At 42.9% G+C, this 115,343-nt stretch carries 106 protein-coding genes and 1 other annotated feature (2 of these 107 running past the window's edge); of the genes, 31 read left to right on the top strand and 75 right to left on the bottom strand.

Annotated features, from left to right (window positions below; all coding sequences use genetic code 11):
* The 6 genes from nfsA to L1611_RS15765 all read right to left on the bottom strand — a co-directional run.
* Positions 1-669: the 5' portion of an oxygen-insensitive NADPH nitroreductase gene (gene nfsA / locus L1611_RS15790; RefSeq protein ID WP_236314675.1), read on the bottom strand. The gene continues 90 nt to the left of window position 1, outside the view; the window shows 669 of its 759 coding nt (coding positions 1-669); its start codon is at positions 667-669; its stop codon lies beyond the left edge, outside the window.
* A gap of 488 nt (positions 670-1,157) precedes the next feature.
* A complete protein-coding gene (locus L1611_RS15785) occupies positions 1,158-1,562 on the bottom strand; it encodes a disulfide oxidoreductase (protein ID WP_236314674.1) in 405 nt (134 codons plus the stop codon).
* A complete protein-coding gene (locus L1611_RS15780; protein WP_236314673.1) occupies positions 1,555-2,271 on the bottom strand; it encodes a DsbA family protein in 717 nt (238 codons plus the stop codon). The genes L1611_RS15785 and L1611_RS15780 overlap by 8 nt, the downstream gene beginning before the upstream one ends.
* Before the next feature lie 118 nt (positions 2,272-2,389).
* Positions 2,390-3,334, bottom strand: coding sequence for an STAS domain-containing protein (locus L1611_RS15775; protein ID WP_236314672.1), 945 nt, complete (start codon positions 3,332-3,334; stop codon positions 2,390-2,392).
* A gap of 110 nt (positions 3,335-3,444) precedes the next feature.
* Positions 3,445-4,323 (bottom strand): patatin-like phospholipase family protein, encoded by an 879-nt coding sequence (locus tag L1611_RS15770; protein WP_236314671.1) that lies wholly within the window; start codon positions 4,321-4,323, stop codon positions 3,445-3,447.
* Between the two features lie 175 nt (positions 4,324-4,498).
* Positions 4,499-4,672 carry a hypothetical protein gene (locus L1611_RS15765; protein ID WP_236314670.1) on the bottom strand — a complete coding sequence of 58 codons (174 nt, stop codon included), beginning with the start codon at positions 4,670-4,672 and terminating at the stop codon, positions 4,499-4,501.
* Between the two features lie 241 nt (positions 4,673-4,913).
* Between L1611_RS15765 and L1611_RS15760 the strand changes: the two genes are divergently transcribed.
* Both L1611_RS15760 and L1611_RS15755 read left to right on the top strand, forming a co-directional pair.
* Entirely contained in the window at positions 4,914-5,210 is a 297-nt protein-coding gene (locus L1611_RS15760) for a hypothetical protein (protein WP_236314669.1), read from the top strand.
* 76 nt (positions 5,211-5,286) lie between these two features.
* A complete protein-coding gene (locus L1611_RS15755; RefSeq protein WP_236314668.1) occupies positions 5,287-5,466 on the top strand; it encodes a hypothetical protein in 180 nt (59 codons plus the stop codon).
* A gap of 523 nt (positions 5,467-5,989) precedes the next feature.
* Here the strand turns inward: L1611_RS15755 and L1611_RS15750 are convergent.
* Entirely contained in the window at positions 5,990-6,979 is a 990-nt protein-coding gene (locus L1611_RS15750) for a zinc-binding dehydrogenase (protein ID WP_236314667.1), read from the bottom strand.
* Between the two features lie 200 nt (positions 6,980-7,179).
* Between L1611_RS15750 and L1611_RS15745 the strand changes: the two genes are divergently transcribed.
* Together L1611_RS15745 and yfkAB are read left to right on the top strand one after the other, a co-directional pair.
* Positions 7,180-7,563 (top strand): GNAT family N-acetyltransferase, encoded by a 384-nt coding sequence (locus L1611_RS15745; protein WP_236314666.1) that lies wholly within the window; start codon positions 7,180-7,182, stop codon positions 7,561-7,563.
* 79 nt (positions 7,564-7,642) lie between these two features.
* Positions 7,643-8,761, top strand: a complete 1,119-nt coding sequence (gene yfkAB, locus L1611_RS15740) for a radical SAM/CxCxxxxC motif protein YfkAB (protein WP_236314665.1) — start codon at positions 7,643-7,645, stop codon at positions 8,759-8,761.
* A 195-nt stretch (positions 8,762-8,956) separates the two neighbouring features.
* Here yfkAB and L1611_RS15735 read toward each other — a convergent pair whose 3' ends face one another.
* From L1611_RS15735 to L1611_RS15725, 3 genes are all read right to left on the bottom strand, one after another.
* Positions 8,957-9,391, bottom strand: coding sequence for a GNAT family N-acetyltransferase (locus L1611_RS15735; RefSeq protein WP_236314664.1), 435 nt, complete (start codon positions 9,389-9,391; stop codon positions 8,957-8,959).
* 9 nt (positions 9,392-9,400) lie between these two features.
* A complete protein-coding gene (locus L1611_RS15730; RefSeq protein ID WP_236314663.1) occupies positions 9,401-9,730 on the bottom strand; it encodes a S66 peptidase family protein in 330 nt (109 codons plus the stop codon).
* 577 nt (positions 9,731-10,307) lie between these two features.
* Complete coding sequence (locus tag L1611_RS15725) at positions 10,308-12,716, bottom strand: immune inhibitor A domain-containing protein (RefSeq protein WP_407681739.1); 2,409 nt, start codon at positions 12,714-12,716, stop codon at positions 10,308-10,310.
* Positions 12,717-13,235: 519 nt separating this feature from the next.
* Here L1611_RS15725 and rnz point away from each other — a divergent pair.
* Entirely contained in the window at positions 13,236-14,165 is a 930-nt protein-coding gene (gene rnz, locus L1611_RS15720) for a ribonuclease Z (protein ID WP_236314662.1), read from the top strand.
* A 155-nt stretch (positions 14,166-14,320) separates the two neighbouring features.
* Here the strand turns inward: rnz and L1611_RS15715 are convergent, their stop codons facing one another.
* From L1611_RS15715 to L1611_RS15695, 5 genes are all read right to left on the bottom strand, one after another.
* On the bottom strand, positions 14,321-15,868 hold the full coding sequence (locus L1611_RS15715) for an ABC-F family ATP-binding cassette domain-containing protein (RefSeq protein ID WP_236314661.1): 1,548 nt from the start codon (positions 15,866-15,868) through the stop codon (positions 14,321-14,323).
* 531 nt (positions 15,869-16,399) lie between these two features.
* A complete protein-coding gene (locus tag L1611_RS15710; protein WP_236314660.1) occupies positions 16,400-16,744 on the bottom strand; it encodes a cyclic-phosphate processing receiver domain-containing protein in 345 nt (114 codons plus the stop codon).
* 73 nt (positions 16,745-16,817) lie between these two features.
* Positions 16,818-17,324: a GDYXXLXY domain-containing protein gene (locus L1611_RS15705; protein ID WP_236314659.1), complete on the bottom strand. Its 507-nt coding sequence runs from the start codon at positions 17,322-17,324 to the stop codon at positions 16,818-16,820.
* The gene (locus tag L1611_RS15700; protein WP_236314658.1) at positions 17,324-18,538 is read right to left on the bottom strand and encodes a DUF2157 domain-containing protein; all 1,215 of its coding nucleotides are present in this window, start codon (positions 18,536-18,538) and stop codon (positions 17,324-17,326) included. The genes L1611_RS15705 and L1611_RS15700 overlap by 1 nt, the downstream gene beginning before the upstream one ends.
* Before the next feature lie 397 nt (positions 18,539-18,935).
* Complete coding sequence (locus L1611_RS15695; protein WP_236314657.1) at positions 18,936-19,670, bottom strand: DUF1836 domain-containing protein; 735 nt, start codon at positions 19,668-19,670, stop codon at positions 18,936-18,938.
* A 192-nt stretch (positions 19,671-19,862) separates the two neighbouring features.
* On the opposite strand from L1611_RS15695, the gene htpX reads away from it, so the two are divergent.
* The gene (gene htpX, locus L1611_RS15690) at positions 19,863-20,741 is read left to right on the top strand and encodes a protease HtpX (RefSeq protein ID WP_236314656.1); all 879 of its coding nucleotides are present in this window, start codon (positions 19,863-19,865) and stop codon (positions 20,739-20,741) included.
* Between the two features lie 325 nt (positions 20,742-21,066).
* Entirely contained in the window at positions 21,067-21,543 is a 477-nt protein-coding gene (locus L1611_RS15685) for a BsuPI-related putative proteinase inhibitor (RefSeq protein WP_236314655.1), read from the top strand.
* Positions 21,544-21,714: 171 nt separating this feature from the next.
* On the opposite strand, the gene L1611_RS15680 is transcribed toward L1611_RS15685, so the two are convergent.
* From L1611_RS15680 to L1611_RS15665, 4 genes are all read right to left on the bottom strand, one after another.
* On the bottom strand, positions 21,715-22,887 hold the full coding sequence (locus L1611_RS15680; protein WP_236314654.1) for an MFS transporter: 1,173 nt from the start codon (positions 22,885-22,887) through the stop codon (positions 21,715-21,717).
* Positions 22,888-23,329: 442 nt separating this feature from the next.
* A complete protein-coding gene (locus tag L1611_RS15675) occupies positions 23,330-24,700 on the bottom strand; it encodes an N-acetylmuramoyl-L-alanine amidase (protein ID WP_236314653.1) in 1,371 nt (456 codons plus the stop codon).
* 143 nt (positions 24,701-24,843) lie between these two features.
* Positions 24,844-25,008, bottom strand: coding sequence for a YtzI protein (ytzI, locus tag L1611_RS15670; protein WP_236314652.1), 165 nt, complete (start codon positions 25,006-25,008; stop codon positions 24,844-24,846).
* An 83-nt stretch (positions 25,009-25,091) separates the two neighbouring features.
* Complete coding sequence (locus tag L1611_RS15665; RefSeq protein ID WP_236314651.1) at positions 25,092-25,616, bottom strand: hypothetical protein; 525 nt, start codon at positions 25,614-25,616, stop codon at positions 25,092-25,094.
* A 279-nt stretch (positions 25,617-25,895) separates the two neighbouring features.
* On the opposite strand from L1611_RS15665, the gene L1611_RS15660 reads away from it, so the two are divergent.
* Positions 25,896-26,771, top strand: a complete 876-nt coding sequence (locus tag L1611_RS15660; RefSeq protein ID WP_236314650.1) for a peptidoglycan-binding protein — start codon at positions 25,896-25,898, stop codon at positions 26,769-26,771.
* A 22-nt stretch (positions 26,772-26,793) separates the two neighbouring features.
* Here L1611_RS15660 and L1611_RS15655 read toward each other — a convergent pair whose 3' ends face one another.
* The gene (locus tag L1611_RS15655) at positions 26,794-27,726 is read right to left on the bottom strand and encodes a DNA-3-methyladenine glycosylase family protein (protein ID WP_236314649.1); all 933 of its coding nucleotides are present in this window, start codon (positions 27,724-27,726) and stop codon (positions 26,794-26,796) included.
* Between the two features lie 205 nt (positions 27,727-27,931).
* Here L1611_RS15655 and L1611_RS15650 point away from each other — a divergent pair, with 205 nt between their 5' ends.
* Positions 27,932-28,951, top strand: coding sequence for an acyltransferase family protein (locus L1611_RS15650; RefSeq protein WP_236314648.1), 1,020 nt, complete (start codon positions 27,932-27,934; stop codon positions 28,949-28,951).
* Between the two features lie 127 nt (positions 28,952-29,078).
* On the opposite strand, the gene L1611_RS15645 is transcribed toward L1611_RS15650, so the two are convergent.
* Positions 29,079-30,803 (bottom strand): S8 family serine peptidase, encoded by a 1,725-nt coding sequence (locus tag L1611_RS15645; protein WP_236314647.1) that lies wholly within the window; start codon positions 30,801-30,803, stop codon positions 29,079-29,081.
* 265 nt (positions 30,804-31,068) lie between these two features.
* On the opposite strand from L1611_RS15645, the gene L1611_RS15640 reads away from it, so the two are divergent.
* Positions 31,069-32,448, top strand: coding sequence for a Glu/Leu/Phe/Val family dehydrogenase (locus tag L1611_RS15640; RefSeq protein WP_236314646.1), 1,380 nt, complete (start codon positions 31,069-31,071; stop codon positions 32,446-32,448).
* Between the two features lie 94 nt (positions 32,449-32,542).
* Here the strand turns inward: L1611_RS15640 and hutG are convergent, their stop codons facing one another.
* The 4 genes from hutG to hutH are packed head-to-tail and all read right to left on the bottom strand — an operon-like array spanning position 32,543 to position 37,956.
* Positions 32,543-33,493 carry a formimidoylglutamase gene (gene hutG, locus L1611_RS15635; RefSeq protein WP_236314645.1) on the bottom strand — a complete coding sequence of 317 codons (951 nt, stop codon included), beginning with the start codon at positions 33,491-33,493 and terminating at the stop codon, positions 32,543-32,545.
* A complete protein-coding gene (gene hutI / locus L1611_RS15630) occupies positions 33,471-34,751 on the bottom strand; it encodes an imidazolonepropionase (RefSeq protein WP_236314644.1) in 1,281 nt (426 codons plus the stop codon). The genes hutG and hutI overlap by 23 nt, the downstream gene beginning before the upstream one ends.
* Position 34,752: 1 nt before the next feature.
* Complete coding sequence (gene hutU, locus L1611_RS15625) at positions 34,753-36,432, bottom strand: urocanate hydratase (protein ID WP_407681738.1); 1,680 nt, start codon at positions 36,430-36,432, stop codon at positions 34,753-34,755.
* 18 nt (positions 36,433-36,450) lie between these two features.
* Positions 36,451-37,956: a histidine ammonia-lyase gene (gene hutH / locus L1611_RS15620; protein ID WP_236314642.1), complete on the bottom strand. Its 1,506-nt coding sequence runs from the start codon at positions 37,954-37,956 to the stop codon at positions 36,451-36,453.
* Between the two features lie 353 nt (positions 37,957-38,309).
* Here hutH and L1611_RS15615 point away from each other — a divergent pair, with 353 nt between their 5' ends.
* The gene (locus L1611_RS15615) at positions 38,310-38,777 is read left to right on the top strand and encodes a hypothetical protein (RefSeq protein WP_236314641.1); all 468 of its coding nucleotides are present in this window, start codon (positions 38,310-38,312) and stop codon (positions 38,775-38,777) included.
* Between the two features lie 173 nt (positions 38,778-38,950).
* Here the strand turns inward: L1611_RS15615 and L1611_RS15610 are convergent, their stop codons facing one another.
* Positions 38,951-39,685 (bottom strand): C39 family peptidase, encoded by a 735-nt coding sequence (locus tag L1611_RS15610; protein WP_236314640.1) that lies wholly within the window; start codon positions 39,683-39,685, stop codon positions 38,951-38,953.
* Between the two features lie 548 nt (positions 39,686-40,233).
* On the opposite strand from L1611_RS15610, the gene L1611_RS15605 reads away from it, so the two are divergent.
* Positions 40,234-40,320 (top strand): YjcZ family sporulation protein, encoded by an 87-nt coding sequence (locus L1611_RS15605; protein ID WP_236314729.1) that lies wholly within the window; start codon positions 40,234-40,236, stop codon positions 40,318-40,320.
* A gap of 139 nt (positions 40,321-40,459) precedes the next feature.
* Here L1611_RS15605 and L1611_RS15600 read toward each other — a convergent pair whose 3' ends face one another.
* On the bottom strand, positions 40,460-41,077 hold the full coding sequence (locus L1611_RS15600) for a hypothetical protein (RefSeq protein WP_236314639.1): 618 nt from the start codon (positions 41,075-41,077) through the stop codon (positions 40,460-40,462).
* Between the two features lie 212 nt (positions 41,078-41,289).
* Here L1611_RS15600 and L1611_RS15595 point away from each other — a divergent pair, with 212 nt between their 5' ends.
* From L1611_RS15595 to L1611_RS15585, 3 genes are all read left to right on the top strand, one after another.
* The gene (locus tag L1611_RS15595; protein ID WP_236314638.1) at positions 41,290-42,114 is read left to right on the top strand and encodes a CAP domain-containing protein; all 825 of its coding nucleotides are present in this window, start codon (positions 41,290-41,292) and stop codon (positions 42,112-42,114) included.
* Between the two features lie 96 nt (positions 42,115-42,210).
* Entirely contained in the window at positions 42,211-43,554 is a 1,344-nt protein-coding gene (locus L1611_RS15590; RefSeq protein ID WP_236314637.1) for a DUF2254 domain-containing protein, read from the top strand.
* An 86-nt stretch (positions 43,555-43,640) separates the two neighbouring features.
* On the top strand, positions 43,641-44,972 hold the full coding sequence (locus L1611_RS15585; RefSeq protein ID WP_236314636.1) for a DUF2254 domain-containing protein: 1,332 nt from the start codon (positions 43,641-43,643) through the stop codon (positions 44,970-44,972).
* Positions 44,973-45,008: 36 nt separating this feature from the next.
* On the opposite strand, the gene L1611_RS15580 is transcribed toward L1611_RS15585, so the two are convergent.
* Positions 45,009-45,608: a TlpA family protein disulfide reductase gene (locus tag L1611_RS15580; protein WP_236314635.1), complete on the bottom strand. Its 600-nt coding sequence runs from the start codon at positions 45,606-45,608 to the stop codon at positions 45,009-45,011.
* Between the two features lie 158 nt (positions 45,609-45,766).
* Positions 45,767-45,989: a binding site (T-box leader), on the top strand.
* Between the two features lie 45 nt (positions 45,990-46,034).
* On the opposite strand from L1611_RS15580, the gene proS reads away from it, so the two are divergent.
* Positions 46,035-47,465 (top strand): proline--tRNA ligase, encoded by a 1,431-nt coding sequence (proS, locus tag L1611_RS15575; protein ID WP_236314634.1) that lies wholly within the window; start codon positions 46,035-46,037, stop codon positions 47,463-47,465.
* A gap of 185 nt (positions 47,466-47,650) precedes the next feature.
* On the opposite strand, the gene L1611_RS15570 is transcribed toward proS, so the two are convergent.
* Complete coding sequence (locus L1611_RS15570; RefSeq protein ID WP_221568186.1) at positions 47,651-47,809, bottom strand: hypothetical protein; 159 nt, start codon at positions 47,807-47,809, stop codon at positions 47,651-47,653.
* A 111-nt stretch (positions 47,810-47,920) separates the two neighbouring features.
* Positions 47,921-49,210 carry a M48 family metallopeptidase gene (locus L1611_RS15565; RefSeq protein ID WP_236314633.1) on the bottom strand — a complete coding sequence of 430 codons (1,290 nt, stop codon included), beginning with the start codon at positions 49,208-49,210 and terminating at the stop codon, positions 47,921-47,923.
* Positions 49,211-49,940: 730 nt separating this feature from the next.
* Here L1611_RS15565 and L1611_RS15560 point away from each other — a divergent pair.
* Positions 49,941-54,728 carry a DUF5695 domain-containing protein gene (locus tag L1611_RS15560; protein WP_236314632.1) on the top strand — a complete coding sequence of 1,596 codons (4,788 nt, stop codon included), beginning with the start codon at positions 49,941-49,943 and terminating at the stop codon, positions 54,726-54,728.
* 247 nt (positions 54,729-54,975) lie between these two features.
* Here L1611_RS15560 and L1611_RS15555 read toward each other — a convergent pair whose 3' ends face one another.
* From L1611_RS15555 to L1611_RS15545, 3 genes are all read right to left on the bottom strand, one after another.
* Complete coding sequence (locus tag L1611_RS15555; RefSeq protein ID WP_236314631.1) at positions 54,976-55,749, bottom strand: IucA/IucC family C-terminal-domain containing protein; 774 nt, start codon at positions 55,747-55,749, stop codon at positions 54,976-54,978.
* On the bottom strand, positions 55,724-56,542 hold the full coding sequence (locus L1611_RS15550) for an ABC transporter ATP-binding protein (protein WP_236314630.1): 819 nt from the start codon (positions 56,540-56,542) through the stop codon (positions 55,724-55,726). Before L1611_RS15550 ends, L1611_RS15555 begins: the two co-directional genes overlap by 26 nt.
* Positions 56,543-56,734: 192 nt before the next feature.
* Entirely contained in the window at positions 56,735-57,574 is an 840-nt protein-coding gene (locus L1611_RS15545; RefSeq protein WP_236314629.1) for an HAD family hydrolase, read from the bottom strand.
* Between the two features lie 183 nt (positions 57,575-57,757).
* Here L1611_RS15545 and L1611_RS15540 point away from each other — a divergent pair, with 183 nt between their 5' ends.
* From L1611_RS15540 to L1611_RS15520, 5 genes are all read left to right on the top strand, one after another.
* Positions 57,758-58,672: a phosphate/phosphite/phosphonate ABC transporter substrate-binding protein gene (locus L1611_RS15540; RefSeq protein ID WP_236314628.1), complete on the top strand. Its 915-nt coding sequence runs from the start codon at positions 57,758-57,760 to the stop codon at positions 58,670-58,672.
* 190 nt (positions 58,673-58,862) lie between these two features.
* The gene (gene phnC, locus L1611_RS15535) at positions 58,863-59,651 is read left to right on the top strand and encodes a phosphonate ABC transporter ATP-binding protein (protein ID WP_236314627.1); all 789 of its coding nucleotides are present in this window, start codon (positions 58,863-58,865) and stop codon (positions 59,649-59,651) included.
* On the top strand, positions 59,635-60,444 hold the full coding sequence (gene phnE / locus L1611_RS15530) for a phosphonate ABC transporter, permease protein PhnE (RefSeq protein ID WP_236314626.1): 810 nt from the start codon (positions 59,635-59,637) through the stop codon (positions 60,442-60,444). Before phnC ends, phnE (L1611_RS15530) begins: the two co-directional genes overlap by 17 nt.
* Positions 60,444-61,244 (top strand): phosphonate ABC transporter, permease protein PhnE, encoded by an 801-nt coding sequence (phnE, locus tag L1611_RS15525; RefSeq protein WP_236314625.1) that lies wholly within the window; start codon positions 60,444-60,446, stop codon positions 61,242-61,244. The genes phnE (L1611_RS15530) and phnE (L1611_RS15525) overlap by 1 nt, the downstream gene beginning before the upstream one ends.
* An 89-nt stretch (positions 61,245-61,333) precedes the next feature.
* Positions 61,334-61,897: an FAD-dependent oxidoreductase gene (locus tag L1611_RS15520; RefSeq protein ID WP_236314624.1), complete on the top strand. Its 564-nt coding sequence runs from the start codon at positions 61,334-61,336 to the stop codon at positions 61,895-61,897.
* A 59-nt stretch (positions 61,898-61,956) separates the two neighbouring features.
* Here L1611_RS15520 and L1611_RS15515 read toward each other — a convergent pair whose 3' ends face one another.
* From L1611_RS15515 to L1611_RS15505, 4 genes are all read right to left on the bottom strand, one after another.
* A complete protein-coding gene (locus tag L1611_RS15515) occupies positions 61,957-62,826 on the bottom strand; it encodes a Cof-type HAD-IIB family hydrolase (protein ID WP_236314623.1) in 870 nt (289 codons plus the stop codon).
* A 112-nt stretch (positions 62,827-62,938) separates the two neighbouring features.
* Positions 62,939-63,070, bottom strand: coding sequence for a hypothetical protein (locus L1611_RS20695; protein WP_265738477.1), 132 nt, complete (start codon positions 63,068-63,070; stop codon positions 62,939-62,941).
* A gap of 73 nt (positions 63,071-63,143) precedes the next feature.
* Positions 63,144-63,452 carry an AzlD domain-containing protein gene (locus L1611_RS15510; RefSeq protein WP_236314622.1) on the bottom strand — a complete coding sequence of 103 codons (309 nt, stop codon included), beginning with the start codon at positions 63,450-63,452 and terminating at the stop codon, positions 63,144-63,146.
* Positions 63,445-64,161 (bottom strand): AzlC family ABC transporter permease, encoded by a 717-nt coding sequence (locus L1611_RS15505; protein WP_236314621.1) that lies wholly within the window; start codon positions 64,159-64,161, stop codon positions 63,445-63,447. Before L1611_RS15505 ends, L1611_RS15510 begins: the two co-directional genes overlap by 8 nt.
* Before the next feature lie 100 nt (positions 64,162-64,261).
* On the opposite strand from L1611_RS15505, the gene L1611_RS15500 reads away from it, so the two are divergent.
* Positions 64,262-64,825, top strand: a complete 564-nt coding sequence (locus L1611_RS15500) for a helix-turn-helix domain-containing protein (RefSeq protein WP_236314620.1) — start codon at positions 64,262-64,264, stop codon at positions 64,823-64,825.
* A 424-nt stretch (positions 64,826-65,249) separates the two neighbouring features.
* Here L1611_RS15500 and lpdA read toward each other — a convergent pair whose 3' ends face one another.
* The 11 genes from lpdA to L1611_RS15445 form a co-directional block, all read right to left on the bottom strand.
* Positions 65,250-66,695, bottom strand: coding sequence for a dihydrolipoyl dehydrogenase (gene lpdA, locus L1611_RS15495; RefSeq protein WP_236314619.1), 1,446 nt, complete (start codon positions 66,693-66,695; stop codon positions 65,250-65,252).
* A 1-nt stretch (position 66,696) separates the two neighbouring features.
* A complete protein-coding gene (locus L1611_RS15490) occupies positions 66,697-67,959 on the bottom strand; it encodes a dihydrolipoamide acetyltransferase family protein (RefSeq protein ID WP_236314618.1) in 1,263 nt (420 codons plus the stop codon).
* 15 nt (positions 67,960-67,974) lie between these two features.
* Entirely contained in the window at positions 67,975-68,973 is a 999-nt protein-coding gene (locus tag L1611_RS15485; protein WP_236314617.1) for an alpha-ketoacid dehydrogenase subunit beta, read from the bottom strand.
* Entirely contained in the window at positions 68,974-70,041 is a 1,068-nt protein-coding gene (gene pdhA, locus L1611_RS15480; RefSeq protein ID WP_236314616.1) for a pyruvate dehydrogenase (acetyl-transferring) E1 component subunit alpha, read from the bottom strand.
* An 11-nt stretch (positions 70,042-70,052) separates the two neighbouring features.
* On the bottom strand, positions 70,053-71,153 hold the full coding sequence (locus L1611_RS15475) for a Glu/Leu/Phe/Val dehydrogenase dimerization domain-containing protein (RefSeq protein WP_236314615.1): 1,101 nt from the start codon (positions 71,151-71,153) through the stop codon (positions 70,053-70,055).
* A 63-nt stretch (positions 71,154-71,216) separates the two neighbouring features.
* Positions 71,217-71,612 carry a thioesterase family protein gene (locus tag L1611_RS15470; RefSeq protein WP_236314614.1) on the bottom strand — a complete coding sequence of 132 codons (396 nt, stop codon included), beginning with the start codon at positions 71,610-71,612 and terminating at the stop codon, positions 71,217-71,219.
* Between the two features lie 1,049 nt (positions 71,613-72,661).
* Positions 72,662-73,993 (bottom strand): sodium-dependent transporter, encoded by a 1,332-nt coding sequence (locus tag L1611_RS15465; protein ID WP_236314613.1) that lies wholly within the window; start codon positions 73,991-73,993, stop codon positions 72,662-72,664.
* 103 nt (positions 73,994-74,096) lie between these two features.
* Entirely contained in the window at positions 74,097-74,891 is a 795-nt protein-coding gene (locus L1611_RS15460; RefSeq protein WP_236314612.1) for an ABC transporter ATP-binding protein, read from the bottom strand.
* The gene (locus tag L1611_RS15455) at positions 74,857-75,888 is read right to left on the bottom strand and encodes an ABC transporter permease (protein ID WP_236314611.1); all 1,032 of its coding nucleotides are present in this window, start codon (positions 75,886-75,888) and stop codon (positions 74,857-74,859) included. Before L1611_RS15455 ends, L1611_RS15460 begins: the two co-directional genes overlap by 35 nt.
* Before the next feature lie 26 nt (positions 75,889-75,914).
* Entirely contained in the window at positions 75,915-76,883 is a 969-nt protein-coding gene (locus L1611_RS15450) for an ABC transporter substrate-binding protein (RefSeq protein WP_236314728.1), read from the bottom strand.
* A 219-nt stretch (positions 76,884-77,102) separates the two neighbouring features.
* The gene (locus L1611_RS15445) at positions 77,103-78,050 is read right to left on the bottom strand and encodes an NAD(P)H-dependent flavin oxidoreductase (protein ID WP_236314610.1); all 948 of its coding nucleotides are present in this window, start codon (positions 78,048-78,050) and stop codon (positions 77,103-77,105) included.
* Between the two features lie 263 nt (positions 78,051-78,313).
* Here L1611_RS15445 and L1611_RS15440 point away from each other — a divergent pair, with 263 nt between their 5' ends.
* The gene (locus tag L1611_RS15440; protein ID WP_236314609.1) at positions 78,314-78,835 is read left to right on the top strand and encodes a gamma carbonic anhydrase family protein; all 522 of its coding nucleotides are present in this window, start codon (positions 78,314-78,316) and stop codon (positions 78,833-78,835) included.
* 305 nt (positions 78,836-79,140) lie between these two features.
* Here L1611_RS15440 and paaX read toward each other — a convergent pair whose 3' ends face one another.
* From paaX to L1611_RS15360, 16 genes are all read right to left on the bottom strand, one after another.
* Complete coding sequence (gene paaX, locus L1611_RS15435; RefSeq protein ID WP_236314608.1) at positions 79,141-80,037, bottom strand: phenylacetic acid degradation operon negative regulatory protein PaaX; 897 nt, start codon at positions 80,035-80,037, stop codon at positions 79,141-79,143.
* A gap of 224 nt (positions 80,038-80,261) precedes the next feature.
* Positions 80,262-81,035: an enoyl-CoA hydratase-related protein gene (locus L1611_RS15430; RefSeq protein ID WP_236314607.1), complete on the bottom strand. Its 774-nt coding sequence runs from the start codon at positions 81,033-81,035 to the stop codon at positions 80,262-80,264.
* A 17-nt stretch (positions 81,036-81,052) separates the two neighbouring features.
* Positions 81,053-82,258, bottom strand: coding sequence for a thiolase family protein (locus L1611_RS15425; protein ID WP_236314606.1), 1,206 nt, complete (start codon positions 82,256-82,258; stop codon positions 81,053-81,055).
* Positions 82,251-83,123 (bottom strand): 3-hydroxyacyl-CoA dehydrogenase, encoded by an 873-nt coding sequence (locus L1611_RS15420; protein WP_236314605.1) that lies wholly within the window; start codon positions 83,121-83,123, stop codon positions 82,251-82,253. The genes L1611_RS15425 and L1611_RS15420 overlap by 8 nt, the downstream gene beginning before the upstream one ends.
* A gap of 181 nt (positions 83,124-83,304) precedes the next feature.
* Positions 83,305-84,822 (bottom strand): aldehyde dehydrogenase family protein, encoded by a 1,518-nt coding sequence (locus L1611_RS15415; protein ID WP_236314604.1) that lies wholly within the window; start codon positions 84,820-84,822, stop codon positions 83,305-83,307.
* Positions 84,823-84,892: 70 nt separating this feature from the next.
* A complete protein-coding gene (locus L1611_RS15410; RefSeq protein ID WP_236314603.1) occupies positions 84,893-85,666 on the bottom strand; it encodes an enoyl-CoA hydratase-related protein in 774 nt (257 codons plus the stop codon).
* Between the two features lie 14 nt (positions 85,667-85,680).
* Entirely contained in the window at positions 85,681-86,454 is a 774-nt protein-coding gene (locus L1611_RS15405) for an enoyl-CoA hydratase-related protein (protein WP_236314602.1), read from the bottom strand.
* Entirely contained in the window at positions 86,447-86,755 is a 309-nt protein-coding gene (locus L1611_RS15400; RefSeq protein ID WP_236314601.1) for an EthD family reductase, read from the bottom strand. Before L1611_RS15400 ends, L1611_RS15405 begins: the two co-directional genes overlap by 8 nt.
* Positions 86,756-86,772: 17 nt before the next feature.
* A complete protein-coding gene (gene paaD / locus L1611_RS15395) occupies positions 86,773-87,282 on the bottom strand; it encodes a 1,2-phenylacetyl-CoA epoxidase subunit PaaD (protein ID WP_236314600.1) in 510 nt (169 codons plus the stop codon).
* Positions 87,283-87,306: 24 nt separating this feature from the next.
* Positions 87,307-88,092 carry a 1,2-phenylacetyl-CoA epoxidase subunit PaaC gene (paaC, locus tag L1611_RS15390; protein ID WP_236314599.1) on the bottom strand — a complete coding sequence of 262 codons (786 nt, stop codon included), beginning with the start codon at positions 88,090-88,092 and terminating at the stop codon, positions 87,307-87,309.
* Positions 88,092-88,442, bottom strand: coding sequence for a 1,2-phenylacetyl-CoA epoxidase subunit PaaB (paaB, locus tag L1611_RS15385; protein WP_236314598.1), 351 nt, complete (start codon positions 88,440-88,442; stop codon positions 88,092-88,094). The genes paaC and paaB overlap by 1 nt, the downstream gene beginning before the upstream one ends.
* A gap of 21 nt (positions 88,443-88,463) precedes the next feature.
* Entirely contained in the window at positions 88,464-89,432 is a 969-nt protein-coding gene (paaA, locus tag L1611_RS15380) for a 1,2-phenylacetyl-CoA epoxidase subunit PaaA (protein ID WP_236314597.1), read from the bottom strand.
* A gap of 92 nt (positions 89,433-89,524) precedes the next feature.
* Positions 89,525-90,856, bottom strand: coding sequence for a phenylacetate--CoA ligase PaaK (gene paaK, locus L1611_RS15375; protein ID WP_236314596.1), 1,332 nt, complete (start codon positions 90,854-90,856; stop codon positions 89,525-89,527).
* A gap of 496 nt (positions 90,857-91,352) precedes the next feature.
* The gene (locus L1611_RS15370) at positions 91,353-91,694 is read right to left on the bottom strand and encodes a hypothetical protein (protein WP_236314595.1); all 342 of its coding nucleotides are present in this window, start codon (positions 91,692-91,694) and stop codon (positions 91,353-91,355) included.
* 118 nt (positions 91,695-91,812) lie between these two features.
* The gene (gene lplA / locus L1611_RS15365) at positions 91,813-92,808 is read right to left on the bottom strand and encodes a lipoate--protein ligase (protein ID WP_236314594.1); all 996 of its coding nucleotides are present in this window, start codon (positions 92,806-92,808) and stop codon (positions 91,813-91,815) included.
* 125 nt (positions 92,809-92,933) lie between these two features.
* Complete coding sequence (locus tag L1611_RS15360) at positions 92,934-93,671, bottom strand: MBL fold metallo-hydrolase (protein ID WP_236314593.1); 738 nt, start codon at positions 93,669-93,671, stop codon at positions 92,934-92,936.
* A gap of 149 nt (positions 93,672-93,820) precedes the next feature.
* Between L1611_RS15360 and L1611_RS15355 the strand changes: the two genes are divergently transcribed.
* A complete protein-coding gene (locus L1611_RS15355) occupies positions 93,821-94,465 on the top strand; it encodes an SDR family oxidoreductase (protein ID WP_236314592.1) in 645 nt (214 codons plus the stop codon).
* 177 nt (positions 94,466-94,642) lie between these two features.
* On the opposite strand, the gene gntK is transcribed toward L1611_RS15355, so the two are convergent.
* The 3 genes from gntK to gnd are packed head-to-tail and all read right to left on the bottom strand — an operon-like array spanning position 94,643 to position 98,474.
* Positions 94,643-96,190 carry a gluconokinase gene (gene gntK / locus L1611_RS15350; protein WP_236314591.1) on the bottom strand — a complete coding sequence of 516 codons (1,548 nt, stop codon included), beginning with the start codon at positions 96,188-96,190 and terminating at the stop codon, positions 94,643-94,645.
* Positions 96,191-96,215: 25 nt separating this feature from the next.
* On the bottom strand, positions 96,216-97,556 hold the full coding sequence (locus L1611_RS15345) for a GntT/GntP/DsdX family permease (protein WP_236314590.1): 1,341 nt from the start codon (positions 97,554-97,556) through the stop codon (positions 96,216-96,218).
* A 21-nt stretch (positions 97,557-97,577) separates the two neighbouring features.
* Entirely contained in the window at positions 97,578-98,474 is an 897-nt protein-coding gene (gene gnd, locus L1611_RS15340) for a phosphogluconate dehydrogenase (NAD(+)-dependent, decarboxylating) (RefSeq protein ID WP_236314589.1), read from the bottom strand.
* A gap of 241 nt (positions 98,475-98,715) precedes the next feature.
* Here gnd and L1611_RS15335 point away from each other — a divergent pair, with 241 nt between their 5' ends.
* Positions 98,716-99,579 (top strand): MurR/RpiR family transcriptional regulator, encoded by an 864-nt coding sequence (locus L1611_RS15335; protein WP_236314588.1) that lies wholly within the window; start codon positions 98,716-98,718, stop codon positions 99,577-99,579.
* 46 nt (positions 99,580-99,625) lie between these two features.
* On the opposite strand, the gene L1611_RS15330 is transcribed toward L1611_RS15335, so the two are convergent.
* Positions 99,626-99,823, bottom strand: coding sequence for a hypothetical protein (locus L1611_RS15330; RefSeq protein ID WP_236314587.1), 198 nt, complete (start codon positions 99,821-99,823; stop codon positions 99,626-99,628).
* 568 nt (positions 99,824-100,391) lie between these two features.
* Between L1611_RS15330 and L1611_RS15325 the strand changes: the two genes are divergently transcribed.
* On the top strand, positions 100,392-100,820 hold the full coding sequence (locus tag L1611_RS15325; protein ID WP_236314586.1) for a DoxX family protein: 429 nt from the start codon (positions 100,392-100,394) through the stop codon (positions 100,818-100,820).
* A 47-nt stretch (positions 100,821-100,867) separates the two neighbouring features.
* Here L1611_RS15325 and L1611_RS15320 read toward each other — a convergent pair whose 3' ends face one another.
* From L1611_RS15320 to L1611_RS15300, 5 genes are all read right to left on the bottom strand, one after another.
* Positions 100,868-102,565, bottom strand: coding sequence for a glycoside hydrolase family 13 protein (locus L1611_RS15320; protein ID WP_236314585.1), 1,698 nt, complete (start codon positions 102,563-102,565; stop codon positions 100,868-100,870).
* 142 nt (positions 102,566-102,707) lie between these two features.
* Positions 102,708-103,535, bottom strand: coding sequence for a carbohydrate ABC transporter permease (locus L1611_RS15315; protein ID WP_236314584.1), 828 nt, complete (start codon positions 103,533-103,535; stop codon positions 102,708-102,710).
* Between the two features lie 22 nt (positions 103,536-103,557).
* Positions 103,558-104,868 (bottom strand): ABC transporter permease subunit, encoded by a 1,311-nt coding sequence (locus tag L1611_RS15310; protein ID WP_236314583.1) that lies wholly within the window; start codon positions 104,866-104,868, stop codon positions 103,558-103,560.
* A gap of 114 nt (positions 104,869-104,982) precedes the next feature.
* Positions 104,983-106,281 carry an ABC transporter substrate-binding protein gene (locus L1611_RS15305; RefSeq protein ID WP_236314582.1) on the bottom strand — a complete coding sequence of 433 codons (1,299 nt, stop codon included), beginning with the start codon at positions 106,279-106,281 and terminating at the stop codon, positions 104,983-104,985.
* Positions 106,282-106,350: 69 nt separating this feature from the next.
* Positions 106,351-107,337, bottom strand: coding sequence for a LacI family DNA-binding transcriptional regulator (locus L1611_RS15300; protein WP_236314581.1), 987 nt, complete (start codon positions 107,335-107,337; stop codon positions 106,351-106,353).
* Positions 107,338-107,683: 346 nt separating this feature from the next.
* On the opposite strand from L1611_RS15300, the gene L1611_RS15295 reads away from it, so the two are divergent.
* Genes L1611_RS15295 through L1611_RS15280 form a run of 4 tightly spaced genes read left to right on the top strand, consistent with a single transcriptional unit; the run spans position 107,684 to position 112,184 of the window.
* A complete protein-coding gene (locus tag L1611_RS15295) occupies positions 107,684-108,454 on the top strand; it encodes a DeoR/GlpR family DNA-binding transcription regulator (protein WP_236314580.1) in 771 nt (256 codons plus the stop codon).
* 1 nt (position 108,455) lies between these two features.
* Positions 108,456-109,766 carry a four-carbon acid sugar kinase family protein gene (locus L1611_RS15290; RefSeq protein WP_236314579.1) on the top strand — a complete coding sequence of 437 codons (1,311 nt, stop codon included), beginning with the start codon at positions 108,456-108,458 and terminating at the stop codon, positions 109,764-109,766.
* A complete protein-coding gene (gene pdxA / locus L1611_RS15285; protein ID WP_236314578.1) occupies positions 109,763-110,782 on the top strand; it encodes a 4-hydroxythreonine-4-phosphate dehydrogenase PdxA in 1,020 nt (339 codons plus the stop codon). Before L1611_RS15290 ends, pdxA begins: the two co-directional genes overlap by 4 nt.
* Positions 110,783-110,813: 31 nt before the next feature.
* A complete protein-coding gene (locus tag L1611_RS15280) occupies positions 110,814-112,184 on the top strand; it encodes a GntP family permease (protein ID WP_236314577.1) in 1,371 nt (456 codons plus the stop codon).
* A gap of 213 nt (positions 112,185-112,397) precedes the next feature.
* Here L1611_RS15280 and L1611_RS15275 read toward each other — a convergent pair whose 3' ends face one another.
* Both L1611_RS15275 and L1611_RS15270 read right to left on the bottom strand, forming a co-directional pair.
* Positions 112,398-114,512 carry a HelD family protein gene (locus tag L1611_RS15275; RefSeq protein ID WP_236314727.1) on the bottom strand — a complete coding sequence of 705 codons (2,115 nt, stop codon included), beginning with the start codon at positions 114,510-114,512 and terminating at the stop codon, positions 112,398-112,400.
* A gap of 438 nt (positions 114,513-114,950) precedes the next feature.
* Positions 114,951-115,343: the end of an ArsA family ATPase gene (locus tag L1611_RS15270; RefSeq protein ID WP_236314576.1), read on the bottom strand. The gene runs 552 nt beyond the window's last position; 393 of the gene's 945 nt are visible here — the last part of the coding sequence; its start codon lies off the right edge, out of view; the stop codon is at positions 114,951-114,953.

Here is a 115,343-nt window from a genome sequence, read left to right as displayed (position 1 = left end):
TGAATGGGACCGTTTCCCCTGAGTCCGTTCACGATAATAGGCAGAAATATCATCATTATAAGAAGCAAGTTGCTCCTTGAACAACCGGTCATTCTGCTGATATTCATCTACGTGGTAAATGTTTTCCATCGGTAGCCGTTGCTTTTTTCCGGGATTCTGGTCTGGAACACCTACGCAAAGGCCGAACAAAGGAACCACCCTGTCCGGTGTATTTAAAACTTTTATGACTTCATCCAGTCGGTTACGAAGACCGCCGATATAACATATGCCGAGGCCCATCGATTCCGCAGCAAGCACGGCATTTTGTGCGGCAAGAGCTGCATCAATCGTGCCAACCATGAACTTTTCTGTTGATTCTACAGTTTCCTCGATGTCCTTTTCCGACAGTCCTTCCATCTCCACAGCCAGTTTATGCCGATGCAGATCTATACAAAAAACGAAGAAATGACCGTTCTTTTCGACATATTCTTGATTGCCGGCTAACTCTGCCAGTTTCTTTTTCTTAGCTGGATCCTTTACGCCTATTATCGAATAGACTTGAAGATAACTTGAGGTTGCGGCCGCTTGAGCACTTTGGACGATTAGAGAGATTTGTTCATCTGTCAGTGGTTCATCTTTAAACTTACGGATACTTCGATGGCTCAATATCGTGTCGATCGTTTTATTCATCATATTCCCCCCTAGGTACTTCAGGTGTCCATCACTACCTCTTTATGGTATCCAAACAACAAATCTTGAACAAACAATGTGACTTGATAAGATCAAATCCACCAAAATGTTAATAAGTTTCCTTATTGGAAATAGGCTTTATTGGCGCGGGGAAAAGGTGAGGAGGCGTGCAAATGCAAGAAAAGCGCAAGCGTCCTGATCAGCCACGAAGGTCACTGGAAGTCCGACGAGGAGGCTGTTGCCGCCGCAGGAGGACTGAAGTGATCCTAGTGGTTGGGCGCTGGAGCTAGACATCAAGGAAAAGCGCAAGCGCCCTGTTCAGCCACGAAGGTCACTGGAAGTCCGACGAGGAGGCTGTTGCCGCCGCAGGAGGACTGAAGTGATCCTAGTGGTTGGGCGCTGGAGCTAGACATCAAGGAAAAGCGCAACCAAAATTTTTATACTTTCTGACCCTTAAATAATAGAGAGCCGCCAAGGGCTCTCCTCACTTAATTCTTTTTCAGCATTGTGATCATCAATACGGTAATCGATAAAAACGCGGTCAACGCTAGGAAGGGGATAGTGACGAACCCAAGCCAGTTGATATACTCTCCTGAGCAGGGTACCCCTTCTGTACAGGCAACAGCTTCTGAAAACCAATCTGTCTTTTGATGCAGGTAGTGGAAGGTCGAAATGCATATGCCAATGATGCTGAATGGCAATACATAATACGGCAGTCTGCGGTCCTCCATATACCACCCGATACCGAGCACGATTGCCAATGGATACATCAAAATTCTTTGATACCAACAAAATTCACAGGGTACGAAGCCAGCTATTTCACTGAAATAAAGGCTGCCCAAAAAGGCGGTTAAAGAAATAACCCATGAAATGCCAACCCGTTTGTTACTCATTAGCTTCTTCCAAAGCCGATTCGATCGCCGGCTTTATTCCATTTTCATAATCAAGAGTAACCGTTTTGCCATTTACAAGGATCGTCGGCGTACTCTCAACTACACCGCTCTCTTTACGGTCCTGTTCAACTTTTTCTTTGATGGCCGGGTCATCGATATCTGTTTTCAGCTGTTCGATATCGATATCCTTCATGTTATCCTCTACAAGACCGAGCAGAAATTCTTCACTTGCCCAGGCTTCATTAGGATCCCCCTGATTCTCGAGGACGAGGTCATAATACTCCATGAACGCATCCGGCTTTTGAGCATAAACCGCTTCACCTACTAAAGCAGCAGTGAATGAATCAGCCCCCATGAACGGTTTATTTATGAATGTCATTTGTGCTTTTCCTGTATCAATGTAATCAGCTTTGATCTGGGGATAGATCTGTTCAGCAAAATCGGCACAGTGTGGACACTTGAAGTCGAAGAACTCTACGATCTTGACCGGAGCATCCTCTTCCCCAATAGTCGGTTGTCCTTCATAGGCCACATCAATTTCTTGATTCGCCTGATCAGCTCCTGTGTCCGGTTGCTTTCCCTCCTGATTATTACTGATGATGAACAATAAGGCAGCTGCCAATACAAAAATGCTGGCGATCACAATTATGAATCCTTTATTACTCTTTTTAGGCGGCTTATATACTGTTTTCTTTTTCTTCTTAGCCATTCCCTTTCCTCCTAATATGTACTAACTCTATTTTTATCAATTCCATCTATGATGTCAAATGCAAAGGGGCTGTCCTATATAAGTTTGGGACAGCCCCTTTAGGCCTTCAATACTTTATTCAGTTCGTGGTTGAAGCCATGTCCTCTTCTTTATTAGCTTGATCAGTACTTTGCTCTTCCTTTTCTTCTAAATAATCTACGTTAAAATTCCATTTCTTTTGGTTAGCAAGATATTTCAAGCCTGTCCGGAAAGTCGAAAATGTTTCAGCATCAATAGTGACACCGGATCGGACAATTTCTTGTACAAGTCTGGAGGAAAAGCCGACATATATGATTTCGACGCCCATTAAAGAGAGGGCTTTTGTAATCTGTTCAATCTGGTGTGCCAGATCATCCATTTGGAAATTCCCATCATCAGGTATGACTGCTCCGGTAAAGTCACAGACGATCGATTCTGCTCCATGATCAGACACGTTATAAAGCAACTTTTCCCTTAAAATTTCAAACCGTTCATTTGTGAGCAGGCCGACAATCGGTACCAGAATCGTGTTAGGCACGATCGATGGGATGATCGGTACGGATAAGTCCGCAATCAACTGTTTATCTTTCTTCATCGACTTCTCAAATTCGATCACTTGCTTTTCGAAATTACCGATTAATGTTTTGATAAATCCATAGGCTGCTTTATCAATTATAGATTCCGCCTTACGCATAGCTGTCAGGAGTTCCTTACCCGTCAAGAACACGTCATCGATTTTGTTTTCAAAAACTCCTCCGATTAAATCTTTAAAAATTTGAAAACGTTGGATGGAATAATCGAATGGACTATTTTCCTGTAGAGAATTCTCTTTGGCTTTTTCAGCCCATTCTTCAATGAACTCATTTATCTTTGTTGTATCTTCTGCTGCTAAACCTTGAGCGACAAACTCAGCCAGCAAAATGTAATCCTTATGGGCTTGTTCATTCATCGTCTGTCCCGTCTTTTCAGTGAAAATGGCTTCGGTATCCCTAGCGATATCCTCTTTTTCGGCTAAAATCGTTTCGGCTATTGCAGTAATACTCATTACCAAACCCCCTGAGAAAATGTTTAACATAATCCTATACCCTTATTTTTATAAACAAAAACGTGTTTTTTGTGCAAAAATCCTTTATCGTTGGCATACTTTTTTGATCGTCAGCTTGTAACTTCCATTGTATTTTCTGTGGCATAAAGCCATTCTTTGATACTACTGAAGTGTTGTGCGGCATCCTGATACCCCTGATCATAAAGCGCAGTCAGCTTGACAGGGTTCCGCTCAATCCGATTTACCTCAAGAGCCTCCGATGGGCGAATGACATATACATCCCCGGCTGTTTCCTTTTCTTTTATATAGGACATCGTTTCATTATAAACCTGGAACCTTATATCCATTTTGTGGACAAGCCCTTCGTATGCAGGATAAAACCTCCTTGTCAGCCAGTTCATTCTAGACCGTTGCTTTATATATCCATCGTTTCTTGTCAAAATCAATATGTTCTTCTTATTACCGTCTCGCTCAGATTTTCGAATTGGAATCGGGTCGGATATCCCTCCGTCCATCAAACAACGATTCTCCATCTTGATGACCGGAGCCATGAACGGTAAAGAGCTGGAAGCCCGCAGGATAGGCAGAATCTGATCTTTGTATTCCGATTTTTCAAAATAGACCGATTCACCAGTCATGCAATCTGTCGTTCCGATCACGAATCTTTCCTCCGCTTCATGGAACTTTTGATAGTCGAACGGGACCAGTCTATTCGGTATTTCATCAAAAATCAAGTCCATCCCAAAAAGCTGTCGTTTCCACAATAAGTTCTTCCATGATATATAATCCGGATGTTTCGCAAAGTCGATTGTCACCTTTTTATTCCGTCCGAATTGTCTGGATAAATAAGACGCCGCATTGCAAGCACCTGCTGAAACACCGATCACATAAGGCAGATAGAAATCCTGTTCCATAAAATATTCCAAGACTCCGGCTGTATAGACTCCTCGCATACCGCCGCCTTCCAGTACAAGGCCTGTCTGTTCCATCCAAGTATCACCCCTTGTGCAACATCCTTTTTAGCATAATCGGGAAAATATGTATTTGAAAGATGTATTTAAGTATAAAGCAAATAATTACAAACGAAAAGCCAAACACCTCAAAACCATCAACCAAAGTGTGTGAATGATTTTGAGGGTTCGGCTCTAAAATTTCCTACAAGTATCAGGTTGGTGGTGGTTCACTACCTGAATGACGGTCTTCTGACATTTCAGCCTGTGACCGTTCCTGGTGTTCATGGGAATTCAAGTGGATACCAGCTTTCTTCCGATTCCTATACTCATAGTAGATTGAGATAATCAGTACAATCAAAATCAGGATCAGAACTATCATCCACATTCCCCTACACCTCCTTTTCAACCCTTCATACCCTCTCCTGCAAGTTGATAACCCACTTGCTTGTTGCGTTCGTATAGATTGTTGTTTTACATTTTGGAAATTTACTCTCTTTCCGCGGGCGATAGAAAAGCAGAAGCAACCCACTTAGTTGCGTAGATCACGGCCCTTCATGAAAAACGTTTACACCTTGCCCATCCTTTTGTAAAGTAGTAATCAGATGACTTATGAAGGTGGGCAAAGAATGGTTACAAAACAATTTGTTGCGATATTTTTGATTGGAAGCAGCTTGATCCTTTTAGGAGCAGGCTTCTGGTGGAAGAAATCCATTTTCCTTATTAAACAATATGGTGAAAGTTCGATCACTGATAAAGAAGGGCTTTCAAAGTCAGCAGGTTTGTATATAATGGCAATCGGTGTAATGATATTCCTCGCGGCTTTCCTATCCCAATTGGTCGGAATATATGCTTGGATTGTCTTTGGTGTCATGGTTTCATTATCATCAGTCTTAATGCTGAAGATAATGACAAAATACGTTTAAGAATCGAAACGATGAAAAACCAGGTGTTCATCGTTTTTTAACATCTATTACAATTGAATAAAGGAGTGGTTAATGAATGATGGATATGCAATATTCGATTTTCGCAGGATTGTATCTTTTTTTCATACTCGGTTTATTTATCTTAGTAATCTATACACTAATCAGTTTTATATCCTTTATGAAGCGGAAACAAAAAAGTGACCGTGAATTGAATGATAAACTTACGGTACTTATTGAAGAAATCCGTTCAAAATAGTTGGATCAATCTTGTGCAAAACACGAAAAAACCCCTTCCGAATTCGGAAGAGGTTTTCTCTTAGGGTTTAGGGGTTAGGGGGATAAAAGGTTGTTAGTATAATGATACCCCCTTCATCACTTTTTAAACTTGAAAAACAAAAAAATTTCTAGTTTTTTTTAACTAGTGTTTTATAGGATTTCTAGTCCTTTCGTAACATTTATGTAATATTCGTAATAAAAACGAAACTTCCACTCCTTTTCTTCGTCTATATAGACAAAGAAACTTTCCAAAGGGGTAGATTACATATGAACACATTCATGAATCTTTTTCGTCCGTTAATAGCTGGAACAATCGCAATCATGGCTTTTATCTTTGTAGCGCTTACGTTTTGGAACATGTTATCCAACTGAATGACAAAAGGATTGAACGCTTCCACCGGTCCTAGCGTTCAATCCTTTTTTCGTTATAGTTATCTTAGGCTTGATTAAGCAAAAAATCAGCATCACTTGTAACAAAGCCATTCCTTGAAATAGATTTCACTTCATAAAATGAAGGCTATTTTCCCGAACTGCTTCGCTTCTTCCATGCGTTTGAATGCCTCATGTGCCTCTTCCAATGAAAATGTCCGATCCATCACAGGCTTGATATTGTATTTTTTGATGAACTCCAACATTTCTTTGAATTCTTCATGACTTCCCATCGTGGAGCCTAATAGATTGTACTGGCCATAAAAGAAATGACGGATGTTGATCGAGATTTCATCACCGGCTGAGGCGCCGAACGTCACCACTGTCCCCCCCGGTTTCACCTGTTCGAGCGATTTTTGGAAAGTAGCCGCTCCTACACTCTCAATGACCAGATCCACTTTTTCACCGTCCATCACTTCATCCCAGTCTGATTCACTGTCGATTGCATGGTCCGCTCCGAGTTCTAACGCCTGATTACGTTTCTCTTCGCTTCTTGAGGTAACTGTCACTTTTGCACCGACCGCCTTAGCATACTGGAGGATGAAAGTGATGACTCCGCTTCCGACTCCTGGAAGCAACACATGCTGTCCCTCTTCGATTTTACCTCTTGTAAAGAGGGCACGATAAGCGGTCAAGGCAGCAAGGGGCAATACACCAGCCTCTTCCCAGCTTAAGTGCTCCGGTTTTGCTTCCACGTGTTCTGCTGGAACAGCAACTTCCTCAGCAAACGTACCGTTGGATGGATACCCAAGGATCTCAAATCCCTCAGGCGGCGCTGGTGAATTCTTTTGCCATCCAAGCCCTGGGTTGATCACCACTTCGTCACCTACTGAAACGCCAGTCACACCTGAACCGATTTCTGTCACGATCCCTGCCCCATCTGACCCGACAACAAATGGTGCTTCGTTTTCCCCATGACGATGTATAACGAACAGGTCCCTATGATTCAAGCCAGCAGCTTTCAGCTGAACCTTAACCTCTCCCTCTTTTATAACAGGAGATTCGAATGCCTGTACTTTCAAACCTTCCATTCCTTTTGGATTCGTATGTACGATCGCTTTCATTGGATATCCTCCTCCTTTTCTCCTTATTATTACATACATCTCTAGTAATACACGAGCAGGATGCTTCAGAATCTTCTTGCTATTCTCGAAATATGGTAATCTGATGGAAAGGAGGTTTTTCAATGATCCGTTTGAAGCCGATGACTGAAGAAGATTACGAGAAATTCCACAGTCGTTCGATTTAGGAATACATCTACAACATGAGTAAGAATTACGACATTTCGATTGAAGCTGCCACAGAGAAAGCAACAAAACAATATAACCAAATATTGAATGATGGCTTACATACTGAAAAGCACTATTTTTATGATGTGGTGGATGTGAAGAACAACGATCATGTCGGGGCACTCTGGTTTAACCATCAAGAAAAGGATCGCCAGGTATTCATCTATGAAATTTGGATTGTCCCTGAAGAACGGGGCAAAGGCTACGGGACCAAAACATTAGAGGAGCTGCATCATAAGGCAAAGGATCTCGGTGCAGAAATCGGTCTCCATGTCTTTGGACAGAACACCGGTGCGATAGCACTCTACAGGCGTCTCGGTTATGAAGAAAACAGCATCGTCATGACCAGAAAATTATAAGAATATTGCGTAACCGCCATTTCCTAAAAGTGTTCGTGATATAGTATGGAGAGATCAAGTCATCAAAGGAGTTCTTTTTATGATACAAGAAACCTATTCTCGAAAGATCATACCGGAAAATGATCCGTGGGAAGCTTATCTCGATGTAACGGAATATGGAAAATTGGTATTGAGCAATATTGAGTTTACAACTACGACGATCTGTAACATGCGGTGTGAACATTGTGCTGTCGGGTACACGTTGCAACCGAAAGACCCTGAAGCACTTCCGGTTGAACTGATGCTGAACCGGCTTGACGAGATTCCACTCCTCCGTTCAATTAGTATAACTGGCGGGGAACCGATGTTATCCATGAAATCTGTCAAAGAATACGTCGTTCCGCTGCTTCGCTATGCACACGAAAGAGGAGTACGCACACAAATCAACTCAAATTTGACTTTAGATTTGAAACGATATGAACTGATCACACCGTATCTTGATGTGTTACATATTTCCCATAACTACGGTTCGATCGAGGACTTTAATGAAATTGGGTTTGCGATGATGGAGAAAAAGCCGAATCTTCGTCAGCGGGAACAGTACTTTCAAAGAATGGTTGAAAACGCCAGGGCTCTGACTACTGGAGGAGTGATCGTATCTGCGGAAACGATGTTGAACAGACGGACATTACCACATATCGAATCCATTCATAAGCAAATTGTTGAAATGGGCTGCCAGCGCCACGAAGTTCACCCGATGTACCCCAGCGATTTTGCAAGCGGATTGGAAGCGGCGATTCTTCCTGAAATCCGTAAGGGGATCCATCACCTTTTGGACGTACGGGACAAAAATACATGGATGCTGTTTGGTACATTACCGTTTTACGCATGCAGTGATCATGAAGATGATCTGAAGCTTTTGAAACGGTTATATAAGGAGAACAATGTGACTGTCAGGAATGATCCTGATGGACGCTCCCGTTTGAATGTCAATATCTTTAACGGGAATGTCATCGTGACTGATTTCGGTGATGCCCCTCCACTTGGAAATATCCAGACGGACCGGTTGCAGGAAGTCTATGACAAATGGCTGGATAGTCAGCTTGCCCGTAGTGTTAATTGCCACTGCCCTTCCGTTAAATGCCTCGGTCCGAACATCCTTGTAAAAGATGCCTATTATACAAAAGAAGATTTCACAATGAAAAAGTCTAATATTTAAAGAAAAGCGCAAACGCCCTGGTCAGCCACGAAGGTCACTGGAAGTCCGACGAGGAGGCTCGAACCAAACAAAGACTTGGTTCTGCGTGGGCTCTCACACTTATGATATAAATCAATGTGTCGTCACCGCAGGAAGTCTAAAAAAGCAATTTATAGAGAAAACTGGGACTGCCCAATACGTCGGTCCCAGATATTTTTACAAACGCTTTTCAAGAATGATTTTCGTTTCACCTTTTGCATCTGTAAAAGTGCCGATTACATCGAAACCATTTTTAATGTTCAAAATCAACATGCTCCGCCATTGATTTTTAGTATGCGTACGAATCGTCTTATACCCGTTCTCTCGACACCATTTATGTTGACGAACGAGCAATTCTTCTCCGATGCCTTTTCCCCTGTAATCAGGATGGACGCCTCCTAACCAGCTGTAAAAGTGATTCACCTTCCGCTCGTAGCCGATTTTATAACCGATTACCCTTTCATTCTCGATAGCCGCTAAAATAAATGGCCGATGTTTGGTTTGGAGGTCTTCTACAAAACCATTTGTTGAACCGAAAACACGATTGTGCAATGCATTCAAATGCTCAAGGGCTGTTTCATCAGGCAGACTTGTAAATTTTTTATATTCCATTGCGCCTCCTTAGTGTTTAATGATTTCAATTTTGGCTTCTTGCCCTATAGCTTTGATCCTAGCTTTACCTCCGATTGGAACAATGGATACCGGTTGTGTATGACCAAAGTTCACATTCGAAATGACCGGGATGCCATTCAGTTCTGCTTTCCTTTCTATAATCATACGAAGTGCCTCATCCGATACTTCCGATTGTGGTTGAAAGCGGCCGATGACAAGGCATTTGATTTTATCAGCATCAGGCAAATGGAGCAACGACTGGAGATCCCGATCGAATATCAAATCCTGCGTCAAATAATCATCCTCGAGAAAAAGGATCTTATTTTTTAAAGAAGGCATATACTCTGTCCCCTGTAGAAGATTCAACGTACATAGATTCCCACCGATGATCGTCCCTTAAGTCTCTCCTCCCTGGAGTACATCAAATGGCCCTTGTTCCATGAAGTTCCGATTTTCCTGATCACTATACCAGGGATCATCACTCCAATAATCTGCTGGCCGCCATCAGACATTTCTTGAATTGGCCAATTGTATATTCCAGACCTTTTACCATTCCGAACGTTGAAAAATGCGGATCGGAATAGGTGACAAGGTCGGATTGGGATTATTTTCCTATAATACCAGATTAGTAGAAAAAAGGAAGGGGTTTTTCATTATAACCTTTAATGCGTATATCGCATGTCTTGAAGTCTGTTTTTTTTTCGTTTTGAGGGACTCATAGCCTCTTTATGGGTCCCTTAAATCCTGCTTTTTTTCATTTTAAAGGCCTCATAGCCTCTTTATGAGTACCTTTGTTTAGGGTTTTTCAATCTTAGGGTCTTAATCCTTTTAACCGGGGAGATGTCACAGCAGTACTCTATCATTCTCAACACAAAACCAGCCTCGAGTTGTCCTCAAGGCTGGTTTTCTTTCAAGTTTATTTATAGATTTTTACTTTACCAACCGTTCCATCATCACTTTGGGCAACGACACGGAATTTCAATCCGTAAGTTGTAACGTTACGTCCAGCGTCTGGAATTACTGGAGTCATGTATTTCTTTGAATCATCAAATAGTGGTGTTCTTTCCGTTGCATTGTCCCTCATTGTAATACCTTGTGTATCACTGTAATCCAGGAACATCTTTTCAGTTTTACCTAAGCCAAATGCAGCATCATGCATTTGATATCGAGTGGATCCTAGAGCTCCGTCGCTCCATCGGTTTACAACTTGGTCTGCATCCACAACTCCAAGGAATCCTTCACCAGGATGGATACCAGTCCAGTTGTTGTCATAAGAATTATCCACATACCAAACAAGTAACCCTGCATCGTAGTTCATCAGACTGTTACCACGACGGATATGTGAAAGTCCTTCGTCCACACCGTTGTGGGATCTCCATTCAAGAAGATAGTAGTGTTCTGAAGTGAATTTACCTGTATCTCGCTTGAACCCGTGTAGGTCGAATGCCGCATCCGCTTCAGATTCTGCTCCGTCAGATACAACTTCATTACCATCTGCAGTGACAGAAACATTATCTACATACATTCCATCAAGGGTTGTCCCCCAGTCTGTCATGTAACGGTATTGTAATTTGATTGTGTGTCCGGTATATTCACTTAAATCGATTGTTTCATGTACCCATCCGTTACTGGAACCAGTGTAACCCGGTAAGTTTTCTTTAATTGCCGGGTATCCATCTGTGACAATGTCAGAGGTGGTATTTGGTGTTGAAAGTGAATTCCATGTTTCTCCTCCATCAGTTGATACCTGGACCATGCCGAAGTCCCAGTTTGACTCGATGTCATACCATACATCAAAGTCTAATGTAGCATTCGTTGCTCCAGTAAGATCAACCTCCGTCACCATAGTGTGGTCGACTTCATCACCCGTACCGCCAAAGTACTCGTATTCACCGCTTGCCGGGATGTTGATTGTTTTCTCTTTATCCGGTAGATCGATACGTACTGCATCATTATTCGTGCCTTTTGTAACTGCTTCATCAAGCAACACTTCAGTTCCTTTACTAGTGACATCATCCGCATGGATCGTAGTTCCAGTCAGCCAGTTGCTTCCTGGCATAGATGAATGTAAGAATTCCTTCGACCATGCACTGAATCCAGTTGGTTCAGTTCCTGGAATATCACCTGCCCAGCTTCCACTAGACATGATCGACCAATAAGCTACCGCTTCACCAGCACCTGAATAGATCGTATCGTATTCATCAGGTAAACCTAGGTCATGACCATATTCGTGGGCGAACACACCGGCTGCACCATCAGCAGGTTCAATCGTATAATCGTAAGCATACATTGTCCCTTGTCCCCAATAATCCACTTCGGGCTCTGGGGATCCAGTGATCGGGAAAACGCCTCCTAGAGACCAACGATGTGACCAGATTGCATCTTCTCCTAATCCACCACCGCCTGCTTCCTCACCGACAGACGAATGGACGATCATCAAGTGGTCGATCAATCCATCCGGCTCACGATAGTCCCCGTCACCATCAAGGTCATACCGGTCTTCCTGATCATACTTGCTTAAATCAAGGTTTGGATCCGCAGCCGCTGCCAGAAGTGCTTCTCTTACTAAAGCACGTGGATCGGAATCATTGTCACTAGCATTGTTTCCACCGTAGTATGCTGCTGGATGCTTAGCTTGATACCACCCTGCTACTTCACCTTCGATAGAGTAGCTTCCGCCAGATTGCTCTTCATAGAATTGCTTAACAGATACGAGGTTTTCTCCATTCGGCCCTTCATAGCCATCCTCACTGAAAAGCATATCTGTATAATGCTCTTTTACATATCCTTCATAGTACATATCAGTATCGCCAGCCTCGATTTTAGACGCTGGGTAATCTGGATATTCGATCAGCAAAGCAAGAACTTTATCTGTACGTGTTGCACCGTTCCATTCCTCTTCTGTAACTCCATCAACAGTATTCCCTTTCGTCTGGCCATTCTTCTTTCCTTTCCCAGACATCAAGCCATTACTTTTCATTTGTTCTTGGAGTATTTCTTTTGATTCCTTCGCTTCTTCATGCAGGTCTCCCTCATGCGAATGCTTTCCGTTTGCAGCTCTTTCCTTCAAGTATTTATTCAAGGCTTTTTCTGCTGCAGCAGGATTCGCATTTTGTGAAATCTTACCACTCTCTTTCAGCATTTCAATCAATCTCTCATCGTTTGCAATACCGAGATCAATCGGTGCTCCTGCATAGGACTTGGAAATGCTTTCTTTGATGTGCTCAGCTTCTGCATGCTGAGGCGATGTAAATGCACCATATGTAAGCGTACTTATCCCCATCATGACCGCAAGTGCCGTGGATGCAATTTTTTTCTTGTTCAATTCATAACACCCTCCCCTAAACTATGAAAAAATAGTAAATTTTACTACTTTAGTAGTAATAGTATCAATTTGACGAAAAATTGTAAATATTATGTTTAATAATAAATAAAAAAGGGAAAATAGACTTGTTATTGTTATTTTTTGAATGAAAAGCACATATTTAGTAGTAGTAAATTCCTTCTTATTTTGAAGAATCTTCAAATAAAAACTAGTAATCAAGTGTTGGATTCAAAATCAGGAAAATAACAACGGTAAAAAGACCCATTTATTGTAAAGGGCTTTTCTGATCATCAAGCATGTTCAATGATCACCTCTCCGACTCCGACATTTAAATCGACCTCAACTTTTACATCAGAACCCTCATATGATTGATTTTGATAACAATCTTCTACAACTCGGAAGTAAATTCTCGTCATACAGAACAAGAGGTTGGTTTCCTCTCCATCTAGGGCCTGAATGGAATCAACGCTTTAGGATGGTGAACAGATGGTATATACTATCATTGAAAGGATGAAAGGTATGGAAATACATTTTCTGGGAACAGGGGCAGGTATCCCTTCTAAAGGTCGGAATGTCTCATCCCTTGCGCTGCGATTCATGACAAATCGTGAAGGTGATGTATGGCTGTTCGATTGTGGGGAGTCTACCCAGCACCAAATCTTGCATACAAACCTGAAGTTATGGCAAATATCGAAAATATTCATTTCTCATATGCATGGCGATCATCTCTATGGCCTTCCTGGTGTTTTAGGCAGCCGTTCTTTCCAGGGTGGAGAAAACCCATTGACAGTGTATGGTCCAAAAGGAATCCACGAATTTGTGACAGTGGCATTGGAAACGAGCCGGACCTATCTGAAGTATCCTCTCGAGATCGTAGAGTATGATGATGGGTACACTGAAAATGATGAGGGCTATAAAATAGAGGCTGCTCTACTTGAACATGTGATCCCTTCATTCGGCATCCGGATAACAGAACCTTTACAACCTGGCCGATTACTTGTTGAAAAGCTGAAAGAAATAAAGGTTCCACCTGGACCTGTCTATCAAAAACTGAAGGAAGGCGAAACAGTCACAATGGATGATGGACGGACCTTACATGGGGCGGACTTTATCGATGAGGCACAGCCTGGCAGAGTGGTAACGATTTGCGGAGATACCCGCCCCTCCAAAAAGACAGTACAGCTTGCGCAAAATTCAGATCTTCTGATACATGAGGCAACCTTTGCGGAAGGGATGGAAGAACAAGCAATCGACTATTTTCACTCGACTACGATACAGGCTGCCGAAATTGCAAAACAAGCAAATGCAAAACGCCTGATTCTCAATCACATCAGTTCAAGATACTATGAGCGCTCAGAAGAATTGCTAGAAAGTGCGGTGCGTGTATTCAACAACACAGAACTTGCGCATGACCTTGACGTCTTTCACCTGATAAAACGGAAAAATTGATTTAATATCGGAGTGCTGCATTTTACCGATATTTCTTGGCACTTTACCAATAAAATCTACTTGTTTACCAATATTTTCTGGAATTCAACCAATAAATTGTATAAATTTACACTTATAAAAAAGACTTCGGCCAAAAACCGAAGTCTTCCCTTCCCCTATTTCATCCACTCTTCTACGTTCCAAATATCTGTAATCCAATCTTCGTAAAATTCGGGTTCATGCGACACAATGAGGACTGTCCCTTTATATTTCCCAAGGGCTTCCTTCAATGCTTCCTTCGCTCGTACATCCAGATGATTCGTCGGTTCATCCAACACCAGAAAATTGCTTTCTTTCATCATCAACACACAAAGCCTGACCTTCGTCTGTTCGCCTCCGCTCAATGTGTTGAGCGGCTGATAAATATGCTCGTTTCTTAACCCGCTCCTTGCCAACCGTTTCCGAACTTCTTTCTCCTCCATGGATGGAAACTGGGACCAAACATGTTGCAGAGCCGACTCAGTACGTGAAAACGTGATTTCTTGCTCAAGATAAACAGGTCTTACAAAGCTTCCGATTTCCACTTCTCCGCCTAGTGGTTCAATGAACCCGAGCAGCGATTGGATCGTCGTCGATTTTCCGATACCATTGTACCCGGTAATCGCGATTTTCCTTTCCTTTTTGACCGTCAAATCGATTCCATTGAACAAAGGCCTATCATATCCGACCTGTAGTCCTCTCGCGACCAGAACTTCTGGATTCGGTTCTCTGCATACCTCAAACTTGAACCTTGGTACTGGCTGGTTAATCGGCTTTTCAATACGCTCGATTTTTTCGAGCTTCTTTTCACGGCTCTTCGCCTGTTTGGCTGTCGAAGCTCTCGCTTTGTTACGGCGGATGTAATCCTCCAGCTTATCAATCTCCTTCTGCTGCCTGACATAGGCTTGATAGGTTTGCCTTTTCCGCAACTCATACGCTTCAGTAAAAGCATCGTAATTACCGACATATCGTGTTAGTTTCTGATGCTCCAAATGATAGACCACATTCACGACCTCATTCATGAAGGATGTATCATGTGAGATCAGAACGAAGGCATTGGGATAATTCAGCAGGTACTTTTGCAGCCAGGCAATATGGACATCATCCAGGTAATTCGTCGGTTCATCCATCAATAAGATATCCGGCTTGCTTAACAACAGTTTTGCAAGCATGAGCTTTGTCCGTTGTCCCCCGCTTAATTGACCGGTTTCCGTTGTCATACCTAATGCTGATATTCCGAGTCCTCCTGCTACCTCATCAATTATCGCATCTATAGTATAAAATTGATGAGTATCTAACGTACCCTGAATGTTCCCGAGTCTTTCCAGATCCTTTTCTAGATGTGGATTTTCCTGGCTGGATAATCGTCGGGTGATGTCGATCATTTCCCGCTCATATTCATAAAGCTTTGAAAAGGCGCCTTGCAAGTATGTCCGGATTGTTTCGCCTTCATTAAAATCGGGATATTGCTCCAAGTAACCGATTTCAATGCCCGGATGGCGATCAATTACGCCTCCATCGGGTACAATCTCTCCTATGAGCAGCTTCAATAAGGTAGACTTCCCGCTGCCATTAGCGCCGACTAGCCCAACATGTTCTCTATCCAGTAATCTGAACTCGATTTGATTGAATAATGTTCGATCACCATAACCGTGTGTCAGTCCTTTTACATGTAAAATACTCACTATCGTTCCCTCTTTCTTTATTGATATGGACCACCACACAAGACTTGGACGATAACTCTCCTCTTTTTCGAATCATGAAAATTCGGGCAAACCTGTTTCACTAAATCCGATTAAATACAAAAAAGCAAGGTGCTTGAACACCCTGCTTCTTCTGCGACTGACCACTAAGTGTCTCATCAACCCTGACAACATTTGGAGAAAAAGCGTGGTTTTGACCAGAATGTTGTGTTGGTTGTGACTAACACTATGTATGGTAACAGCCCAAGATCCTTTCGGTATACACTATGCCGATAAGGGGTTTCGAGGATGTCAATCTGTTGTCTTGTGATGGCTTTGTTCTAAAAATGGGCATACTTCTCCCGTTATCAAGCCACTACAATTAAAAGCACAACAGATCTCGTCATCATCTCGAAGTGAACACCCTCTCATTGGTTATTACTACCATATTATCGGAATTCTCTCCGATTGTAAAGCATGACAAAAGGCTGTCGAGTATTCCCTCGACAGCCTTGAGTATCCCAATGAGGGATACTAGTTCGCTTTATTTAGTCTAATCGGTAATGGTTGATAAAAAATTTTTACATCTTCCGGGATGAGAAACCGGTCTTGTGCATCTTTCAGAAACAAAAACATTCGCTTGCCAGCACCAGCGTTAGCGGAATGGACCGTAATGGTCTCTGCGAATAATTTATGTTTTACCATGTATTCAACAAGCATATACCCATTCCGATACTTGTTTTCTAAATCATGGTCCAAGGAAAGATGCTGAATATTTTTTTCTTTCAACAATTTGATACATTGTTCAATGTCTGTAGCTAAAATATAATTGTCGGGACATGGACGGACATCGTCTAAAAAAACGTTAATTTTTGACAATATATGTCTCCTTCCCGCTGGATTATGACAAGTATATCACACACAGTACCGTAACCCAAAAACTATTTTTCAATTACCTTTCATTTGACAAAAGTTCCTTAATTACGACATTTCCCCATGGGGAAACCCGTACGCTTATTTTATCAGGGCGCTCATCTTCAAGTGCTTTTCCGGTTCCTTCTTCAACATAAAACCGTTCAATTCCATAATCGATCATCACTATGCCAGAGTAATCATCTACCCACCGTACTTTTCCTTTAAGTACGATTTCTCCATGTTCAGTTTTGGGCTTTTGACTGTGTACACTTTTTGCCTCATGAACATCACCTGATTTATGGAGGATCACATATACCCTCTCCCTCTCGTCAATCCCGTCATCTTGCAATAAATCGAGTGATAAAGTGGATATATCATAATTCAAGGTAACATAATCTCCATAAAAAATGTCCCGGGGATCAATCGGTTCAGTTTTCAAGACGACCTGTTCACCAAATTTCAAAGTCATATAATGTGTTGCAGCGATCCCAATCAAAAACAATACCTGAAGGGCAATCAAAATATACAGCCATTTTTTCCGCATTATGATTGACCTCCTTTTGTTTTGTGTACCCATTTTCTCCGTCTTCGTTCAAGTAGCCAGCTTAGTATGAAGAGCAATATCCCCCCGGCTAAGAAGAACATCGACTTCGGCAAGAAATTCCATGCTAATTGGATATAGGCAACAAGAGTACTGATCAGGAACAAAAATGTCCCGCGATTGATTCGATCCGATTCCTCCAATTGATAGCCTTGAATCAAAATGAATAATGAATAACCGAATGCCAACAACAAATAGAGAACATCACCGATATCACCGAACAAGAACAGAGGTAAGAATAAAGCAAAATCAACCCAATTGGACTGAATGTTCCTTCGAATTTTATTCCATCCGATTAGAGCTCCAATTCCTATCAGAATGATAAAGTATAACAAGTCATTCGAGAGGATATCTTCTTCATAATGGATCAGCTCTCCTAAAAAGAAAACATGAACGAAAATGACAGCTAAACTCCCGAGGATGCTTATGTTCTTAAAGGCAAGCTGCCCCTTCTCACTTCTGGTCCACTCACTGATTCCATAAAGGAGAAGAAATATGACCGTCATCCATATATACGTCAGATCATAAGCGACTAAGAATGTAATACCTGTAATCGTATAAGTAATTGAATAAAAATAATAGAAAAGTGGATGATCCTCTTTAAATGTCACATATCCAGCAGCAACAACAACAAGAAATGCTAATGAAAAGCTGAACACTTGAAAAGACAAGGCACTATAAAGCAGACCAGCCGTTCCGATCACCAATGACAAAAGATAAAAATACTTGTTCGGGAGCATCATGTAAAATAACAAAGCAACCAACATCCAAAAAATAAAAGCTGCAGCATTGTAAGAAACGATGTGAAACATTTGTGCTGTCAAAAAGATCCCAGCCCCGAAGATGATGATACCTATTCCTATCAATGCTGTCCCAAGTGTCCTCGATCCCTTTTCGACGAGATGAAATCCAATCAGTTGAAATCCTATAAGTGCTCCACAAATGATGGTTAGCCTGAAGACATCACTCATATTCGACCAATTGGAAGCAACAAAAGTCAGAACACCAAGTCCTATTAATATACTTCCCAAGATCGGTAATAGGTTTTTGTTCTTTTTTTCATATAATGACAAGATTCCCTCGAGTTGTTCCCTTTCGATCATCCCTTTCTCCATCCATTTTGAACCTTCCTTTTCCAGCCATTTTCGTTCGTTCATCTCGCTCCCCCTCTCATTTCTAAGTTATGATATTCATTTAAAAAACAAATATGGAAACATTCGGTTTATTTAGTGAAATTTTACACCATTATTGCGATTTTGCATATAAGAAGACTTGACTCATAAGAAAAGCGTAAACGCCCTGGTCAGCCACGAAGGTCACTGGAAGTCCAACCAGGAGGCTCGAACCAAACATAGTTCGGTTCTGCGTGGGCAAACACTTCGAACTAAATCAATGTGTCGGCCGCCGCAGGAGGACTGAAGTGATCCAAGTGGTTGGGCGGTGGAGCTGGACATCCCTTCATCGAAACAAAATTTTTATTCTTTCTTATCTTTTAAGAAAAAAGTGCCCGATACCCCCACATGTTGGAGCGGACACTTCTTGATTGATTTATTTTCATAAAAATAAAGTCGTATTCAGAAATTGACGTGATACTGATTGGAAATAGGATGTCTGGATGGACAAGGTTGCGATGACCAATGCATTTTTTACTATAGAAAGTTCTTTATTGTCCAACCTATCCAAGCACTTAATCTTATTCTCCGCCTTTTGAAAAACCAGCATTTCCGCTTTCGTCCCCTGTTTCACTCGGAAATCCACATCTACTACATGGTCATTATTCAAGTCAAGCTCTTCAAAAATTGCCGAGTAAGTATAGTAAAAATCAATGGGGCCGATCAAATCGTCATGTCGGTCCTCTATATCATTAAAAATGAGAGTAAGCATATTCCGTATGGAGAGGAAGTCAAGCGTGCTTTTAAGATCCTCGACGATAAAAAGAATCGCGGCTTGTTCGATAGAGTATTTCTTACCCTTCTGAGGTGAACCGATCAAATTACGTACATCCCTCTTTACCCAATTCTGTACAGCGCTTGTCGAAAAGCTGCTATGTTCGATCTGATTACCGAGAGAAACAATTTCATTAATGGAAAATCCTTTATTGTGGTTAGGTCCTTTGATGATCTTCTCAAAGATTGCCGGAAGCGAAGATTCCAGTACGCCCTTTTCATTAGAACTTTTTGTATCAAGCCAAACCTTTTTCAATACATCCAAAGGGGTTTTCCCTTGATCAGAGTTTATGGATATGAGCAGTTCTGCCATTTGATGACGGGTAAGTTTAAAAGAAGGCATTTTTTCACCTCATTGAACATGGTCATTTGAACTTATCATACGAGATAAACGATAGGTACGTCAATTTCTTTATGTAAGGATTTTCAAAAAATTCTCATAAAATTTCAGGACTATTATCTTGAAAAATCCTGAAGGGTCATTTATACTATTCTCATAATTAAGTTCAAATGAACTTGAAATGAGGTATGGAAAATGGCAAAGAGAATTTTTCTGTTTATCCTGACAAACATTCTAGTCCTTACTACCATCATGATCGTCTTGTCGTTGTTAGGTGTAAACAATTACATCGAGGGCAACAACATCATGTTGGGGCAATTGCTGGTGTTCAGTGCTGTCGTCGGTTTCAGTGGTTCATTCATATCGCTTGCAATTTCCCGTTGGATGGCTAAAAAAATGATGGGTGTCAAGGTGATCAACCCTGACGGTCCCCTTTCTTCATATGAGCAAGACCTTGTCGATCGAGTACACCGTCTTTCACGAGCAGCAGGATTGGCGAAAATGCCAGAAGTCGGTATTTATAACTCTCCGGAAGTGAACGCATTTGCGACTGGTCCATCTAAGCGTCGTTCACTCGTAGCCGTTTCAAGCGGTTTATTACAAAACATGGATAATGATGCAGTTGAAGGCGTATTGGCACACGAAGTCGCGCACATCGCCAATGGTGATATGGTAACGATGACTTTGTTGCAAGGCGTCATCAATACATTCGTCGTATTCTTATCCAGAATCGCAGCATGGGCAGTGTCACAGCTTGTTGATGAAAATAAAGCTGCTTTAGTACACTTCCTTGCCATCATCGTGTTCCAAATTGCGTTTTCAATCTTAGGAAGTATCGTTGTCATGGCGTACTCCCGTTACCGTGAATTCCACGCAGACAGAGGCGGTGCTGACTTAGCTGGTAAAGATAAGATGATCCATGCCCTTGAATCATTACGGGCACATGTCAACCGAGTCGATACTCGTCAAGAAGCACTCGCAACAATGAAAATCAGTGGCGGCAAAAAGAAAAGAATGCTCTTTTCTACTCACCCGGATCTTGATGAACGAATCCGCCGTTTACATGCAAAGTAATAAATTGATAGCAGAGTGGAGGCTGACCTTTGTCGTGTCAGCCTCCTTTTTATGGACCTGAAATTGCCATAATGGCTAGTCTAGGATACTATAGAGATAAAGAATCACACTCTTGGATGAATGGTGAAACAAAACCATTATCAGCTGCAGATTGAACTCCTGCTGCACAGTTGAAAGAACGATCATGAACAATCGAAAAACAAAAATGCATTTTCAATCTGACCAATAGCCTGAAACGGATGAAACATAGACTGCTGCCATTACGTCTATACTACAAATACGATTTCAGGACACCTATGAAATGTCCGGAAAAGGAGGAATCACCATGTATCGACTTGCTGCAGTCTTTTTAATCCTTCTCCTAACTGCATGCGGGACAAGTAATCAACCTGAAGAACCAGACTCCCAACCGACAAATGGCCAAGCAAATGAAGATAAAGAAGATAGAAATTCTGAAGGGAATGATAGTGTGGCAGATGAATTCAAGCTCAATGTCGTTTCATTCACAAAAAATAAAGCTGTAGTCGAGCTTAAGAACGAAACAGGAAGCACACAAGAACTTCAGTTTTCAAGCGGTCAACAATATGATATGTGGATTACCGATCAGGATGGAAAACAAGTCTTCCATTGGGGAGAGGATAAGATGTTCACACAAGCCTTGAAAACGATCACGATGGAACCTGGCCAGACGAAAACCTTCGAAGTTGATCTTCCTGAACTCGAGCCGGGAACATATAAAGTGAAATTCAAAGTGACTTCCAAGCCGCCAATCGAAACGACATTCACACAAACTATTGAATAAATTGGAGGATGAATCGTAATTTCCTGCGGACACAGGAGACCTTATTCGATTCATTCCACCCCACTCTTTACAATGATAGAGGACACCAGAGACCTTATTTGGTAAAACCCATTGGAAATCATTAGGCTTTTACCTGAATAACGGAATGGATGTCCTCTTAAATTCCTCGGGTCAGTTTTTTTGTACGCCCCATTTCACCAGTCCGCTTCCGACCACCAAAAGAGCACCCGCAAATCCAAATACATAAGCAGTCATAAAGCTTCCTGAAATCCAACCACCGACGATCGGACCTATCAAATTACCAAGAAAACGGCAGCTGGCGGTTACACCGAAAGCTCTTCCCTGTATATCGGGTGGTGTCTTTTTATAGATCAATGTCTGGATCGTAGGCCAGACACCTCCTAATATCAATCCTTGCAGAAAACGCCATATATACAATTCATAGATATTGTCTGTCCATAATTGGGGAAAGAACAATAAACCGCTGAACAGCATGACAGCGGGAAGCATCTTGATATGACCGATCCGGTCACCAAGCTTACCGAGGTATGGTGAGCCGATGATCGTGGCAATCCCAAGGATGGAGGCTGCAAATCCAGCAAGAAGCGCTAAATTTTCCGGGTCATGGACGAAGGTCTTCACAAAGATCGTCATCATTGAATTTGTACTTAACATCGCTGCTTGTAATAGGAAGGTTGCAATGAACAGAATCAGCAGTTGTTTATTACGAAGGACATCCAAGAACGTTCCTTGTTCCCCTTTCTCAACCTGCATCGGTTCATCTTTAGGTATAAAGAAAATGACGAGCGTCAATGTCATCAAGATACTGATCCCTGTAATAGCAAATACTGGACGAAACCCGAAAAAATCTGAGAGTGCCCCGCCTATCAAGGGTCCGATGATCCCCCCAGAGATGCCCCCTGTCTGTAAGAATCCTAATGCACTGCCAGTATGTTCTTTCGGAGTGATTCTCGATAAATAAGAAAAGGATACGGTTATGAATCCTGAAAAGAAGCCCATAAAAAACCGAAGAGCCAATAACATCCATGGCCCGTTTGCGAAAGACATCGAAAAGGTTATGACACCCATGCCGATTCCGGCACGGATCAAGTTTGCTTTCTGACCATATTTGTCAGCAAAAATCCCCCATACCGGCGCCATGATTGCTCCTGATAAAAATGCAGCAGAAAATACAGCTCCAGTCCAATTACTGAGGGCTTGGCTGCCTGTCACACCTAATTCCTCTAAAAACAATGGGAGGAATGGCAAAATCATTGTCATGGCAGCAACGACAATGAAATTACAAAGCCACAGAAACCGGGCGCTCTTACGCCAATTCTTCATGGTTGTTCATCCTAATCTGTTTGGAACTTCATAGAATTTATTTCGGAATCAGAAATAAATCTTTTTTCATTGTACCACTATTTTGCTCCACAAATTAGTTTCCAGCTCATGTTCATTATCTTCTTCCGTATACCGCTTTCCAACACCATCAAGAAAAGCTAAACGCCCTGGTTAACCATGAAGGTCACTGGAAGTCCGACGAGGAGGCTGTAGCCGCCGCAGGAGGTCTGAAGTGATCCAAGTGGTTGGGCGTTGGAGCTGGACATCAAGAAAAGCGCAGACGCCCTGATCAACCGCGAAGGGCACTGGAAGCCCGACGAGGAGGCTGTCGCCGCCGCAGGAGGTCTGAAGTGATCCAAGTGGTTGGGCGTTGGAGCTGGACATCACTTCATCGAATTTATACTTTCTTATCCTTTTAAAAAAGCTCCATATCAGGAGCTTTCTAGTCAAGCTGTTGCTTTGTTTTTTCCAACCGATCAAGTTGTATATTGATCAGTTCCATTTCAAGATCGATCATTCTCTCATAAATATTGAGGATCAGTTGTCCATAATTTGTACCTGGTACAGCCCATTTTCCATTTAAGGCAACCCATGTCGGTGCAGATCCTCGTGTGACGAGATGAAAACGGGGATCGACAAGCTTTTCACCTTCAGGGAGGCCCGCTTTTGAAGCGTAAGCATACAAGTGTTGGATATGGGCAGTAACCCCCTCATGTGGTGTCTCGAAGGAAGCCCCAGGCTCATCCGGACCGGTCGCTCCGATACCAGCGTAGTTGTTTTGCTCCGGTTTCACCACACCCGTATACCTGAAATAATTCGTTTCATGGACCGCCTGAGCGTAAGCTGCATCTCCGCGTATTCCATATTTCTTCCCAATTTCAAGATAAAGAGATGCTAAATTTGGTGCATTCGGATTGACCCGCTTAACGAATGCTTGCAGGTTTCCTGCTGTTACTACGCTTGATCCAAGAATAGTAAAACCTTTGACTGGTTCAGGTGGCGGGGCTGGTACACTTGTCCCTTCTGTGACGATGAATGCATCCGCTATGCCGATACGTTTTAATGCTGTCACTCTCTCATCAGCATTTTCTTTTTCTGAAAAAGCACCTGCTTGTACCCTGTAGTATTTTGTGCCGTCAATGGTAATCGGGTAGATGAAAGAATCCACTTTATTACGCTCAAGAAAGAGTACTCGTTCTTTTGCGTTCTCTTCCTCTTTAAAGGATCCAGCGATCACTTTATATAAGACGCCAGGAATGGGTGCCGGTTTAGCTTTCAAATTCAACGCTTTTGCGATACCAGTAGCGATCGCTTTTGACACATCACGGACAAATTGATCGTTCAATATCAATTTAAGATCCTGTTCATTGTCTACGAATAAAACCTCAAGCAACAATGCATTCATTTTAGTATTTCGCAATACATAGAAGTTCGCCCTCTTTTGCCCGCGATCAATGACACCATACTTTCTTGCTGTAAACATATATTCTTTATGAACGACATTTTGGATTTGTTTTGTACTTTCTGGCACAGTGCCATTATAAATGTAACTTTCGAATCCTCTGCCACCAGCTGCATTATAATGGATGGAACAGAAAAAGTCAGCGTTCCTTGCATTTGCAAAATCTGTTCTTTCTTTTAAAGCCATTGTTTTATCAGACGATCTTGTCATCAGGATTTCGGCATCATATGACACTTGCAAATAATCTCGGACAAGAAGTGATACTTTCAAATTAAAATCCTTTTCTCTGTACTGTTTATAGATAGCACCTGGATCGGATCCTCCATGCCCAGGATCAATAACAATTCTCATAATCATTTTCACCACTTTCAATAGAATATCATCCCCTATAAGCAATATATTCTGATACGCAGATATTGCTTGTACGAATAAACAAAAGGTTGACTGCATTATACAGCCAACCTCTCAGTAAGGATAATTATGGAATTGTTCATTTATTGGTTTGATTGGTGATCGTTTTTTTCTTTTCCATCAAGGTTTGGGTTGTTTTCTAATGGATCGATTGTATGTTTATAGGAATAACCCTTTGTAATCGCTATGACGAAAATAACCAAAACGAATATGATGATGAGAATCGAAACAAGTAACACTTTAAACATCTTGTACATCCCGTCCTTCCACTTACTACTTTAACACAGAAAGCAGGATGACAGCAGAGGAAAATCACACCCCCAATGTATCACTATTTCCCATACGTGGCAGTCGCACCCCAATAATCCTCTGCTACATTATCGTTCATAACCACATCAAGATCATGAAAAATACGATGTGTAATGAACATTTCTTCTGTGGTATTTGTTTCCAGGGCTTTTTCAATTCCTTTTGCAGCACGTTCCATGTCGACAGCTAAAGAACCAGAAGTCTCAGGCAAAAGAATATCATTGATATACTCGAGTTGTGATTCCAGTTCTTCATCCTTGCTTTTCGGCTCAAATGTCCTCCAAGCCCCCCAACCCAACAGCTTATTGAAATAAGCATGCATTTTTGCTACTTCTCTAGAAAACTCCTCTTCTTTGTTTCCATCTACGAATATTGCATCATGGTCGACGACACGGATTTCGCCATTGCTTTTCGCATCTGCAAGCGTTTCAGAGCTTTCATTTGCCTTATTTAGCAGATACATGCTTGTCCATCCACCGATTCCAACGATGACGATAACTAGCAGAGAAAGGATCATAACCAACTTTGATGGTCGTCTAAAACTCATCAGGACAACCCCCTAGTTCTGATTTAACATTATTTTTTCACAGTGATTAAAACGGTAAAGAAATCAACCAAGAATCCACAGTTGTCTGTCTGATGTATCCACTTTTAAATATAAAGGATTTTACTTTATTTCCGTGATTATGACAATCAAGCCCTTCCGCTGTATTTTAATCGTAATCACATTGTAAATCCATTTTTATCTTCATGTCATAATGGCCTAGTAGAATGTCCAATTAGGACGTCAAAAAACCGTCCTATTTCCAAAGGAGGGAACTTCTATATGTTCAAAAAGGCAGCATTGACTGTTGCGATAGCAGGTTCAGCCATGCTTGCACCAACAGCAACCCAAGCGGCGGATCTTGAAACGCCGTTAAAAAAGCAAATGTGGCATGAGGATGTTCATATACTTCAAGAGGACCTGAAAGAACTAGGATTTTTCGACTACGATAAAACAACCGGTTACTTCGGTGACATCACCCAAAAAGGTGTGGAAGACTTCCAAAAAGCTTATAGCCTTAATCCGACCGGAACTTTAGATAAAGAAACTGCAAAAGTATTGGATAAGGCGACAGAACTTATTGAACGAGGAGACCGTGGTAAAGCGGTTGAACACTTACAAAAACATTTGGCTGAATTGAAGCTTTATACTTATGAAGTTGATGGTGTTTTCGGTCCGTTGACTGAAAAAGCTGTCACCAAGTATCAAGAAAGCAATGGCTTGCAAGTTGATGGTATTGCAGGTCCTGAAACAAAAGCCGCATTGTTTGATCTGAAAAAATCAGTACAAAAAGATGCTGAAGCAGAGGCACCTAATAAAGAAGCATCTGAACCGACAGAAACCAAACAAGCTACAGCGGATGAAGAACAACAAACACTCACGATGGAAGCGACAGCATATACATCAAACTGTGATGGTTGCTCAGGTATAACAGCTACAGGCATTGATTTGAATGCAAATCCGGATCAGAAAGTAGTGGCGGTAGATCCTGATGTCATCCCTTTGGGAACTGAGGTATACGTTGAAGGATATGGACGTGCAGTAGCAGGTGATACTGGTGGAGCGATCGACGGTAATAAGATTGATTTGTACGTGCAATCTGAACAAGATGCTGTAAACTTCGGAAAACAATCAGTAGAAGTAACCATCCTAAACTAATATAGGTAAGAGTTGGCCTGGATCAGGTCAACTCTTTTTTATTTGTATCCTTGTTCAGATATTGCCACATGTAGAAAGTAATATAGCCTTCCCATGGCCTCCAATCATCATTTTCTGCCAAAAATCGTATTTCTTCTGGTCTTGGCTGCAAGTCCAATTGGTAAATCCGCCTTACCGCATTACGCAACCCGATGTCTGCAGCAGGTAATACGTCTGGACGATTCAATCCGAATAACATTAAACATTCGATCGTCCACTTCCCAATTCCTCTGTATGGAAGCAATTCATTGATGATTTCATCGTTCGAATCCGTCCACAACCGCTCTAAATCTATGTTCCCGTTTACGATTTTTCTTGCAAAGTCAATGATGTATTCTGCTTTCCTTTGACTGAATGAAAGCTCGCGAAGCTGATCATATTCCAATTGTGCAATAGTTACCGGTCGCGGGAATAGGTAAAGGTCGAATCCCTCAAAGTTTTTGATCTGCCCAGCAAGACGAATGAGCCGTTCTTTCAAGGTAGCCGCGAAAGTTAGATTGATTTGCTGACCTATGATCGTATCGACCATTACCTCAAACAGGTCAGGGTTTGACAGAACTCTCATGCCATGGAATTCATGAATCAACATGGCTATTTTTTCATTGTCTTTGAAGGTCTCATAGAATTCAAGCAAAGAATTCTCAATACCGAACATCCTTGTTAAATATTTTTTCAAGGAGTGATTTTCATGATTGTCTTCAGTATTATGAACAATATAAACCTTGTCGCCCTTTTTCTTGATTTCTGCATCCAATAAGAATGGCATGTCTCCCAGGTAGATCCACTTTATGAACCTGCTGGTCTCTGGAAGAATGACCATTGGTTTTAATGTATCTGTCGTGCGATGATGCCTTCGAAATGTGTGATCAAAAGAAAACGGTCCTTCTAATAGTATTTCAAAATAAGTTTCTTTCATAGTATCCCTCACCTCCATTACGTTTGTTACATTGATTTCACGTCTATTAAAATCGTTTTACACACCTACAGAAACATATGACAAATCCGAATTAATTATATGACATCCGATTCATTCGAAAATTGAAGGGGTATGATAATTTATCACATACTTCTTTTTAGTATGTATTCTAGAAAAATAATTTTGCATCTTGGGGGCCCTTGCTATGAGTAAGAAACGTGAATCCTATTTTGATAATGCTAAATTCATACTAATTTTTCTTGTTGTATTTGGACACTTCATCAGTCCACACAAAGGTGATAGTGAAGCCCTATACACAGTATATAACTTTATCTACACCTTCCATATGCCTGCATTCATCCTTATCGGTGGATTCTTTTCGAAGAGCATTATGAAGAAAGGCTATTTGAAAAAGATTTTCAGAAACATTTTGATTCCATATTTCATTTTCCAGTTTATTTATTTCGTTCTTCATAGAATCTGGAATGGAAAGGAAACATTAACTCTATTCGACCCATACTGGACTCTCTGGTTCTTATTGAGTATGGTACTTTGGAATATATTACTCCTTCTATTCATCAAGCTGAAGCATCCAGCAATAATGATGGCTGTGGCATTGACTATCGGTATTTTTGCAGGTTATATCCAAGATATCGGAACATACTTCAGTTTATCGAGAACCTTTGTATTCTTCCCGGTATTCCTTGGCGGTTACCTGTTGAAAAAAGAACACTTCACTAAAATCCTGCGTCCTGAAATACGAATTGCAGCAGGCACGATATTAATCGGCATGTTTGTAAGCTATTACTTCTTTTTCCCGCAGGAAGCGAAAGATTGGCTGCTTGCTTCATCTTCTTATGAGGAATTAGGGGTTGAATTAGGGCAAGCGTGGTTTATCCGTCTATTGATGTATGGATTGATGGCTCTTGCTACATTCAGTTTCATGACTTTAGTTCCTAGAAGGAAAATGTTTTTTACACATCTTGGAACAAGAACGCTTTATGTATACTTGTTACATGGGTTCATCGTGAAGTTGTTCGAACTCTCACCGTTTTATGACCTAATAGGTGAGTCAGGAAACTATTTTGTCCTATTAATTCTGGCAGCGATCGTCACATTGATTCTGGCATCCAAGCCGATCATCACACTTGCCCAACCGATGATCGAACTTAAAACTCATTTGCTACAACGATATAGGAACAGAAAAACAGCAGATGTGTCATAGAATCGAAGTTTCGACACGATCCGAGAATTACCTGGGAAATAATGTGTGTTTCGACTTAAAAAGGGCTGCCATTTATTAGTGGCAGCCTCTTCCTATTTTGTTTATTCAACTACAAGCATTTTTTGGATTATTGATTTGAAGTAAGGTTCAATCCATTCGTGCCTGCACTCAAGTCTAGATAGTAGGAACCGTTTCCGGAATAAGAAGAAACTTTAAGGGTGTAAGTTCCTGTTGTTGTCGGTTTGAACGTGATCGTTTCCTGACGTTCCGTGCCTTCTGACTTTGCAACCTGTTGACCTGATGGATTGTAGAGATAGACATCAAAGTCAGGAGTGCTTCCCCACCATAAGAATCCAGGCTGCCAATCTGGGATGATCAAAGTCACTGCCGAAGGATAGTTCGTGTTGTCGACAGTGAATTGGTACGTATCAGCTGCTCCGCTTCCACCTAAAGAGTTTTGCTCTGCAAAATGGTTAGGAGTAGCGATGTTTGTACCTGATAGGTTACCAGCATCACTGATTGCTGCAAAACCGTCCAAACGGCCATGTCCATAATCGACATCCTTACCTGCTGGACCCCAATCTTCAGCTGTATCTGCTAGAACATTTCTAACCTGGCTCGGGGTCAGAGCGGAATTCGCTTCAAGCATCAATGCAATCGTACCAGCAGTGAATGGTGTTGCCATACTGGTGCCTGAATACGTTACATAGCCATTGCCGCTGTTTGCTTCAGCCGCAGTCAGGTTATATCCTGGTGCGATAATATCAGGCTTTATACGTCCATCAGCCGTTTCTCCCCTGCTTGAGAAATCTGCCAGGAAAAAGCCTCCTTCACCGACATCTGCCCCAGCCCCTACAGTAATCGCCTTTTCAGCTGCACCTGGGGATCCGACCGTTTTCTTGCTCGGACCAGAATTCCCTGCTGCCACTGTTACGACCAATCCAGCGTCAACTGCCTGATTGACTGCCTGGGAGGTTGAATCCGTTCCATCAGAGCTGGCTGAAGTTCCTAAACTCAAGCTTAATACTTCAATACCGTACACATCCTTATTTTCCACAGCCCATTCAATACCTGCAGTAACGTTACTCATACTGCCGCTTCCAAGGCTATCCAACACTTTGACACCGACCAAGGCGGCGCCTGGAGCAACACCTTTATGTGTCGGATTTCCATCGCCATCACCGGCCACTGTACTCGCTACGTGGGTTCCGTGTCCTTGATCGTCGTAAGGAGTCGTACGATTATTCACAAAGTCTTTCCACCCGATAACTTTTCCTTCATCAAGATCAACGTGGCTCGCATCGATTCCGGTATCAATCACAGCTACGACCTGGTCATCCTTTGAATAAGAAGCGGTATTTCCATCGCCATCCCCAGTAAATCCGTAATCCGCTCTAGCTTTTTCTGTACCGAACCATGTATTTGCCGTTCCATTAAACGCTTTGACTGGCGCATCATATTCAACTGATTTGACGAAAGGAAGATTCTCCAATTGTTGGATTTGCTTTTTCGTCATCGTTGCCGCTACACCATTGATCGCCTTGTCGAATGTAAATTTCGTGTTGAACTTTCCGACTTTATTCATGATTGCTTCATGTGCTTTTTGATTCGCCATCGAGTCATCGAACCGGACAATCACTCCTATCTTATCTGAAGCTTGCTTTTCACTGAGCATCGATTCAAGATTATCGAACAGTTTATTATCGTCTTTGTTGACCATAGCAGGTGCAAAATCAGGGTTTTTCGCTTGTTGGAGCTTCTTTCCTGGCTCAGCACCGCTGGCTCCCCCTATGGATGTCAACAACATACTGGTTGCTAATACGGCAGATGCGACAACATGTTTCTTTTTCATTCCTTTTCCTCCCTCAAATTTTGTTGCTTTTTAGAATTATTTTGATTTTTCTGTAAGTAAATCGTATTACATTTGACCTAGGATATAATGAGGAAAAAGGATGTAATAACAAAATTTAAAAACTATGTAAAATGGAGGATTTATTTCAAAGGTGTTTTTGGAGCCCAGTTCGACCATCCTATATATGAAGTGTTTTATCTTTTCAGTTTACGGGAAAAAATTGTTATACTTTAAATACACATGTTCAATTGGGAGGTTTTTAGGTATGGCAGGTCAAAACGGTTCGATTGTCCAACATTCACTTGATGCACTATTAGAAGACGAGTCCTTTTTACCAGATTTGAGAGAACAGGATCGAAAGCTAGCTTTTACTTCTCTTACCGCGATTCTATCAACACCGAATCATATACATAAATCGTTTTTGCGGATTGCTTTAGAGAATGGAAAAGTTATTCGGATCCCTGCATTCAGAGTACAACACAACAATACACTTGGTCCCTATAAAGGTGGGATCCGATTCCATGAATCTGTAAATGAAGATGAAGTCACGAATCTTGCTTCACTCATGACATTGAAGAATGCTCTACATGAAGTCCCATTCGGGGGTGGCAAAGGCGGGGTCATCATCGATCCGAGAGACTTTACCGTCAAAGAACTTCACCAGATATGTAAAAAATATGTCCACTATTTCAGTGACATTTTAGGACCGGATAAAGATATTCCGGCACCTGATATGGGGACTGGGGACAAGGAAATGGATTGGATGATGGCCGAGTATAAAAGCATCCGCCCTGGAACTCCATACCGTGGAAGCTTCACAGGAAAAAGCATCATCAATGGAGGCTCATTAGGAAGGAAAGAAGCGACAGGTAAAGGGGTATATTTCACCTACCGTTACATGATGTCGGACTTCCTTGAGGACCATAAGGAATGGCTCGGTGCACAGGAGAATCCTTTTGCGCAAACCGCATTGGATCATAGTAATCGTCCATTGAAGATGGCTGTTCAAGGGTTTGGTAATGTAGGTTCGATTGCAGCGCTTGAAGCTTTCCAATGTGCACACTTGAAAAATCGGGTTGTTGCTGTCAGTGACCGCAATGTGACATTATATAACGAAGACGGATTGAATATTCCAGCCCTTGTGGATTATACTGCTAATAATAATGGGGAACTCCCTATGACTGAAGAAGAACTTGATGGATTAGAAATAAAGGCAGAGCTTCTCGACCGTGAGAAGGTCCTATACCTTGATGTCGATGTACTTGTCCTTGCAGCTCTTGAGGATCAGGTCCATAAAGACAATATGACCCAGATAAAAGCGAAAATCATCGTCGAAGGAGCCAATGCCCCGGTGACTACAGAGGCCGATGATTATTTAGCTGATAAAGGCGTCATCATCATACCGGATATCCTTGCAAATGCCGGGGGGGTCATCGTCTCCTATTTTGAATGGGTACAAGGTCGGGAAACGCAATTTTACAGGGAAGAACAGGTATTCAAGCTGTTATTTGACAAGATGCAGAATACAATGGATACGATCCTGCCGCAGTTTTTCGGAGATCCTTTCCCATTGAGACAAAATTGCTATATCCATGCTGTCATGAAGCTTTCTACTGTACTGTTCCGACAAGGGAAGTTATATTGATAATCCAAACGGGGGACTATTAAATTCAAGCTTATCATTGAAAGGGATTCTGAAAACACGAAGGGAGTGATCAATAAACGATCACTCCCTTTTCTTATCCTCGATGAAGCATGAATGTCAAAATGATGAAGGCTGCCAGCTTACTGGTCATGTTCCTGAAATCGACAGTGGGATCGATCTCCACAATATCCATTCCCTTGACCATCGGTTCTTTCGCAAGCATTTCAATACCTTCGAGTAGATCATCACTTGTCATTCCGCCAGGCCCGATGGCGGGACACCCTGGTGCGAAGGCTTGATCAAGGACATCCATATCTAAAGAAACATAGATGAAATCGACGTGTGCCTTCAGCTGCTGAATGGATTGGTGCAGAATATCAGTCAGTCTCTGTTCTCTAACATCTTTCATGGTATAGATTGTCACGCCATGATCCTTGCCATACTGGTGATATGGCTGGCTGTTTGAGAAGTTACGGATCCCGATTTGAATCAATTGATCCCCGCTTATTACGCCTTCTTCTATCAGCGCCCGGAATGGCGTACCGTTTCCAGTCCCTCCATCTTCCCGATTACGTAGATCATGATGGGCATCAAATTGGATGATTCCGACTTTCCTTCTATTTTCCGAAAAAGCTCTGATGCTCGGATAACTGATCGAATGATCGCCACCGAGGACGATCGGAACCAAACCTGGCTGATCCTTCAATACACTGGTAAGCGTTTCATAGATCCGATCATGTGAGGCAGGAATATCAGTCAAGTGCATTTCCACATCACCGAAATCTGTGATCGTCTCTTCTGCAAGATCCGTTTCCTGTTCGATTGCATAGGTAGAAAGCGTTGAAAACATTTGCCTGATGACACCCGGTGTCTGGGATGCTCCTGAGAGACTGATCGAAGGCTTTGATAAGGGGGCACCTATCAGACCGATGCCGCTTATCTGGCTTTCCCCGTCCCATGGATGGATGATTTCATGGGCTTTGATGACCTGTGAATCCCTGAAGCCTGCTTCCCCTGCTTTTTTAAGATACGGAAACTTTCCCATTTCGCCCTCTCCTTTCAAAGAGCGTTTCACCATTTTTCAGGACTGTCTTCACGTGATTGACGCCATAATGATATGGAATATATAGATAGTTCGCTGCATCCCAGATGACAAGATCCGCTTTTCTTCCTTCTTCTATTTTTCCTGCTTGCTCCCCGCATCCGATCGAGTATGCAGCATTTACGGTGACCGCATTCCAAATCTCTTCCGGTGTCATCCTCAATTTCAATGCAGCCAGGTTCATGATGAACTGTAGGTTCTCAGTAGGGGAGCTTCCAGGATTGAAATCCGTAGCCAGCGCTACAGCCGCATCCCCTTCAATCATCTCTCGGGCTTTCGCGAACTCGTTTTTATTCAGATAGAATGTCGTTCCTGGTAAAAGGACCGCAATCGTGTTGGTTTCCCCCAGTTTCCTGATCCCTTCTTCCGAGGCGCCGACTAAGTGATCGGCTGAAATCGCCCCGACTTCACACGCCATTTCAGTTCCGCCAAGGGGATCGATTTCATCAGCATGTATTTTGACATCAAAGCCCATTTCCTTCGCTTTGTTTAAATACTTACAGGACTCCTCCACAGTGAAGACACCTGTTTCACAAAAGATATCGACGAAGCTTGCGAGTTCTTGTTCTTTGACAGTCTCCATAACTTTGACCATTTCATCAAGGAAGGCTTCAGACTCGCCTTTGTATTCATGAGGAATGGCATGAGCTCCTAAATACGTCGACACGATATCGGTCTTTTGGTTTTCTTGAAGCCGTTTGATGACACGGAGCTGCTTCAGCTCTGTATCTGCTTCAAGGCCATAGCCGCTTTTCGCTTCCATCGTCGTGATCCCGTAGCTTTGCATCCGTTCTAGATGGAACACGGCTCTTTCATAAAGAGTATCTTCATCTGCCTCACGGGTCGCTTTGACAGTCGATAAGATTCCGCCTCCCTGTTTTAAGATCTCCAAGTAAGGGACTCCTTGCTGCTTGAGGGCTAATTCGTGTTCACGCGAACCCCCAAATACGAGGTGGGTATGCGGGTCGACTAAGCCAGGTGTAACCAGCTTCCCTTCGCAATCGATCTCATCTGCTGAATCAATGGCTGGTGCTTGATCAGCAGGACCTGCAAAGGCGACTTTCCCATCCTTGATGGCGACCACAGCTTTCTCCACCAACCCGACTTCCTTCATTGCTTCACCTTTACGGATTCCTTCTGGTCCTTGCATCGTCAGTAATTGACCGATGTTCTTCAAAAGTAAGTCTGCTTTAATTGTCATATTATACTTCGCTCCTTCCGCTCACGCCGCTTTTATCCAGCATCGGGATCCGGACACCCTTTTCTCTTGCCGTCTGAATGGCAAGCTCATACCCTGCATCAGCATGCCTGACAACACCCATACCAGGATCAGAGGCAAGCACCCGTTCAAGTCTCTCTGCTGCTTCCTTTGTACCATCCGCAACAATGACCATGCCTGCATGCTGCGAGTAGCCCATTCCGACACCACCGCCATGATGGACAGAAACCCAGCTTGCCCCGTTGACCCCATTGATCAACGCATTCAGAATCGGCCAGTCACTGATGGCATCGCTGCCGTCTTTCATCGCTTCGGTTTCCCTGTTTGGAGAAGCTACTGAGCCACAGTCAAGGTGATCACGGCCAATAACGATCGGTGCGCTCACTTTACCGCTTTCAACCATGTTGTTGATGATTTTACCGAGCTTTGCACGGTCTCCGTACCCTAACCAGCAGATGCGTGACGGCAGCCCTTGGAATGCGACTTTATCCTGAGCCATTCTGATCCATTTGCATAAATGTTCGTCTTGTGCAAATTCCTTCAATATCACTTCGTCGATAGCATAAATGTCTTCAGGATCCCCGGAAAGGGCTGCCCATCGGAATGGTCCTTTACCTTCACAGAACATCGGCCGGATGAATGCTGGGACAAATCCAGGAAAGTCAAAGGCATTTTCGAAACCTTCATCTTTCGCAACTTGGCGAATGTTGTTTCCATAATCAAAAACGATCGCACCCGATTTTTGTAACCCGACCATCGCTTCAACATGTTTACGGATGCTCACCTTCGATTTTTGAATATAGGTTTCCGGTTCTCTCTTCCGTAATTCTTCTCCCTCTTCGAGTGTGAAGCCGACCGGCAAATATCCGTTCAATACATCGTGGGCAGACGTTTGGTCTGTTACAAGATCCGGAATTTCACCACGTTTTACGAATTCTGGTAAAATGTCTGCTGCATTTCCAAGTAGAGCGATTGAAAGCGGCTTTTTCTTCGTCATTGCTTCTTTTGCTAACTTCAAAGCTTCGTCCAGCGTCTCGGCCATCGTATCGCAATACCTCGTTTCGATCCTGCGCTTGATCCGATGCGGATCACATTCGATTGCGATGACGACTCCCTCATTCATCGTGACAGCAAGCGGCTGGGCACCACCCATTCCACCAAGACCTGCAGTAACAGTCAATGTGCCGGCAAGCGTCCCGCCGAAATGTTTTCTAGCAGCTTCCGCAAACGTTTCATAGGTTCCTTGTAAAATCCCTTGCGTTCCGATATAAATCCAGCTTCCCGCTGTCATCTGCCCATACATCATCAATCCTTTCTGCTCCAGATCGCGGAAGGTCTCCCAGTTGGCCCATGCTGGAACAAGGTTCGAATTGGCGATCAATACCCGCGGGGCATTTTCATGGGATTTGAAAATCGCGACCGGCTTTCCGGATTGGACCATCAACGTCTCATCATTTTCGAGGTCTTTCAACGATTCTACGATCGCGTCAAAGCTTTCCCAATTTCGCGCAGCTTTCCCGATTCCCCCGTAAACGACCAGCTCTTCAGGTTTTTCTGCGACTTCCGGATCCAGGTTGTTCATAAGCATACGCAAGGCAGCTTCCTGTACCCATCCCTTCGTGTTCAACGTCGTTCCTCTAGGTGCTTGAATTTTTCTCATCATAATCCCTCCATAATGGATTTATTGTTCGATCAAAATGTCCGACCAATCGGCTTCTTTCAAAACCTGGGACAGCTTTTCAATATCCTTTGCGAAGACACGGTCCCCCGTAATGCTTGAAGCGATCCTTCTTCCACGATCCAGTGCTTTCCGGGTCCGATGTGCCATCAGATCGACTCCTCTGTATTCCACGGCCTGCATAGCACAGAACCACTCGATGGCAAGCACATTCCGGGTGTTCTGGATCACTTGATAAGCATGCCGGGACCCGATCGTTCCCATGCTCACATGGTCTTCCTGGTTAGCTGAAGATGGAATCGAATCGACGCTAGATGGATGTGCCAATGTTTTGTTTTCAGAAACGAGCGAGGCGGCTGAATATTGCAGAATCATAGCACCAGATTCCACTCCAGGGTTGGCAGATAAAAACGCTGGAAGGTCACTCAATTGCGGATTGACCATCCTTTCGACCCGGCGTTCTGAAATGTTCGCCAGTTCGGCGATCGCAATACTCAAGAAATCCATCGCGAACGCAATCGGCTGCCCATGGAAATTACCGCCGGAAATCACCTTGTTGCCAAAATCGAAAATAAGTGGATTATCCGTCGCAGCGTTGATTTCAATCTCGAGCTTTTCTTTCACGTAATTCAACGCCTGCCAGGTCGCGCCATGGACTTGCGGAATACATCTCAAGGAATAAGCATCCTGGACCCTCACCTCCCCTTGGTGGGTCGAAAGCTTGCTTTGCTTAAGATACATTCTGGTCCGCTGGGCAACACCGACTTGCTCGGGATACCCTCTTGCCTGGTGGATCTCCTCATCAAACGCATCCGTTATTCCCCTCAATCCTTCTACTGTCATCGCAGCGATCAGTTCACTTTGATAGGCGAGCTTTTCTGCCTCGAGATAAGCTACTACTCCCATCGCTGTCATCGCTTGGGTGCCGTTGATCAGGGCAAGCCCTTCCTTTGCACTTAATATGAGCGGCGACAAATTTTCACTTTTTAATGCTTCCTCCCCAGCCACCCGATTTCCTTTATAGTAAGCTTCACCTTCGCCAATGAGTACAAGGGCGAGATGCGAAAGAGGAGCTAGATCACCGCTTGCCCCTAAGGAACCTTGCTGCGGAACGATGGGATGGATCCCCCTATTGATACACTCGATCAATAGAGCAATGACTTCTTCCCGAACCCCGGAAAACCCCTTCAATAATGCGTTGGTCCTTAATAACAGCATCGCCCTGCTTACAACTTCAGGGAATGGTTCCCCCACCCCGCACGCATGGCTCCTTATCAGATTGAGCTGCAGTTCTTCTACTTGTGATGGTTCGATCCACACATCACTCATTTTCCCAAATCCAGTCGTAATGCCGTAGACAACTTCATGGTTTGAAACGATCTTTTCAACGGACTTACGGCTAACCTTTACTTTTTCAAGGCTTTCAACCGAGGCTTGAACCGATTCCTTTTCAAATAAAACGTGATAGATTTCTTTTAACGTCAATGTGTTCCCGGTCAGTGTAATCACATTAAATCCCCCTTCCTATTGCACTACCAATTTAGCGAGATAAAATCCACATTAAAAAAGCCGCTGACCCGATATTTCAATCGGTCAACGGCTGTTGGATTTCTATTGAGTTTATTGGAAAATGAAGCCCCCGTAAAAATAAATCTCGCATATTGGTCAACTTCTTTCATAATTTTCGTAATTCTATAATAACATTTTTAGTGTAACCGTTTTTTTATTCATTTGTCAATGACAGCTCAGCACTGGACAAGTTGTTTTTCAATTCTATCAATCTTCCAATCGTGTGTATAAAAAGCATGCAGTGTGGACATTCTGTTAGTACTTAATCGAAAAAAATCGAGGGGGAAATGGGAATGATCGAAACTCAACGCTTGATCGTCCAATGTTCAATGTTACGTCAACCGACTTTACATGAATCTGCAGCCGATTTTTTTGTAGGCTTTGATCTTGAAAATACACCGTACTTATTCTTACCTACTTCACACGGCGTACTCGAAAATCATGAACTCTACGCTGTCCCGGTATTGATGAGAAAGAAAGAAGCATCCTTGTATTTACTCGATGATACGATTTTGGCAGTGGATGTGAATGACATGATTGAATTCCATTGTGATCTCACCTACTACTTCGGGCCTGAATATAACATGTTGAAGAAATATTTGAAGAGTACGGAATACCGCTCTTATGTAATGTGGAGCAACGGGATGAGGCAGGATCAAATCAATGAATTGCTTGATTCATATGCAACTGCAGAATCAGAAGAACTTAAACAGTCAATCCGGGAAAAATTAAGCCGTTATAGTGGACAAGCCACCAGATGAAATTAAAGAAAGGGTACAAACCGACGTTTGTACCTTTTTTTGGTTATTACGCAAGTATAAAATAGATTTATCTCGACAACTTTGACTTTATCCCAACAACTTGAGAATTATCTCAACAACTCAAAAATTATCTTAAAAATGGTGAGAGTGACCTCAAAATGGCCACCCTCATTTCATTTATAACTGATGGCATGGCGTCCCATCTGCTCCCAACCTTTTTGGAATTGGGCTTTTGGAACTTTACGGTTCTTCATGCCAGCAAGTGGATCATTGAAGTAAACGCTTTGGTCATCGTAGCCAGTGATCAAAACGGAATGTTCCTTATAAGTGATCTTCATCTTCCCTTGAGGTGTTTGCCATTCAACCCAATACTTTTCTGGAACATGGGAGAAGAGGGTGTTATTGATGACCCACACTGGTTTTTCATTTTCAACCTGCTGCATGACATCTTCAAAATCTGCCCCAGTGAGATTGACAATTCGACCAGGAAGGTATTGCTCGCCTAATTGAGCGATCGGTTTCGAATAAACCCCTAAGCCCGGCTTGTTGATATCATACATATTTCCGACAAATCCATGATTCGGATCACCGAAATAGGTCACGCCATTTTTTCTCTGATACGGCGTCGGATCTTTTCGGACCGCTTTGGCTAAAGTCATTTTATCGACATTCAATCCGGCATGCCGTAACAGCATTGCAAGGCTGGTGACTTCACATCCTCTTGGTAATTCAGGTAACTGTTTGATTAAAGGAACCTGCAACAGGACCTTTTGTTCTTTTCCGGTTTGAACAGTTTGAATTTCCTTGAATGAGGAAGACCTCTTTTCCGGCTGCTCGGAAATGACAACGGAATTACTGCAGCCTGCAACGAGCATGACACAGACGATCGCAGTAGAAATGTTCCTCATTATCATACCCCATTTTTTTGGGATGTATGATTAGGTTCACCAGCTTATTAAAACGAAAAACTTATGATTTATTGGTAAAACGACCAATCATAAGTTGGAAAATTTTCCGTGTGAATATTTTGCTTGTTTTTGCGAAAAATAAAAACAGCCTTATTTTAGATACCATTATGTAATCTAATCTACACCGATCAGCCCGAGTATGAATGAAAGAATGTATAGCATTGAGTAAGGATTGCGTCTTAGAAGCACATGTCCCACCAATTGAAACCGACCGTCAGTACGATAGTCGAAGATCCTTTTATTGTAGGTCACTGCCGGGTCTCGCTTATCCCGCAGTTTGTTACCGAAGTAACAAAGCTTACGCACTGAAGAAATTATAACCACTAACAACACATACTGAAAATAGCATTTTATTCAAAAAAAGCTTAGTGAAATCGTAAAATTCCATATTTGTCCTAATGCACTTGTCCATACAAAGTGTATCAACGAGCATAATGTATAGTGTGAGGTATCTCTCACTGGAGGCAGTGTTCGAAGGGGGTGTTAGCATGAGTTACTCTTACGGTGCTGGGTTTTCCTTGATCGTAGTATTGTTTATCTTGCTAATAATTGTAGGTACAGCGTTTGTATATTAAACCTTTTTGTACTTCCCCTAATCCTAAATAGTTAATTATAAACGCTTCACTGTAATTACTATTACCCTTCCAATCTTGTACGGAGTGAAAGTCACAACATCCCCCCCTGTTGTGGCTTTTTTTTGAAGCATAAGCTCCATCAAACCTTCGCCTTCACTTCATCCTGGAACCACTTCGGCATTTTTCCATGGCTATTTACATACTCAAGGTCTTCTTGTAATTCCTTAAGCATTAATTTCACATCTTGGCGTACATCAATCGCTTGTAGCTGCAAGGTTTGACGATCTTGTTTGGTCAAATACTCCCTGCAAGCTTCTGTATAGGAAAGGTGTACCTCGTGGATATACTCTTCAATTTCGTACACCTGTTGAACCAGTAACAACATCTCGATACGATAACGGCGAAATTCATCCTTTTGGATTTTCAGATGCTGCTTCGCTGCCAATACTTCACGATCAAATCCTTTTTTCAAGGGTTGCATCCATTCGTTCAAACGCTCCTTCTGTTCTATTGTGAGGTGTGAACTTTCCTCTAACAAATCATCCAGCTCTTCTGTCAGCCCGTGCAGTTCTGAACGAACCGAAGCAAGGTTGTCCTGTTTGGATTGTCCGACTGTATTCTTTTTTTCAAACTCTTTATAGCGTTGAAGGATCTTTTCTTTTTCTTCCTCTAAATCTTCTTGTTCTATTTTTAAGCGTTGTAATTGTTCTTCATACTGCTTCTTTATTTGTTTATACTTCTCTAATTCTGGATACAAAACAGATTCCTCCTTTAATTCCTTATCCTTCATATTATTCGAAAGCAAATTGTGATTTTCGCATATTAAAAGTTTAATAAAAAAGGACTTTAGACAGTATACAAACAGCTTAAGCCTCCTTATCTATTTCCAATTAATTCCTAACCCCCATCAAATAGTTTTATAGCCGAAATGTGTCTATGTAACTATAAAAACCTAGGAGGTAGGAAAAATTGTTCAAAAAAATCCTTATTACTTCTTTACTATCCGCGTCCATTTTCGGGGTAAACGCTGGGATCGGTCACGCTTCTACCGGCCAAGAGCAGCCTCATGTACAAGTATATACGCAAGTAGCTCAGGTCCAAGTCGACCAAAACCAACTTCAAAATTATGTCCAAAACTGCTTGAAGGGTAAAGAACTCGACCCTGCAATCAAAGAAAAAATCCTTGAAGCTCTTAAGAAAGCTCAAAACGAGCAAGGTGAGAAAAAAGAAGCAGCTCCAGCTGAACAGCCAAAAGCTGAACAACCAGCTCCAGAAAAGGAAGCAGCTCCAGCTGAACAGCCAGCTCCAGAAAAGGAAGCAGCGCCAGCACCTGAACAAAAGGCAACTCCACAAGAGCAGCCTAATACAGAACAACAAAAATCTGAACAACCCGCTTCAGAAGGTGAATTCCAACTTACTGCTGATGAGCAGAAGATGGTTGACCTTGTGAACCAAGAACGTCAAAAAGCTGGACTAGCTCCATTGGAAGTTGATCCTGCATTGACGAAGATGGCTCGTGCAAAATCAAAAGATATGATCGACAACAACTATTTCAGCCATAATTCACCAACATACGGGTCTCCATTTGATATGATGAAACAATTCGGTATAACTTATAACACTGCAGGTGAAAATATTGCTGGAAACAGTTCTGTCGAAGGTGCACATACTTCTCTGATGAACTCTGATGGCCACCGCAAAAACATCCTTGGCAGCCAATACACTAAGGTTGGGATCGGAATCGTAGACGGTGGACAATACGGTAAAATGTTCTCTCAAGAATTTACTGGTTAATAAGAAAAGCGAAAACGCCCTGGAAGCATCGCCCAATCGGGTTGGTGCTTCTTCTTTTTGGGTATAAATAGGAATAATGAAAGAACGGTGAAGCAGATGAAATTGAACGATTATTGGCTTAAATTCAGACATAGCTTTTGGTTTTTGCCCATTTTTTATGGAACTTTGGCCCTCGTCATGGCTATTGTGAGCATGTATCTGGAAGAAGCCATCCCTACTAGGAAAATCGCAAATTTTGTGCCAAACGCCCTGATGACTGACGTGAAAATCGGGCAAACCATTTTGAATGCGATTGCGGTTTCTGTATTGACGATGACCACTATCACGTTTTCCTCGATCATGGTTGTCCTGACTACATATTCGTCCCAGTTTTCGCCGCGGACTTTACAGGACTTCATCAGTGATGTCGTCACCCAGCGCGTTTTAGGTGTATTTACTGGTGGATTCGTCTACTCATTGCTCCTATTGCTTTTCTTAAAGGATCTAAGTGATAAGAAGTTATTTCTCGGACCAGGCATTGCAGTTATCTGGGCGATCGTTTGTCTTGGTTTCTTCGTCTTCTTCATCCATCATGTAGCCACATGGACACAGGTAAATAGTTTGATTGATAAAATTACCACCAGAACACAAGAGACGATTCGGAACAGCTTCCATTTAGGAATCGACCAGACGAAGTCAAAGCAGCTTTCAGTAAAAGAAAATATCAACGAGCTCGAGAAAAAAGAAAAAATTACGATCAATGCACCGACTTCGGGCTATTTACAGATGATCAAGCTCGGACCAATTTTGAAAAAAGCGACGGACAACGATCATGTCATCAAAGTAGAAAGAAGAATCGGTGATTATGTCCTGAAAGATACACCTCTATATACCTATCTTGACACCCGTTCTTTAACGAAAGAAGACAAAAACATGTACGAGGAATGCTTTGCGATCGGTCCAGAAAGAAATACGGTACAGGATGTCGAATTCGGCATTCAAAAACTCGTGGAAATAGCTTTGCGTGCTATTTCTCCTGGCATCAATGATCCGCACACAGCGATCAATTGCATCAATCGGATTGGCACGATTTTGGCCGAACTAGGTGGAATCATGTTTCCTCGCCCCTACTATTATGATGCGGATAATAATCTGAGGATAATCCTCGATATACAGTCGTATCGAGAATTGCTTTATAAAGCTTTCTATCAATTACGTCATTACGCGAAAGAAGATGTTTCGGTATGTGCAGCCACGATTTCCGTTTTGCATGGAATTGTTGAACGGAATGATCTTGACCGATCCATCCATAAAATTGTATGGGATTTTGCCGTTTATTTCATCGAGGGGATCGAGACCGATGCATTATTGGAATGGGATAAACAATTCATCAATGAAAAAATCATGCGCCTTGCCAAGATGATCGGACGAGAAAAAGAATATAAGCAGTTGAAACTGTAAGGAAACTGAGCCGAAGGCATGGGCCTTTTTTCATAAAATTCCGTACAGGAGGGAAAATAGGACCAGTGAACAGCGAGGTGTTTTAAATGTATTTGAAGAATTCACTCCATAGGATCCATCAGAGCTTCTGGTATCTTCCTGCTTTCTATAGTTTTATTGCGACGATCCTTGCTTATGTTTCAGTTGAAATTGACTTTTGGATGGATCTTGAGGATTTGCATATGCACTTCCCTTATTTCATGATCACCGATCGCAACACGACTCAGTTAGTTCTAGGTGCATTGGCAACATCAATCCTGACCATGACAGCAATCACGTTTTCATCCATCATGGTGCTGTTATCAACCTATTTATCTCAATACTCCCCACGTACACTCGATAATTTTTTAAGTGACATAGTAACTAGAAGGGTTTTAGGTATATTTATCGGTTCCTTTCTCTATTTTGTACTCGTCCTGGTTTGGATGAATATTTCGGGTCAACGCAGTTTTTTAGTGATTCCCAGTTTAACTGTTTCCCTTTCTGCAATATGTATCGGATTTTTTGTCTATTTCATCCACCATGTCGGAACATGGATCCAGGTCAACAACCTTATCCAGGATATCGCGGATAATTGCCTTTCCATTCTCACCTCCCATAGAGTGGATCGCTCGAATTTGGATACTTCTGCTGCGTCTCCCTGGGCTAGTTGGGAAAATGAAGAATATCAGTTAAAAGAATGCCGAAAAGTTGCATCCAAAATGTCGGGCTATCTTCAATACATTGATTTAGACAGGATCCTGCAGCTTGCAACACGCGATGATTTGATCATACAATTTGAAAAGAACATTGGTAATTATGTTGATGAAGGAACAGTCCTCTTTTCTTATTGGTCTTTGGATGATCATGCTTTTGAAATAGACGATTATTTGCAAAATATCCGTGTCGGAACTCAAAGAACGACAGAACAGGATATCGAATATGGGATTCAGAAATTGACAGAGATTGCGTTACGGGCCATATCGCCAGCCGTAAATGACCCTTACACAGCAATCACCTGTATTCAGAGGCTAGGTAAAATTTTGTCGCGATTGGCGCAAACATCCTTGGAGGAACCATATATTTATGACAGGGATAAGAACCTGCGGATCATTCTCAACACAGGTGTGTTTTCACAGGTTCTATACAAAAGTTTTTATCAGATACGCCACTATGGAAAACAGGATGTTTCCGTCATTGGCGCCATCTTTGAAGCGTTGATGTTGATTGCCGAAAAAAGCACCCCTTCAATAAAGGATGAGGTATGGAAATTTGCAAAAGCGATCGTAGAAGGGATCGATCGTACAGCACTCATCCATCTTGACTTCCAGTATTTGAACGATAAACTCGATGAATTAGCACGATTCACCGGACACCAGAAGGAAAAGCCACTGCTTTGAACTTACTATTAGGCTGGTGTCAAGGATAAAGTCTATTCATCTAGATAACTGCTGCTCCAATTGATCGAGATTCACCGGCCCCATGATTTTGTTTTTGACGATGCCATCTGGAGCGATGATGTAGGTGGTCGGGATCACAATGATCTGGTAGTCCTGACCGACCGTCCCTTCTTTATCGAGCGGAACCTCAAAGGGAATTTCGAACTCCTTTGAGAACATTGCGACTTGTTCAAGGTTTTCTTCCTCCGAACTGAGATTGACTGCAAGGATGACGACATCCTCTTTCTCGTGCAGATGATGAAAGTTGATCAATTCAGGGATTTCTTTTTTACAGTACGTACACCACGTTGTCCAGAAATTGAGGATGACTGTCTTTCCGCGATAGTCAGATAAAGAGACTTTTTCCCCTTCAAGGTTTTCCAATGTGAAATCAGGTGCTTTTTTTCCGATCTCCGCAATAGTTGACCGTACATTGACAGCTTCTACCGATTTACCCGCGCTATATAACGATGGGGCGGCTTTCATGCTATCGACGGTCAACTTCGACTGCTCGGCTGTACTTGGTATTCTCCAAGAAAGGAATCCAAGAAATATGACCAAGCCTGCGATAATGATAAATTGTATTCGACGTTGCATTTTTCTCACCTCGACAAATGACCTTACTATACTATAAGTAGGAATAAGCAAAAAAATGAACAAGCAATTGATATTCTTATATTTTTTTGAAATTGTGGCAATCCTGTATATTAATTCTTGACAATTACAGCCAAGCGGATTATATTACTCTCAAACAACCTGAAACAATGACGGGGATCAGTAAAATGAATCGTGTCTTTTCTAGAGAGGAAACCATATGCTGAAAGGTTTCCATTGACCGGCGTTTGAACCTGCCTTTGAGTTCTGTATCGAAATCGACTAAGATACAGCGGATCGCTATCCGTTATCAATATCGAGTGTATATGGCACGAATGATTGCTGTATGAAATAGGGTGGTACCGCCAAGTCTTGGTCCCTTCTGGGGTCAGGGCTTTTTATTATGGAAAAAAACAAGAGGTGATCAAAATGGGTAAAGGATTTGTCCAAGATGTTACCGCAATGGAAGAGGACTTTGCACAGTGGTATACAGATGTCGTCAAGAAAGCTGACCTGATCGACTATTCGAGTGTACGGGGGTCCATGATCATTCGTCCCTATGGGTATGCGTTATGGGAAAATATCAAATCAGAGCTTGACCGTATGATTAAAGAAACAGGACATGAAAACATATATATGCCATTGTTCATTCCTGAAAGTCTCCTTAATAAAGAGAAGGATCATATCGAAGGATTTGCCCCTGAAGTGGCATGGGTCACCCATGGTGGAGAGGAGGAATTGACTGAACGCCTTTGTGTCAGACCGACCTCTGAGATTCTATTTTGTGAGCATTACAAAAACATCATCCATTCCTATCGTGACCTGCCGAAGCTTTATAACCAGTGGGCGAATGTCGTCCGTTGGGAGAAAACGACACGGCCTTTCTTGCGTACTTTGGAGTTTTTATGGCAAGAAGGTCATACGTGTCATGCAACGGCTGAGGATGCGCAGGAGGAAACGACTAGAATGCTGGATGTGTACGCAGAGCTATGTGAAGACATCTTGGCCATCCCTGTTTTAAAAGGGAAAAAGACGGAGAAAGAAAAGTTCGCTGGTGCTGAATTCACTTACACGATCGAAAGCCTCATGCATGACGGCAAGGCACTCCAATCAGGTACATCGCATTACCTTGGAGATGGGTTTGCGAAGGCATTCGGCATCCAATACTCCGATCAAAACGGTGTACTTCAGCATGTCCATCAAACATCCTGGGGACTTACAACACGTGTGATCGGGGCAATGATCATGGTCCATGGTGATGACCGCGGGCTTGTGGTTCCGCCAAAAGTAGCACCAATCCAAGTGATGGTTGTGCCGATCGCCCAGCATAAAGAAGGCGTGCTTGATTTCGCTTATGAATTGAAAAAGCACCTTTCCAGGGCTGCCCGTGTAGATATTGATGCCAGTGATAAAAAACCGGGTTGGAAGTTCAATGAATATGAGATGAAAGGCATACCAATCCGCCTGGAAGTCGGACCAAAGGATATTGAAAAAGAGCAGGTCGTACTAGTGCGGCGGGATACCGGGGAAAAGCAGTTCGTTCCTCTGAAGGATCTGGATGTCACGATTGAAGACCTGCTTGCAGATATTCAAAGGAACCTGTTTGAAAAAGCCAAGGAACTGCGGTCTCATAAAACATCAATTGCAGTGACATTCGATGAGTTCAAATCCGTACTCACGGAAAAACCTGGATTTATCAAGGCGATGTGGTGTGGCGATACATCCTGTGAGGAGAAAATCAAAGAGGAAACCGGGGCAACATCCCGCTGCATCCCATTCGAGCAGGAAAAATTATCAGATACCTGCATCTGTTGTGAGAAAGAAGCAAAGAACATGGTGTACTGGGCAAAAGCGTATTGATTAGCTGCTAGAGTGAGAATCACCGTAATAAATTGGATTTGCACTGATAAAATCCGGATTCGCTCCGATAAATTTCAAATTTGCTTCGATAGAATCCGGATTTGCACCGAAATATCTTGAAACCGCACCGATAAATACAAAGACAAAAAAGGCACCCGTACAGGTGTGCCTTTACCTTTGTTTCTTTAAAACATCGGTAAAATATAATTAATGAGAAAGTACAAGATTCCGAAAAAGATGATAAGGTATGCAGCGTATTTGATGAAGGTTGACGCTACCATACTGGAATCCTTTTTCTTCTCTACTTTCCTTTCACGTACATCCAGATCATCATGACGGTCCATGGGATCACTCCTCTCAACATTTTGACTCAATCGCAATTTGTCAATTCAAGTTGTTATGGAGTGTATTCCCTTCTTCATTTCATTAAAAACATGACAGGATATGGACAGTCTTCACTCTTTTTCTTTTTCAGCTTCACTATTGATCGGATCCGTCCGTTCCCATTGATCAAGGTAGGTAATCCGCTCAAGCATTGTCGGATGTCCGTATAAGAAAAGCTTAACGAGGAATGGCGGGTGGACTTCACTCAGACCGGACACAGCTAACTGTTGAAATGAGCCTACTGCTGCTTCCGGATCTTGGGTCATCTCGATCGCATATTGATCTGCTGAGCGCTCGGCTTGTCTTGATATCGCATTTTCAACAGGGCTAGCGGCAAATGATAACAACGAAAAGATAAGCAATAGTGCTGGTAGCGCTGCAATATCTGTCGGCTTTTTAACACCCCATCGTTCTCCCCATCTTTTGATCATAGCTGCGTATAACTTTGCCCCGATCCATAATCCCAAGAAGCTTGCAACAATCGATCCGACCAGATTCCAAACGAGGTGATGTTTTACGAAATGACCCATCTCATGAGCCATGACGAAAAGCACTTCTTTATCGCTTAGATTTTTAAGCGTTGTATCCCAGAGGACGATCCTCAAGTTGGACCCGATTCCGTTGACATAAGCATTCAATGCATTCGTTTTTTCAGACATGTTCACTTCATAGACCCGGTCCGCAGGAATGTCTGCCTTATCAGCCAGTGCAAGGATCTTCTCCTCAAGCATCTTGTCTTCCAAACGGTAGAAATCATTATATAATGGGTCGATCCAAATCGGTTGGATAAAGTAGATGAACAATGTGAACGGGATCGACAACAGCCAGCCATAAAACCACCAACGCCTTTCAGACTTTTTCATAAGCCAGTAAAGCACCTGCACGATCACGAACAAGAAAAGTGTATTGATCCAGAAAGAAATGATGTTATCCTTCATCCAACTGGTAAACGGCTGTACGGAAATATTATAATCCAGTGAAACGGTGTAACTGTAATAGTCGATTGGAAAGCTTAAGATAAAAGCAATCAACGATAGAAGCACCACATAAACCGCATTATGAATGACTGAGAATCTTGTTATTTCCATGGCCCGATTACGGAACCATTTGGATAATCCGATACCTAGCACAACAAGATAGATCATCCACTCAAACGGTACTGAAAGGAAATAGAGCCATTGTTTGATACGCGAAAAATCATGGCTTAATTCCAGTTGACGCTCACTCATGAACACAGATGGATCTGCTTCCGTTCCTTGATATTGAACCGGAATGGACGTATCTGCCCCTATGAATAAATACCACGATATGAGTGTGGCATACAAGATGAAACCTGCAGCAATCCAGATTGTCTTTTTCATTCCTCCACCCTCCCTAAGTCTGTCCCTTATTAGTGTAATAGATGTTGTCCCAGTTTAGAACTCTTAAAGAGCGAGTTTGACTTGTAATTCGTGTAAAACGAGAAAAACGTTTACCAGAGTACAAACCAACCATAAACTTGTCAATATGTTAAAAGGAATAACGAAAGGTTGTATTATTTTAAAGTCTTTAGTTTCCGAATTATATACAAGTGTACCTAATTCAAAAAGAATCATTGAGCTCCCTTGCTGATCCCGTTTACTCACGAATGTCCGTTCCAATTTCCACTTTACACTTTTTTGAAAAAGCGAGCGATGACTAAGGGGCAATACTGTCGTTAAGTTGTTAGAAACTATGAAATTTACTGTAGAAAGGTAATTTTCAGAAAAATCCAAAAAATATATTGATAAACGAAAACATTACATCTATAATTTAAAAGTGTTGTATTTGTACGTATAAGTATTTCGTTTGGAAAACATTGTTATTAAAGTGACTTATTATTTTCCTGTCACTTATATGATTTCGTCTAACTAAAAAATTATTTGACAAAAATATATGGACTTATTAATTAATCATATAGATAAAGTACATATTCTTCGTTTTATTTTATCGGCTCAAAATGGGATATCATCATGTTTTTCGGAAATTGAAATTCAAAAAAGAGTTCCTTTGGTTTTTGCAACTCCTTTCTGTGAAGTCAAGTAAATATAATTATAGGGGGAATGTATCCAAATGAAATCAAGAAGATATGCTAGTAGATCACGTTCATTTAAATCAAAAAGTAGTAGATTATTAGTGTGTTTCATCGCATTTTTATTTGCATTTCTACCATTTTTGGACAACCTGCCATATGTAATTGCAGAAAGTAATTTGACACTCCAGAATAATAATTACCGTGTAGAAATTGGCGACCACGGAGAAATTTTTTCATTAAAATTACCAAATGATTCATATGATACAGAATACTTTATGAATAGTGATAATTCGAAGTTTCTCAATCCATCTGAGCTAGATCTTTGGGCTGGACAAGTCATGTTTGCGTATCGTTTTGGTGAGAGTGAATCCTGGCAGGAAGCATGGACTAGCTTGTCAGAAGATATTAGGATAATTGAACAAAATGATAACGTTATCACTGTAACATATGATGGTGAATCTTCTAATAAAAAGGGAATACGAGGATTTAAGGTAGTAGAGAAATTTGAATTATTAGAGGATTATGTACATTGGACAATTGAAATTACCAATACAAGTGATAGAAGAATTGAAATTGGAGATTTGGGATTACCATTGCCATTCTATGAGCAGTGGGTTACTGCGCAAGGATTAACACGCACGTATGAAGAGAGAGTATTGACAAAATCATTTATTGGAAACAACAGTTCATTTCTATCTATAGGTCGACCAAATGGTAGTGGTGATTCTCTAATGTTAATCCCAGACAGTGCAACTGGTGCAGGTTTCGAATACCAAGACCGTTGGAAATACCAAGATCACCAAAATGGTCCTGAAAATCTTTGGGCAAACAATGATAGCCGCTGGATAAAAGGACTAAATGTTTACTACATTCATTCCAATCATATTAAAAAGACAAATAAAGGCTATCTTGGGAATACAAGCTTATTCTTAGAACCTGAAGAAAGTAAAACATATGGATTTAAATTTGTTCGGGTATCCGGTGAACAAGATCTAAAGGATAAGCTATACCATCACGGGCTAATAGATGTAACCGTTATTCCAAGCATGACTGTCCCAACCGATGCAGAAGCGCAGTTTGCTCTGAGAACTTCTAAAGAGATAACTTCTGTTACAAGTGAGTTTCCTGACGAAACCACGTTGGAATTTATAACAGAAAAAGCTGGCGATTATCATATTTACAAAGCTTCTTTCAATAAACTGGGACCAAATGATATTACCGTAAACTATGGAAATGGTGAAAAAGTTGTCTTGCAATTTTATGTAATCGAACCGATTGCTGATGCTTTACAAAGACATTCTACCTTTATGGTTGAGAAAACCCAACATGATGCTCCTGGTGAAGTCTATGATAAAGTGTTTGACGACTGGATGATGCATACTCAATCCAAAAAAGGAACGTTCAACGGTTACTGGGGATGGGGTGATGACTGGGGATATACAAAAGGACAATTCCTAGCTGAAAAGAACGTACAAACGCCAGTCAAAGAAGAGATTATTGCAGTTGATCAGTATCTTGATGTCGCTATTTGGAACACATTGATGAAAGAACATCAGGAGGATTACTTAATACATGACTTTTTAATGCCTGAGCCTAATACGACGCCTGAATATCGCGGCTATGCCTACCCACATATTTATAATACGTATTTCAGTATGTATAAGGTCTCTTCCTTATATCCAGACCTTGTGGATTATATAGAGGAACCAGAGACATATTTATTGAGGGCGTACAATATATTCAAAACGATGTATGAAGGACCAGTTGCCTATAACTGGAATACAGGTGTTATGGGGGAGTTAACGACTCCAGAGATTATCCAAGCTCTTGAAGATGAAGGCTTCTATAATGAAGCAAGCGATATAAAAGGAAAAATGGCAAGAAAATTTGAATATCTCAGTGATCAGAAATATCCTTACGGTTCAGAATATAATTATGATAATACTGGTGAAGAAGCAGTTTACATGCTAGCTAAGATGTTCGGTGATACAAGCATTATGGAGCAAATTAATCAAAAAACCCGCTTTGCTCGTGGATGGATGCCTGCTTGGTATTATTACTCCATTCCTGTAACGATTACTGGTGAGAACTGGTGGAACGGTCAGTATACTGCTTCATTGGCTGGTTATACAATGGATGACTGGACTCGAAATCATTCTGAACAACCTGAAATTGCACAACGACTGAATTGGGCAGGTAAAATTGCGAATGTAAGTCATATTAACTCTGGTCAGATTGATCGTAACCCAGAAAATATTGGCGCTGTGTCCTGGTCATATCAATCCGAACTAGGAAACCACAATGCACTTGGACACGGTGGCGGACCTTTATTAAACGGATGGAGATCTATGAGTGGAGAGGCTGACCTTGGATTATGGGGAGCTATTAAATTATTAAGTGTAGATATATCTAATGACCCATTATTTGGATTAGTCGCCTATGGTGGTACTGTGACAGAGGAATCAGGAAACTATGTTGTGGTTCCAAAAGATGGCGTATCTCAACGACTAAATCTTATAACTGAGAAATTTAACATGGAACTTCAAAGGGATAAATTTTCCGAAGCTACTATATCTCCAAACAAGGATTATTTAAAATTCACACTTAGGAATGTAACACAAGGATCAAAACATAATACTGAAGTATCTCTTTCTGGCTTAAAAAGTGGAAGTTATGATGTCATCGTAGATGGTGAAGTTGCTGATCGAATCAATACTTTCACTAGTAAAACAACTTTTACAGTTCCAGTGGGTAAAAAAGAAACGTATGAGGTTGAATTGGTAGAAGAAGTACCTTATGCAAATGAAGCACCAAATGTAAAAATTGAAAAAGTTAGTGAAGTTACCCTTCCAGATTCTTTCCAACTAGTTGGAAAAATAACGGATGATGGTCTTCCGAACAATTCTTTAGAACCAACTTGGAAATTATTGAGAGGTCCAGCTGATGCAACTGTTGAATTCAGCAACAATAATGAATTAGTAACAAATGTGGTTGTTAATAAACCAGGAGAATATGTATTTAAATTAACTGTAAGTGATGGAGAATATTCAGAGTCACCTGCCGTTTTAGTAAAAGTTAATCCTGCACCACCAGTACCTGAAATGGTAACTCATTATGAATTCAATGAGAATGAAGGAGAAACAGTGTCAGATTCTTCAGATAATGGTATGAATGCAGTAGCAAAAGGTGCGTTTGAGTGGCAACGAGGATTATTCGGCAATTCTATAAAACTAAATGGCGGTTATGACCATGTCAAACTACCAGAAGGCGTAGTAAAAGGTGTAGATGATATTACGATTGCTACCTGGATTAAGGCAAGTGATACAATGCAGACCCAAAGTATTTTTGATTTCGGAAATGACCCCGATAACAATATGTTACTTTCTCTGCGAGCAGGGGGCAATTCACTACGTTTCACAATTAATTCTGAAGGCGATGGCCAACGTATAGATGCTTCAACCCCAGTTCCTACGGAGCAGTGGAAGCATATAGCAATAACTCTCACTGGGGACTCTGGTATCCTTTATGTAGATGGTAAAGAAGTGGGAAGAAATGAGGAAATGACTTTTGATCCTTCTGACCTTGGCAATACTTTATCTAATTATATTGGACGTTCCAAGTATGGAGAAGCGTATAAAGGGGAATTGGATAATTTTGTTGTCTACAGTAGAGCTCTGAATGAAGAAGAAGTTAGGGATATTTCTACTCTGCCGTTAGATGACTTAGTATCAATTGATGAAGTAGATGTTACAACGTCTATTGAGGAAGCACCTAAACTTCCTGATACAGTAACAGGTAAATATGATGATGGATATGAAATAAAATTACCAGTAACTTGGGATGCTGTTAGTCCAGATCAATATGCAGATGAAGGTTCATTTATTGTCGAAGGTACTATAGAAGGAACGGAATTGAAGGCAAAAGCTGACGTAACGGTTATTTTAGATGTTAAGCCTTTTCCTGACCTAGTTTCTCGATATATCTTTGATAATGTGGATGGAACAACTATTCCAGATTCCTCTGGTAAAAATCATCATGGTACGATTGTAGGAAATTTAGTTCAGGAAGAGAACGGTTACAAAGGTGGATCACTTACCTTTAGTGGAAATGGAAATTATGTTGATATGGGACAAAGCGAAAAGTTAATTCCATCAAATATCACTGTGTCGTATTGGATCAAGCGTACCGAGGAATTTAGTAGTGAAAATATGTTAATGTGGTTCAAGCCTGAAGGTAACTGGGCAGGTAATGGTTTCTTTATTACGTATAATGGAGATTCGAGCATTGTAGTGGTAGATGGAACATCATCATTCTTTGTTCGAGAACATCCTAATCAATTTCTACCGTTAAACGAGTGGACAAATGTAGTTGTTACCTTTAACTCTGAGACGGATGAAGCAGCTATTTATAAAAATGGGGTGAAACAGGATTTGGGGTATGGCGGTAAACCCGACTCTGTTACTACGAACTCACATGTGAAAAAAATAGGTGTTTCTGGATATGGAAATGGTGCTCAAATACATGCATCTCTTGATGATTTCCGTATTTACAATGGAGCGATGACAGAAAAACAAGTCAAAGCTTTACATGAAGGAAAAGATATTGTCAGTGTAAGTCCTGTAGAAGTGACAACTAACGCTGGAACTGCTCCGGAACTACCGATGAAGGTATCGGTCATTTATGAAAATGAAACAGAAGGAACTGCTTTTGTTGAATGGGATGAGATAGATCCTTCACAATATGAACAACCAGGTGAATTTACGGTAACTGGTAGAGTAGATGGAACGACTTTGGAGGCGACAGCAAAAGTAATCGTCGAAGAGTAATAAGTTCTGTTGAGGTCACGTCATAGCTGCATAGGACTTTTATTAAACTGTCTATTTTCAAGGGTATAGTTCATAAGATAAGCGTTCCCTCTATCCCGGTATCCTAAAAAAGGGGTTGTCCCAAAATAAAGTGTCAGAGATCTCCATCACAACATTTAGTTTCTCTAAATGTTGCTAGAAACGGAGAGAGTAGTCAGACACTTATGGGACAGCCCCTTTTCTAAATATCATCTTCAATCAGTTGATTTCAGTCCTTCGTATACCCGGACAAACACCTTGGACAGTTTTTGCAAAAAAGCCGCTCTGGGTTGACCTCATAATACAGGCAGCATGTTTTACGCACACGTACTGGCGGTTCGCTCTTCAACAACGTCTGCTTTGTATGCTTGAATTTTTTCAAAGGGTTTTCCTTCAAACCGAAGCACTCCGCAGGAGCCTCTAAAATCATCTGATAATCTTCTGAAACAAGTTCTGCTGAAGCCAGCCCGGGATGACTATGAAAGCTTGTCTCATATAGCCAATAGAAATAAACCGAAGTATTCTCCCATAAGATCTGTACCGGTACCGAGGTCAGTGTTGATAGTCGCTCCCAAACAAGAGTAAGGTGGTCGCGGAAGATCGTTTCAAGTCCGATGTACAGCTCCTGCTCCCGATTTGTGCTTGTTTCTCTTGTATTTGCATGGTGTAGATAAAGTGCCGGACGCATCAAACCATACTCGGAATCTGGCTGGATCCGGCAGTTTCCAAGTCTTACATCAAGAATTCGGTTAAAGAGGGTCACGCTTGAGAAAAAGGGAGCCGTCAACAAGAATGCGTACCTTTTGGAGAATTGTGAGGCAGTCACCAGGCTGTTCGGCGATTGTAGTATTGACGTAAGACGATCGATGTAATGTTCCATTTTTGTTCGTTTCAATAAATCCTCTGATGAAATCGAGGAATCATCAGAGGAAAATTCAGTCGCTAGACGGTAGTTCTCTTCAAGGAATAGCAGCTGGTCACGCGTTAGCGTATCGGAGATCATTAGCTACCTTCCTGCCCTTCCCACAAGGAATACATAATGGTGATCCGAACATCGGATCACAGGATATTTGGGCTTGCAAACCAAAAACATCATGCACCATCTTCGTCGTTACAATCTTTTCTGGTGCACCTTCAGCATAAATTCCTTTGTTATGGACGGCTACGATGTGATCGGCATAACGGCAGGCAAGGTTCAAGTCATGAAGGACCATCACAATCGTTCGTTTCTCCGTCTGGTTCAAATCATATAGCAAGTCGAGAACCTCGATTTGATGCGCGAGGTCTAGATACGTTGTCGGTTCATCGAGTAAAATCGTCTCCGTGTTTTGTGCAAGTGACATCGCAATCCATGCACGCTGGCGTTGTCCACCGGATAATGAGTCGACCGGTCGATCCTGAAGTTCAATCAGATGTGTTGCCTCAAGAGCTGCATGAACCGCTTCTTCATCCTTCTTCGTCCACTGTTGAAGCCAGTTCTGATAAGGATATCTTCCCTGTTTGACAAGCTGGGTAACCGTCAATCCTTCAGGTGTCACCGGAGACTGAGGAAGAATAGCGAGCTGTCTTGCGACTTTTTTAGTAGAGGATCGTTGTATGTCTCTCCCATTAATGATGATATTTCCTGACTTGGGTTTCAATAATCTTGCAAGTGCTTTAAGTAAAGTGGATTTTCCAGATCCGTTACTTCCGATCAATACTGTGATTTTCCCTTTCGGCACTTTAAAGTCAAGATTTTCAATGATTGGAGTGTCTTGATAGGACAATGTAACCTTTTTGGTCTCAAGAGAGTACATATACTTCTCCCCTTCTCATAAATAATCAGTCCGTACATTCAACCTATTGTCAATTCTATTTTAAATGAGAACGTTTGTCAATGAATTTGAGAATCATTATCACCATTAAGGCGTAAAAAAAGCCCGCAAAAATTGGTTCGACATTCAAGTGAACGACATTTGCATGAGCTTTTGATTCTTTCTAATTCAGCTTCATCTACCCTTATTGAACACATCTGCCAAACTTGTTACAACCTTCAAGTTCGCATGCTCAAGCTTGATACCGGTCGGCTGGATATAGATCGTCTTCAAACCCAGCAGCAAAGCCGGAGCAATCTCATTGATCAGGTTATCACCGATGGACACTGTCTCATTAGCTTTAACACCATATTTTTTCATCAAATCCAGGAAGATTTTCTTTGTTTGGACTGGTTTCTGGGCTAATGGGATGATCTCTGGGAAAAGGTCGTCCAGCTCCAACTCATTGAGCAGGCGTTCCACATCATCCTTTTCACTGTTCGTTACCAGGACGATTTCCGCCTCTTCCCTCAGCTTGTGCAATCCTTCTTTCAGGCCAGGTGTCTTCGTCAATTGAAATTCATCTGTGACCATAAATTCCTTCGTTTTCGTATAACAATGGTAGGTTTCTTCGATTGAAACCCCGTAATGCCTGGCTGCTGAATATGGAAGCCACCATCCGTCACCTATAGCGATCATTTTTTCAAAATCAAAAGTCAATTCTCGATCATATGTATGATTGACGTCTTCGCTATCCCACTCTGTGCCATCCCATTTCTGGGCGTGGGTCACTTTTAACGTAAGGGGGTCCAATGTAAGGATGGCATCCCTTTCAACATCATAAGCTTTCCCGATCGCTACAGGGTGATCGCCCTTCTTCATATCCTCATAATCCTTGATAAAATACTCTTGTTCATCAATTGCTACCTTTTCTTTCAAAAGTGATGCGTAATAATCGAAGTGATCAGTATCTTCATATAACGTGCCATCTAGGTCAAAAATTATCAGCTTACAGTCTGGATAAAATTGTTTCATTTTACATCCCTCACAAAAAGAATATTCGAACTTGTAACTGTTGTCATTTTAATGGTTCGCTTAATCTATCGCAAAAATATTATGTAGAGATAGGGTAAAATTTGTAAAATCTATGGAAAAAATTGCAGAATTATAGCATAATTGACTTGTTGTTAATTAAAACATATTTAGGGGGAAATAGGAATGAAAAAGGTTGTTGCACTTTTGTTCGCTGCAATTTTAGCTATTGGGACGACAGCATGCGGAACAAGCAGTGATTCTGATTCTAGCGGCGGGAATAAGGACGGCGAAGTTAAAAAGATAGTCATGGGGTTCGTTCCGTCACAAGACTCTGATGAAATTGCAGATACAGTTGAACCTCTTGCCGATAAACTTGGAGAAGAGCTTGGTGTAGAAGTTGAAGGCAAAGTCATGACCAGTTACTCTGCACTTGTAGAAGCGATGGGAAGCAATCAAGTCCAAATCGGATTTTTGCCTGCTTTCGGTTATGTATTGGCGAATGAAAAACATGGTGTTGAAGTCATTCTGAAGTCAGAGCGTTTTGGAAGCGGTACATACAAAGCACAATACGTCGTACGGGCCGATTCTGGCATCGAGTCTCTTGAAGATATGGAAGGAAAGGCTTGGGCGATTCCAGACTTGACATCTACTAGTGGATTCTTGTTCCCAGCAGCACAAATCATGGATAAGTTCGGTGTGGAGGATGTTCAATCAGGTTTCTTCAGCAACACAGTTGAAGCTGGTGGACACGACAATGCGATCATTTCAGTCTACGAAGGGGATGCTGATGTAGCGACTACCTTCGATGATGCTCGTACTGCGGTAGAAGAAGATTATCCAGATGTAATGGACAAGCTTAAAGTCGTTGAATATACAGATGAAATTCCGAACGATACGATCTCAGTGACAAAAGAGCTTTCTGACGAGTGGGAAAAGAAAATCAAAGATACATTCCTATCATTCAATGATGATGAAGAAATGATTAAAATCATGAACGAAGTATACAGCTGGGATGCAATCATCGAAGCTGAAGACAGTGAGTACGATGTTGTCCGTGACACATATGAAAAGTTCAAGGATTCCATTTCTATAGATTAATAGAACCTCAATCCTTCGGGGGAAGCTAGTCTTCCCCTTTTTTTCACGGAAGGAACACATCCAAGACCTGGCTTACACTTTTTCCTACATTACATAGCAACCGTACTGTCTTTAAAAACATAAAGAGTACTGATTCTTCCTCGCTAACTATGAAACTAATCAGGCTCTATTCACGATAAGGGGAGTTAGTATGATTGAAATGAAAGATTTATCACTTGTCTATCCGAATGGTACGCAAGGTTTGAAAAACATCAACGTGAAGATCAACAAAGGGGAATTCGTCGTCATCGTCGGTCTATCCGGTGCAGGAAAATCAACGTTCATCCGAAGCATCAACAGGCTTGTCACTCCTACTGAAGGTCAACTGTTCGTCGATGATGAAGATATCCTCAAGTATAAAGGAAAAGATCTTCGTAAGCTCCGTACGAAAGTCGGGATGATCTTCCAAAATTACAATCTGGTCAAACGCTCTACCGTCATGAAAAACGTCATATCTGGACGCCTTGGGCACACGGGTACCCTTAAAAGTATCCTCAATCTTTATTCCAAAAAAGATATGGCTCTTGCCTACGAAAGCTTGAAGCGTGTAAATATCGAAGAAAAGATCTACTCTCGGGCTGATCAATTAAGTGGTGGACAACAACAACGTGTATCCATCGCCCGTGTACTGACACAACAACCATCTGTCGTACTGGCTGATGAACCTGTGGCAAGCCTTGATCCTCCTACTTCCCACCAAGTGATGAAATACTTGAAGAAGATCAATAGTGAGGATAATATCACTACAATCGTCAACCTCCACTTCATTGATATGGCAATGGAATATGCTGATCGGATCATCGGTATGCGTGCAGGAGAAATTGTATTTGATGGGCCTGCTAGTAAAGTGAATGAAAAGACATTCGAAGAAATCTACGGCAGACCAATCAAGGAAGATGATATTCGAGGGGGCACCGAAGAGAATGTCGAAACCCCTTAATACAAATCATGTCCCTGCCAGTCTCGTTTCAAAAGATGCAAAATTCCGAATGAACATCATCATGCTAGTTGTGCTTGTACTTTATATCCTCAGCTCTGTGATGACGAATTCCTCCATACTCCGATTTGATGCTGCTTTCTTTGCAAACGTATGGAACATGATCGTCCAGTTGTTTCCGCCTAATTGGAGCTATGCTGGAGTCGTAGTCGATAAACTGCTGGAAACAATCAAAATGGCACTGATCGCAACGACCATCGCCGGAATCCTTTGTATACCATTCAGTCTCCTGGCTGCAAGCAATATCGCACAAAATAAATTTCTTTATAACTTCATCAAAATGTTTTTGAATATCATGCGTACGATTCCTGAGCTGATATTAGCAGTCGTATTCGTCGGGTTATTCGGAATCGGTGTTTTCGGTGGAATCCTTGCACTTATCATTTTCTCTCTTGGTATTCTTGCAAAGTTGATCAGTGAAACGATCGAAGCGATTGACATGAATCCGCTTGAAGCGATCCGGGCATCCGGGGGTAATACACTCCAGGTCATCTGGTACGCTGTTGTACCTCAGGTATTACCGCAATTCGTATCCTTCACCCTTTATGTTTTTGAAATCAATGTCCGGGCTTCAGTCGTCCTTGGTTTCGTAGGTGCCGGTGGAATCGGATTAATCCTTCAGCAACAGCTTAACTTTTTAAGTTATCAGAATGTAAGTACGATCATCGTCATTACATTCATTGTCGTAGTCATCATCGACTATATCAGCAATAAATTAAGGGGGCGTCTCGTGTAATGAACACCATTGTACCTCCTAAACCACCAAAAAGTGGTGTCAAAACCATAAGGAACATAATCATCGGGATCGGTATGCTCGCCCTCTATATTTGGACATTCGCTACGATTGAAATACCGTGGGACAGAATCTTTAGTCAACGGACAATTGATAACTTCGACCGTGTCATCCCGAAATTGTTTAGCCCGGATTTCACTTTCGCTTCAAGGGTGTTTGAATATATGATGGAAACCCTGTTCATTGCATTTACCGGGTCTTTCATGGCAGCAATCCTTGCTGTACCGTTCGGCTTTTTTGCAGCTTCGAACATCAACAGAAATCCATTTCTGAATACGTTGGGGAAATGGATCTTGAATGCAGACCGTACATTCCCTGAAATCCTGCTCGCATTGATTTTCGTCGTCGCAATCGGACCAGGTGCATTTGCAGGCGTACTTGCCATCGCCATCCACTCAGTCGGAATGCTTGGAAAGCTTTACTCTGAGGTCGTTGAATCGATCGATATGAATGTCGTAGAAGCTATGGAAGCAAACGGGGCGAACAAGATCCAGATTTTCTTCTATGGGATCATGCCACAGGTCATTCCTGAATTTTTATCCTATGCCATCTACCGTTTTGAAATCGATGTCCGGGCTTCGACAGTCCTTGGAATCATCGGTGCGGGCGGTATCGGTACACTTCTTGTCATTTCATCCCGTAATCGCAACTGGGATGAAGTCGGGATGATTTTGCTGGTCATCATCATCTTCGTCAGTATCATCGACTATATCAGTACCTTTATACGGAAAAGAATCGTTTAACACAAATGACCATCATGTTACGATATATTTGACATCCATGAGATCACACAGCTTAAACCAAAAACATCTTAAATAAGGAGTTGTTGGTATTGTACGACATCGCTATCGTCGGTGCTGGACCTGCAGGAGCAAGCGCTGCCCTGTTTTCTGCGAAATCAGGAAAAAACACCCTCGTCCTCGATAATGATAAGAGTATTACTAAAAAAGCATGGATTGAGAATCATTATGGTATCATGGGAGCTACTGGCCCTGATCTTGTAGAAACCGGGAAAAAACAGGCAAGTAAATTCGGTGCGGAAATCGTTCCCACAAGCGTCCAGCATATTTCCAAGTCAGATGAAGGTTTTACCATTGAAACGGACAAAGGAAATTATAAAGCTGATCAAGTCATTTTAGCAACAGGGCTTGCAGTTGATCTGGCTGATAAGGTAGGTCTTAAGACCATAGAAGGTAAAGAACCTAGAATAAAAACGATACTTGATGTGGATGCAGACGGTAAAACAAACATTGAAGGAATCTGGGCTGCAGGAACGGTAGCTGGGGTAAGCGTACACACGATCATCACTGCTGGAGATGGAGCTAAAGTAGCTGTGAATGTACTAAGTAAGCTCAATGGTGAACGATATGTGGATCATGATTTGTTAAAATCGTAAACATCAATAGCTAACGGCTGGCCATATTGGTCAGCCGCTTTTATTCGCTCTTTTACTCATCAGCTTACACGATTCTTTTTCATGAATGTTTGGATGGCGAAAGCGACACCGCTCTCATCATTTGTTTTCGTCACGAAGGTACATAGCTTTTTTATATCTTCCTCAGCATTTCCCATCGCAACACTGTAACCTGCAATTTCAAACATCGATACATCGTTGTAGTTATCGCCTATTGCCATGACTTCTCGCATTGGAATTCCGAGCTCTTCAGCATATTTTTGCACAGCGATTCCTTTTTGGGCATCACGGTGGGTAATTTCGATATTTGCCTCAGCGGATTTACTTACAGCCAGGTCTTTGAAGGTAAGAAAATCATTTAAAGCCCCTTTACGGGATTTTTCATTTTTTGAGAAGGCAAGCAGCTTATAAATTTCAACGTCTGGTTCCTCAACAACTTCCTTATAATCTTCAAGTGTGTGGATTCGCCCATTGCTGATACGATAGGCTGCCAATTCATGTGCACGCTCATTGCTGACTTCAGGGTTGGCACTTTTGATGATATCGACGATGATGTCAACCGCCATTCCAGGGTTGTCACTAAATGTCCCTTTATTCGTATAAACTTCATAATAAATCGAGTAGTTGCTCAATAATTCTGCTGCCTCATAATAGGTGTCTTTTGACAACGCAATACTTTGCTTGATCTTACCTTCAACCGTTCTCATTTGAGCACCGTTTATCGCAATGATTGGAAGGCTGAGCCCAACTTCCTGGATCGGTGTCACCGCTTCCTCATAAGAACGTCCAGTCGCTACCACAACGTGGATTCCAGCTTCCTGTGCTTTTTGGATCGCTTTGACATTCGCTTCATTGATCGTTGTATTGTTGTTGATAAGTGTACCGTCCATATCAATAGCAATAAGTTTCACATTATCATTTCCTTTATAATAGTTTCTTACCTAGTTTTCCCATTATCTCAATAAGAAAACTAATTTTACATAAAAGAAAAAGAGCTTGAATTCAGCTCTCCTTGTAAACGCTTTACTTATGTTTCATATTCGTGAAAAATGTCTCAATGAATGCTTGGAAAATCTCAATTGATTGAAAGGCGATCAACGATACTGCTGTTATAGAGAAAAATCCTATCATAAGATAACGAAGCAAAAACGCCATGTTTGCCCACCTCATCTTTTTGGAATAGATACACTATACCACTTATTTCACCGTTTGAAAAGTAAAGTGATTGTTAAGCGAACAGCAGACTGCAGATGCTCAAAACCCCTATCGAGCTGATGACAATCACAATGAGACTCGCTCCGAAATAAGCTGCAATGAAGGCTGTAAGTGCACCGACGATCCCCATCCATAACTCTCCGTTAAATGTAACGATACCTGGAAAAATCAGCGCACCCAGGATAGCATATGGAACATTTTTTAGCACCCCGCGCAGGATCGGAGGGATTGATTCTGTTTGAAATGCGACCAGCGGTAACATTCTCGGAATATACGTGACAGCCGCCATCCCTAAAATGATCCAGATATACGAATCAAGCATCCGTTTTCTCCCCTTTCCATACCAATTCGATCAGGACTGCTGCAAACAAGGTTGATAGGATGATCGTCCACCCTGTTGACAACGGTGTATTGAAGGTTAAAATGCTATTAACAACTGCAGCAATCGAAGCTAACAGAATGACTTTAAATGACTTACGTGCGCTAGGTACAAGGAGACCAATGAACAATGCGTACAAAGCAATTCCCATGCTTTCCTGTAAAATCGTCGGCAACCCTGAACCGACCAGGTACCCGATGCCGGAAAACACGACCCAGCTACTCCATGCGATAAGGCCGACCCCAAGCATGAAAGCTGCTTGGACGTTTCCCCTTTGTACTGCTGAAACTGAAAAGGTCTCGTCAGTGATGAAGAAGCTATATAATGCCTTTTTCCATTTTGGATCATCTGCTGACTTTTCACAAATAGAAGCGCTCATCAGCAAATGGCGGATATTTACGATGAATGTGGTGAGTATGATTTCAAAGCCGCTGATCCCTGCGGCAAATAGGGTTAGAGAAATGTATTGGGCAGCACCCGCAAATACGAAAATACTCATACCGACCGCTTCAAATAGACTCAGTCCAGAGCTTTTAGCAAGAAGACCGAATGTAAAAGCAACAGGCATATATCCGATCGCTATACTGCTTCCTTTTTGAAGTCCGCTCCTGAAAAGAGAGGATGATATTCGCCTTGTAACGGCAACATTCATGAAGCTCCACCTTCCCTTAACCTTTGTTGATCTTACGTTATGTATGTTATATTATTCGTATTGTATTTTATAACATATTTTTCGTCAAGGAGAAAATGCGATGTCATATGAAATCAATCATTTGATCGGAAAAAAAATAAAAAAAATCCGTGCAGAACGGAAATTAAGCCTAGATGACCTTTCCAAGTTGACAAAGGTCAGCAAAGCGATGCTGGGACAGATCGAACGAGGCACCTCCAGTCCTACCGTGAGTACCTTATGGAAGATTGCTTCTGGACTAGGTGTTTCTTTTTCCTCCTTTGTGGAAGAAGAAACGCCGACGTTTTCAAAGGTGAGGGTAGATGATGTCGAGCCTTTATTAGAAGATGATGGGCGTTATTTGGTACACACTCTCTTCCCTACTGATCCGAACCGGAATATCGAAGCGTATGCAATCACATTAGAACCCGGCTGTTCCTATACAAGCCCTGCCCATGGCGCTGGTGTCGAAGAATATCTCTTTGTACACAAGGGGGAACTGAATGTCTCAATAGAGAATGATTCAATCCATTCACTGAAAGCAATGGAAGCTTTCCGCTTTTCCGCGGACCATCTCCATACTTATGAAAATATGTCGGAAGAGACCTGTGAATTGTTCATGTTCATCTATTATCGAAATGGATGAGCCCATATCCATGTCCGAATTAACGGGTTGCTAGAGAAGAGAATCAAGCAGTTTGGAGTTCCTACCGGACATACGCGGTCCTTATCTGTGAAAAAACTTGAGTGTATTTCCTTGAATGTATACTAATAGGGCCTCTAGTGTCCGCTGAACTTCCCGCCAAAGTATAAATAAAAGCGCAAACGCCTGGTCAGCCACGAAGGTCACTGGAAGTCCGACGAGGAGGCTCGAACCAAACAAAGTTCGGTTCTGTGTGGGTACCCTAAATCAATGTGTCGACCGCCGCAGGAGGATTGAAGTGATCCAAGTGGTTGGGCGTTGGAGCTGGACATTTCTTCACCGCAACCAAAATTTTTATACTTTTTTCCTTTTAAAAAGGGCTTCCCATAAGTGTTTGTGCACTTTCATTGGGACAGCCCCTTCTTCCTCAGCCGACTGGTTCGGCTTTCTTCTTCTGTTGTTTGTTCGGTGGAATATGAATCGCTTCTCCTGTCATTGATTCAAGTGCTTCCAGCCATCCCTCGTTAAGACTTGGATGAGGATAGAATGGATACGATAGATCTTCTTCCCTTGCTGCCATTTCGAGGGCTGTAATGCCCGATGAAATCAACTCGACGGCACCCTGCCCGATCATGTGCACACCAAGCAGAAGATCAGTTTCTGCATCCTTGACGATTTTGACCAGTCCTTCTTTCTTGCCCGTGAGACCTGCATACCCATTTCCTGCCATGGCGAATTGGCCTGTCGAAACCTGGTAACCTTCCTCTTTCGCCTGTTCTTCAGTAAGACCAGCGTAAGCGATCGGTGTCGATGTATGGACGACCCTCGGAATGTAGCGGAGATTCAATTCAGGTGCTTTCCCTGCAATGTGTTCTGCAGCTACCTTCCCTTGCTTGATCGCTTTGACCGCAAGTGAAGGACCAATGGTCACATCGCCGACCGCGTACACGTTCTTTTCAGTTGTTTTACTGAATTCGTTGACAACTAGATAACCGTTGTCGTCCGTTTCGACTGATAACGCTTCAAGGCCAAGTTCTTTCGTATTCGGCCGGAAGCCGAGGGAGACAAGAAGATGAGACCCTTCGACCGTCAGTTTTTCATCCTGTTTCATCAGGTGTAGCGTGACTTGCCCACCACCCTCCTTTACAGTTTCGATGACAGCATCTTTGATGATTTTTATCTTTGATTTTTTCAAAACACGTGTCAATTCCTTATCGATATCTGGATCGAACCCGAAATCATTGCCGCCGTCTATGACAATGGTAACCTTGGAGCCCATAGCATTGAAGCTTGTAGCCGCTTCAAGAGCAATATAATCAGATCCATAGATTACAAGATGCTCAGGCACTTCCTGGATTCCATAGATGTCTTGGGCCCTTAAGACATGAGTGAACCGCGTATCGATTTCCTCAGGCATATAAGAAGAAGCGCCTGTAGCGATAATCACTTTATCATACTTATACATCTCGAACGTATCGCCCGATTCAACACCGATCCGATTTCCCGTCATAAAAGAGGCGCTACCATTGATGACTTCGATTTTATTGGCTTTACAAAGTGCTTCTACGCCCTTCTGTAAAGAAGATACGGTTTGCTTCATATTGTTGTGGTGCTGCTCCATGTTGAACTTCGGCTTCCCAGCTTCAATTCCGATCTGCTCCAAATGTTTCCAATCCCCCAGCTTATCTGCCGTGTGTGCAAAAACCTTGGATGGAATGCATCCTTTGCTTAGACAGATGCCACCCAGTTCTCCTTTTTCAATCAACGTCACCTCGATTCCAAGCTGTGCCGCCCGGATTGCTGCAGTGTATCCGCCAGGTCCCCCACCGACGATGATCAGTTCACGTTCTTGGATTACTTCGCCTACTACCATGTTATATCAGCTCCAATGTCATTGCTGCAGGGTTTTCAATATAGTGCATAAAGCGATTCGTAAATGCGACTGCGGTAGCACCGTCCGCTACTCGATGGTCAAATGTCATCGACACGTTCATGATTGAACGGATAACGATTTCATCATTGATGACAACTGGCATTTTCTTGGTCTTATGGAAGGCCATCAAACCGACTTCAGGGTGGTTGATGATCGGCGTCGCACCAGTGCTTCCTAAAGGACCAACATTGCTGATCGTGAATGTACCGCCTTTCATTTCCGAAGGCTTCAATTTATTCGTTTTCGCTTTATGGATGAGCTCTTTCATTTCCCTGTTGATCGTGGAGATGGATTTCTGTTCGACGTTCTTCACTACAGGGACGATTAATCCGTCATCAGCATCTGTTGCGATCCCCATATTCACTTCACCTTCAAGACGGATCACTTCATTCTCTTCATCGAGTTTCGCATTGAAGATCGGATAATCCCGAAGTGCAAGCTGTAGTGCTTTTACGAAAAAGGCTGCCAGTGAAACATTCATGCCTTCTGAGCCATCTGGATCAGCTGCCTTTAAGGATTTTTTCAATTCTAATAGATTCGTAAGGTCGACTTCATCAAAATGTGACACATGTGGAATCGTATAACGTGATTGTGTCATCTTTTGGGCAATCTGCTTCCGACGGCCCTTGAAAGGGATTTCTTTTGCCTCCGCAGCGGGTTTGGCAGCAGCTACATCCTCTCGTGTATCGGCCTTTTCTTGAAGAATCCCAGGTTGTTGGCCGCCATTGAGAAATTGATAGATATCTTCTTCGGTGACACGGCCGCCTGGTCCAGAACCGTTGACCTGCTCGATATCGATATTGTTTTCACGAGCGATCTTCCGCGTATGTGGAGCAGCAAGTACCCGTCTCGTCAAGCGGGTCATCGACTGGATAGTATTCGTTGCAAGTCCAGTTTGACCTGTAGATGGGGTTTCGATTTTTAACTGGACTGGCTCTTTTGGCTGTTTATCCTGTGAAGGGATACTGCCTTCTTTTTCAATTAGGATGATTGTCGTACCGACTGTCACCACTTCACCTTCAGAAGCTTTGATCTCTTTGACAGTACCAGCAACCGGGGATGGGAGTTCAGCCGTCACCTTATCCGTCTGTACCTCAACAAGTGGCTGATCGATTTTGACTACGTCTCCAGGAGAGACATGAAAATGGGTGATCTCCCCTTCTGTCATTCCTTCACCGATGTCGTGGAGCTTTACTTCAATCATTTTCTTCCTCCTATCTTAGAAGCGTACTGTATCGGTAATAGCTTGCTTGACACGTTCAGCATCAGGCAGATAATGATCTTCGATGGCAAACATCGGAACAGGGGTATCATGGCCGGTCACACGTTTGATCGGTGCACGCAAATGCAAGAAGGATGTATCATTGATCAATGAAACGACATCGTTCCCTACTCCGCCTGTTCCAGGGGCTTCATGTACGATGACAGCACGGCCTGTCTTTTGGACAGATTCCGTAATCAGATTACGATCAAGCGGGTATAGCGTAAGCAAGTCCAGCACGTCACACGTGATCCCTTCCGCTTCTTCTATTTCCTTAGCAGCTTTCTTTACGACATCCATCATCGCACCCCATGCAATCAAGGAGATGTCTTCTCCTTCTTGAAGACGGGCTCCTTTTCCGATTTCGACCTTATATTTTTCTTCAGGGACCTCAAGCTTGTGTGAACGGTAGCATCGCATCGGCTCGAGGAACAACACTGGATCAGGGTCCTCGATGCTTGCAATCAAGAGTCCTTTAGCATCATAAGCATTGGATGGTACGACAACCTTGATGCCAGGCATATGTGTAAAAAGGGCTTCAACACTGTCAGAGTGGATTTCCGGAGCGCGTACTCCAGCTCCAAAAGGAGCACGAATGACCATCGGTACAGTAAAATGCCCGAGCGTCCGTGAACGAATACGGGAAGCATGCGTCATGATCTGGTTGAAGGCAGGATAAATGAACCCTAGAAACTGCATTTCTGCAATCGGGCGGAAACCGTTCATCGCCAATCCGATTGATGTTCCGATGATTCCTGATTCAGCTAATGGTGTATCGATGACACGTTGTTCACCGAATTCAGCCTGGAGGCCGTCGGTTGCACGGAATACCCCACCGTTCTTACCGACATCCTCTCCTAAAACGAGTACATCGTCATGTTCACGCATCATTGTCGCCATTGCATCAGTGATCGCTTGGACCATCGTCAGTTTCTGGATTCTAACCGCTGTACTCATTTATACTTCCTCCTTCATACGGGACTGGAATGAATCGAACTGTTCCTGTATAGACCATGTTGGTGTATGGAAAACATGAGTAAACATATCCGTGATTTCAGCGGGACCGAATGCTTCCATATCTTCTACAGCCTGCTCGATTTCCTTGGTGATCTCCTCTTCGACCTGGGTTTTCCAAGCTTCATCGAAGTACCCCTGGTTCGCCATATAACGTTCAAGGCGTAAAAGCGGATCCGTCGTTTCTCGGCGTCGTTTCGCTTCTTTCTGGTCACGGTACTTGCTTGGATCGTCAGCTGTCGTATGGGCACCGTATCGATAGGTGACAGCTTCGATCAATGTCGGGCCGTTTCCGCTGCGAGCATGCTCCATCGCTTTCTTTGTTTCAAAATACACGACGAAAATATCGTTTCCATCTATACGGACACCAGGAATATCATAAGCTACCGCTTTCTGTGCGATCGTTTTCGTCTTCATCTGCTTTTCCATCGGCACCGAGATTGCGAATCCGTTGTTTTGATTGAAAAAAATGACAGGCGCATTGAATACGCTCGCAAAATTAAGCCCCTCGTGGAAATCGCCTTCTGATGTTGCACCGTCTCCAAAATAGACGATCGAACAACGGTCAGTACCTTTCATCTTTTCAGCCCATGCTGTCCCTGTCGCATGTAACAACTGCGATGCGATTGGAACCGCTGGAGGGAAAATGTTCTTCCCTTCCGGAGGGACACAACCTATCGGGTAACCTTTCCAATATAAAAACAAGTTGCGGGCAGAGTGCCCATACGTCAATGTGGCCGCATGATCCCGGTATGTCGGGAACATCCAGTCACCTTCCTTAAGAACAAGGGAGCTACCTACCTGTGCAGCTTCTTGCCCTTCAAATGGAACATACGTACCGATCCGTCCTTGACGCTGTAAGTTCACGCCTTTACGGTCAAACATCCGAGCTCTTAACATTTTGATATAAAGTTCTTTCGTCAATGATTCGGTCATCTCATTTTCAAACTCAGAGTTGACTACGACACCATCTTCATTCAAGATCTGTTTCATTGGAAATTGTGCTTCCATAAGACCCCTCCTTAGTTACGTACGTTCCACTTTTGACGTTTTTTATGGCTGAAGAAGCTATTACGCTTCATTCGTTTCGCCAAGCGTTCATTGCAAAATTGATTTGCAGACTCTGCTGTCGAGATTGATTGTTCTTCCGATTTTTGATAGATCTCCATCAACGTTTCATAAATCGCTTTCGTTTTTGCAAGTACACGTGCTTTGTTCGGACTGTACAGCTCATCAGATACCTGGATGAGTCCACCAGCGTTCACGATGTAATCCGGCGCATATAGTATCCCTTTTTCCTGCAGGAACTTGCCATGTTCATCTCTTAAAAGCTGGTTGTTCGCTGATCCGACAACAGCCTTCACCTTTAGCTGTTCAATCGTTTCATCATTGATGACCCCGCCGAGCGCGCAAGGAACGAAAACATCCGCTGGAACACTGTAGATCTCTTCCCCATCGATAACTTTGACATTCCCTTTCAGACCCTCGGACTGTTCTATGATCCTTTGGATTGCGTATTGATTTATATCTGTCACGTAAAGATCAGCACCATCTTCAAGAAGCTTCTCAGCCACCTTATAACCGACCTTCCCTAACCCTTGGATCGAATAAGTCTTTCCACTTAAATCTTCAGAACCATAAAGAACATTGTTCGTCGCCTTTAAACCATAAAGTACACCTTCTGCAGTCGGAATCGATGAATCTCCACTTCCGCCATATTCCTCAGGAACACCGACGATGCAATTGGTTTCTTTTAAAGCATGGACGAAATCATCCGGTGTCGTACCCATATCCGTCCCTGTGTAGAAACGGCCGCTTAAAGACTCGACGAATTGGCCGAAAGCACGGAATAATTCTGGTGAACGGTCTTTTAGCGGATCACCGATGATGACCGCCTTCCCTCCGCCAAAGTCGACATCCGCAGCGGCACATTTGTAAGTCATGCCTTTGGAAAGCCGAAGGACATCTTCGATCGCTTCATCCGTAGATTTGTATGGTCTCATACGACAACCGCCAAGTGCTGGTCCCAGTGTCGTATTATGTATGGCTATGATCGCTTTCAAGCCTGTATCAGGATCATTGCAAAACAAAACTTGTTCATGTCCATTGATGCGTTCAAACATGATGTAATCCCCCAATTCTATTAATCTAATTACAGGTAAACGCTTTCATTTGAATCCAAAAAATTAAGCCTTCATCGACTCGATCTTTTTCTTGATTATCTCTTTCGGTAGTATATATTGGGTGACTTCGCCTTCACCTATTTTTTCTTTATCATTCCGGACTTCAAGATCACAGATGACTGCCTTTCCTATGATCTCCTTAAGCGTAGCCGTTACCGTTATTTCACTTCCAGCAGGTGTAGGATTTAAATGTTTTGCTGAAACTCCTCCGCCGATCCCTTCCTCATGTTCTTCAAGGTAAGGTAAGATAATTTGCCGTGCTGCCCATTCCATATGATAGACCATTGAAACTGTCGAATAAGCAGGATGTACGAGATTCCCCTCAAACTGTGCATACATGTCAGGTGTCACTGTTGCAGTAATGGTAGCCTGTTGGCCAACTTGCATACCTGGCTTCATTAATTTCCGCCTCCTTAACCCTTCCCATTTCATCGTATAGGGGAATGGCATATAACAGAACCATCATTAGTCCCTATAAAAAATCGAGTTCTTTTTTCTTATAATTGGTCAGTATTATCCATACTGAATATGACGTTTATTTAACGATATAATATCATTTTGTTTAATAAAAAGCAATGAAATGTCCGTGGACCATTGTTACATGAACCTTCATTTTTTCCTATAACATCAGGGTTTTAACGCTTTAAAGTATCAGTTCTAACACTAGTGTATCGTCATATCCCATTCATAAAAAAGGGGACCGGAATCGTATGCCGAATTCACTAACGGGAACGTCAATTTGTGAATTGCGATACCTACCGAGTCATCTTCATCTTTGCTTTTTTGTTTTTTTTCTTAATGTATTGGATATTTCTGAGTGGAGGGTGATTTCATTAATGACGATATGTTTGGTGCGGAAGCTGCTTCTGCAATATCATCCACCTTCAACCAATCCTCTTTATGCTCTTCGCCTTGATGCTGCAAAGTCCGTTCCAGGGTTAACTTCCTGGATCTCTAAGGCGACTGAACCGATGTAGCATTTCGCTGATCCGTTTGGTATCACATCCGTACAACACAGAAGAAATCATGATGATTGTTCCGAACAGCCGATGATCACTAATTTTGTGCTCTGCGGCATCGATCACTTTGCCGACACCTCTTGATGCTCAGCGACTTTTTCTTTCATCATGGGGTGTTTCCCCTTTCAATGGTTACATTCTAGGTTGTCCGTGCCTCATTGTGCTATAAAATTCCACCTTTTTTGAATTTTAAACCATGACAGACTCTTATAAAATGACCTCATCAACTTTATCTCAACAAAAGTGGAGTGTAAGGCTACAACTTTGAAAATATCTCGACAACTCGAAAATTATCTCAACAACTCCAAGATTATCCCGACAACTTGAAAATTACCCCGACAACTCCAGGATTATCTTAAAATAGGCGAGACGGAGGCTTGTACAACGGAAAAAAGAGCAGCTGCAAAAGCTGCTCTTCTCCCTCTAAATTCATATGACTTCTAGCACATCCAGGAAAACGATGATGATGACGAGTGGGACAAAGTATTTTAAAATCAGCAGCCACAACGCCAATAGCCGTTTTCCAACGTTACTGCCATCGGTCAATTCTGCAACAAGCACTTCCCGTTTCATTTTCCAAGGGACAAAGATCGATATCATCAAGGCACCTAATGGAAGCATGATGTTACTTACCAAGTAATCCATCACATCAAAAATGATTTTGTCAAAGAATGTGATATTGCCTAAAATGCCGTATGACAAGGCAGATGGGACACCTACAACAAAAATCGCGATCCCGATCCACCAAGCTGCCTTGGAACGGCGCTGACGGGAATCTTTCGCTACCGAAGCGACGATGATCTCAAGCATCGAGAACGCCGATGTCAATGTTGCGAACAGGAACAAAGCCAAGAATATAATGAAGAAGAACGTTCCTGCCGGCATTTGTGCAAAGACTGAAGGTAGTACGATAAACAACAACCCCGGACCTGCCGTCGGCTCAAAGCCTAAAGAGAAGACTGCTGGGAAAATCGCCAACCCTGAAAGGATCGTTATGAAGATGTTCATCACCACGATTGAACCAGCCGATTTGGTCAAGCTTTCTGTTTTTGATAAATAAGAGCTGTAGGTAACCATAACGGAAATACCGAGACTAAGAGAGAAGAACGACTGGCCTAATGCGAATAGAACCCCTTCAGATGTTAATTTACTGAAGTCCGGCTCAAGAAAGAATCTAACCCCTTCCATCGCTCCGTCCAATGTCAACGAACGGAAGATCAAAACCAAGAACAGGATGAATAATGCAGGCATCATCCATTTACTTGCCTTTTCAATACCTTCCTTAATTCCCCGTGCAACTACGAGGATCGTCAACAGGATGAAGACTAGTTGAGAGCCTACCGCAGTCCATGGATTGGATATGATCGTTCCAAAGAACTGTTCATAATCCTCAACGCCAGAAATATAACCGGTCATGCTTGCTCCGAAATAGAGAAGGATCCATCCTCCGATCACACTATAAAAGGATAAAAGGATAAAGGCACTGAATACTCCGATCCGGCCGATGAATTCCCATCCTGGAGCAATTGATCTATAGGCTGAAATGGCTTCTTTTTGTGTACTTCGTCCAATAACGAATTCAGCTAATAATAACGGTAAACCCACTAGTAATGTAAAAAGCAGGAATATAAGAAAAAATGCCCCGCCACCGCTGTTCCCGGCTACATATGGAAACTTCCAGATCGCGCCAAGCCCGATTGCAGAACCAGCTGCTGCTAAAATAAATGTTAGTTTTGATGCCCATTGCTCTTGCTGCGCCATAACTACCTCCACTTTTCTCTCTGTTTTTATCACTCAGTTGTATCAAAGATAAAAAGGATGGGCAACCGTTAATTTCTGACAGTTGAACCTATCCTTTGACTATTCAATTTAACAATGTACGATCACTTGTCATTTTCGTACCGCGTATACGTTGGAATTCATGTAAAAGCTGTTCGATCGTCAGATTTTGTTTATCTTCTCCGCTTACTTCCAGGATGATCTGCCCTTTGTCCATCATGATCAAGCGGTTTCCCAGATCCAATGCTTGCTGCATATTATGGGTGACCATCAGTGTCGTCAATTGATGCTGCTGGACAATTTCTTTCGTCAATTTCGTGATGAGCTCTGCCCTGGAAGGGTCGAGGGCAGCTGTATGTTCATCCAAAAGTAAAATCTTCGGTTCCGTGAATGTAGCCATCAATAGCGATAATGCCTGACGTTCCCCACCTGATAGCAGCCCTACTTTTGCAGTCAGACGATTTTCCAATCCTAAATGGAGTGTTTCCAGGGATTCCTGAAAAAAACCTCTTGATTTTTTCGAAACGGCGATGCGGAAACTTCTTTTCTTATTCCTTGCATAGGCCATTGACATGTTTTCTTCGATTGACATGGACGGAGCAGTTCCGGCGAGAGGGTTTTGGAACACTCTGCCGATATATGCAGCCCTTTTGTGTTCTGGAAGGTTGGTGACATTTTTACTTTTGATGATCACTTCACCGACATCAGGATCCAACACACCAGCAATGACGTTCATCAATGTGGACTTTCCAGCACCATTACTTCCTATCACCGTTACGAAGTCCCCAGGCTCAAGGGCAAGATTGATATGGGAGAGTGCGATTTTCTCATCCAGTGTCCCTTCATTAAATACTTTGTGAATCTGATTTAGTTGAAGCAACGTTTTTCCCTTCCTTTCCGGGTCCTACGGCATACATCTTTTCGAAATCAAGTCGTTTCCTCTTTTTTCGATTCCGCTCTTTTTGACTATCGAGAATTTTAGGAAGTATTAATGCAATCACTACCAGGGTGGCTGTGATCAATTTCATATCCCCTGGGTTGAAACCGACTTTCAATGCGATAGAAATGACGATCCGATAAATGATCGCTCCACCGATGACAGCTAGGGTTGTTCTCATGATCGTCTTCGTTCCGAACAACGCCTCTCCAATGATGACAGATGCTAATCCGATGATGATCATTCCAAGACCCATTCCAATATCGGCAAACGAATTGTATTGGGCAATCAAAGCGCCTGACAGGGCTACGAAAGCGTTTGAAACGCCTAGGCCTAACACTGTCAATGTATTCGTATCTGCTGAGAAACTCCGGATCATCTGTTTGTTATCACCAGTTGCCCTCAACGCAAGACCGATCTCTGTTTTCAAGAACCAGTCTGTGAAAAATTTTATTGTCAAAGTAATGAGGATCATTAAAAACATGATTGACCATGTGGAAGGATTAAGACCGATTCCAGCAAACGCCGAACTCAGTGCTTCATCAATTCCGATCTTGTCCCATAACGCTTCAAATTGAGAAAATATCGTCTCCTGGTTCAACAATGGGATGTTCGGACGATCCTGCATGATCCGCAAGTTGATTGAATATAAGGCGATCATCATCAAAATTCCGGATAGTAATGGATTGATTTTTCCTTTCGTATGCAAAACCCCTGTGATACAGCCAGCAATAAAGCCTGAACCCATTCCTGCCAATGTTGCGAGAATAGGAGATTGCCCATTGAAAAGTATAATGGCAGCGACACCAGCTCCGGTGACGAAGCTCCCATCTACTGTTAGATCGGGGAAGTCAAGAATACGAAAGGAGAGGTAAACGCCAAGTGCCATAAGTGCGTATATGACGCCTGATTCTACAGCTGGGAACATAATCGAGAACATTTTACCATCTCCTCTCTATTTAATTATTATTCGATGTATTCTGCCATTGCTTCCCATTCTGATTTCAATTCGACGCCCATTGCTTCTGCTGCTTTTTTATTGATGACCAATTTCAGATTTTGCGGGTATTGTACTTCAAAATCAGAAGGTTTCTTGTTACCCTTTAATATTTCAGCTGCGATCAGCCCTGTTTCATATCCAAGATCACCATAATCGAATCCGTATGCTGCCAGTGTACCTCGTTCAACGGAGTCCAGATCTCCTGAAAACAATGGAATTCCTTCATCTTGAGCAATTTTGATTACAGTCTCTAAAGCAGATACGACCGTATTATCTGTATTGATGTAAAATACGTCCGCTTCACCTACAAGGCTTTCTGCAGCTTGCTTTACATCTGCCGTTGTCGATACACTCTTTTCGACAACCTGTAAATCCGTACCTTCAATCGCTTTTTTGACGGTTTCCAGCTGGGAGACCGAATTCTGTTCTCCAGGATTATATAATACACCTATTTTTTTTGCATCCGTTTGCTCATCAATGAATTGGATTGTGTTCGGAATCGCATCAGGGTGAGTATCACTCGTTCCCGTCACCCATTCAGAAGGCTTATCCATCGCTTCAACCAGTCCTGCCCCGACAGGATCAGTCACTGACGTGAAGATGACGGGTATTTCAGCATTTTCTTTCGTAATGGCTTGTACACTTGCTTGTGCACTTGGGGTAGCATTTGCAAATATGAGATCTACACCTTCTGAAACATGCTTTTTGGCGATTGTATGGATATTGTTCATGTCAGCTTGAGCACTGTCTATGATATACGTGATATTCTCGCCTTCTACAAAACCTTTTTCCTCAAGAGCTTTCTTGAAGCCTTCAGTAGCTTCATCAAGGGAAGGATGCTCCACAAACTGATTGATCGCTACGGTCACCTTCTTTTCCCCTGATCCCTCATCCCCTGTGGCATCATCTGTCGTTCCACACCCACTGATCAACATGACACCTGCCAAAGAGACACCGACGATTGACTTCCAGAACTTATTCAACCTTTATTCCCCCTCAAATTGTATGCATTATCACGAATGGTAAGGGATTAGCGGATTTCATGATGCAGACTTCATATTTCTTACAATTCGTGAATTTATCGTAATCGTATCAAGGGGGTATATAATTGTCAATAAATAGTCAAACAATTCTCACAACTGGATGGTTACCACTTAAAAACGTTCAGTAAGGGATTTGGATACATCTTGCGCTTCGTTCATCATCCTTTCCAGCAACTCTGAGACCGTTGGTATGTCATGGACCAAGCCTGCGATTTGGCCAGAATTGATAAAGCCTTCTTCCAAATTCCCCTTTACAGCCCCTTCTCGATGATAATCCTCAGTCGTTTTATCCATGAATGATTGAAGGTCTGCCCCTCCTGCTTCGTCATCCAGCAGTAGTTTAGCATAAGGCGTCTTCATCAATCGACGGATTTTCCCATAGCTTCTACCGACAATTACAGTCTCTGTATCTCCGGCTTCAATCAGTTTTTGCTTATAGTTCTCATGGAAAACTCCCTCATGCGTGGCAATGAAACGTGTCCCCATCTGCACGCCTGAGGCACCAAGAGCCATAGCAGCCGCAAGACCTCGCCCATCCCCAATACCTCCTGCTGCAACGACAGGGATATTAACAGCATCCACTACCTGCGGAATAAGCGTCATGGTCGTCGATTCCTCCGTTGCATTGATCCCAGCGGCTTCATAACCTTCTGCTACTATGATGTCCGCCCCTGCTTTTTCAGCTTTACGGGCATGCTTGACAGAAGCGACGACGCAAATCACCGTTACACCCCGTGCTTTGAACTTAGGGATGAACGGTGCAGGATTCCCTGCGGATAACACCACTACAGGAACTCCATATTGGAACATTAACATTGCTGTTTCCTTTACGGCTGGGGATACACTTAATGGAATATTGACCGCAAATGGCTTATCCGTCAGTTTTTTGGTTTGTGTGATCAGCTCTTCGATTTCATCTGGTTGAAAGGTCCCGATCCCTATTGTCCCCAAACCCCCGGATTCAGAAATGGCAGCAGTCAATGGAGCATTGGAAGCGTTCCCCATTCCTCCTTGGATGATTGGGTATTTGATGTCAAGTAACTGGTATAAAGGGTTCATATTGATGATCCTCTCTCTTGAAGGTAAGTATTTTTAAAGATACTGCTCGTTTAATCAGCTGTGTCGAGCAACATGGATCAGGTCGAGCAACCGTACATCAAGCCGCACAATTTTTTTAGCATTCACCTTCTTGGATCTTTTCAAGCCCTTTTTCCGTCCGCAGTCGCCTCGCCAGAATTCCGATCACCATTTATGCTTGTAAGGAGGCCATCTTTTCCTGATATGATATAATCGAGGAAACGCTTTCAAGGAGGTTTTTACATATGCTATATCCCTACAACGGTAAAAGTCCGAAAGTTAACGACTCCGTTTTCGTCGCACCAGGTGTACATATCATCGGTGACGTTACAATCGGTAAAAATTCAAGTGTCTGGTTCAATACAGTCATTCGCGGAGATGAAGCTCCAATCCGTATCGGCGAGCGTACCAATATCCAGGATAACTGTACATGCCATCTGTATGAAGAGTTTCCTTTGATTCTAGAGGACGAAGTATCAATCGGCCATAATGTCATCTTACACGGTTGTACGATCCGTAAAGGCGCTTTAGTCGGTATGGGAGCGACGATTCTCGATGGGGCAGAAATCGGTGAATCTGCCTTCATCGGTGCGAATACGTTGATCCCGCCTGGAAAGAAGATCCCTCCCCGGACAATGGTGATGGGGTCCCCTGGTAAAGTGGTCCGTGAACTCACCGAGAAAGACCTTGAACTGATCCAATTGACCATCGACACTTACGAGCAAAAGGGCAAAGAGTTTAAAGAACAAATGACCCCAATAAAGTAAAGAAAACTTGGCGAAATCAAACACAAGCGCAGATTGAGCCATAGTTGCCCTTATGCCATGAGGCGAAAAGAATACTTGGCGAAATCAAGCGTAAGTGCATATAGGCCAGCCCCATTTTCCTTAGTCTAAACCGCCGGAACCAAAATCCTCACTAATTAAGCGGACATATAGGTTCTTATTTTTGAATAAGGACTGATTTACTATGATTTTAATGGAGTGAAGTCTCTGGTGGCCCGCTTGGTCTTCGAAAAATAAGGTTTTTCACAAATAAGGTCTCTAGTGCCCGGTATTTGTAATATTGGAGCTTAATTATTCGATTCGAAGATCAGCGGATGGTTCAACGCGTCATACTTCTTATCACGCTTCTTCACTTCATTTCCTTCGCTGAAAACAGCCTCGAAGAAACGGCTGGCAGGTTGTGCCAACGCTTTATAATAGTCGCTGAAAAGATCTGCCGCATAATCACCAAGCCATTTTTTCGGCAACAATTCTTGAGGTAATCCAGGATCAACGAATAGAAACTTCCGATATTCATGGACAAGCTTCGTCCGTTCCACAAAACACTCACCATCGGACTTTCCACCTTTTTCAATCTTGCTCTTATCGATCACATATCTTTGACTGTACGTTTTGATGAATTCCTCGTATTTCATATTGATTTCTTGGAGATCCCAGCATTCTTCAACGAGTTTTTCACTCTTATGAGGCCCTTTATATTCAGACACGAAGAAATGGACATAATCTCGGATGTCATACTTCTCAATCATCTGATTCACTTGTTTCTCTTGTTGATTCGGTGAAATCCAGAAGCTGTTGGAGAGCAGACCGAAACCACTCCAAACGAGTTCTTTCCGAAGCTCATCACGGATGCTCCTTTTGTCTTCTGGAATGGTGTATGTGAACATTCTCCATTTTCCATCCCACGTTTGGGGTTGGAGCTTGAAGATCCGGTTTGCGGCTTCTTCAATCCGTTCAACGCCTTGCTCCGTCAACCGATAATAGCTTTTGTTCCCTTTCCGTTCAGCAGTGACCCATCCTTGCTTGTTCATTCTGGAAATAGCCGCACGGACTGACTGTTCATTATGTCCGAACTCCTTCAGCAAGCGAATAAGACTCCCAATCCATATATCGTTGCCATAGTGACGGATGTAATCTCCATATAACGTAAAAATCATTGAACGCGTATTAAGACTGTTCTGCATGGTGTTCATCCTTTTCCGATTCTATCTTTCAAATTACTCACAATCATATATAGAAAACTTGGTGAAATCAAGTTTCAGCGCAGATTGAGCCGTAGTTGCCCTTATGCCATGAGGCGAATAGAAAACTTGGCGAAATCAAGTTTCAGCACAGATTGAGCCATGGATTCCGCTAAAAAGCATTTCTTTTCAATATCTCGCCAAAAAGGATGGACAGTCTTTTAACGTCATTCTCCTTTAAACTCTGGAGGACGTTTTTCACTGAAAGCAACGAGTGCTTCGACCCGATCCTTCGTCGGAATCGTTACTTCATAGGCCTTTGCTTCTATATTAAGGCCGGTTTCCAAATCGACATTCATGCCTTGTTTGATTGCATATTTTGCTTGCTTTAAAGCAATTGGACCATTCTTCAACATTCTTTCTGCCCATTGTTCAGCCGTTTCAATCAATTTATCCGAAGAAACCACTTCATTGACGATTCCGTATTGCAATGCTTCATCAGAAGATAGCTTTTGAGCGGTCAAAATCAATTCCATCGCTTTCGCTTGTCCAATCAACCGAGGAAGGCGCTGTGTTCCGCCTGCACCAGGGATAATCGCCCAGCCAAGCTCTGTCAAGCCCATCTTCGTATCGACCGCGATTCGGAAGTCACATGCAAGCGCAAGCTCGAATCCGCCACCGAAGGCATAGCCGTTCATTGCTGCAATCGTAGGTTGTGGAAGCTTATCGACCGCTGTGAACACATCTCTTATTTTCGTCACATTGCGCCGTACTTCATTTTCTGTCAAGGTTTTACGTTCCTTCAAATCAGCCCCTGCACTGAACGCTTTCTCACCTGCTCCTGTAAAAATGACTACGCGAACTTCAGGGTCATGATGGATTTCTTCAACGATTTCGCCTAACTTTTTCAATGTATCGTAATTAAAGCAATTTAGTACATCTGGTCGGTTCAGTGTCACATAGGCAATATGATTTTTAACTTCGTATAAGATCGATGACATCTCTGATTCCCCCAAAATTAATAGTCGTAACCCTCGACGATGGCAGCGATTCCTTGTCCGACTCCGATACACATCGTCGCAAGGCCGTACCTTGTCTTCTGCTTCTTCATTTCATGGACAAGTGTTGTCAATATCCTCGCCCCGCTGGCTCCAAGGGGATGTCCATAAGCAATCGCTCCACCGTTTACATTGACGCGTGACGGATCCAATTCAAGCTGTCGGATACACTCCAATGATTGGGAAGCAAACGCTTCGTTCAACTCGATCAACCCAATGTCTCTTATCGACAATCCTGCCCGTTTCAATGCTTTTCGAGACGCATGGATCGGTCCAAGTCCCATGACCCGAGGTTCAAGCCCAACGGCGGCAGATGTGATGTACCGTGCTAACGGCTTAAGGCCAAGCTCATCAGCCTTTTCCTTACTCATGAGCAACACGGCAGATGCCCCATCATTGATCCCGGATGCATTCCCAGCTGTTATAGTCCCATCCTTGAAGAGCGGTTTCAAGCTTGAAAGTTTTTCAAGTGAACTGTTCGGACGTGGATGTTCATCAATATCGACGACAATCTCATTCCCTTTATGGTCCTTATAAGTGACAGGAACGATTTCTTCTTTCAATCGCCCTTCTGCCATTGCCCGTTTCGCCTTCATCTGGCTTTCATATGCGAACTGATCTTGCTCTTCACGCCCTATATCATAGGCTTTTGCGACGTTTTCAGCCGTTTCTGGCATGCTATCGGTTCCAAATCTTTCTTCCAATGCCGGGTTCACGAATCTCCAGCCGATAGTCGTATCGAACATTTCCCTGTTGCCGCGAGGGAAGTCTACCTCAGGTTTCCCCATTACATACGGTGCACGAGTCATGCTTTCCGTTCCACCTGCAATGAAGACTTCCCCCTCATCAGCCATGATTGCACGCGCAGCATAGGAGACCGCATCCAAGCCAGAGCCGCATAGACGATTGATCGTCGTCCCGCCAACTTCAACCGGCAGATCAGCAAGCAACGCTGACATTCTCGCAACATTACGATTTTCCTCCCCAGCTCCGTTCGCATTTCCGAACACGACTTCTTCAATCTGCTCCCTGGGCATGTTCGGGTTACGTTGAAGCAAGGATTTGATGATGATGCTTCCAAGGTCATCCGGACGAACATTTTTCAATGCTCCTTTATATCGCCCGATCGGCGTCCTCACTGCATCCACTATGACGACTTCACGCATTGTCAGAACCTCCCTGCTCCCTGTAATCATAAACACCTATACCTGCTTTCCTTCCGATACGACCAGCGTTTACATATTTGACTAGCAGCGGGCATGGGCGATATTTCTCACCTAATGTTTCATGTAGATACTTCAAATTATTGAGACGTGTATCCAATCCGACGAGGTCTCCCAGCTCGAATGGCCCCATCGGATAGTTGAGTCCGAGCTTGATCGCCTTGTCGATTTCTTCAGGAGACGCAACGCCTTCTTGAAGCATATAGAATGCTTCATTTCCGACAAGCGCACTGATCCGGCTGGTCACAAAGCCAGGAAATTCATTGACTGTAACTGTTTCTTTCCCCATTTTCACAGCCACTTCATTCGCAACTTTTACTGTATCTTCGGCCGTATCAAGTCCTTTGATGATTTCGATCAAAGGCATCTTATGAACGGGGTTGAAAAAATGCATCGCGATCACTTTTCCTGGCCGGTTTGTAAAAGAAGCGATTTCTGTAGGACTCATCGTAGATGTATTCGTCGCAAAATAGCAATGCTGTGGTGCATGCTGATCAATCATCTCGAATACGTTCCGCTTGATCTCAAGATTCTCTGGAACAGCTTCAATCACCATATCTGTATCCGATACTGTCCCTTCAAGTTCAGATGAATACGACATACGTTCCATGCCTTCATCCGCTTCTTCTTCAGTCAGCTTATTACGCTGGACACCTTTTGCAAAAGTCGCGTTGATTTCGGTCTTTGCACTCTCCAATGCCTTTTCAGCAATATCAACAAGTGTCGTCTTATACCCCCCAACAGCGGCAACATAGGCGATTCCTCTTCCCATGACACCGGAACCGATGACGGTAATATGTTTGATCATGTCTCTCTTCCACTCCCTTGTATAATGGGTATGTTTTAGCTGAATTTCGTGATCTTTTCAATATTTGTCACGTTTTTATAAAATCCTGTCTTGATTCCTATTTCCACACCAGGAGTCTTCAAAAAAGAATAAGCTGAAGGCGAGCAGCCTGGAAAGGTGCTCGCCTACTAATTCATCGAGGTTACACTCCGAACGGATTCAACGGCTTTCCTCCAACATAGGAGATGACGCTTTTCGTTTCTGTATACAAATCGAGTGTTTCGATACATAGCTCTCTTCCGAATCCAGATTGCTTGTAACCTCCGAATGGTGTGCCAGGGAATGCAGAGAATGGTGAATTGACCATTACCGTACCAGCCTTCAGCTTGGAAGCGACACGGTTTGCCCGAGCATGATCCGTCGTCCAGATTGCCGCTGCAAGACCGAAAATCGTATCGTTTGCAAGCTTTAGGACTTCTTTTTCATCACTGTATTTCATGACGACCACGACTGGGCCGAAGATTTCTTCCTGTGCAATTTTCATATCATTCGTAACATTCGTGATGACAGTCGGCAGATACCAATGGCCGTTTTCAAATCCTTCGACCTTGGCGCGTCCACCGCCAACAAGAACTTTTGCACCTTGCTTTTCAGCCTCTTTTACATAGCCATCGATCACTTCCACCTGGCTATCGCTTATGATCGAACCGATGTGTGTTCCTTGATCAAGCGGATTACCGAGTGTAAGCTTCTTCGTCTTTTCAATGAACTTTTCAAGGAACTCATCATATACGTTTTCGTGTACGAAGAGACGTGAACGTGCTTCACAGGATTGTCCCGTATTGTAGAAGATACCGAAAAGGGAGCCATCGACAGCTGCATCCATGTTCGCATCTTCAAATACGATGTTTGGTGATTTACCACCAAGCTCCAACGTTACTCGCTTCAATGTTTCTGATGCTTTCGCCATAATGTCTTTACCAGTACCTGTTTCACCCGTGAAGGCCACTTTATCGACACCAGGGTGATCGACTAAATGGGAACCTACAGTGGAACCTGGTCCCGTTACGATGTTGACGATACCTTCAGGGACACCGGCTTCATGACAGATTTCAGTCAAGATGATTGCTGTTAGAGGCGTCAAGCTTGCAGGCTTCAATACGATCGCGTTCCCTGCTGCGATTGCCGGTGCTACCTTCCAAGAAGCCATCATCATCGGGTAATTCCAAGGGATGATTTGCGCACAGACACCGATCGGTTCATTGGATGTCGTGTTCGTGAAAGGGCCTGGCATGTTGTTTACATGTCCGCGATGACCGACGATTGCACCTGCATAGAATTCAAAATTTTCAACGGCCTGCATGACTTGACCTTGAGCAGCTGATAAGGATTTTCCACTGTTCAGCACTTCCAGTTCTACCAACTCGTTAAAACGGCTGCGCATGATCGAAGCGATCTTGTTCAATACACGGGCACGCTTTCCGACCGGGTATTTCGGCCATTTCCCAAAATCGAATGCACTGCGTGCTGCTTCGACGGCTTTATCCACCTCTTCTGTTCCAGCTTTTGCCACTTGCGCAAGAGCTTCACCAGTTGCTGGATTGTAAGTTGTGAAAGTTTCCCCAGAAACGCTGTCGACCTGCTGTCCGTTGATGATCATCTTGTAGGATTCGCGTTTCATTTCTGTTCCGGCTTGTTGTTGTTCTTTTGTTGTACTCATTTACAGTCACTCCTTTAGTGTAGTTGAGTATTTTCATTGTTGCCTGATCTTCGTCTAATTCCACCCATTTTTAACGGCCTTTGAATACAGGCTTTCGTTTCTCCAGAAATGCTTGCACCCCTTCTGCATGGTCCTCAGTCTGGCCTGCTGTACGTTGGGCATACGCCTCGTTTTCAAGCATTTCACTGAGATCTGCCTCCCAGCTTTTCCGTAAGTATCTCTTGATCAAGCCGATCGCTTTCGTCGGTTTCTGGGCCAGATTTTGTGCAAATGCCGAAACTTCCTCTTCCCATTGACCGAGCGCGATGACTTTCGTTGCTAATCCCAGGTCCTTCGCTTCCTCCGCTGAAACCTTTTCCCCCATTACAGCCAATTCAAGCGCTTTCGCATGACCAACCAATCTAGGGAGATAGAAGAGATTTCCAGAATCGGGTACGAGTCCGACATTGATGAACGCTTCAATGAAACTTGCTTTTTCGGATAAAATCCTGAAGTCACAAGCGAGAGCAAGACTCATCCCAGCCCCCGCTGCTACTCCATTGACAGCAGCAATGACCGGTTTTTCGAAGTTTGCAAGTTTTTCAACCATAGGATTATAGCGTTTACGCAATATTTCAGCGTGATCCGTATCTTGTTTAACTCCCGCCAGATCTTCCCCTGAGCAGAATGCCTTCCCGTTTCCAGTAATGACCAGACAACGGACTTCACTATCTTTTTCTGCCGCTTTCAGTGCTTTGGTGATCTCTAGATTCATCTGTTCTGTAAAAGCATTGAATTTGTCAGGGCGGTTCAGCCGAATCCATGCGACATTGTTTTCTGTAACGTATTCAATCGTTTCGAACATAACCAAACCGCTCCTTACTTTCCTTTGAATTGTGGTTGTCGTTTTTCAACGAAAGCTTTCATACCTTCCTTTTGATCCTCGGAGGCGAATAGCATGTAAAAGTTCTTACGTTCGTATTGCATCGCTTCATATACGGAATAATCGACGGATTTGTTGACAGCCTCTTTGATCATCCTGACAGACAACGGTGCCTGTTTTGCGATTTTACGAGCAAGTTTCATCGCTTCTTCCAAAACAAGCTCCGGAGCTACGACACGATTGACGACACCGTTTTCATCCGCTAATTTGGCAGTCATATATTCGCCTAACCATAACCACTCGAGTGCTTTTGCCCTGCCCATCAACTTCGTAAGTCTAACGGTCCCGCCTGCACCTGGCATTACCCCTAAGTTCACTTCAGGGAATCCGAATTGTGCGTTCTCAGCTGCGACGATCAAGTCACAGCTTAGTGCAAGCTCGAATGCCCCACCGAGACAATAGCCATTTACTGCTGCAATAATCGGTTTTTTTACCCACGCGAGCCGGTCCCATTCGGTAAACTGGTTCAGGAGTTCAAGTGAAATGGAGTCATCCTCTGCCATTTCAGCGATATCCGCTCCAGCAGCGAAAACTTTTTCATTTCCAGTCACGATCATTACGGAAACATCATCAGCCCTGTCCCACTCTTCCATCGTTTGGAGGATTTCTGCGACCATCTTCCGGTTCAAGGCATTCAATACTTTTGGACGGTTCAGTTGAATGACACCAACGCCATCTTCGGTCCAGGTTTGAATGGTCTCCTTATTCACCTTCGACTTCCTCACCAATCATCAGTGTCACCAAGTCACCAGCAAATCCCATGAGGTCCTTTCCAGACGCTTTCGCTTCATCCGTTTTCATTGCGGCTTTCAATGCATCATGGTCGTCATAATACATTTCACAGAGGAGGTGGTAATCACTAGCTCCCATTGGAGACCCAACGATTTTCGTCACTTCCATTTTACGAAGTCCGGGTATCTTAGCTGTAATCGGTGAATGTGTGTTGAAATAGTGCTCGTCGAATTCCTCTTTGTTTTCAGGATTCTTGTACAATGCGATTAATTTTACCATTATATATACACCCTTTCTTATTCGTCGCCGATATTGGCAACGGGTTTCATTGCTTCAAATGGATTCTTACAGCTTCTGCAATACAGAATACAGCGACAGGCTGTAGGTCCGAATAGGTTTTCCATCGTCGTATACACGGAACCGCAGTAAGGGCACGGGATTTCCCATGGTTCCCCTGGTGTATGATTAGCGGGGGGAGGTGATATCCCGAACTCTTTCAACTGTTCTTTCCCTTGATCGGTGATACGGTCTGTCGTCCAAATCGGTTTGGATAAAAAGTTGACTTCAACCTCTGATATCCCATCCACCTCGATGATGGCATTGACGATATCCCGCTGGATAATGCCAAGTGCCGGGCAGCCTGTGAAAGTAGGCAGGACGCCGACTTTCGCCAGAGATCCTTCTACTTCAACACCTTCAACCATTCCAAGGTCCAAAATACTGACAGAATCGATTTCCGGATCCCTAACGCCCTGGAGGACATCATAAATCGTCTCTGCCATCTGTTTAGATTCAATCCCGGTCATCGTAACCCTCCTCTCAGGTTGAATTTACCAGCCAGCAGCAGGATTCGTCTCATACACCTCAGAAAGTGTCGACAAAGCTTGATGAAGGTCTCCGGTATGTTCTCCCTGGCGGCCATTCCCTTTCGTCATGCCAAGTCCACCAGGCAAAGGTGCTCCGACTTGTTCAAATGTCTTTTCCATATGCACAAGCCACTTTTTGCGCATTTCCTCTTCGCTTGCGATATAGCCTTTACTCGTCATTTCTTCTGCAAATGGTCCGAGCGTAAGTACCCCGTCCATCTCATTCCAGCATCTTTCAATCGCTGCTGTCATACGCTTTTTCGCTTCATCTGTACTCGACATTAATTGCTTGAACCATGTCTCCCAATGCATCAAATGATACTGTAGCTCAATCAGCACTTTTGAAGCAGAATCGGTAAGAGGTTCATAGCTTGATTGTTTCAAAGATTGCATACGGATTTTCTTATGGATAGAGTAAAAATAGTTCCGTACGACCGCAAAAGCCCAATCAAATTGAGGCTGCTCAAGGTACGTCCCTTCTCCATTCTTCTCTTCTAAAAGAACCGCATTTCTGAATCTTTCCGGAGCTCTCATGTGTGACAATTCATCAGCTTTCCCTTCTCCTAACTCCTCAAGGATGCTGTAAAACTTTACCGCATGCCCCATCATATCCTGATTGATCGAAGAATAAGCCACGTCCTCTTCGATATGAGGAGCCAGCCCGAGCCATTCAGAGCCGCGGTACGCCAGGATGAAATCATCATCCGCCAAGGAATAGAGCAGTTCCACTAGTGCCATATCCTGTGCCATCACTCTTTTCCTCCCTTGCTGTTGCTAAGTAAGCTTTGTTCTGTGAATTGTTCTTGCTGGTAGTTACGCCATTTTTTCTTTAGATATCCGTATCCCTTTGTTTCCCGATATTCTTTATTATTCAGCCGCTTCAACATTTCCCGTTCCTCTTGGGTCGTCATACGGATGTTATCTCTCTTCGCCACCCAAATGTCAGCTACAGGTTCACGGCGGAAGAAGTTTTCCCGTGCCATGATCAAAGCCATCTCTTCATTAGGAGCTAGAAGACTGAACTGGTGCTGTAACGGGCTTTTATCTGTCTTTTTACTGAATACTTCATACACACTGTAAAAACCGTCTTTTTGGCTCATGAATTTCCCCTCCCCGTCCGTCTAGACTGCCTTCGATATTGGATTCAAGGCCTCGCGCACCCATGCATTGTTGTCGTAAGAAATCCTGCGAAGCTCAAGTCTCTCCTTCGATTGCGGACCATTCCCAGTGACGATTTCCTTGAATTCAATCCAATCAGGATCCTGATAGACCCACAGCGCTTGTTCTTCATCAAAATGGATCGTCTCATCTGGAATCGTCAGGCCAAGGGACCAGATTCTAGGTACGTATTTGGTGAAAAACTCCTGGCGAAGCTCTTCATTCGTCTTCTCCCGGATTTTGTATCTTATGTTCTTGTCAACGTGGGACGTTGATGCATTTTCCTTGCTCTTCGGCCCAAAGAACATCAGGAGTGCTGTCCACCAGCGGTTAAGGGCATCTTGTAGCAATTCGCGTTGTTCAGGTGTTCCTTCTGCCAGTGCCATGATTATACTCTCACCGTGCTGGGCATGGAAAACCTCCTCGGCACAGATCCGCTTCAATGCTCGTGCATATGGACCGTAAGAAGAGTCGAGCATCATGCTTTGCGAAATGATGGCTGCTCCATCGACCAGCCACGCAATGATCCCAGCATCCCCCCATGTAGGCGCTTTCATATGGAACACATTATGAAACTTCAATTTTCCTGAAAACAGATTTTGCATAATGTCTTCACGGTTCATGCCAAGAGGTTCCATCAAGTCTTCCGCTACGCGGAGCAATAGCTGGCCATGGCCCATTTCATCCTGTACCTTTGCCATGATCGCCAGTTTACGATGTAAAGATGGTGCTTTCGGTACCCACTCCTTTTCTGGAAGCGCTCCCATTATTTCGCTGATTCCATGCATGGATATCAAACGGATCAAAGATTGTCGGTAATCATCAGGCATCCAATCGTTAGGTTCGATCTTCTCTCCTGCGTCGATCCTGTTCAAGAAGTGTTCATACTTCTCTTCTTCAGTCAACTGATCGAATGATTTTTCGATAGTCATCTATTCTCACCTTCCGAATATTACGTTTATTTAACGTAATTATAAATTATCGTTATAAATAATTCAATCCTTTTACTGGCTTCGTAAAATAATTACTTCTGTAATACCTTCTCTTTCCTGAGATCAACGATTCTGACAGCCTTTCCTTCCGAGCGAGGAATGGAGTCTGGTTCCATGATCTTCACATGAATGGAGACGAGGCAGTTCGACTTGATCCGGTACTGGATCCGCTTCCTCAATTCGTCCATTTCAAGATGTTCCATATCCCCTGCACATTTGTCAAAAGTAGCCTCATTGACCTCCACCTGCAATTCGATATGGTCCATCGTTCCATTCTTTTTCAAAAGGATTTGATAATGCGGAACCAATTCTTCAACCTGCAGTAAGCAATTCTCGATTTCAGAAGGAAACACATTCACTCCACGGATGATCAGCATATCATCGATACGTCCCTTCACCCGCGACATTCGGACGGAAGTTCTGCCGCATTTACAAGATTCACGATCGAGCGTGGCGATATCTCCTGTACGGTAACGGATGATTGGAAATGCTTCCTTCGTCAGGCTCGTGAAGACAAGCTCTCCATACTCTCCATCTCTTACCGGCTCCAGTGTTTCTGGGTCGATTACTTCGACGTAGAAATGATCGTCGGCAATATGTAAACCGTCTTGAGCTTCGTGACATTCGATTGCCACTCCTGGACCGATGATTTCGCTGAGTCCATAAATATCGATCGCTTTGATATCGAGTTTCTTTTCAAGCGTCTGCCTCATTTCTTCCGACCAGGGCTCTGCTCCGAAAATGCCGTATTCAAGACTAGTCTTCTGCGGGTTTTTCCCCATCTTTTCCATCGTTTCCGCAATATTGAGGACATAAGATGGTGTACCACAAATGACCTGAGGCTGGAAGTCCTCAATCAGAAGAATTTGGCGAGCAGTATTCCCGCCGGAAATCGGAACGGTAACCATTCCCAGCTGCTCTGAGCCATAATGAAGGCCTAAGCCTCCAGTGAACAATCCATACCCGTATGCATTATGCAATACATTTCCTGGTTCTCCGCCAGCTGCAGCAATGGAACGGGCTACAACCTCACTCCAGACCTCGATATCACCCTTCGTATAACCAACGACCGTCGGTTTTCCACTTGTCCCTGAGGAAGCATGAAGACGAACCATTTCTCTCTGGCCGACAGCAAAAAGGCCGAATGGATAATGATCCCGCAAATCCTTCTTTATCGTAAAAGGGAGTTTATTCAAATCTTCAAGACTTTGGACATTGTCTGGTGCCACGTTCTTTTTATCGCATTTTTCTTTATAAAAGGGTACATTTTGATAGACAGTACGGACGGTTTTTTGCAGCCTTTCCAGCTGAAGCTTTTCTTTGTCTTGCTGGTTCATCGTTTCTTTTTCCACATTATAAATCATCTTACCCCTCCTTATATAACGAAAATTTTTCGATACATGATAAATATGGTATATAAAAATAGTATAAGGAAAGCGCTTTCTTGTCAATTTTCAGATTATTGATTTTAGTGCAAATCAATGATTTATTGTTCGTTCGTTTCTACTGCTGTATCTCTTTTGTACCGAATTCCTTTAACACAAAAACCAAGAAAAGCGAATACACCCTGGTTAACCACGAAGTTCACTGGAAGTCCGACAATGAGTCTCGAACCAAACAAAGTTCGGTTCTGCGTACCTAAATCAATGTGTTGACCGCCGCAGGAGGGCTGAAATGATCCTGGTGGTTAGGAGGTGGAGCTAGACATCACTTCACCGCAACCAAAATTTTTACACTTTCTTAGCCGTTAAAGAAGAATTGGCAAAAGCCAAGCCTGTGGGGTGACGGTTGAGCCTTAGTTGAACTTATACTTTCTTATCGTATAAAAAAACTCCCTTTCATCAAAAAGGGAGCTGATCTTTAAAAATAAGGATATGGGTATGGATATGGGTAGTAAGGATATGGACGGAAGTAAGGAACTAGCGATAAGGCAGCTATGGCTGCTAATGGCAACAAGAGACCTCCGAACCTTCTGAACCTTGGCTGCCTCGTATCATTTCGATCGTAAGATTCCGGTTCCATCATCTCAGGCACGAGAAGTTCTACACTATCCTTCTTCAATCCCATGACGATTGCGTCGAATTTCTTGCCGTCCTTCGTTTCAACCAAAACATGGTATTGTTTATATTGTTTACATTTGTCGTACATGTGTCTTATCCGTTCATCGTCCCGGATCGACTCGTCATTATGTTGTTCTGACATTCTTCATCATCCCCTTTCTCACAATGTCATGATATTCACCCAGAAGATTGATGTGCCTATTTTCAAAAAAAACGTTAAAAAAAGCACCTACCCTTGTAGATGCTTCCATGTTTACTAATTAATGAACCAATTGTAAAAACTGTTCCCTCGTGATTTTCCCTAGGTAATGACTGATATCTAGATCGGCCAATGCTTTTTTTATGTCTTCGTAATCATATCGTACACCGATCAGACGCAACTCGATATCCTCCACATCTCCAACGCCGAAAAAATCGCCATAGATCTTACATGCCTGGATCGTATTTTTCACAACATCCAAACGGATATCCAATTGACCTGCACCCTCAAAACGATGAGAATGCTTCACATTGAATTTAGGTGACTTTCCATAGTTCCAATCCCAGTTCTGATAACGCTCTGCTGAAATTTTACGAATGCTGTCCCAATCGTCTTCAGTCAGTCGATATTGAGGTATCACCTTTTCGTCTTCAAAAAGGTATCGAAGCAGAGTTTCTTTGAATTGCTCTGTCGTCATGTCTTGGTCAATGTGCTCACGGATATTCGTTACCCGGCTCCGGATCGATTTGATTCCTTTTGATTTGATTTTATCCATATTCACATTCAATGCAGAAACGACGTTCTCAATTTGCGAGTCAAACATAAGGGTACCGTGGCTGAACATCCGGCCTTTCGTCGAAAACTGGGCATTCCCCGATATTTTCTTGCCATCGACGAGAATATCGTTCCGCCCGCTCAACTCCGCTGGAACGCCGAGCCTGTGGAGGGCTTTGATGACGGGTTCTGTGAATTTTTTAAAATCGTGGAAACTATTACCGTCATCTTTCGTGATGAAACTGAAATTCAAGTTCCCATGATCATGATAGACCGCGCCGCCACCGGATAGTCTTCTGACTACGTGTATTCCATGTTCCCGTACATACTCCGAATTGATTTCTTCCACCGTATTCTGGTTTTTTCCGATGATGATCGATGGTTCGTTAATATAGAACAATAAATAGGTATCATTGATATCCAAGTGTTTCAGCGCATATTCTTCAATGGCCAGATTTACTCTTGGGTCTTTAATATTTTCGTTATCAATAAAAAATAGCATCCTTGTCCTCCTGAAATTGATAAACTTACTTACTTGCTTTATCTTTTACCAATCTTTTTGGCCTGTTTACCAACATTTTTACGGCATTTACCAAAATTTAAAGTACTTTTACTCAAAAAGGATAACTATTCCCCTTCCCAGATGAAACCTTCTTCCGCCAGGATGACATCCCCCGGGTATTGTTCCTTAGCCTCAGGTACAAGCTTTTCGAGTTCGCCGAAATGAGGGAGATGGGTTAAAATCAGTTTACCGACATTCGATTCCCTTGCTACGATTCCTGCTTCTTCACTCGTCATGTGACCAACACCTGCCCCATCCATCCCCTTGTAGAGATTTGATTCGCACAATAAGAGATCTGCGTTGTGGAAGAAAGGAAAGAATTCCTCCTGGAAACTCGAATCCGCCGTATAACCAACCGTGTGAGTTTCACTTTCAATCCGCATGGCATAACACGGGACCGCATGTTTCGTCTGTAAAAAAGAAATTCTAAACGGACCTGCTGATATCGACATTGCCGGGTTATATTCTTCTGCAGCGGTAAACGCTTTATAACCCAACCTTTTAAATTCCGTCTCGTTGAAACGATGTCCGTAGATCGGCAGTTGTGGCAATATCGTATCAGTATGTGATTTTACCAATCTTGCGAATTGCAGCGGACCGATATCCGCAATATGATCAGCATGGTAATGGGAGAGGATGACTGCATCAAGGTCCTCTACAGATATGTAGGACTGAACTTTTGAAAGGACTCCACTTCCACAATCAACCAACAAGTTGAAACCATCCTCTTGTAACAAATAACCTGAGGTCGCTTCGCCAACTTTCGGAAACCCACCCCAACAGCCGATTATGGTTACTTTCACCAATCTCACTCCATTCGTATTACCTATGATTTGTATATAACATAAGACACCTCTTCTAGTATACCGCTAACCCTTCAACTCAACCGTTTATATTCCTCGGTTTTGTGGTAAATAATAATTATGTTTTCATTGAAAGGAGTTTTGAGAGGATGAAAGTGCTTGTAGTAGGTGCAAACGGTGGTACAGGCCGTCATATACTTGAAATGCTAGGTAAAAGCAATGACCACCAAGCCGTTGCGATGATTCGCGAGATTACACAGTCTGCCGAGCTTGAGAAACTTGGCATCAGTGAAACCGTATTAGCGGACTTGGAGAATGAAGTCGATCATGCAGTAGAAGGCTGCGACGCAATTCTCTTTGCTGCTGGTTCTGGATCAAAGACTGGACCAGAGAAAACGGTGAGTGTGGACCAAGAAGGTGCGATCAAGCTGGTGAAGGCAGCCGAAAAACATGGAGTTGATCGCTTTGTCATGTTGAGCACGGTCGGAGCTGATGATCCTGATTATGGCCCCGACAGTATGAAGCATTATTTTAAAGCAAAGAAAAAAGCGGATGACGCACTGAGAGAAAGCTCACTTACCTATACGATTGTCAAACCAGGAAGACTCTCTTATGACACTGGTACTGGTAAAATCAGAGCAGCAGTAAAGCTTGATGACTACTCCGGGGAAATTCCACGTGAGGATGTAGCGAAAGTGATGATCGAATCGTTGACCCTGGAAAGCACATACGGCAAAGCCTTCGAGTTCCTTTCAGGCGACACCGATATCGTTGAAGCATTGAAATCTTTATAAAAGTAATGGAAAGGGACTGCCACGTTTGGCGGTCCCTTCCTTTTGCAAATGTCCCGGTAATTTAGGTTTTGACTTGATTTTTTTGGATTTCGTCTAGATTTTTTCCGGTTAATTTCGTGATTTCTCGGAATTTTGTCTGAATAATCCTGAATCTTGTCCTGATTCATCAGGTGAATTTTATTCCGGTTTTACATGTTTGTTTTGAAAAGCTGCGATCGCTTCGTATTCGTCAGTCAGTTTTCTCGATATCCTGATGAAAATGGGCATCAGTTCATTATAGATCTCTACATCCGTTGGGTCAGGGGTATGTTGATGGACCGATCCAACCATCGTCTTTACATGCTCGAGTGATTCGATCTTGCCTTGTGCATACATTCCGAGAATGACAGCACCAAGACAGGAGCTTTCATGACTTTCAGGGACGAATACTTCCTGATCGAAAATATCCGCAAGCATCTGCCTCCATAGTGGTGAACGGGCGAATCCTCCTGTAGCCTGGATTCTGTTCGGCATGCCGATCAATTCTTTGAGAGCAAGCATGACCGAATGCAGATTGAAGACGATCCCTTCTAGAACAGCTCGTATCATATGTTGCTTACCGTGATGCAACGCTAATCCGAAAAATGAACCTCTGGCGTCCGCATTCCATAATGGTGCCCTTTCTCCGCTTAAATATGGATGGAACAATAATCCGTCTGCTCCCGGTTTCACATTGGCCGCAATTCCAGTAAGGATCTCGTAAGGATCAATCCCCAGCCGTCTTGCAGATTCGGTTTCTGCACCACATATTTCATCCTTCAGCCAACGGAAGGTCATCCCGCCATTGTTGACCGGACCTCCGATGATCCAGAGATCTTCTGTCAATGCATAGCAAAATGTACGTCCTTTAGGATCCGTAACAGGTTTACGGGCTGCCGTCCTGATCGCTCCACTCGTTCCGATCGTCACAGCTACAGCTCCTGGTTCAATCGCATTAACGCCTAGATTGGACAGCACACCGTCACTTGCCCCGATGACAAATGGGGTCGATTGCTCGATTCCTAGAACATCTGCATACTTCTCGTCCAAGCCAACAATAGATTCTTTCGTTGGTACCAGTTCTGATAATTGGTCCTCTGTTATACTAGCAACCTCGAGGGCCTCAGCATCCCATGTCATTTTTTCTAGATTGAAGAGCCCCGAAGCTGAAGCGATTGAATAATCGACAATGAACACATTGAATAGCTTTTTAAAAACAAATTCCTTGATCGAAATGAATTTAGCGGTACGACTGAATAATTGTGGATACTCTTCCTTCAACCACATCAGCTTGACCAATGGGGACATCGGGTGGATCGGTGTTCCTGTCCTCCTGTAAATCTCATGTCCGGTAGAGCTTGTCTTCAATTTTTCTGCCCATTTCGAACTCCTCGTATCTGCCCAGGTGATGCATTGCGTCAGCGGCGATCCTTCATGATCGACAGCAATCAAACTATGCATGGCTGAACTGAAAGAAATGAATCCGATCTTTTGACCCTCTACTTCACTTTCTTCTATAGCTGTATGGATGCTCAGCAACACAGCCTGAAAAATTTCTTCAGGATCCTGTACTGCGGCTGATACTTCAGGTGTATGCAAAGGATACTCCACATTATGGAGTCCTATTACTTCACCCTTTGCATCATATACGACCGCTTTTGTACTGGTTGTTCCTATGTCGACACCTACATACCATTCTTGCTGCATAATTGAAAACGTCCTTTCAGTTCCATTAAATGAAGATTCCGATTGTAAATGCGACTGCAAAACCTACAAGTGCGATGATCGACTCCATCACTGTCCATGAGCGTAACGTATCTTTTACATCAAGTCCAAAGAATCTGTTCACCAACCAGAATCCGCTATCGTTCACATGGGATAAAATCGTAGCACCCGCAGCAATCGAGATGACCATCAATCCAAGCACCGGTCCCTCTAATCCAAGGGAATCGATGATCGGCGACATGATTCCAGCTGCCGTGATCATGGATACCGTAGCCGAACCTTGTGCAACACGTACAAATGCGGCAATCAAGAACGCTAATAGTAACGGTGGAAGCGATGAACCTGCCATCATCTCGCCCAATACGTCCCCTACACCTGAATCGATGAGAATCTGTTTGAACACGCCACCTGCACCTGTGACAAGTATGATGATACCAGCTGGTTCAAGAGCTTTCGTAGCAATCTTTTGGACCTCATCCTTCGAATACCCTTTTCTGGTTCCAAGAATGTAAAAGGCAAGTACCGTTGCAATGATCAATGCAACGAATGGATGTCCCAGGAAAGTCAAGAATGCTCGCAAATTGTTTCCTTCAGGCAAAAGGACACCTGAAAACGTATTCAAAAGGATCAATACGAGTGGAATGAGAATCAAGCTCGTGACGGTCCCGAAACCAGGAAGTTCCCGGTCATATTTTCTTTCTTCAAGATCAATGTAATCCGGGACAGTCACATGGATTTTCTTCGCAATATATTTACCGAAGACCGGGCCTGCAAGAATCATAGAGGGAATCCCTGCAAGGATACCGAATAAAATGACCCAGCCGATGTCTGCCCCAATGAGTTCTGCGACTGCGATCGGCCCTGGTGTCGGCGGCACGAAACTATGTGTGACTGCAAGGCCGGCTAATAGTGGAATCCCATAAAACAAGAGGGATTTCCCTGTTTTTTTCGCCAATCCGTACACGATCGGAACTAAAATGATGAACCCGACATCAAAGAATACCGGGATCGCAACAATGAAACCTGTGATACTCAACGCCCATTGTGCTCTGCTTTCTCCGAATTTTTTGATAAGCGTTTGTGCGAGGCGTTCAGCTCCCCCTGATACTTCAAGCATCTGTCCGAACATCGCCCCAAGACCGACGACGACGGCCACGAAACCTAAAGTGCCGCCCATCCCTTCCTGAATCGAAGCGATAATGTCACTCAACTTCATGTCAGCACCGATACCGACTAGAATACTGACGATTAGAAGTGCGACAAATGCTTGCAATTTCGTCCTCATGACTAAAAAGAGTAATACGATTATGCCTAATAAGGCGACTAGAATCAATCCTGCTCCAGACATCTCCTTCTCCCCCAATAACGATTATTTTTTGACGACATCATGGCCGCCGAATTCATTCCGCAGCGCAGCGACGACTTTGCCCGCGAACGTATCTTCTTCCAGCGAGCGATAACGCATCATCAATGAAAGTGCGATGACCGGAGCAGCGGTTTGCAGATCAAGCGCCGTTTCAACCGTCCATTTCCCTTCTCCTGATGAGTGCATCACCCCTCGGATATCCTCAAGCTTTTGGTCTTTAGAAAAAGCATTTTCAGTAAGTTCCATCAACCATGAACGGATGACCGATCCATTGTTCCAAACCCTCGATACCCCTTCATAGTCGTAATCGAAGGGGCTTTTTTCGAGGATGTCGAATCCTTCAGCGATAGCTTGCATCATCCCATATTCGATTCCATTGTGGATCATCTTCAAGAAGTGCCCGCTTCCGGATTTACCAGTGTAAAGGAAGCCATTTTCAACCGTTACTTCTTTAAACACTGATTCCAGGCGCTTGTAAGCACTTTCGTTGCCGCCAATCATCATGCAAGCACCCTTCCTTGCCCCATCCACTCCGCCGCTTGTCCCGACGTCGAGGAAATGGATGCCTTTTTCACTTAAGGCTTCAGCTTTTTTTACAGATTCTTTGTAGTTGGTGTTGCCGCCATCAACGATGATGTCTTCAGGGTCAAGTAAATCACCTAACTCGGCAATGACAGACTCTGTGATTTCTCCTGCTGGCACCATGATCCAGACTGTTCTTGGTGCAACCAGATTTTCAACCAATTCTTCAATCGAGGAATGGCCTTTTCCTCCATCCTCTTCAAATGCCTCAACCGTTGAAGCATTTACATCGAATACCTGTACATCATGATTGTGATCGAGTAAATTCAAACCGAGGTTGTACCCCATCTTCCCAAGACCGATCAAACCGATTTGCATAATAAAACCTCCAATGAGATATAATGAGTGATAAATGATGAAAAAATATTTCTTTTGTCACTAATTATACAAAAATATTTTTTCTTTTCAAGCGCTTTCAAGAAATTTTTTTTCGTAATAGAATGGTATATAATAGTAATGGCCTTTAAATGGTTATAAAATCACATAATCCTTATTAACAAGAAGCAGACGAATAAGAATTAAGTAGTTTAAGGCTTTGTACATCTTTTCAGAGAGGAGAATGACGTTGAGTAAAGACCAACAACAACACTGCATCCCTAGAATCCGTTCCTTTTATAATAGGTTCAGTGAAAAAGAAAAAATGATTGCTGACCATATATTGAATAACCCAGAACACATCATCCATTCGACGATCAGCCAGGTGGCAGATGATCTGCAGGTTGCTGAGGCGACTGTTTTCCGTTTCTGTAAACGGCTTGGCTTCAAAGGTTACCAAGCGATGAAGATTGCTCTGGCCTCGGAGATCGTCAACCCTGTCAAGGATATCCATGAAACGATCAATGAAACCGATAATGAAAAAGAGGTTGCCCAAAAAGTATTTCGATCCAACATCCGGACCCTTGAAGAGACCACTCACATTTTAGAGCAGGAACCTTATCAAAGGGCAGTTGAGTTAATCATCCGTGCTAGAAAAGTGGAATTTTACGGAAATGGCGGCTCCGGTATAGTTGCAGAGGATGCTCATCATAAGTTTTTACGAAGCGGGATTCAATCTGCTGCCTATTCTGATTCGCATTTTCAGCTGATGGCTGCATCCCAACTGACTGAGCAAGATGTAATCGTGTTCATTTCGCATTCCGGAACGAACAAAGACTCGTTGGATGTGCTGGATGTCGCAAAACAAAATAAGGTGAAAACAATCGGAATCACAACACTGGCTAAATCCCCACTGGGGCAAAAAGTGGACGTTCCTCTGTTCACGACATCTGAAGAGACAGATTATCGTTCAGAAGCTTTAGCCTCGCGGATCGCCCAACTGAGTATCATTGATGCTTTGTATGTGAATGTCATGATGAAAACGAAGGATAAATCGCAGGAATCCTTGAACAAAATGAGAAAAGCAATATCTGTCAAGCGTTTTTGATCGCTTACAGTGTAAAAAAGCGACCATGAAAAGGTCGCTTTTCGTTTTATTCATTTTTACGATAACGTTTTTGGCTTGAAGAATTGTTTTTTGTTTGATGTTTATTTCTCTCTTCCTTAATCTCTAGTTCCTGGTCTTCAACAGGCATCGGATCTACGGTTTCATCCTCATGGAGTGTATGATCAGGTTCTTTCTGGACAGGGTGCTTCTGTTTATTTTGAGTTTTAATATTTTTAGAATCCATAGGATTACCTCCTTTTACACTACATTTCCGTTCTACCGTTATTTAAAACGTAGTACTATTCCACTTACAGGCAAAAAGGACTTATTAGTTTCCAGATTAATCGAAGGATTACTTCGGTCAATTCGGTTATCGGAATAGATCAAGACTACAACTTTACCTTCTCAGAACATTTTTAACAAAATGGATATCAGGTTAGAATAAAAGAATAATAACCTCATGATATACTGAAAAGAATCATCTCAAATAAGCTTCCCTTATAAAGGTTTTGCTGTACATAGTTAGGGCTGTCCCGTAAATGTCTGACTCTCATCGTTTCGAACAACCTTTTGAGAAAAGGAAAGTTTTGAACCAAAATGTTATGATGATGGTGGCTGGAACGATTGTCGAAGGTCAGCCCCTTGGGTTTTGATCTTCAGTAAGACATTGAAGGAGCCGGTGCACTGTATAGGGTAGGAAAAATCGGCTTTACTCATGTCTGAAATTGCTAAAGTGTTTATTTCCCTGCCGTATTGCCGGTGGGGGTGCAATATATCCATTTTAAAAAACATTATTTTGGGAGGTAAGAAAGATGGAAAACAAGTATGAAGCAAGTAATTTGGTTCTAAGGGTGATATTAGGGATAACCTTCTTTATCCATGGTCTTGTAAAATTCCAGAATGGGATTGGAAATGTGGCAGAAATGTTCGGCAGCATGGGGCTTCCCGGATTTATGGCTTATGGTGTTGCTTTATTGGAACTTATCGGTGGGATCGCTCTGGTTCTTGGTTTATTCAGTAGAGTCGTATCCGCATTATTTGCTCTATTAATGATCGGTGCGATCGTAAAAGTGAAACTTGCAGCAGGATTTTTAGGAAATGACCAAATGGCCGGTTATGAATTGGACCTTGTTCTTCTAGCGATGTCAGTAGCCCTTTCTATCAGTGGTTCCAAGGCTTTTGCACTCGATCGGATCATCTTTAAAGGTCAAGGATCCAAAAGTTCGACTTTCATGAATTAAATGATAATTTATAAAAGAGAAAAGGAACGGGATACTGCTTCCGTTCCTTATTTCAACTTATAAACACGTGCTTCATATGGTTTTAACGTGAACTCCTCGATTTCCTCATCCCGTACATCATAGTTTGCGATCAAAAGCTCTTTTCGATCAAAAGAGATGTGTTCTGGCAGCTTGAAGACAGGTTTTCCATCACTGAAGTTGGTTACAACAAGCAGGTTTTCATCCCCCATGGTACGTGTATAGGCATAAATCTGCTCATCCCCCTCAAGAATCAGCTGATAATCACCATAAACCACGATTTCATGTTGCTTTCGCAGCTGGATCAATTCTTTATAATAAGAAAAAATCGAATTTGGATCGTCCACCTGCTGTTCGGCGTTGATATCCGTATAATTCGGATTCACTTTGATCCAGGGCTCGCCACTTGTGAAACCTGCATTGGTGCCACGATTCCATTGCATTGGTGTTCTTGCATTATCCCTTCCCTTTACACGGATCGCTTCCATGATCATATCAGGGTCTTCATTTCCGTCCTCAACAACATCCCGATAGAAATTATGGATTTCTACATCCTTATAATCCTCGAGTCGCTCAAAAGCGACGTTCGTCATGCCAAGCTCCTGTCCCTGATAAACATAAGGAGTACCCTGCATCATATGTAGCCAGGTCGCAAGCATTTTAGCGGATTCCTCATGAAAATTCTTGTCATTTCCGAATCGCGAAACGGATCGTGGCTGGTCATGGTTTTCGAGGTAAAGACTGTTCCAGCCGTTCCCCTCTTGCATCGCGATTTGCCATTTGCTCATGATTTTCTTAAGATCCGTGAGTTTCCATTCTTTATTGATTGCCCATTTCCCAAGCGAATGTCCTGGGATGCTGTCAACATCCATGTGTTCAAACTGGAAAAGCATGTTGACGATCCCATCTTTCTCATTCGTGAAACGGACACCGTCTTCGGGTGTAACCATCGGCATTTCGCCAACAGTCATAACGTCATAATTTGAAATGACCTTTTCGTTCATCTCATGTATGAATTCCATGAATCGAGGACCATTTACAAAATGCTCGCCGCCCCACTGATATTTCCGATCACTCGTGACCTTTGCATCGGGTAACCCAGGCGCTTTTGAAATGACATTAATGACGTCCATTCGGAACCCGTCAACACCTTTATCAAGCCAAAATGTCATTAGATCATACACTTCTTTCCGAAGTTTCGGGTTTTCCCAGTTCAAGTCCGGCTGTTTTTTCGTAAACAAGTGCAAATAGTATTCATCTGTCGTTTCATCATACTGCCAGGCTGATCCACTGAAAAACGATACCCAATTGTTCGGTTCGGCACCATTCTTGCCAGGTCGCCAAATATAATAATCTCTATACGGATTATCTTTTGATCTCCGGGATTCTGTAAACCACGCGTGTTCATCTGAGGAGTGATTAACGACAAGGTCCATGACAAGCTTCAAGCCCCGCCGATGCATCTCATCCACTAGACGTTCCCAATCCTCCATCGTTCCGAACTCATCCATGATCCCACGGTAGTCGGATATGTCATACCCATTATCATCATTCGGGGACTCATAAACCGGCGATAACCATACGACATCCACACCCAGCTCTTTCAAGTAATCCAGCTTTTCAATGATTCCGTTCAAATCTCCTATCCCGTCATTATTGCTGTCGTTGAAGCTTCTCGGATAGATTTGATAGACTACACTTTCTTTCCACCATTGCTTTGTTGCCATAATTGCCTCCTATCATTAAAGCTCTATTTTGCGTTAGGTTTGTACGAGACAGCAAGCCTCCTTACGGCGGGGTCTCACCAGGATCGCTTTCCTTGAAGAGGAGTATCGCAAATATCCCTTTCAAAGCATTTCCAAAACACTGCTATTCTTTTACCGCACCTGATGTCAGTCCTGACACAATCCGGCGTTGGAATAACAAGACCATAATCACTAAAGGTACTGTAACGACAACTGTAGCTGCTGATATTTCACCCCATGGAATCGTGAACTGTCCCTGGAACATCGCAATCCCTACGGGCACTGTCTTATAGGCTTCTTGTGTATTCAAAACAAGCGCGAACAAGAACTCGTTCCATGCCGCTATGAATACAAGGATGGCTGTTGTGAAAATCCCTGGTACAGCAAGCGGTAGTATAACCCTCCAGTACGTTTGCATGATAGATGCTCCATCAATCTTTGCAGCCTCTTCCAGATCGAAGGGGATCTTTCTGAAGAACGTAACAAGGATCCATATCGATAATGGTAATGTAATAGTCGTATACGGTATGATCAGCCCGATGTAACTGTTGGTCAGGCCTAGATTTTTCAAAATGATATAGATCGGGGAGATTGTAGCGATCTGTGGAAACATCGAGACAGATAGTACAAGCCCCAAAATAACGGTCTTACCTTTGAACTTCATCCGTGCAATCGCATAAGCCGCAAAGGAAGCGATCAGTACCGTATAGATAGTTGTAACCCCAGAGACTATCAAACTATTTTTCAGGTATGTCAAGAATGGATGGTTCACGAATACAGACTGATAGTTTACAAAAGTAGGATCTGATGTAAATGGAACGAACGCCTTTTCCCCGAATAATTCAGATACTGGCTTCAATGAACTGATCAGAATCCATAAAAACGGGAACATCACTAAAAATATAAATACGGATAAACCGACATAAAACAAAGGCCCAGCTTTTTTCTGCATTCAACTCACCCTCTCCTGTTCTTTATTTTTTGTCTTCCAAAAGATCTCTGCCTAATAAAGAAATGTAAATCATGGAGATGATTGCTACACAGATGAAAACAACCACAGATAGGGCTGAACCTTCTCCAAAGTTTGATTGAGCGATCATGACTTTATAGGCGAGCAAGGATATGGTTTCAGTTGAGTTGGCAGGACCCCCGCCGGTCAATACGAAAATGAGATCAAACACGCGGAATGCATCCAATGTACGGAATAACAAAGCGACAAGAATACTGGTTTTCAATAAAGGAAGTGTAATGGTAAAGAACTGTTTCCACTTGTTCGCCCCATCGATTGCGGCTGCTTCATACATGCTTGTCGGTATCGTCTGCAGCCCTGCAAGCAGTAATAACGCCATATATGGAGTCGTTTTCCACACATCAGCGAAAATGACGGAGAACATTGCACCGGTATCGTTGGTGAGAAGCGTAGCCATTCGTTCGACAAGACCGATCTCTTCAAATATTTTTGCGACGATTCCATTCTGGCCATCATATAGAAACTTCCACATCAGTGCGGCTACAACGGTAGGAATCGCCCATGGTATAAGGATGGATGCACGGACTAGTCCTCTTCCGAAGAAAGCTTTATTGATAAGCAGAGCAATCATCAGCCCGATCACTAATTCAATTGCAACTGAAACGACTGTGAACACGACTGTATTCCAGATTGACATCCACATTCTTTTGTCCGTCAAATTCTTTGCATAATGGTCGAATCCGATAAAGTTAGGTTTGATTATCGAATCGGCTAACGCAGAACTTAAACCTTTGACTGCCTTCGGGTCTTCCAGTTCATCAAGACCCTTCAATTTCTCCTCGATATCATTTAGTTCAGTTTGGATTTCCTCGGCCCTGTCTTTCTCAACCTCGACAAGCTTCTCCTTTGAACCGACCTTTTCGAGATTCATCAGCTTTTCATCAATGATTTCATATCGTTCTTTGATTTTTCCATCCTCTAATAAAGATGAATCAAGCTTTGAAAGGTCCTCTTTCACACCATTCAAAGTTTCGGCGTTACCTTGATCAGCCTTATCTAATTCATTATCAATCGCACCTTCTAAGAGAAAGTAGTTATCCAAATAACGCTGAAGATCGATCATATGGCTCGTATGGACTTCTGATTTGGTAGGATTGTTCAGCCTCAAATCAAACAAAGAAAAATAAAAGGACTGGATAACCGGCCATATCGCAATAACGAGAATCAAAAGCAAGGAAGGTGCAATCAATAAATAAGCAGTGGAGCTCTCAGAAAGTTTGCGTTTCTTCTTAGGTTTTGAAGTATGATCACTCAATCCCTTTTCACACCTTTCAATGATAGAAGCTGACCCAATCGTATCTTACTCAGGATGACATCAAGATACCAACCCCGAGTGACACATGTTAGAGCCAGCCCTATCCGATTTTCGTTATTTCATTGCACTATCGATTTTTGATTGCATCGCTTTAGCTGCTTCTTCTGGTGTACTCTCCCCTGCAATCGCTTTAGAGACTTCGATTTGAATGATTTCTGAAATCTCAGGGTAGTTTGGAACAACCGGACGAGATACCGCAGACTCGAGTGCGTTTACGAATCCTTCTTCTTTAAAGAACGGGTTCGCTTCTAAAATTTCCTCATCCTCGAAGAGAGAAGGGATCGTAGGAGCAAGACCGCCATGGATCGCTGAAATCTTTTGCCCTTCAGGCCCAGTCATGAATTTTACGAATTCCCAGGCTTCTTGTGGATGTTCGGAAAATTTATTGATTGCAGTCATCCATCCCCCGAGTGCTGCAGCGGATCCTGCGTCACCTGCTGGCAGTGGTGCAACTCCCACATTTCCGACAATCTTAGATTGCTCTTCGTCATTTGCTAAAGCATATTGGTACGGCCAGTTACGGATGAACGGAGACTCTCCTTCAATGAATGACGTATGGGATTCAGTTTCTGTGAATGTCGTGATGTTTTTAGGTACGAAGTCTGCATTCGCTACTTCAACCAGCTTCTTAAGGCCGTTGATTGCTTCTGGACTATCAACCACTGCTTCGCCGTCTTCATTGACGATCGCCCCGCCGTAAGATGCAATGAATTCAACCGCGTTACATACTAATCCTTCGTATTGCTTCGCTTGCATCAAGTACCCGAATTTCGTGCCTTCCTTACCTTGAAGTTCACTTGCTTCGGTCATAAGTTCATCCCATGTTTTGGGTGGTTCTTCCGTTATATCGGTACGATAGAAAAGCATTCCTGCATCGATGAATTTAGGCATCGCCCATTGTTTTCCCTGGAAGTTCGCAGCAGTTACTGCTCCTTCGTTATAATCGTCAAGATTGATTCCATCCTTTTTCAAAAAGCGATCGAGCGGCATGACATAACCTGCCTGCGCAAATTCTGCCGGCCACACGACATCAAGGTCCATGACATCGATTTCACTTGATTTACCGTTTAATGCTGTGACGTAAGCATCATGCTGGGCACCAGTGTCAGATGGCATTTCACGGAATTCAACTTTGATGTTCGGGTGTTCTTTTTCGAACGCTTTGATGATTTCATCTGTCGCTTTCGTTGCATCTTGACCTCTTGCATATACGATCGTCACTTCTTTTTCATCTGATCCTTTTTCATCATCATTACCGCCGCTTCCACTATCTTCATTAGAGCTGCAGGCCGCTAGGATAAGACTTAAAATAAGTAAAATTGAGAATAAACTTGTCCATTTTGGTTTTTTCATACTGATCTCTCCCTTAAATTGGAATCGATTTCATAAATCTTTAAAAAAAAGAATATGGATAAAAATCTTTCATGTTGAATCTCGAATGATCAGTTCAAATGGTAATTCGACCCGGTTAGAGCTGATTTTTCGGGATGATTGGATTTGTTCGACCATCAATTCCATCGCAGTCCTTCCTAATTGGTGGACAGGTTGCTTGACCGTTGTCAGGCCCAACAATTCTGCGACTGGTTGATCGTCAAATCCAATGACGGCAAGATCATCAGGAATCCGATAGCCATTTTTCCTTGCTTCGAATATGAGCCCTGAAGCTACTTCATCACTTCCAGTAAAAACGGCTGTCGGCCGCTCCTTCAGATTATGGAGCCGGTAGAATAAGCGTTTTCCACCTTCAATTGTAAATTGATCCGTATACATCCATTCGGGCTTAATTGAGATGCCAATCTGCTGCATGGCTTTTATGTACCCTTCTTGTCTGCCTTTGGATACCCTGCTACCACCTGGCTCTGAACTGCAGTACACGATCGATTGATGTCCACGGTCGATCAAGTGTTTGGTTCCGATATAACCACCCATAACCTGGTCTAGATGTGCCATCGGAACTTTGGCTTCATAGTCATATTCATTACAAAGTACGATGGGACCGTACGTTAAATAAGGTTCAATTTCGCTCCAATGATTTTCCATTGACGTCAAGATCAATCCATCAATCTGCTTTCCTCGCAACAATTGCAGGTAACTTAATTCCTGTTGCTTGTTATACCTCGTTTGGCAGAATAAGAGTTGGAATCCTTCTTCTGCTGCGACTTCTTCCATCGTTTCAACCAGTTGGCTGAAAAATGGATTGGTGAGACGCGGCACATATACCGCAATCGTCTCGGTTTTTTGCTTCCTTAATTTCTGCGCATTGGAATTAGGTACATACTGAAGCTCTTCCATCGCCTGTTTTACAAGTTTTTTCTTTTCCTCACTGACATAGGGATGTTGATTGATCACCCGTGAAACAGTAGTACGTGATAATCCGGCACGTTCAGCTACATCAGATATCGTCGCCATTCGATCTCCTACGTATAGGATTCCCCCTCCTCCCAGATATGCATATATGAAATCGTTTTCATAACGATTATATTGAAAAGTCTGAAAAATTACAAGCGTTTTTTTTAAATAAAAAACATAGTGTACCAGGCACCGTTCTAACCCCCTTGGTATCACTGGGATGCTGAACGGTGCCTGGTACACTTTCAAAACCCTTGGTATTATTGACTTTTTAAATGGTGCCTGGTACCGAAATGAGATTTAAAATGATAAAAATGAACATTTTTGTTGACATTTATGTTCGTTTTTAACATAATCGTGAGTGAAAGATGATAAAAATGAACAAATACGTAAAGGAATGAACATAATGTCCCCATCACAGAGAAGGGAAAGGATCATCTCACATGTGAATGAAACTGGAAAAGTAGATATTGAACATTTAAGTGAAATGTTCAATGTTTCTCAAATGACCATCCGGCGTGATCTTGCCCAATTAGAACAGGATGGAAAATTGATCAGAACTCATGGGGGAGCGGTTTCGCCTAAGTCCCTTACCCTTGAAACACCCTACTTTAATAAAGAAACAAAAGATGTCCATGAAAAAAGAGCGATAGCAAAAAAAGCCGCAGGATTCATTCCAGATGGAGCGAGTATTTTACTGGATTCTGGAACTACTACCCTGGAGTTAGCAAAACTATTAGTTAATCGGAAGGATCTTACCATCATTACCAACGATATAAAGATTGCAAGTGAACTTGTCGATTCATCATTGAAAGTGATCGTTACTGGGGGAGATCTCCAGAACAATGTAGGAGCGTTACTCGGTGCACAGACCCAGGAATTTTTAAGAGGGGTCCACGTCGATTTGTTTTTCCTTGGTGCCCATGCAATCGATATTCAGGCAGGTGTCACAGCACCCACTTTGGAAAAAGCGCTCGTCAAAAAACTGATGAGGGAAGCAGCGGAAGAAACCTGGCTGCTGGCTGATTCAAGTAAATTAAACCATAAAGCATTCAGTAAAGTTTGTTCATTAGATGATTTGAATGGCTTCATTACAGATAATCGGGGTGAGAAAGAAGATTATGCACTCATTGAGCAACAAGTAAAGACCTACCAGGTAGAAAGCGAGGAAACTTGATGTGATTGGAGTTATTGCAGATGATTTGACCGGTGCGAATGCAACAGGTGTCAGACTCACAAAGCAAGGATTCAAGACAGCGACAATAGTACGGGACGCTCCATTGCCTGAAAAAAACCGATATGATGCGATTTGCATTGATACTGACAGCCGGTATTCCCCGGTCAATGTATGCAAGCAACGTGTAAAAACAGCTATCGATAAATTCAAAAAACAGGGCGTAACTATATTTTGCAAAAGAATTGACAGTACTGTCAGAGGACATTTCGGATATGAAATTGATGCGATGCTTAATGAATTAGGTGAAGAAACCATAGCGATCGTATGTCCCTCCTTTCCTAAATCAGGACGTGTCACCACAGGTGGCTACCTACTGGTTGACGGTGTTCCATTACAAGAAACAGATGTGGCAAGAGATCCGATTAAACCTCTAACTGAATCGTATGTTCCAAATATCATTCAAGCACAAAGCGTATACCCTGTAGAACACATCCCTTTGTCCACAGTTCTGGAAGGAGCAGAACCTATCACTACCAGGATAAAGGATCTAATCGAAAAAGGCATCCGGATCATTTCCATCGATGCAGTTACCGATGAAGAAATCGATGAAATTGCAAGAGCGATGACGATGATTGAAAACAAGATGGTCATACCGTGTGACCCTGGGCCCCTCACAGCTTCCTATTGCCGTGATTATATCCAGCACCAAGTAAAACCAACCAAAATCCTTGTCACTGTTGGTAGTGCTACTGCGATGACCGGAAGGCAGCTTGAATACCTGTACTCAAAAACTCAAATTAAACCTATTTATGTAGACGCAGAAAAGCTTGCCACTTTTAATGGAAGATGGGAAGAAGAGATACAGCGTTCCGTTGATAAAGGCTTGATAATGGTACAGGAAAATGACCTCATTGTGGTTACTACCTACCATCCTGGTGCAAAACGGGTGAACTTGAAAGAAAAAGCCCTTATTGAAAAATCTTCCGAGGATGCTCTAGCCAAACGAATAACCGATGGGCTTGCGAAGATTTCAAGGAAACTGATAGAACGATCTCCATATAAAATTGAAGGTTGTTTTTCAAGCGGAGGTGATGTTACAGCTTCTATTTGTGCCATAAGTGGGGCATCCGGCATACATCTTGACGATGAAGTCATTCCATTAGCAGCTTACGGCCAGTTCATCGGTGGACATTTCGATGGTATTTCCGTTGTTACGAAAGGCGGACTTGTCGGTGACAAGAAAGCCATTTACGATTGCGTCCAACTTTTAAAAAACAAACTTTCCCAATACAGAAAGGAGAAGAAAGTATGACAACACATATCGAAAGACCAATCATCGCTATACCTATGGGGGATCCTGCAGGAATAGGACCTGAAATCACTGTCGGTGCATTAAGTAAAAAAGAGATTTATGAACAATCCCGTCCAATTGTAATCGGGCATACTGAAGTTTTGGAAAAATCGGTCGGGATCATGGATGTGAATCTGTCTATCAACAAAGTGGAGTCACCAGAGGAAGGAAAATATGAGTTCGGAACGATCGATGTAATCCATCTTCCGAACTTGAAGATAGATGAACTGAAATTCGGAGAAGTACAAGCTCAATGTGGTCAAGCTGCATACGATTACATCAAGAAAACGGTTGATCTTGCAAATGCCGGTGACGTCCACGTCATGGCAACGACTCCGATTAATAAAGAATCATTGAAAGCTGCCGAAGTACCGTATATCGGGCATACAGAAATGCTTGCTGCTCTTACAAATACCGATGATCCACTGACGATGTTTGAAGTTCGTAATATGAGGATCTTCTTCTTGACACGTCATCTTAGTGTCAAGGATGCCATAGACCAAATGACAAAGGAACGGGTCCGTGATTATTTGAACCGATGTGATAAAGCACTTCAACGTTTAGGGGTTGAAAAGCGGAAGTTTGCTGTTGCAGGGTTGAATCCACACGCTGGTGAAGGTGGCTTGTTCGGACGCGAAGAAATTGATGAATTGATACCAGGTATTGACCTTGCAAATCAAGATGGTATTGATGCCGTGGGACCGGTTCCTGCAGATTCGGTTTTCCATCATGCATTGAATGGAAAATTCGATGCGGTCCTATCCCTCTATCATGACCAAGGGCATATCGCTGCAAAAATGACTGATTTCGAAAGAACGATATCGATTACGAATGGTTTGCCATTCCTTAGAACATCCGTGGACCATGGAACAGCATTCGATATAGCCGGACAAGGGATTGCTAGTACCGTCAGTATGGAAGAGTGTATAAAACTGGCGGCAAAATACGCTTCTAGATTCACACAGGAAAACATCTAACAAAATGAACAAACTGATAGGAGGCATTTAAATGGAACCATCTGGAGTACAAATGATATTAGGCTTAGTTCTAGGTGTATTCTTGCTAATCTTTCTAGTTTTACGTACGAAAATCCATGCCTTTCTTGCATTGATCATTGCCGCATCCATCACTGGAATCGTCGGGGGTATGAAAGCCCCTGACGTGGTCAATGCCATCACCTCAGGGTTTGGAGGTACACTTGGTTCAATCGGGATCGTCATCGGGTTTGGTGTCATGATGGGACGTATACTGGAAGTATCAGGTGCTGCGGAAAGATTGGCCTATAGTTTTATAAAATGGTTAGGAAAACGAAAGGAAGAATGGGCGATGGCTGTTACAGGGTATGTCGTTTCAATCCCTATCTTCGTCGATTCAGCTTTCGTTATTTTAGCGCCACTTGCGAAAGCGCTATCAAAAAAGACTGGTAAATCTGTTGTCGCTTTAGGAGTCGCGCTTGGTGTCGGACTAGCCGTGACACACCATGCTGTTCCTCCTACCCCTGGACCATTGGGCGTTGCAGGAATCTTCGGTGTCGATGTAGGATGGATGATTATCACAGGTTTGATTTTCGCCATTCCGCTGATTATTGTTGGCGTCTATTACGCGAAATGGGTCGGTAAAAAGATCTACCAGCTTCCTGATGAAGACGGCCAAGGGTTTGTAAGACCTGAAATGCCGCAAACATTGGAAGAGTATTACGAAATGCAAGAGAATAAAAACCTCCCGTCCTTACTACGTTCATCATTACCGATTTTGGTACCGATCTTTTTAATTTTCTTAAACACGACCATCGCAGCAATCGGGCTCGAAGGTGGTATTTATGACCTCATCACTTTCCTTGGAGCTCCTATCATTGCTGTCGGGATTGGACTTATCTTTGCCATCTACGGATTATATAATCATGTGAAACAATCGGTTGCGATCGATCGTATGGAAGAAGGGATCAAGGATGCAGGTATCATCCTGCTTGTGACTGGTGCAGGTGGTGCTTTAGGTAATGTGTTGAGAGAAAGCGGCGCAGGTGATTATATTGCAGAACAGATTGCGCAGACTTCCTTGCCTGCTATCTTGCTTCCATTCATCATCGCCAGTATCGTTCGCTTGATCCAAGGTAGTGGTACAGTCGCAATGATTACAGGTGCATCCATTTCAGCACCGATTCTAACTGGTCTGGACGTTAATATGGTACTCGCAGCCCAGGCAGCGACACTGGGAGCCATGGTATTCTCTTATTTCAATGACAGCTTATTCTGGGTTGTAAACCGTATGCTAGGGATAAAAAATGTGAAAGAACAGATCCTCACATGGTCTATTCCAACTACAATCGTGTGGGCAGCTTCCCTCGTATTGTTATTGGTCGCAAACCTAATAGTAGGATGAAAGAAAGGATAAGAGTTTAATAGTCATAATCTATAAAAGGAAAAGGGCTGACTTTAAAAAGTGTCATCCCTTTTTTCTGTTTTGTACCAGGCACCATTCCAAACCCCTTGGTATCACTGGGATGCTGATCGGTGCCAGGTACACTTTCACACCCCTTGGTATTATTGACTTTTTAAATGGTGCCTGGTACCGACGATGGAATCACTGGGGGTTCTAAAGGTTCAGCTTTGTGCGGACCAGCGGTGTCAATTCATCTTCGTACAGGACCCATAATTGGTGCAGGGCTCTTGTACATCCCACATATAGGAGCTTTGCATCCGAATCGTTGAGTTGATAATGATCAGGGTCTGCATCCAAAACTACCGCGGCATCAAATTCCAAGCCTTTTGTCATATATACAGGTATCACCGAAATTCCGCCTTGGTAATTCGTCTGGTCCGCAGTTATCAATGAAACCCCGATTCCATGCTCCGTCAACCTTTCATGGACTTCCTTACAATCCTTTGCCGTCCTTCCTATCAATGCAATACTGTTTGCATCCGACTTCTGGATTTGTTCTATAATCGATATGAGCTTCCCAGTCCGATCAGTCCTGCCTATCTGGATTTCCCTGACCGGTTCGCCGCTTCGGAATACGGGTTTTGCCAATCCCACGGTATGTCGCATGTTTTGCAGGATCCGGTTCGCATACTCGATGATCTCCAGGGTAGAACGATAACTTCGTTTCATCTGTACGTATTTGGACTTTCCCTCTCCAAACACCCCAATGAATTCTTTCCACTTTTCAATCCCTTTGTAGGAGTGGATTCCTTGGGAGATATCACCGAGTATCGTAAACGAATCCTCGGTTACATATAAGCTCAGCACATTTATATGAAATGGTGAAAAATCCTGCGCTTCATCTATGACTACATGTTGATAAGTACCCTGCTTATCCATTCCGAAAAGCCTTTGATGAATCCAGATAAGTGCAGGTAAATCTTCTGAGGTTACTTCCTTTTTGTTCATCCGCTTTCTTGTATCGTCTATGACTCCCCGAGGTAAATATCCTTGGATCGGTAATGCAAAACTTTGCAGCCTCGTTTTCTTATATAATTCCTTATAAAAGGTGAAAGCATTGTGATCCGGCCATTCTTTCATATAAGCCTTCAATTGTCTATCAGCGGTTTTCTTCCGTTCTTTCCGTTCATGGGGAAGCATCTCGCCTACTTGGTTTTGCGCCCATGTCTTCAAACGATTCATTATCCGTTTTCGGCGAACTGAAATCGGGAAGTGTCGCTGTTCATCGTTCCACTTTTTTACGGTAGAAGAAGGTAAAACGGCCCCTTCCCAAAGCTTCAAATCCGTTTCCGGTACCATTGTTTTTTCAAACTGGTCCAACGCGTCCTCTAAAACTTTTTTATAAGCCAATGAGCCTTTCAATCTTCCAGCTTCCCGAATATGTTGATTAATTCCCAGCCCTTTTGAAAAAATGCTTTCCAGTTCACCTGCACGATCTGAAACAGTGATCCCCTCTTCCAGGATCCCTTGTGCCCATTCATCGAACGTAGTTTGTTGAATCCCGCCTACTCCAAGTTCCGGAAGGACATTTGAGATATAGTCTAAAAACATTCTGTTCGGGGCGAAAATGATCATTTGCGTGGCACTGAGATGATCCCTGTAATGGTATAGCAAATACGCAAGGCGATGAAGGGCAACCGTCGTTTTCCCGGATCCTGCAACCCCTTGGATGATCAGCGGCTGGTTTTTGTCAGCACGAATGATATGGTTCTGTTCAGCTTGAATGGTCGAGACGATGTCACGTAATCGATTGTCTTTCTTATCTCCTAACCGGTAAAGCAAAAATTCATCCGTTCCCCTCGTTTCAGTGCTGCCTTTTACATATGCATCTACAACACGCTGGAGTTTCTGATTACGGATGACTACATTCCGTTTCAAATGGATATCACCATCAACTCTTCCTTCTGGAGCTATATAATAAATGTCCTCTTCCCCACCACTATATGAATAAAAGAGACTGGCAACTGGTGCGCGCCAATCGATGACCATAAGGTCGTTTGTCGATTCCTCCGTTACGCCGACCTTCCCAATGTAGACCTCCTCAGGTCCAGGCTTTCCCTTTGCATGAAAGTCGAGTCTTCCGAAAAATGGCTCCTCTTTTGCTATCCGCAGACTTTTCCGGGCTTGCTCACGACGATCATCGAGAGCCTGCTCGGTAATATCTTCACCAAAATACCTCGGTATCTTTTCCAGCTTTATGATCTGACTTTTGACCTCTGCAGCGATTTGTTCGAGTTGCTGCTTCTCAACATCAAAGGCACTTTGAATCTGTTTCTTCACGTTCAGTTACCTCCTTATAGTTATTCGTCTGAAAAGTCAGACGGAAAAATAATTCTACCAGAGTTTGGAACTGGCAACAAGTATATTTTAAGAATTAAGATGCTATTTATCCCATCGTTGGTTTTTGCGAAATTCCCTCCCTTTCCACTGGCAAAAGAAAAGCGGAAGCGACCGCACAGTCACGTAGGTCATTGGAATACGGACGGGGAGGCTCGAACCAAACAAAGTTCGGTTCTACGTGGGTAAACACTTCGACCTAAATCAATGTGTCGACCGCCGCAGGAAGTTTGAAGTGATCCAAGTGGTTGGGCGGTGGAGCTAGACATTGCTTCACCGCAACCCAAATTTTCATACTCTCTTATCCTGTAAAACGAAAAAAGAATATCTGGACCTTGAGGGATCCGGACATTCTTTTTCAAGTACTTTCTATTGAAGCAGTTCTTCCTTCATTGCACTGCTGATTTGATCAAGAGCTTCTAATGACGAGACATCGCCATCCAATAAGGGGATATAAATCTTCTCCTGTTGACCGAACTTCTTATCGATCAATTTGATATATTCTTTCTCCTGTTGTTTTCGTTTTTGAAGAAAAGAACTGTCTTCCACGTCAGGTAAAAGCTTATTGATCACAATCGTATTTACGAGAAGATCATGCTTTCTTAACGTGTTCACGGCCTTTTCCGTTTCGAGGATCGGCAGCCGCTCTGCATTCAGAACAAACACGTATTCAGTCAACTCTTGATCCAACAACACTTTACGGACTTCCGCAAACCGCTCTTTTCTTTTGTCAAGGATATCATAGATGGGATCCTCGACTGG

Origin of the sequence: Pseudalkalibacillus salsuginis (assembly GCF_021646685.1) — a bacterium.
GTDB lineage: Bacteria > Bacillota > Bacilli > Bacillales > Fictibacillaceae > Pseudalkalibacillus > Pseudalkalibacillus salsuginis.
This window is presented reverse-complemented; position numbering and strand designations above follow the sequence as displayed.

Coding starts and splice junctions, on each gene's coding strand:
- L1611_RS15685 (WP_236314655.1), top strand. CDS start 21,067: ATGTATCGACTTGCTGCAGTCTTTTTAATCCTTCTCCTAACTGCATGC.
- L1611_RS15680 (WP_236314654.1), bottom strand. CDS start 22,887: ATGAAGAATTGGCGTAAGAGCGCCCGGTTTCTGTGGCTTTGTAATTTC.
- L1611_RS15675 (WP_236314653.1), bottom strand. CDS start 24,700: ATGAGAATTGTTATTGATCCTGGGCATGGAGGATCCGATCCAGGTGCT.
- L1611_RS15555 (WP_236314631.1), bottom strand. CDS start 55,749: ATGATCTCCGATACGCTAACGCGTGACCAGCTGCTATTCCTTGAAGAG.
- htpX (WP_236314656.1), top strand. CDS start 19,863: ATGGCAAAGAGAATTTTTCTGTTTATCCTGACAAACATTCTAGTCCTT.
- L1611_RS15765 (WP_236314670.1), bottom strand. CDS start 4,672: ATGTGGATGATAGTTCTGATCCTGATTTTGATTGTACTGATTATCTCA.
- rnz (WP_236314662.1), top strand. CDS start 13,236: ATGGAAATACATTTTCTGGGAACAGGGGCAGGTATCCCTTCTAAAGGT.
- L1611_RS15760 (WP_236314669.1), top strand. CDS start 4,914: ATGGTTACAAAACAATTTGTTGCGATATTTTTGATTGGAAGCAGCTTG.
- phnE (WP_236314626.1), top strand. CDS start 59,635: ATGTCGAAACCCCTTAATACAAATCATGTCCCTGCCAGTCTCGTTTCA.
- L1611_RS15485 (WP_236314617.1), bottom strand. CDS start 68,973: ATGAGTACAGCGGTTAGAATCCAGAAACTGACGATGGTCCAAGCGATC.
- pdhA (WP_236314616.1), bottom strand. CDS start 70,041: ATGGAAGCACAATTTCCAATGAAACAGATCTTGAATGAAGATGGTGTC.
- L1611_RS15785 (WP_236314674.1), bottom strand. CDS start 1,562: ATGAGTAACAAACGGGTTGGCATTTCATGGGTTATTTCTTTAACCGCC.
- L1611_RS15640 (WP_236314646.1), top strand. CDS start 31,069: ATGGCAGGTCAAAACGGTTCGATTGTCCAACATTCACTTGATGCACTA.
- phnC (WP_236314627.1), top strand. CDS start 58,863: ATGATTGAAATGAAAGATTTATCACTTGTCTATCCGAATGGTACGCAA.
- L1611_RS15750 (WP_236314667.1), bottom strand. CDS start 6,979: ATGAAAGCGATCGTACATACGAATCCAAAAGGAATGGAAGGTTTGAAA.
- hutU (WP_407681738.1), bottom strand. CDS start 36,432: ATGATGAGAAAAATTCAAGCACCTAGAGGAACGACGTTGAACACGAAG.
- L1611_RS15650 (WP_236314648.1), top strand. CDS start 27,932: ATGAGTAAGAAACGTGAATCCTATTTTGATAATGCTAAATTCATACTA.
- gnd (WP_236314589.1), bottom strand. CDS start 98,474: ATGCAAATCGGTTTGATCGGTCTTGGGAAGATGGGGTACAACCTCGGT.
- L1611_RS15320 (WP_236314585.1), bottom strand. CDS start 102,565: ATGGCAACAAAGCAATGGTGGAAAGAAAGTGTAGTCTATCAAATCTAT.
- L1611_RS15305 (WP_236314582.1), bottom strand. CDS start 106,281: ATGAAAAAACCAAAATGGACAAGTTTATTCTCAATTTTACTTATTTTA.
- L1611_RS15560 (WP_236314632.1), top strand. CDS start 49,941: ATGAAATCAAGAAGATATGCTAGTAGATCACGTTCATTTAAATCAAAA.
- L1611_RS15645 (WP_236314647.1), bottom strand. CDS start 30,803: ATGAAAAAGAAACATGTTGTCGCATCTGCCGTATTAGCAACCAGTATG.
- L1611_RS15420 (WP_236314605.1), bottom strand. CDS start 83,123: ATGATCAAACATATTACCGTCATCGGTTCCGGTGTCATGGGAAGAGGA.
- L1611_RS15370 (WP_236314595.1), bottom strand. CDS start 91,694: ATGTCAGAACAACATAATGACGAGTCGATCCGGGACGATGAACGGATA.
- L1611_RS15335 (WP_236314588.1), top strand. CDS start 98,716: ATGACGTTGAGTAAAGACCAACAACAACACTGCATCCCTAGAATCCGT.
- L1611_RS15585 (WP_236314636.1), top strand. CDS start 43,641: ATGTATTTGAAGAATTCACTCCATAGGATCCATCAGAGCTTCTGGTAT.
- L1611_RS15700 (WP_236314658.1), bottom strand. CDS start 18,538: ATGAACGAACGAAAATGGCTGGAAAAGGAAGGTTCAAAATGGATGGAG.
- L1611_RS15450 (WP_236314728.1), bottom strand. CDS start 76,883: ATGTTGATCAGTGGGTGTGGAACGACAGATGATGCCACAGGGGATGAG.
- L1611_RS15580 (WP_236314635.1), bottom strand. CDS start 45,608: ATGCAACGTCGAATACAATTTATCATTATCGCAGGCTTGGTCATATTT.
- gntK (WP_236314591.1), bottom strand. CDS start 96,190: ATGCAGCAAGAATGGTATGTAGGTGTCGACATAGGAACAACCAGTACA.
- paaX (WP_236314608.1), bottom strand. CDS start 80,037: ATGCAGAACAGTCTTAATACGCGTTCAATGATTTTTACGTTATATGGA.
- L1611_RS15570 (WP_221568186.1), bottom strand. CDS start 47,809: ATGGACCGTCATGATGATCTGGATGTACGTGAAAGGAAAGTAGAGAAG.
- L1611_RS15475 (WP_236314615.1), bottom strand. CDS start 71,153: ATGTTTGAACGCATCAATGGACATGAACAAGTTTTGTTTTGCAATGAT.
- L1611_RS15490 (WP_236314618.1), bottom strand. CDS start 67,959: ATGATTGAAGTAAAGCTCCACGACATCGGTGAAGGAATGACAGAAGGG.
- L1611_RS15770 (WP_236314671.1), bottom strand. CDS start 4,323: ATGGAACAGACAGGCCTTGTACTGGAAGGCGGCGGTATGCGAGGAGTC.
- L1611_RS15615 (WP_236314641.1), top strand. CDS start 38,310: ATGATCGAAACTCAACGCTTGATCGTCCAATGTTCAATGTTACGTCAA.
- L1611_RS15755 (WP_236314668.1), top strand. CDS start 5,287: ATGATGGATATGCAATATTCGATTTTCGCAGGATTGTATCTTTTTTTC.
- L1611_RS15415 (WP_236314604.1), bottom strand. CDS start 84,822: ATGAGTACAACAAAAGAACAACAACAAGCCGGAACAGAAATGAAACGC.
- L1611_RS15545 (WP_236314629.1), bottom strand. CDS start 57,574: ATGAAACAATTTTATCCAGACTGTAAGCTGATAATTTTTGACCTAGAT.
- L1611_RS15505 (WP_236314621.1), bottom strand. CDS start 64,161: ATGAATGTTGCCGTTACAAGGCGAATATCATCCTCTCTTTTCAGGAGC.
- L1611_RS15605 (WP_236314729.1), top strand. CDS start 40,234: ATGAGTTACTCTTACGGTGCTGGGTTTTCCTTGATCGTAGTATTGTTT.
- L1611_RS15510 (WP_236314622.1), bottom strand. CDS start 63,452: ATGCTTGATTCGTATATCTGGATCATTTTAGGGATGGCGGCTGTCACG.
- L1611_RS15440 (WP_236314609.1), top strand. CDS start 78,314: ATGCTATATCCCTACAACGGTAAAAGTCCGAAAGTTAACGACTCCGTT.
- paaK (WP_236314596.1), bottom strand. CDS start 90,856: ATGATTTATAATGTGGAAAAAGAAACGATGAACCAGCAAGACAAAGAA.
- L1611_RS15345 (WP_236314590.1), bottom strand. CDS start 97,556: ATGTCTGGAGCAGGATTGATTCTAGTCGCCTTATTAGGCATAATCGTA.
- L1611_RS15735 (WP_236314664.1), bottom strand. CDS start 9,391: ATGGAATATAAAAAATTTACAAGTCTGCCTGATGAAACAGCCCTTGAG.
- L1611_RS15655 (WP_236314649.1), bottom strand. CDS start 27,726: ATGAAAGAAACTTATTTTGAAATACTATTAGAAGGACCGTTTTCTTTT.
- L1611_RS15455 (WP_236314611.1), bottom strand. CDS start 75,888: ATGTTCTCGATTATGTTCCCAGCTGTAGAATCAGGCGTCATATACGCA.
- L1611_RS20695 (WP_265738477.1), bottom strand. CDS start 63,070: ATGGCGTTTTTGCTTCGTTATCTTATGATAGGATTTTTCTCTATAACA.
- paaA (WP_236314597.1), bottom strand. CDS start 89,432: ATGACTATCGAAAAATCATTCGATCAGTTGACTGAAGAAGAGAAGTAT.
- hutI (WP_236314644.1), bottom strand. CDS start 34,751: ATGACAATTAAAGCAGACTTACTTTTGAAGAACATCGGTCAATTACTG.
- L1611_RS15465 (WP_236314613.1), bottom strand. CDS start 73,993: ATGGCGCAGCAAGAGCAATGGGCATCAAAACTAACATTTATTTTAGCA.
- L1611_RS15780 (WP_236314673.1), bottom strand. CDS start 2,271: ATGGCTAAGAAGAAAAAGAAAACAGTATATAAGCCGCCTAAAAAGAGT.
- L1611_RS15660 (WP_236314650.1), top strand. CDS start 25,896: ATGTTCAAAAAGGCAGCATTGACTGTTGCGATAGCAGGTTCAGCCATG.
- L1611_RS15410 (WP_236314603.1), bottom strand. CDS start 85,666: ATGTTCGAAACGATTGAATACGTTACAGAAAACAATGTCGCATGGATT.
- L1611_RS15665 (WP_236314651.1), bottom strand. CDS start 25,616: ATGAGTTTTAGACGACCATCAAAGTTGGTTATGATCCTTTCTCTGCTA.
- L1611_RS15470 (WP_236314614.1), bottom strand. CDS start 71,612: ATGAAGCCAGGTATGCAAGTTGGCCAACAGGCTACCATTACTGCAACA.
- lpdA (WP_236314619.1), bottom strand. CDS start 66,695: ATGGTAGTAGGCGAAGTAATCCAAGAACGTGAACTGATCATCGTCGGT.
- phnE (WP_236314625.1), top strand. CDS start 60,444: ATGAACACCATTGTACCTCCTAAACCACCAAAAAGTGGTGTCAAAACC.
- L1611_RS15610 (WP_236314640.1), bottom strand. CDS start 39,685: ATGAGGAACATTTCTACTGCGATCGTCTGTGTCATGCTCGTTGCAGGC.
- L1611_RS15445 (WP_236314610.1), bottom strand. CDS start 78,050: ATGAACCCTTTATACCAGTTACTTGACATCAAATACCCAATCATCCAA.
- L1611_RS15280 (WP_236314577.1), top strand. CDS start 110,814: ATGGAACCATCTGGAGTACAAATGATATTAGGCTTAGTTCTAGGTGTA.
- paaB (WP_236314598.1), bottom strand. CDS start 88,442: ATGAGCCAAAAAGACGGTTTTTACAGTGTGTATGAAGTATTCAGTAAA.
- proS (WP_236314634.1), top strand. CDS start 46,035: ATGGGTAAAGGATTTGTCCAAGATGTTACCGCAATGGAAGAGGACTTT.
- L1611_RS15430 (WP_236314607.1), bottom strand. CDS start 81,035: ATGTCATCGATCTTATACGAAGTTAAAAATCATATTGCCTATGTGACA.
- L1611_RS15315 (WP_236314584.1), bottom strand. CDS start 103,535: ATGCAGAAAAAAGCTGGGCCTTTGTTTTATGTCGGTTTATCCGTATTT.
- L1611_RS15325 (WP_236314586.1), top strand. CDS start 100,392: ATGGAAAACAAGTATGAAGCAAGTAATTTGGTTCTAAGGGTGATATTA.
- L1611_RS15695 (WP_236314657.1), bottom strand. CDS start 19,670: ATGCCTTCTTTTAAACTTACCCGTCATCAAATGGCAGAACTGCTCATA.
- yfkAB (WP_236314665.1), top strand. CDS start 7,643: ATGATACAAGAAACCTATTCTCGAAAGATCATACCGGAAAATGATCCG.
- ytzI (WP_236314652.1), bottom strand. CDS start 25,008: ATGTTTAAAGTGTTACTTGTTTCGATTCTCATCATCATATTCGTTTTG.
- L1611_RS15730 (WP_236314663.1), bottom strand. CDS start 9,730: ATGCCTTCTTTAAAAAATAAGATCCTTTTTCTCGAGGATGATTATTTG.
- L1611_RS15705 (WP_236314659.1), bottom strand. CDS start 17,324: ATGCGGAAAAAATGGCTGTATATTTTGATTGCCCTTCAGGTATTGTTT.
- L1611_RS15550 (WP_236314630.1), bottom strand. CDS start 56,542: ATGTACTCTCTTGAGACCAAAAAGGTTACATTGTCCTATCAAGACACT.
- hutG (WP_236314645.1), bottom strand. CDS start 33,493: ATGGGAAAGTTTCCGTATCTTAAAAAAGCAGGGGAAGCAGGCTTCAGG.
- L1611_RS15775 (WP_236314672.1), bottom strand. CDS start 3,334: ATGAGTATTACTGCAATAGCCGAAACGATTTTAGCCGAAAAAGAGGAT.
- L1611_RS15590 (WP_236314637.1), top strand. CDS start 42,211: ATGAAATTGAACGATTATTGGCTTAAATTCAGACATAGCTTTTGGTTT.
- L1611_RS15295 (WP_236314580.1), top strand. CDS start 107,684: ATGTCCCCATCACAGAGAAGGGAAAGGATCATCTCACATGTGAATGAA.
- L1611_RS15565 (WP_236314633.1), bottom strand. CDS start 49,210: ATGAAAAAGACAATCTGGATTGCTGCAGGTTTCATCTTGTATGCCACA.
- paaD (WP_236314600.1), bottom strand. CDS start 87,282: ATGACCGGGATTGAATCTAAACAGATGGCAGAGACGATTTATGATGTC.
- lplA (WP_236314594.1), bottom strand. CDS start 92,808: ATGCTATTTTTTATTGATAACGAAAATATTAAAGACCCAAGAGTAAAT.
- pdxA (WP_236314578.1), top strand. CDS start 109,763: ATGACAACACATATCGAAAGACCAATCATCGCTATACCTATGGGGGAT.
- paaC (WP_236314599.1), bottom strand. CDS start 88,092: ATGGCACAGGATATGGCACTAGTGGAACTGCTCTATTCCTTGGCGGAT.
- L1611_RS15500 (WP_236314620.1), top strand. CDS start 64,262: ATGTCATATGAAATCAATCATTTGATCGGAAAAAAAATAAAAAAAATC.
- L1611_RS15330 (WP_236314587.1), bottom strand. CDS start 99,823: ATGGATTCTAAAAATATTAAAACTCAAAATAAACAGAAGCACCCTGTC.
- L1611_RS15540 (WP_236314628.1), top strand. CDS start 57,758: ATGAAAAAGGTTGTTGCACTTTTGTTCGCTGCAATTTTAGCTATTGGG.
- L1611_RS15400 (WP_236314601.1), bottom strand. CDS start 86,755: ATGGTAAAATTAATCGCATTGTACAAGAATCCTGAAAACAAAGAGGAA.
- L1611_RS15425 (WP_236314606.1), bottom strand. CDS start 82,258: ATGCGTGAAGTCGTCATAGTGGATGCAGTGAGGACGCCGATCGGGCGA.
- L1611_RS15745 (WP_236314666.1), top strand. CDS start 7,180: ATGAGTAAGAATTACGACATTTCGATTGAAGCTGCCACAGAGAAAGCA.
- L1611_RS15300 (WP_236314581.1), bottom strand. CDS start 107,337: ATGGCGACGATATCTGATGTAGCTGAACGTGCCGGATTATCACGTACT.
- L1611_RS15355 (WP_236314592.1), top strand. CDS start 93,821: ATGAAAGTGCTTGTAGTAGGTGCAAACGGTGGTACAGGCCGTCATATA.